We start from the raw sequence: 114,552 nt of genomic DNA, 5'->3' as shown, positions 1-114,552 counted from the left end.
TCGCCGTCACCGCCGGTTCGGGCGGGCTCGAAGGCTGGGACCAGACCTGGAATGGCCGGACCCGAGTGAAAAGCGCTTGCCGGGGCGATCGTCCGGTCCTACACTCGCCGGATGGCAGACACCCCCTTCCTGTGGCTCATCGGCACGGCCGGCTCGGGGAAGACCACGACCGCATGGGCGCTCTACTCACAGCTCGCCGATGAAGGCGTCAAGGTCGCGTTCGTCGACGGCGACCAGCTGGGGATGGCGTATCCCGCCCGACCCGGGGACCCGGACAACGACCAGGTCACGGCGCGGGGGCTCGGCGCGGTATGGCCGGGATTCCGTGCAGCCGGGGCGCAGTGCCTCATCGTGTCCGGCTTGGTGGATCGGGCGGCGACGGTCGCGGACTTCGCCACCCAGGTTCCCGACACGGCGATGACCTTGGTCGAGCTCAGGGTCGGGACCGAGGAGCTGCGGGACCGCCTGATCGGGCGCGGCTCGGAGAACCTGATCGAACCGGCCATCGCGCTTGCCGCCGCGCTTGAACGCGAACCGCTCACCGAGCACCGCGTCGACACCGGCGGCAGGAGCGTCGAAGAGGTGGTGAAGCTGCTCCGCGGACGCATCGGCGACTGGCCCGGTGCCACCGCGAGCAGTGTGCGGGCGTTCGACGCTCCGGCTCCGGTCGAGAGCGACCGGTTGCCGATGGCGTGGATCTGCGGCGCCACCGGCGTGGGGAAGTCCACGGTGGCCTTCGGGGTCTTCATGCGGCTCTTGAGCTCCGGCGTGAAGGCGTCGTACGTCGACCTCGCACAGATCGGCTGGTTCCGGCCGACCGCCGAGGACGACCCGGGCGGCCACCGCCTCAAGGCCCGCAACCTCGCGGCGCTGTGGCGGACCCACCGCGCGGCCGGTTCGGAGTATCTGGTGGTGTCCGGTACCGGCGGAGGTGCGGCGACGGCGCGGCACTACCTGGACGCGGTACCCGACTGTGAGCCCGCGGTCGTACGCCTCGACGCCCGGCCCGAGATCCTCGCCGACAGGATCCGCTTGCGGGGCAAGGGCATCGGAGTCGAGCTCCCAGGCGATGACCTGCGGGGTCTCCCCGAGGCCGACCTCGAACGCCGCATCGAGGCGGCGAAGGAGGAAGCGGCCCAGCTCGAAAGGGACTACATCGGCGAATTCCGATTGGACACGAGCGACCGAACCCCGGACGAGCTCGCCGACGCCATCATGGACCTGATCGGACGTTGCGGCAGCCGGCCGTGACATCGGTTTTGAGACCTGGACGGGTCCCGTCGTTACCGCTGCACTGCGGCGGCGCGGAAACCCTCGTTCTCCCGGGCTATGAAGCGGCGCAGGGTGGCACCGAACAGCAGCGTGAACGGTCCGGCGGCGCGCCCGGTGGCCTCGACGCTCAGCGTATTGCGGCAGGTGTCGCCGTCGACGTCCTCCACGAGGTGCGCGCCCGCCAGCGTCAGGCCCCGATGCCTTGTCTCCCAGACGAGCCGGGAGCCGGGCTCGAATTCGGTGACGGTCCAGATCGCCTTCGGCTGCATCGGCTGCTTGATCCGGGCCCGGCCGCCCACGCCGAGCGGGGCCGGGTCGAGCAGTTCTATGTGCTGCATCGTGGGGGTGAAGTCGGGCCAGCGCTCGATGTCGACGGTCAAGTCCCAGACCACCGATGCCGGAGCGCTGATGAGGAGTGAGTGCTCGTATCGCATGCTTCGCATTCTGGTGGATTCCCGGCTCGGTGGCCAGTAGCGGACGGGGCCGAAGACCGCTGCGAAGAAAATCCCAAGAAAATATTGGAATGATGTAGAAAACGAGGGGGAGGCTCCGTCGTCTCACTTGAGCGTCCGGAAGAGCCGGGCGGATGATGGAGACCCGGAGGTCACCATGAAGTACGTCATCCTGATCCACTCGAACCCGCAGCCCTGGGGACACCCGACCGGGGACTTCATTCCCGAGCAGCAGGCCCTGCCGGCCGAGCAGCGCCGGCGGATGAATTCGGAGTTCGAGGCGCTGCTGACGGAGATCCATGAGAGCGGCGAACTGGTCAGCGCGGAGGCCCTCGCCGATCCGACCACCTCGACTATCTACCGCTGGGAGGACGGCAAGCCGCTGTCCACCGACGGCCCGTACTCCGAATTCAAGGAGCACCTGGCCGGGTTCTTCCTGGTCGACGTCGCCAGTTTCGAACGCGCCCAAGAGATCGCGAAGGTCTTCTCTGGCCCGGGCGAGACGATCGAACTGCGACCGGCGATGTGGCCGGGCGGCGAGGAGCAGTGAGTCCATGGCATTGACATCGGACGGCGACCTTGAGGACGTGTGGCGGCGCGAGTCGGCCCACGTCCTCGGGGCGCTGGTCCGCCGCTACGGCAACTTCGACCACTGCGAGGACGCCGTCCAGGAGGCCCTGATCGCGGCGGCCCTGCACTGGCCGCGCGAGGGCTTGCCGACGAACCCCCGCGCCTGGCTGATCCGGGCCGCCTCCCGCCGCCTGATCGACGCGCAGCGAAGCGATTTGGCGAGGACCACCCGGGAAACCACCGAGGTGGAGCGCGATCCCGGACCGGTCCGCAACCTCCCGCTTCAGGACGACTCCCTGCACGTACTGCTGCTGTGCTGCCACCAGTCGCTTTCCCGCGCTTCGCAAGTGGCGCTGACGCTGCGGGCGGTGGGAGGTCTGACGACGGAGCAGATCGCAGCGGCCTTCCTGGTCCCGGTGGCGACCATGGCACAGCGGATCACCCGGGCCAAGACCACCCTCGCCGAAGCGGAGGCCCGCCTGGGAGAGGTGAGAGCGGGAGACCTCCCGGCCCGGGTCCAGTCGGTGAGGCAGGTGCTCTACCTGATCTTCAATGAGGGCTACACCCGAAGCGGCGGAACCGAACTGGTCGACGTCTCCCTCACCCGGGAGGCGATCCGCCTCACCAGGGAACTCCACCAGCGACTCCCGAGCGACACCGAGACCGCGGGTCTCCTGGCGTTGATGCTGCTCACCGAGGCCAGAGCGTCGGCCCGGGTGGACGCCGACGGCGAACTGATCCCACTGGCGGACCAGGACAGATCCCAATGGAACCCCGAAATGATCGCAGAGGGAGTATCCCTAGTGGAGAAAGCCCTCCCGGTGGGTCCGGTGGGCCCGTTTCAACTGCAAGCGGCCATTGCCGCCGTCCATGATGAGGCAGCGGACTATTCCGCGACCGACTGGCCGCAAATCGCCGAGCTCTACCGAATGCTCGACGCGCTGGCGCCCAGCCCGATCGTGACGATGAACCGGGCCGTGGCAGTGGCGATGGCCGAAGACCCGACCGCAGGACTGGCGCACCTCGATCCCCTGCTGCGAGATCGAAAGCTGGCGAAGAACCATCGCCTGCATGCGGTCCGGGCTCATCTGTTGGAGCAGGCCGGTTGCAAGGCCGAAGCCGGAGCGGCGTACCGAGAAGCAGCCCGGCTCACCACCAGCGTCCCCGAACAGCGGTACCTCTTGCGCAAGGCCGCCACTCTCGCCTGAAACATGACGCGAAGTCCAGCGGCAGTTGACGAACCGCCTGCCGCCGGACCTGTGTAGGGCCGGGGAGCAGCGGCTTCCAATTGGTTCGGTCTGGGCATAATGAGCCGCATGTCCTCGACCGAACCCCTCGAAGTCAGGCCCGCCCATGAACCCTGGTGAGCTGCTCGGCAACCGGTACCTGCTGCGCGAGCGCATCGGCTCGGGCGGCATGGGCGAAGTGTGGTCCGCCGACGACCAGGCGTTGCGACGCACGGTCGCGCTCAAAGTGATGCATTCCGCGCTCGCCGAGGACCCCTCGTTCCGGCAGCGGTTCCAGCAGGAGGCCCGCACCGTCGCCGCGCTAGCCGTCCCCGGCGTGGTGAACATCTACGACATCTGCGAGGATCCCGCGCCCGGCGGCGGCGTGACGGCGTACCTGGTCATGGAGTTCGTGACCGGCCAGACCCTGGCCAACCTCCTCGATCTGCGCGCGCCGATCCCGGCGCACCGGGCGGTGCCGCTACTGACGCGGGTGGCCGAAGCGCTGGACGCCGCACATCGCGCGGGGATCTTGCACCGCGACATCAAGCCCGGCAACATCCTCGTCAACAGCCGCGATAAACCAACCATTGTGGACTTCGGAATCGCGTATCGGCCTGAGCAGACAGCGCTGACCGCCACCGGGACCGTCCTGGGCACGGTCGGCTACGCCTCACCCGAACAGTTGGAAGGCCAACCGCTCACCAGCGCCTCCGACCTCTACTCGCTCGCCGTGGTCGCCTACGAGTGCCTCAGCGGCGCCACCCCGTTCCGGCGTCCGTCGGCGGCCGCGGTCATCAGCGCGCACCTGCGCGACGAGCCGCCGCCGCTCCCCGCGTCCGTACCCGCCCCGGTCGCCGCGGTAGTCATGCGGGCCTTGGCAAAGCAGCCCTCGCACCGACCGCCCACGGCCGACGCGTTCGCGAAGGACCTGGAGGCGGCGCTCTCCGCGGAACCAGAGCGAGACACGCTTCCCTTGGGTTCGGGATCGACTCCGCGAGTGACGACGCCGATGTCGGCCGCAATCTCGCCGCCGACCGAGCCGATGACCGTGATCGCCACGACCGCCCAACCCGAGAAGTCCCCGAAGCGCGGGCGCGGCTTGGCATGGGCCCTGGTCGCGGTCGTCGCGGCGGTCGGGGTCACGATCGGGGCCATGCGCTTCTGGGACCGGCACGACTCGCCGGAGGACCCGCAGAGCAGTCCTGTTGCTTCCGACAGCGAAAGCTCGGAGACCTCACCGGAGGCCGTCGAAAGCACGGATACCGAGACTCCGGCGGCCGAAGAGCCCGACCCGGAGCTGCCGGCGGGGAATTCGGTCCTGGTGAACGCCGAGTCCGGTCTGTGCCTGCTCGGCGCACCTTCGATGCAGAGCGCGGAAATGGGCCTGTGCGAGGAGAGTGAAATCAACACCTGGAACTTCAACCCGACGGAAGAAGGCTCGGTCGAGATCTACTTCGACCACCTGCCCGGTGAAGGAGAGAACAACAACAGCGGATGTATCGAGTGGCGGGACCGGGAGGACTGGATCGAGTTCACGGACGGCTGCATCTCGGAGAACGACTGGGAGTTCACCTACCTGAGGACGGATGAAGCCGAGGACGCCGACTTCTGGCTGATCACCACTGTGGGGGGCGACTACTGCCTCCACGCCGACGAGTACCTGCCGTACCTCAGGCGCTGCATCGAGGACGAGCCGTCCCAGCAGTGGCGGACCGTCGCCGCCTAAGCGATGCCCCGTGGTGAGGTCGCCGAGGGTCGGTTCTCCGGCCCATTCGTATTCGAGCTGAAGCGATCCGCTCGGGAAGATCCGCGACTTGGTCAGCCGCAAGGCCGAAGGCATTGCGCCGCCTTCGAACACGCGCTTCCCGCGGCCGAGCACCACCGGGTGGATCCACACGTTCATCCGGTCCACCAGCCCTTGCGCGAGCAGCGACTGCACCAGGTTGAGACTGCCGATCACGTGGATCTGGCGGTAGCGCCCCTTGAGCCCGGCCACGCCCTCGGCGAGGTCGCCTGCGAGGACGCTGGCGCCTTCCCAGGCCAGCGGCTCCTTGAGCGTCCGGCTGGCGACGTACTTCGGGACGCGATTGAGCAGGGGCTTGAAGTCGATCTCGTCGGGAGCGGTGGGCCAGTATCCCGCGAAGAGGTCGTACGTGCGCCGGCCCAGCAGCAGTGCGTCCATACTCTTGGCCTGGCCGAACATGACGTCCTCGGCTTCGGGGTCGACCAGCGGCACCTGCCACCCGCCGTACTCGAATCCGTCGGAGGGGTCCTCCTCGGGCGCGCTGATCGCCTGCGCGACGCCGTCGAGGGTCATGTACTCGGTGACGATGAGTTCTCCCATGGCGCGGTCCTCTCTAAAAGGGAATCCTTGCCAATTGAGACTACGCAGCGCTCCTGAAATCATCGGGCTGATCGAGGTTCGCGGAACGACTGAGATACGCCTGGAGTGCTTCGTGCCGGAATTCATAGGTTGCGCCTACCTGGCGGAAGATGCCCTCCCGGTGGGTCTCCTCAAGAAAGCTCATGAGCCGAAACGGCAAAGGGCGTCTTCCGGAAAGCCAGAGATACAAGTGTGTGAACCGGTAGAGCAGCCAGAATCCCTCTTTGGCGGTCGACATAACCCCGAACGCCAATCCTGTCGTCAGCCCCAGCTCTGGTCCAACTGCGATCGATGCTCCCAACCCGACCCCCAGCCCGCCCACCAGCCCAGAAGCGGCGGCTACGTTGCGAGCGTCGGTGAGAATCGCTCTGGGCCCGCGAAGTTTCAGCCGAGTGGGAGTCTGCGGCGAGGACAGGTCGACCATCAGCCCGGCTCCCAGCCCGGCCGCCAGCATGAAGCCCAGCCCCGTCGTAATCCCGAACGTCAGCCCTGATGCCAGCCCGACCACCAGCCCTGATGGCAGCCCGACCACCAACCCGGCTCCCAGCCCGGCCCCCAGCGACTTGATGAGCCGTCGACCGTCAGTTTTGAGTCGTTGCGGTGAATCAGACTTGCGGACGCGCCTCTGCTGCGCACTGATCTCCAGCCAGGTTCCCAGTCCGAAGATCAGACCGCTCGCAAGCCCTCCCATCAGCGATACGGAGATCCCGACCCACAACCCTCCCACCAGGGTTACTCCGAGCCCGGCAGCGAGTGGGAACATCAGCTTGACAGTGATGGGCCTGAGCGATCGGTGAAGGTCCCACCATGCGAATGTCGCAGTGCCGAGGTCGTCCATGTGTTCGGCGATGAAGCGCAGGTAGCGGAGGCGTTGGGCAGCAGCGTGTTCGGGTTCGCCGGGTATCGCCTGGTCGGAGTAGAGGGTGGGGAGATACCGGGCGATGAGGTGCTGCTCGACAGCGTTCTTGTCCTCAAAGGCGCTGAGCGTCTCGCGATCGGGTTTGTCCTCTTTGCTCTTGTAGGCCTCGCGGCAGAGGAACACCATGAGCGGTGTATCCAGGGCTTGAGCGAAGTGGCTGCCATTGCCGAGTTGCTCGAACACTGCCTTCCAGTGCTCGGCGCCTTGGCCGCCTTTCTCAAGGAAGGCCCTCGCCTTCTCGGGCCGGATCGGCTGCAGCTTGACCACTGACATCTCCTGGAACGGCCTGCCGTCGATGTCCAGCGCCGTGTTGAACTCTTCAATGCGCGAGGTCAGCACGATCGGGCTGCGGGCCGCGTCCAGCGCCTCGCGAAGGCGTTCGATCGCTCTCGCGTGCAACGGTTCTGGAATCTCATCGAACCCGTCGAGGACCGCCACCAGTCGACCGCGTTGGAACAGTTGTGATGCGGTCTCAGTCTGTCGACTCCGTGTGCCAGACGGCAGTTGGTACACGTCGGTCAGCTGCCCGGCGAGCCATTCGGTCAGACTGGTGTCCGGGTTCCAGTCCCTGACGCCCAGCAGGACCGGGACCGGCCCTTCAGGGTCGTCTTCGGGCCGCTGCGCGAGAAGTTGGTGGGCCAGGAGCATCGCGGTGGCCGACTTCCCCGCTCCCTTGTCGCCGAGAACCACGGTCAGTGGTGAGTGCTCGCGGCGCCAGTCCTCACCGAGGGTCGAGACGTCCCGAGTACGCGGTCTCCTCACCTTGACGTGCGGACTGGTGATGACGTCCTCGGAGAGGGACCATTCGACCTGGATGAAGCTCGAACCGGACAGCTTGAGCGATGCGATCTCCCCGGCCACCGACTTCCTGACATTGTCGGCGAGCCGTTCGAGGTACTCCGCACGGTATTCGTCGGACGAAGTGACGTCGGACCGATCGTTGGACATGGCCCGCAACCCGATCGCGGCGACAACGAGCGCGAGGACGGGCACGAGCAGCATGACCGCGTCGTACTGGGCGCGGAGTTCAGGGGTGGCGGCCAGCAACCAGCACACGTACGCCGCCACGATGGCGATGGCGGCCAACAGGAGCGGATTGCGGAACCAGGGGCGAGGAGCGGGCTCTGACACTCCTTCGATGTTATGGGACAACAGGGTCGAGCGGCGGTCCGGACGGTCATCAGCCCGGCCCCACCGCTGCTCGCGGCACCGCGGTCGCTAACGCCAGTCGTCGGGCTTCGGCTCCTGTTCCCGGTCCTCGTCCAGGGCCTCATCGTCATCCGGATCGGGCGGCGGACCCTGCTCCCCGGATTCGCGGATGACCTCGGCCCGCTCCCGGTCGTCCACGGTCACGTGGATCTCCTCCTGGGCGGCCGCGGCCGGGGACTCCTCGGCCCACACGTCTTCCTGGTCGTGCAGCTCGCCCGCCTGCGGGTCGGGACCCTCGCCCCAGCTATCGGTGACCGCCTCCCCGAGCTCGTCCGGCTCCTCGTCCTCCAGGGCCTCATCGAGCGACACGCCCAGCTGCTCTTCGGCGGGCGTGGTGCCGTGGCGGTCCGCGCCCTTGTAGCCCTCGGCCTCCAGGATCTCCTGTTCCAGGGACTCCTCGTTATCCCGTTCGTCATCGACGTGCCCGAACGTCTCTTCCTCGGCGGCCGAATACGGCCTGCGATCGGTGGACATGGCTCCTCCCTCCGCCACAGAGGGGCTACCCGTCAGCACCGCCCGGTAATCAGCCCGGCTTCACTGCGGGACAAGACCTGATCGGAAATTCGGATGCGGCAACGACAGGCCCTGAGCAGACTGGGCGGATGAGTACCGCACTTGCGCCGCTGTACGCCGTATCCGGCGCCCCCGGCTCCGGAAAGTCCACCATCCTTCCGGAGCTGCTCAAGATCGCCGCGGGGATCGTGGTGATGGACATCGATGAGCTGCTCGAAGATGGCCGGCTGCTGGGCTTGCCCATCGCCGTTCCCGAAGCGGAGCCGATCTGGCCGGCCTACCGGCGCATGTGGCAGCGGATCATCGACATGCCCCGTCGGGCCGGACATCCGGCGCTGCTCCTGAGCCCGAACACACCCGACGAGATCGCAGGAGCCACCGCCTGCCTGCTGCTGGACTGCGCCGACGGCATCCGAGCCGAACGCCTACGAGCACGCCGTGACAGCGACCGACAGATCGAGGCGGCCTTGGAAGACGCGCGATATTACCGGGGCATCTTCGATACGACCCTCGTCACCGATGGACTCGAACCACCGATCATCGCGGAACAGGTCCTTGCGTGGGCTCGCTCAACGCCGACCAACAGCCCAGGACACCAATAGATGGCCCCGATGATCGAAGAACTGAGCAACCAGATCACCGCAAGGTCACCCAAGAACGGCCAGTTCCTGATGGTGGCCATCGACGGACGCGGGGGCTCGGGCAAGTCGACCTTGACCGACAAGCTCGCGCCCCGCCTTCCGGGCTTCACGGTCATTCACGGCGACGACTACTGGGAGCCGAGCCAGGACAGTGAATTCGGCTGGTTCAACGAGGACCGCTTTCACCATGACGTCGTTGAACCGCTGGGCAAAGGCCGGCGCCACCTGACGTATCGCCCCTACGACTGGGAAGCCGAGCCGCACGGGCGGTCCCAGGAGCTGGTCGTGGGTGCCGGGATCGTCATCGAGCGCTGCTATTCGATGGGCCTGCGGCTCGATTGGGACTACACCGTCTGGGTCGACGCCACTCCCGAGCTAGCACTCGAGCGCGGTATCGGACGGGAACCGCACCAGGCAGAGGTCTGGGCGAACCTCTGGCTCCCCCGAGAAGACGCCTACATCGAGCGCGAACAACCGAAGGCCCGCGCCGACACCGTCATCGACGCCGCCGAGCACTTCGCGTAATCCTCCGGCGTCCCAGGAAACGGCGATAGCCGGGGGTGACGCGAGTCGCATTGGGGGATAAGGCCAGCGAGGCGCCGTAAGAGGTCTGCCCGAACTAGACACTTTTGTTGCAGAGGCGTGTCGCAGGTTGATCACGCGATTTTGATGTGTAAAGGTTTCAGCACGCGTGTATCACGCGTCCTTCAAATCCAACTGAATAGTAATCGCGGGCCGCCGTCCCGATCTTGGCAGAAAGTTCGGCGGCCCGCCCCTAGAAACCAGAGAGGAATACTCCCGTGGTCTCGTTCAGCGTACGCCATGACCCGGTTCCCGCCTCGGTCAAAATCGACCTCGAACTCCACAAGCCCTACCGCACCTGGTTCGGCCTCGGCCGCCTGCGCTGCGAGTGGTGCAACCACAAGTGGGGCGCCCACGGCTGCCCGCGCCGCCGCAGCGCCGTCAAACTCCTGGCCTCCCGGATCGGCTCCGACTCGCTTCGCGACGTCCTGTCGACGCTCATCGGATTCTCCTGGGGCGGTGCCGCATGAACCCCGAACGCATCGTCCTGGGCCGCTTCACCCTCGAACACCGCCGCATCGAGGTCTACCAACTCGCCGGCGGCTCCACCACCTCGGTCCGCCTGCGCCGCATCGCACCCGAACCGGCCGTCGACCTCGGCTACATCAACCGGATCGGCTCCCCCTTCGCCCGCCTCCACCTCTACCGCGCCGAATGGCCCGCCGCACTCCGCCGCACCGCCAAGGAGCACGCCGCCCAAATCTGCTTCCATGCGGCCCAGCAAGAAGCGGAGGTCGACGGATGAGCCTCCGCTTCATCGACAAGTACCCGCTCATCGGCACCACCGAAGTCGACGACTTCGAGCTCTGCTTCGCCTGGGTCTGGCACCAGCCCTGCCTCCGGGTCACCTTCGCCGAGACCGAGAACCCGCTCCTCGGGCGGGTGACCCACCTCGACGGCCTACCTCGCCTGGTAGCCGCCCCAACGGGTCTCGCCTGGCTGAACCAGGACGACCCGGCCCGCACCGGCGCAGTCCTCAACCACGCCATTGACCTCTGGAGAAGAAAGGAACAGATGTTCCGAGACTGCAACGGCTGAATCGACCTTGAGTCGGCGGAGTCCGCACCGCTATTCCGGTGGGTTCGAAACAGCGCTTCGTCTCGGTGTCGCCGTGCGGTGGACGCTGCGGATGGCGGACACGTCCGGTGCCGGCTCCGGACGATCCGGCAGGTCGGCGCTCAAGGCGTTGAGTCGCTTGCGGATCGAGGTCGCGATGCCCTTGCCGAGCAGGTAGCGGGTCGGGACCGCGGCCCGTTCAGCGTGGTCGAGGAGGCGGTGTGCGGCGCGGCTGTCCAGGCCCGTGTCGGAGAGGACGAGGTGCGTCAATCGGTGCGGTCCGCTCGCGAGGGCCGCGCCGACGCGATCGGCGGCGGCTGCGTCGAGTCGGTTGTCCGCCGCGCCCAGAACCCCGGCGGCCTTGACGCGCCCGAAGTCGAGCACTTCCACCCCGGCCGCCGCTGCGGCCGCCGTGACCCGGGCGATGGCTTCGGGTCCGATGCCGTTGCTCGCCACCGAGAGTCGTTTGAGTCGACCGTGTGGTGCGCCTTCGAGCGCTGTGGCGATGGCGTGGGCACCGCTGTCGCCGAACTGCGCCGCCGAGACGTATAGCTCGCCGACCGCACCGGACCCGACGATGAGCGCGATCGCGTCGGCGCCGGTCGGGCCGAGGGGGTTGCCGCCCAGGTAGAGACGTTCGAGTCCGCGACCGTGGCGCGCGGCGGTGATGACGGCGGCGGCGAGCGGCGCGGCCGCATCGGTTTCGATGCCGGTCTGCGTGAGGTCGAGGGTGCGTAGGGTCGGCGACTGCGCCGCGCATTCGGCGGCGGCGATGGCACCGGCATTGCCGAGCGGGTTGCGTTTGAGCCACAGCCCGGCGAGGATCTGCGGCGAGGCTCGCAGGTTGTCGGCGATGCCGCAGGCGCCCGCGGCCGTGATCCCATTGCAGCCCAGATAGAGCGTTTCGACCCGGGATTCGGAGGCGCCGGCCGCGACGGCGACGGCCCCCGCGTCGCCGAGGCCGTCGGTGCCGAGGAGGAGGTGCGGGGTCGTTCCCGGGTGGAGGGCGGCGGTTACCTCGGCGGCTCCGCGGGGGCCGAGCGCCTGCTTGCACAGGTCCAGGCGCCCGTCGGGCATGGCGGTCCCGGCGGTGAAGTCGAGCCGCCGATCGGCGCGTTCCCCAGTCGACAGCCAGCGGATGAGGTCGGCGAGGTCGGCCGCCGGTCGGGGCGAGAGCGGGTCGATTCCCGCGAATCCGTTCACCATTCGGCCTCCCGGTAGTCCTTGAGGAATACTCCGGCGACGGGATCTCCGGCTTCTCCGCGCACGATCGGGTCGTAGACGCGGGCCGCGCCGTCGACCACGTCGAGCGGGGTCCTGAAACCTCGTTCGGCGGAACGGGCCTTGACCGGGGCGGGGTTCTCGTCGGTGATCCAGCCGGTGTCCACGGCGCACATGTAGACGCCGCGTTCGGCCAGCGCGGGCCCGCTGGTGCGGGTGAGCATGTTCAGCGCGGCCTTGGCCATATTGGTGTGCGGGTGCCGGGAGGTCTTGTGGCGCACCGCGAAGCGGCCTTCGACGGCCGAGACGTTCACGATGTACCGGCGCGGGTGCGGCGAGGCGAGCAGCAGCGGCAGGAGCCGGTCGCACAGCAGGGTCGGCGCGAAGGCGTTCACGAGGTAGGCCTCCAGAGTCTCGGCGGCGTCGAGGCCGCCGAGGACGGCCGACCAGGAGTTCTCGGCCGAGAGATCCGGCAGCAGCCCTGAAGCGTCAACGGCGGGGACGATGGTGTCGAGCGCGATCGCGGGCAGTGCCTCGCCAACCTGGTATCCGGGCGCGAGCCATGGCCCGGCAGGGGTTCGCGGGCCGTCCAATGCCGACCGTTCCGCGGCTGCGAGGGCGGCGTAGGCGTGGGGCGGTCTGCGCAAGGTCTGGGCGGCATTGTTGACGAGGGCGTCGAGCGGGCGGCCCTCATCGAGGAGTCGACCGGCGAGGCCGATCACCTGCCTCGGGTCGCGCAGGTCGATGCCGACGACGTGGAGGCGGTGCGCCCATTCGTCGTGGCCGGGGGCGGCTGCGAAGCGCCGCAGGGCATCGGCGGGGAAGCGGGTCGTGACGGTGAGGTCGGCGCCGTCGCGGAGGAGCATGAGCGCGAGTTCGTACCCGATCTTGACGCGCCCGCCGGTGAGCAGGACGCGGCGGCCGCCGAGGTCGGTGCCGGCGGTGCGGCGGGCGGCGTTGTCGGCGGCGCACCCGGGGCAGAGCAGATGGTAGAAGGCGTCGGTCTGCCGGTACGACGTCTTGCAGACGTAGCAGCGGCGGGGTCGGGAGTAGACGCCTGGGGTGCCGTCGGCCGTCAGGGCGGTGTCCGGTTCACGCGCGGTGGCCCCGGTGGCGGTGTGGGAGATGAGATCCGAGTCATCGGCGGCACGGGCCCGGTCTCGAGCTTTGCGGCGGCTTCGTTGCCCGTCGCGGGCGAAGGACGCGGCGACGTGTTCGGCGCGGACCCGGACCGGGTGGTCGGACGGGAGTGCCTTGAGTCTGCCGACGGTGGCGTGAAAGGCCGCAAGTTCGGATTCGGTCGGTTCGTCCATCGCCTCCGCCTCGGGTAGTGGTGGTCCCGGCCGGAATCGAACCGGCGTCCTCCGACTCTGCAGGTCGGCGCGTCTGCCTCTGCGCTACAGGACCTGGAGCCTGCCCGGGTGGCCGGAATCGAACCGGCGTCCTCTCCTCATGCAATAAGGGCGCGACTGCCACTGCGCTACACCCGGGCATTGCTCGGCATCGTATTCGATGCCCGCCATGGGAATAGGTGCGGCCCGGGTAGTTGACCTCTATCCCGGGCCGCCATGTGCCACATGTTCGCCGCTGCGGACCTTCCGGTAGGCCCTTGAAGCTACTAACAGCATCGCGCTCTACCATTGGAGCTACCGCCCCTTGTGGTGGGGCGGGAGGGATTCGAACCCCCAACTTCGATGTCCAATTAGGCGCTACTCGCGGTCTCGCGCGACGTGGCGAATGCTGAATCTAGAGCGAGAGTCTCAGATTATGCGGCTTGCCTCTACCATTTGGGCCACCGCCCCGAAGGTGGGGCGGGAGGGACTCGAACCCCCATCTCTACCGCGAGGTTTAAGACTGAATCTCAGTTTCAGCTTTGCGCTTTCGCGCACCCCTGCCGCTCAAAGCAGGAGGTTTCCAAACTCTAGTCGCCCAGCAGGTAGTCGAAGACCTTCGCTCCGACCTGCTGGTCCACCACCTCGGCGCCATTGGCCTCCTCGCGGGCGAACTTGACCGCGTGCTGGAGCTTCTCCAGCCGGGCGGTCAGGGTCGCCACTCGCTTGGCGGGCGCCGAACCCGAGAACTTGATCGTGGTCCAGTAACCCACGGGGATGTCCTCGTAGTAGACCTCGACCTGCGCCGGGTGCTCCTCGGTAGCCTCGGCCTTGACGTGGTTGCGCGGAACCTTCTTGGTGCGCACCGTCTTCACCGGCTCGGTTGCGAAGCAGTTGGCGGACTCGTTGAAGAACCACGACTCGCCCTCGTCCAGCACCGGGAGGCCCTTGACGAAGGTCTGGAGCTCCGCCAGCTGCTTCTCCAGGAAGAGCAGGTACGTGACGGGCACGTCCTCGAGTAGCACCTCGCCGTCGACGGTGACATCGGCGGTCGCCAGGGCGTTCGAGCGGTCCTTGGTCGCGACGACGTCGAACAGGCGGGTCATCGAGTCGGCGACCTCGCTGAGCTGATCCTCGACGCGGCGCTTCACCTTGGTGGACTCGGGCGGCAGCTGCTCGCCCTCCTCGTCCTTGGGCTGGTAGTTGCGCGAGATCCCCGAGAGCAGCGGCGCCTTGTTCAGCTCGCGCCCGGCATCGCCGAGCGACTTGGCGGCCTTGTTCTTGACGCTCTTCTCGATCGCGATGATCTGGTTCAGCTTCGTCACGGGGTCTCCTTCGTATCCGCGGTGAGCTTACAACCGAACCGCAACCGCGCCAAAGGGAATATGCGGAGGCTCAGCTCTCCGCCCGGTCGGCGTGCATGGCCCGAAGGAGTGCCGGGAGGCCCGCGGCCAGGCCCTCGCGCTCCTTCGGCGACATTGCCGAGGCCCAGCGTTCGTAGCGTCCATGGAGCACGTCGGCGGCGCTGCGGTGGATTTCCCTACCCGCCTCGGTGATCTCCAGGCGGTAGAGGCGCCGGTTGTCAGGGTCGCGTTCGCGGGTCAGGAGGCCGTCCGATTCCAGGTCGGCGACGAGGCGGCTGACGCTGCTCTTCTCCAGGCCGAGGTTCTCGGCCAGCTCGCGCTGCGAGAGCCCCGACTGGTGGTCCAGCTCGTGGAGCGCGAACAGCTGCGACATGGAGAGGGACCGACCGGGGAAGAGCTGATCCATCAGCGCGAACTCGGCGGTGCGGCCGAGGTCCATGAGCAGATGGTGCAGGTGCTCGGCGTCGTGCTTCATCGCGGCGTACGCTCCCAAGGGCGCCAAGGTGCTCCCGGCGTCAAGCGGGCGCGGTTTCGGACCGGCTGGGGCCTGATCATGAAGAGCACCCGCTTCGAGGCAACCGCATAACGCAACTTGGCGGTAACATAACCCTCCCGCCCTGCGGCACGGTCGCCATCACGGAGGCCATTGCCCGGCTGGAGGGACTGGTCGCACCGCCCCCGGACTGCACCGGTCTCTCGATCTTCGACCGACACAATGAGGTGACCGGAATGCAAGACCGCTCTAGGACGATGGCCGTCGCAGCCCTGGTGACCACCGCGGCACTCGGGCTGACGGCCTGTACCGCCGGCGAGCCGGAACCCACCCCCGGAGTCACGGACGGGACGGTGACCATCGGCACCCATCAGCCGCTCACCGGCCCGGCCGCAGCCGGATACTCCTCGATCTCCGCCGCCACCACGGCCTACTTCGAGTACGTGAACGCCAACGGCGGCATCCACGACCGCACCATTGAGTACCTGGTCGAAGACGACGAGTACGACCCCGTCAAGACCCAGCAGGTGGTGGAGGACCTCGTCGCCGACGACGAGGTGTTCGCCATCGTCAACGGGCTGGGGACGCCCACCCACTCCGCGGTGCTCGACTACCTGGACGAGGAGGGCGTGCCGGACCTGTTCGTGTCCTCCGGCTCCCGCACCTGGAACCAGCCGGAGGTCTACCCGAACACCTTCGGCTTCAACGCCGAGTACGTGACCGAAGGCGCCGCGCTGGCCCAGTACGCGGTCGAGCAGCAGCCCGACGCGGCGGTCTGCGTGCTCGCGCAGAACGACGACTATGGTGAGGGCCTGCTGGAGGGCGTCGAGACCGTCATCGGCGGCAACGAGATCGTCGAAATCCAGTACTACACCACCGGTGACGAGGACATCAGCGGGCAGCTCGGCCTCATGCAGGCCGCCGACTGCGAGGTCAATATCCTCGCCACCATCAACGGCTTCACCGCGCTCGCGCTCGGCACGGCCGCGCAGCTCGAATGGTTCCCGCAGTGGTACGTCTCCTCTTCCGGCGGCGACTATCCGACGCTGCGGGAGTACCTGGGCGAGGAGAACGCGCCGCTCCTGGAGGGCCTGGTCACCGTGAACTACCTGCCGTTCAGCCCCGACAGCGAGTGGGTCGAGCTGTTCGGGCAGATCAATGACGAGTACAACGACGGCGCGCCGTTCACCGCCAATACGGTCTTCGGCATGAGCGTGGGCTACATGTTCGCGGAGGCCCTCGCCGCCGCGGGCGAGGAGCCGACCCGGGCGTCGCTCATCGAAGCGCTGGAATCGGGGCAACTGGTCGGCAATGGCATTGTGCCGCTTTCATTCCGCGAAGACGACCACGCCGCCTACCACAGCGTCGGCATCGCCGTCGTGAACGACGGAGTGCAGGACTATGTGGACACTACGTACAACGTCACCGCCGGCCAGGTGACCCCGGTCGATGCCAACCCGGTCCCGCTCGAAAACGAAGGCATCCCGGACAACTGAGTTGAGAACAATGGGGTCCCCGACCCACCGGGCCGGGGACCGACTCGCCAAGCTTAAAACAAATCCACATAGGTCAAAGCAAAGCCCGCACAAGGCACCAGGTAAGCGCAGGCCACCACCGTGATGGCGGTGAACGAAGGTCGGTCCCTCAACAGCACTCGGTACAGCACCAGCAACACCGGGGTTGCAACAGCCTGCACCGGCAACAGCGACGAGTCGAGGATGAAGTCATTCAGCGCCAAGAAGAAAGCCAGAACCGCGCTGGCCGTCCACAGTGTGAATCCGAGTTCGAATGTGATGCGGGGGCCGAGGCGCACCGCGATGGTGTCGATGCCCGCGCGCCGGTCCGCGTCGCTGTCGGAGGCGGTGGTCGGCAGGTAGAGCGCGGCCGCGGCCAGGACGCCGATGACCGCGATCGGCCACGGGAACCCTGCCGCCCCATCGGTGAAGGCGACCCATCCGCCCAGCGGCCCGAGGACGCCGACCACGGCATTGGCCAGCAGGTCGGCTCCCGGCCTGGCCTTCAACCGGATCGGCGGGACGCTGTAAGCCCAGCCCAGCAGCACCACCAGCGCGGTGCCGACGGTGAACAGCGGACCGAGCGGCAAAGCGGCCAATACCGTAGCAACGGCCGCCGCCAAGGCGATCCGGCCCGCGCCGCGGGTGGAGATGCGTCCCGCAACCAACGGCGAGTCGGCCTTACGTGAATTCAACTGGTCGCCGGCGAGGTCATGCGCATCATTGACCGCGAGCACCGCGAGCCACAGCAGCGGGCCGGTGACCAGGAAGAGGTGGGCCATCGTCACCAGCTCGTCGCCGCGCGGCAGGATCCGATGCGTCGCGAGCACGAACCCGATCTCCGCCATCACGAGCGAGGCCGTCCAGAAGCGGGGCCGGGAGATCGCCAGCACGTCCCGCACCAGGCGGTGCCGAGCCGGATTGGTCGCGATCGCCGGTGGCCCTTGAAGAAGCGAGGTCCTCATGAATCCAGTCTGGAATCGGCGGGCCCCGTGCACCTCCCTCCGCAGCGGGGAACGGGTCCCCCACGCGGGGGAGTGCGAAAGGGCCCCAGCCCAAAGCACAAACCCGTCGTTGCAGGTGGAGAGCTTGGATGGCTGTCTTGTGCGTCTTCCTGACACAGGCTCGGCACCAGATCTCCTGGAGGGCGGCCTTAGGTCGGCTTGATCTACAAGATGTTTGTCAGTGTTCGTTCAGATCCGTCTGCGCGGCGTTATAACGGAGGTCCTGCAACAGTTGGTTGAGAAGACTTTCCTCCATCACCGCCCGCCCTGAGGCGTCCATGAGTTCTTCCAACCTCTGATCCCAAGGCGTCTCGATGCGTTTGCCGCGCAAGTTGATGCCCTTGGCTCCTGATTGGTAGTCAGCGGCCGACATGCGCCAGGGTTCGGCGTTCGAGAACCGGTCGAGCCCGCGTTTGACGATGCGAATGCCCGCCCAGTCGAAGTCGGCCCTCCACAGGATCCGGGCTTCGCCTGCGGACGCCAGCAGCCGGTACAGCGCTGCCGACGGGACCCCCTCGGTGCATACCAGCGGAGGGCAATCCGAGCCCAGCGCATCAGCGGCGGCTCGAATGATCGACGGATTCTCGACCACTCTGACCGTGGAAGCGGTGATACTGAACGGTTCGCGTCGCAGTTGCTGGAGCGTGAGCCGGAATGGGATCCCGCGCGCCGAGCTCATCCATTCCCCCACGGTGCCGCCGGCGATCGGAACGTTGAGCACCAAGACCTGGCTGGCGATGTCGTCCGAGACGATCCCCGCCCACTCCAATAGTTCCCGTTCCGACTCGTTGTCCTCGGGGTATTCGATACCGCGCCAGACCGCCAGCGCCCGCAGCAACATCCCGCGCGACCGTCCGGAGGCGAGGGCCTTCGTGTCGCCCAGCATCCGCTCGGCGAGCACCGGCATCGGTTCGTCATCGACGGGCAGGGACTCCAAGAGCCGGATGATCGGTCCCAGGCTCGCGCCGTCGCGCGCCAACTCTGCGAGCGTGCCGTTGGCCCGCAGCGAGTCGAGCCACGAGCCGAACCATTCGAGCTTCGACAGGGAGGAGGCGTCCGTGTCGGCGAGGAGCAGCCTGACGCTTGCGTCCCGTTCGAGTCGCCTCTGTCGTGCGGCCCCGACCTCGACGTCGAACTCGGAGAGGATCAGCGCCTTCAGGTCGACGCTGAACTCCGCTGCGACATACGCTTCCAACTCCGCCACGGTCAGCCGTAGCGTCCTCTGCGCGGCACGCCGGTGCCTGCCGGTGATGCCGATGATCAGGTGCCGTTCCGCCGTGTCGGCATCGCTGATGGAGAAGCTGCCGGCCTCGCGCTCCATCGCCGCGGCGGCAGCCTTCAGGAGCCGACGCCATTCGGGGCCGAGCTCAGTTCTCAACCGGCACCATCCGTGTCCCCGACGACCCGAGCGCCTCCGCCAGCGAACCGTCGTAATCATGGGATTCGGTGTTCTCGGAGCCGTTCCACACCATCAGCATCGCCGAGACGGTTGCGGTCGCATCGTCATGGCTCAGCGAATAGTGCGCCGCCCCGTTCACTTCCGGGAACGTCGCCCAAAGGTCGAAGCCGGTCATGACCATCTGGAGGTCGAATTCGGCGGCGAGGCTCATCAGCTCCCCACGTCCTTTCTCGTCGACCCCGGCGAACGCCTCGTCGAGTCCGACCATCCGCGGCGCGTGCGCGGTCGCCGAACCGAACACGGCGTTCGCCGCCGCGAACAGCGGCAAGTGCAGCGCCACCGACTGTTCACCGCCCGAAAGCTGCGAATGTACTCGTTTGGTGAGCCGCTGCTTCTGCCCGTCCGGCCGCAGGAGCGTGAACTCGAACTTGCGCCACCGGCGGTAGTCGAGGATCTCGGCCAGCAGGTCCCGGTACGTCGTCTCCGACTTGCGGCGGGCGCGTTCCTGCTTGATCCGGTCGGAGAAGTACTTGCGGATCTGCGGCATCATCGTCGACAGCTTCGCCGGGGCGGCGTTGAATAGGGAGAAGAGCTCCCGTTCGGCCGGGTCGAAGTCCTTGAGCAGCCAGGAGACCCCGAGCCGCAGTCCTGAGGAGGTCTGGCGCTCGCGCATGGCGAGGTCCATCTGCTCGACCAGGTCCCGGGATTCGAGGACGCGCTGGTGGATCTGACCGCTGAGCGAGGTCAGCAAGGCGTCCTCCAGCACGTGCTGCTCCTTCTCGGTGAGCAGCTCCTCCTGCTCCTCCCGCTGCTCGTGGAGCCACTGGCCGTAGTGGCCGATCGCCTGCCGCCCTTCGTCGGTGTCCACCTCGACGGTGATGATGCCGCTGGAATTGTCCCAGTGGAGGTGGTGGTCCAGTCCGGTCGCCGGAAGCTGCGCCATGATCTCCTGCAGCCGGGTGGTGACGATCGTGGTGGCGGCCTTGGCGCTGTTCTCGGTGGCCTGCACTTCGGACGTCGCGGAGCGGAGGTCGCCGAGCAGTGCGGCGACGGCAGCCGGGAGCACCGACCTCCCCAGGTCTACATCGGTCCCGGGCCAGCGATGGCCGCTCGGGCAGCCGAGGATGCCGAGCAGGTCGTCATCGCAGAACGGCCGCAACGCGAAGCTCGCCACGCGGGCCTCGCCGATGGCGTCCACGGTCCGCCCGGCGGCGGCCTCGGCTTCGGCGCCGGCGCGGCCCTCGGCGCGCACGGCCTTTTCACGCAACTGGTCGGCCTCCTTGACGGCCTGCCCTGCCTGCTTTATCTCGGCTCCGACAGCTGCGATCTGCTCGAAGATCGTGGCCGCGTCCGCACCGAGGTTCCGCGTGATCGCCTCCAGCCGCGACTGCAGCTTTCGATGCTCCTCCTCCGCGTCCCTGGCCTTGGCCTGGATGGATCGGACACTCGGGCCGAGTCGGCTCACCCGCGTCTGCTGCCGCTGGAGTCTTCCTTGGAGGTCCGATTGTGAATGCATCGCGAACAGCAGGTCGCGAACCGATCCGTCGAAGTCCGCCACGGCCCGCCCCACGGATTCGAGGTCGCCGCGCAGAAGCTCATGGCGTCGCTCGGCCTCCTGGAGTCGCTGTGCCGCCCCGCGTTGCCGCCCAACGGCTTCCTCCAGAGCCGTTCGGGCATCCTCGAGATCGCCCTCGCGCTCCGAGCAGACCAGTTCCCGGGCGGTGACGTTGTTCAGGCTCTGCACCAAGCCGGTCGTGCGGGGTATGTCGCGCAGTGCCTCGTCCAGTGCCCGGAGTTCCGAACCGCACCCGTTGACGGCGTCCCGGAGTTCACGGACCTTGCCCCGCAGCCCGTCGATCTCGGTTTCGAGCTCCTGCATACGACGCTCGCGTCGGCGCTGGCGGGCCGTGGCGCCGATGAATTCCGGGGTCGTTTTGCCCGCCCGTCCGGCGACCGCACCGTGCGCGAACCGCCCTGCGGGGTCGACGATCGAATACGGCGCATGGTCGCCGTCTGCCGGTTCGCGAACTGCGATCGAAGCGAGGATCGGCTCGACGGCGGCGGCATCGGCGGTGTCCTCGCGCTCTAGGAAGTCGGCGAGGGTCGACCCGGTCGGCCGCGAGCTGATCGGCAGCGCCCGGAGGCCTTGGTCGGAAGCCGCTCCGATGTCGCCGAGCCAGGCGTCGAGAATCCCGGCTGCTTCGAGCGCGGCTTCTAGGGCCGCAGCGTCACCGTCTGGGACGGAGTCCTTGAACCGGACCCGCTTCCAGAACGGCGCTCCGGGACGCCCGTCGCGGCCCTCGTCGCGCCAGTGCGGAGCGTCGGGCGCTTCATCGTGTTCGTCCCTGATCCGCTCCCACTCAGTCTGCTTCGCTTCGATGGCGTCTTCGACACCGCCGAGGCGCGCTTTGAGGCCGTGCATGCGCTGCTCGATCTCCCCGCGCGTGGCGTGAGTGCGCTCGGTCGCTCTCTCGCGCAGGTGCGGCGCGGTCTCGACGTCGGCCTCAGCGGCCCAAGAGACCACTTCCTCCCGCAGGTCGATCCTGAGCGCATTGCGGTGGTCCCACGCCCAATCCTCCAGGTTCCGCTCGAGCGAATCGCGTTCGGCGATGACCGCTTCATGTGCGTGAACCAATGCTTCAGCGGCCGCATCGAGGTTCGACTCGGCGGCCGCGGCCTTCTCCTCGGCCGTCTCGCGCTGCGAGATCGCCGTATCAAGGGCCTTTCCGGCCTCGCCCACCCGCCGTATGTCGCTCCTGCGTTCCTCGGCAGCCGCAGCGGCACCGCGGCGCAGCCGTTCGGCGTCATCGGTGAATCCCCATTCGATGCCGCTCCGTTCGGCGAAACCCGCGGTCTCGCCGGATCGCAGTTCCACAGTCGCCTCGGCCGTACCGGTCTTCTCGGCGAGCTCTTCGGACTCCGACTCGGCCTCTTCCAACTCCTCGGCGCGCGTCCGGGACTCCTCGGCGAGGACGCTCGCCTGCTGCTCGGCCGAACCGACGGAGCCGCGCAGATCTTCCAGCTCGAGACGGGACCGGTACGCATCGGAGTCCTTGAGCCCCTGAAGCGAACCCTCCAGCTCGCCGACGTGCTCGGTGGCCGTCTCGGCCGCCGCGGTCAGCCGCAGCAGCTCCGCTCCGGCTCTCTTCGCGAGCCGCCCGGCTTCGGTCTCGGCTTCGAGCATGGTCTCGACCGCCGCGAGGCGGCCGTCGACCTTCTCGACGGCCAGTTTCGCCTGCGCTCTGACGTAGGTCCCGTACCGCGTCAGGAAATCGCTCACCTGCTCGTCGGCCGAACGCAGGCTCCCGAGCGTCTTGGCGACCGCCTCCATGTCCTCGAACGACTTGGCGGCGTCGACGAGGAGCTTCTCGTCGATCGGGCGCAGCCCTTCGGCCAGGGTGTCCGAGAGCGAGTCGGGATCGAGTTCCTTCGCGAGCTGCGGTCTGCGCAGCGTCAAGATCAACTCGAGCATCTGTTCGTACCGTTCGGCCTCCAGGCCGAAGAGCGCCGTGTTGACCCGATCGCGGTACTCACGAGGCGTGTCGACCACTGTGCCTTCGGGGAATTGGGCGATCATCTCCTTGCGGTTGCAGACCCGGTCGTCGGGGGCGATGAACCCGAAGTCGACGCCGACGCGCCCTTCGACGACGAAGTGCCAGCGCTTGACCGCGTCCTGGTGCTTGTTGGCGCGCAGCCCGATCCCGATCGTGAGGTGCCGCTGCCCGTCGGAGAACTCCATCCACACGTAGCCCATGCCGTTCTCCTTGCCGCCGAACAGCAGGTTGGACTTCATGGTGCGGTCCTGCGAGGCGAACGGGTTCAGCCGCCGCGGGGAGATGTTGCCGTCCAGGAGGAACGGGAACAGCATCTCCAGGGCCTTGGTCTTGCCGGAGCCGTTGGGGCCGCGCAATACCAGCCAGCCGTCGGCGAACACGAACTCCTCGTCCGCGTAGTCCCACAGGCCGATGATCCCGGCCCGGGTCGGGGCGTAGCGTGGCGATCTCATGTGCGTTGGTGCCCCTCGCGGAAGACGGTGTTCCTGTAACGGCCTGCCAGCGGCTCCAGCGCGATCCCGCCTTCGACGCGGCGGACCAGCCGGTATCGCTCGAGCAGGTCGACGGCGTCGCGCAATAGCCGCATCGGGGCCTCGCGCTGGTCGCGCCCGAAGTTCTTCGCGTACCGGTTCAAGACGTCGCCGAACAGGTCGTGGACGGTCTTGTCCGGCAGGAACGGACGAGTGGCGGTCTCGGCAGCCGGCATAGTGCGGAGGGCGGCCTCGGTGTCGGTCTCGAAGCCGGTGCCGGCTGGAATCGCCTCGTCGATGTCGCGGCGCAACCGCTCCCCGAGTGCGGTCGGGACTTCCAGTTCGGCCGTCGCGACGTCCGGGTCGACATGGAGGTCGCAGCAGACGACGAGCAGCAGCAGGGCGGCGTTGGCCACGGCTCCTTCTCTCGGGAACGCCTCCACGCTGATCCTGGCCGTGTCCACCAGCAACACGCCTTCGCGGCGGCGCTCGAAGACCAGGCCGGTCAGTCGCTGCAGGTCCTCGACGATCGCACTGCCGCGCAGATGGTTGACCACCGCTTCCGGGTGTTCGGCGTAGTAGGCGACCGGCGGTTCGACGACCGCCCGGCGGGCGGCCTGCCCGGCCCGGTCCTTGAGCACCGAGTCGGAGTCCGTGGCGACCCGCTCGCCGAGCAGTTCATCCACACTCGACACCGACTGGAGCATGACGCGGGAGCGCCACAGCGCGAACAGGGCGTCGCGGTCAACGTCGAAGAGCGCATCCTGCCCTTCGGGATCGGAAGCCCAGGCGTCGGACGAGCCGTCGGCGGCGTGGAGCACTGAGCGCTCTTCGAGCCACCCTGCGACGTCCACGAACGCTCGACGATGCTGGTAGTCGATTTCGTCGAAGCCCAACGCGGGGATGCGGTTCGCGTCGGCCTTGAGCAGCGCGGCCAGTTCGCTCACGGTGGTCTGGGCGCCGCAACGTGCCAGTAGCGCGGTGATCAGCGACAGGTAGGCGTAGCGGCGGCGGTCGAACTCGCGCCCGGTCCGGGTCTGAGCGGGCTGGCCGGCATCGAGGCGGTCCTTGATACGCAGGAGCCGCGCCGTGTCGCCCCGCAGCACCAGCTGATAGCCGAACGCTTCGCGCAGGTCGAGCGCGAGCGTCTCCGAGAACTGCCGTATGCGCCCGATGGTCTTGCGGTCGGGGAACGACGCGGTGACGAACGGCGTCTTCAGCAGCGCCCGTACGGCCTGCTGGTAGTCCGACAACTGGTAGTCGGAGACGTCCTGCGCGTACCGGCTCATCGTGTCTTCACCCGCTCGACGGCGAGCGAGAGGCCCGCGAGGCGCATCGTGCCGCTCTTGGCGGACACCACCGTGTCGCCGTCGGCTGGGGTGAGCGACAGCCGGATCCCATGGGAGGCGGCCGATACCGTGTGGCGCAATGGACCGTGACGTTCCGCCACGGCCTTGTCGATCAGGCGTAGCAGCAGACCCAGTTGCCGGTCGTCCAGCACGGTGCCCGCGAACCCGTCCCGCGCCTGGTCGGTCATCGCCAGCGCCGACTCGCGGTCCTTGCGCACCAGCTCCATTTGATGTTCTTGGAGCTGTCGTCGCGTCGCCTCGTCACGCCTGACCTTCGCACCGCGCGTGTCGCGGTTGCCGGTGCTGCGGCCCTTCTCGAGCAGGGTCTTCGACAGCTCGACCGCCTCGGTGTCCCACCATGACGCCGAGGTGGGATGGATCTCCGGTTCCTCATGAGGTCGGTTCACGTGCAGCGGCCCGCTCAGGTCGAACACCACGTCATAGAGCGCGTGTGCCGCCGCCATCGTGGGCGCGTTGACGAACCACGCCGCCAGGTGCCGCAGCTGCGACTCGCGGCTGACGCCCCCGCGCCGAGCGTCGGCCAGTTGCCGGACCATCCCGGTGATGTCGGAGATGGCATTGAACGTCGCGTGCGAGAGACGGTCCACTTCGGACCCGAGCTCGACCGAGGGCGGGGCGAGCCAGGCTTTGACGCCCTCCCAACGCCGCCGCCAGTCCGCCAGGCGGTCCGCAAAGGTCCCGAATGGCCGGTCGTCCTGCTCGGCTGCGGTGCCCACCAACCGGTCGATCCCGGTCTCCTCGACCGCCGTCGCCGCTTCGTACAGCAGCGGGGAGTATCGCTGAAGCTCGTTGTGAAAGTCCCGCAGGTGGCTGATGAGCGCGTCCTTGTGGGTCTGGAAGATCGCTGCGTTGACCTCGGTGGTGCGGGTCAGGTCACCGAGCATGGCGTAGAACCGGGCGGCCTGCTCGGCTACCTCGTTCAGCGAGGAGTCGATGCGTTTGAACCGCCGCAGGACCGTGTCGCCGTCGCCGCCGCGGTTGGCCGCGGCCAACTGTTCGAGGTCCTCCAGGAGGTCTGCGAACACCGTGCGTGACAGCGAGGTCTCCTCCATCTTCGCCCCGAGCACCGACTCCACGGCGGTGAAGGCCCGATGTCCGGCCTCGGTGAACTGGTAGACCGAATGGCGGCGCCGATACTCGGCGAGCGTGGCGGCCCTGGCCGCGTCCTGGGTCCGGTCGAGCACGCCCCAGTCGTCGAGGGCGTCGAGACGCGCGGCCAGCTCCACTTCATCGCCGCGTGGGCAGTCGCCGCCGCGTTCGGCGAGCGCATCGAGCGCCTGCGCGACCGCTTCAGTGGACAGCACGACTTGATAGTTGGCGCGCGCGTGGTCGATGGCGCGTAGGACCCACAGGTAGTCGTGCCGTTCAGGGGAGGTGATGAAGCTGAACAGCCGCATGCGGTCGTCGAGTCCGAGCGCGTCCAGTCCGAAGGCGTAACTCTGGGAGTCGGTCACTGCTGCATCGAGGTCTTCCGGTCACGGATTGAAAGCGAACCTCGACAACGGTAGCAGCGGCGGCCCTCACACCGCTGATCCGGACTCCGGTTCACTGGCGGAGGCGTCCCGCGACCAGGTCCTCGAGGCGGTTCTTGAGCTGATTGACCGGCCGGCGCAGCCGGTTCTCGCGCTGGAGGGCCCGGTGGGACTTGCGCGCCCCGCGGGGCCTGTCGGGCCGGTAGCGCCACCGCGCCCAGGGCGATTGCGGACGCGCCAGCCGGATCGCGCCGAGCAGCAGCGGCAGCAGCATGAACACACCGAACACCGCGGTCCAGATCTTGCCCTTGAGCACGGTGACCACTGCCAGGCCGAGCCCGATCAACAGGGGCCAGGCCTGCCAGATGCCCGAGGCCTCCTCGTCGGGTTCGAACCCGAAGAACGGATGCAGGCCCAGCAGCAGCAACGCGGTGACCGCGATGATCCCGAACACGGCGTCCACCGAGATCCGGCCCTGCTCGGACCAGTAGACGTCGTCGAGATGGAGGATCAGAGCGAGTTCGTCGATCACGAGCGCGGTGCCGATGCCGAAGAGTGCGGCCGCGGCCGCCGTCCAGCCCTCGAAATCGTCCGGAACCGCCAGCCCGGCCACACCGCCGACGACCATGAATCCGAGACCGAACACCATGTGGTGGACGTGCGTGCCTCCGGGTGTGACATTGCCGGGCCACCAGCTCACATTGGCCCTGATCATTCGCACCGACAGGCGGATGAACAGGAACCCGACCATCATGCCGGCGAAGAAGCAGAACAGCGGCAGCCGACCTGCGTCGATGATCCGGTCGTCGAACCAGTCCGCCATGGCCGTCAGCCGATCAACCGCATGAGGCGAGCCGACACAGCGGCCCGAATGCGACGCGGCGAGTTCACGACCGGGTGACAGACACCCGCGACGGTGATGCCGAGTCCCGCTGCCTGCCTGTTCACCTGGCCATGGTCACACACGTCTCCCCTGGTCCGTGCCACTTCCAGCTTGGCCGGTGGGTGCGGCGGCGATCTCGAGAACCGCGGCCTCGCCGGCGCCCACGTCGATGAGCGCGTTGGCGCCACGCATTCACTCGCGGAGGACGCCGTTCCCGCCGGGCCCGCGAGCATCGGCATCGAATGCGGCGCCAGGGCCGCGAGCAGCTCAGCGGCTGAATATCCTTGTAGAAGTGCCTTCCTCGGGCGCGTCGGCCTCCGACGCACCGGTCGAATGCACGCGGATCGGACTCGATTGGGAGGAACGGGATGAGCATTCAGCTGAACCACACGATCGTCCACTCCGAGGACAAGCGGGCCTCGGCCGAGTTCCTGGCCGACCTGCTCGAACTCGGCACCACGACGTTCGGACCATTCGTCCAGGTCACCACCGCCAACGGAGTCGGTCTCGACTTCGCTACCGCGCCGAAGGGCCACATAACCCCGCAGCACTACGCCTTCCTGGTCTCCGACGAGGAGTTCGACGCCGCCTTCACCAAGATCCGGGCGCGGGGCCTGACCTACTGGGCCGATCCGCAGCACCGGCGCAAAGGCGAGATCAACCGCAACGACGGCGGACGCGGGGTGTACTTCCTCGATCCCAGCGGCCACAATCTCGAGCTGATCACCGTCCCCTACGGAGGTTGGCCGACCCGGTAAGAGGTTCGGGGCAGCACCGGCGCGTCGCCTCAGGGAACCCCCCGACATGTGAGCCGGCCCCGGTCACCAGAGCGGTGCCCCTGGTCGTTGGCTTGGGCGTACTGGGCGAGAGCCCTACTCGTTCGCGGCAGGGATGTCGCGCTCGTCGAGACGACGCTGGAAAGCGGGCCTGCGGGCGTACCGGGAACGCAGCTCGACCAAGCGACCACGAACGGCGTCCTGGTGACCATCGCGCATGGCGAGTGTCCACAGGTCCTCGACGATGTGCGCGGCCTCGTCGTACTCACCCGACCGTCCGACCTCAACGAGCTGACCGACCCGTTCCCATGCCGTCTCGGGATCGCGCGCGACCTCACGAAGCCTGCGATCACGCTCCGTCCGCTCCCGCTTCGCCTCCGCGGCGGCGCGAGCGTCGGCTGCGGCTGCGGCGGCGAGGCGTTCGCGCTGCAAACGCTGTTCACGGTGCTCGGCGGCGGCATCGAGCAGTTCCCCGACGGTGCGGCGCTTCTCCGGATCGTCGACTGCGTTCGAACGGTCGCCCGCAGCGAGGCGGGCCAGCTCCAGACGGACGGCCGCGCCCTCCCCGGCGGCCACCCTGGAAAGCAATCCATCTTTGTCGCTTTCGGACAGACGCCGGATCGCCTCGTCCACCCCCGGCCAGGCGGCGTCGGCGAGTGCCGTACTGGTCCGCGCGGCGACGGCCAGGAGGTCGCGATCGATCCGCAGGAAGTCCACCAGCGCCCGCTGTGGAAAGGTCAGGCGGCCGAGCCCGGCCGGGACGGGCGGTTCGAGCCGGTCCTCGTCATCGGGTGGGAACGCCTCCTCGGCGATCTCCCAACGGCCGTATGCTGCAAGCCAAGCCAGGTAGAGACCGCGCAGATCGCCGACGGCGATCTCACTCCGCACCCCGGCGATGGACGCCAGCGAGACCCCGAGATCGCCTTCATCCCAGACATCCTCCCACTCGCCATCATCCTCGAAGTCCGGGGAGAAGTCGAAGACGACCGTGCCCTTACCTCGGCTGATCGTGCAGCCGGGGTTGGCCCAGTACTGTTCGCACCGCTGCAAGTCGACCAGCCGCGTGGGCAGCTTCAACATCACCTGCCGTGAACCCCACTCGGCGAAGTACAGGTGCGCGTCGTAGTAGCGCGAGAGGATCCGCCGGGTATCGCCGGAGTAGTCCCCGTAGTGGTATTCGTTGACGAAGCTCGTCGCGTTGATCCTCGCCCGAGTCGAGGTCTCCCGGACCTCCGCCTGCTCCGCTTCGGTCAGCGGCCGGTCGATCGCCAGGAACTCGTAGTACTGGTAGGCGCTCATCCGCGCCCGCTCCACAATCGATAGGCCGCGACCCATTCCGCGCCGGCCGGAGGAGGATCGGGCAGCGGCAGGTCGGTCAGGGCGATGCGTTGGCGATGCCCCGCAGCGACACAGACGGCGCGGACGCCGCCGTGCTCGGGAAAGTCGAGTTTGGTCACGGTCACCTCCTGGCCCAGAACCGTCGTGGTGAACGGGACTTCCAATGCATCCTCAAGGACTGCCGACCAAGCGGTCAACTCCTCGTCGGGGCCGTAGGCGTCGACGAGCGCCTCGGAGATGAGCGCTTCGAGTTCGGATCGATCCACGCCCAGAGTTTAAAGGGCCGAACGAATCTCGACGCACCGGCGGGATCGAAATGCGGGCAGTGAGTGGATAACATGCCGGTGTGACCGATGTACTGATCACCGGAGCGAGCCGCGGTATCGGATATGCGCTCACCCGCGAGTATCTGAAGCGGGGCGCTCGGGTATTCGCCGGCGTCCGTGACCCTGACCGCGCGTCGGCCTTGCGCGCCCTGGCTACAGACGACCTCGTGATCGTGCCGCTCGACGTCAGATCACAGCGCGACATCGAGAACGCCGCGGATCTCGTCGCGTCCCACGGCGGATTGGATCGCCTCGTCAACAATGCAGGCGTCCTTGAGCCGAGCGCCGGGCTCGCCGAGGTCGACGGGCCGCGGATGCTCGAGGTGTTGCGCGTCAACACTGTCGGCCCGGTGCAGATGGCCCAGCGGTTCCTCAACCTGCTGCGGCCGGACGCTCGTCTGGTGAACCTCACGATGCCGACCAGACCGATCGGCGGTCTCACCCGCACCGAGAACCACGCGTTCGTCGCCAGCCGGTACGCGCTCAACGCGCTGACGAAGATGATCGCCGTCGAAGTCGCCGACACCGGACCGATCGTGGCGGCCCTGTGGCCGGGATACCTGCAGACCGACATGACCGGCCACGCCGAGGCGGCCACCCCGCTCGAAGAGGCGATCCCCGGAGTGGTCGACCTCATTGAGCGACTCAGCCCCGCCGATCACGGGTCATGTCTGCTGCCCGACGGCTCACACGCCCCCTGGTGACCGCGTGACGCGGCGCTGAGTGATGGTTCCGCGCGATCCGGGGGCCACGGGTTTGACCGGCGAGTACTGTCACCGCCGCACCAGTCCTCGCCGAATCTGAGTCCACCGACCGGTTGTCACAGCTCGACCGCTCCGGTACCACCCGAGTTCAGGCCGATGTCGCTGTTGAGCCGCTCTTCCAGGAAAGTGGTGTACAACTGCGCCGCGAGAAGCGCCGGATGCTGAGGCGGCCAGATCTGGCGGCGGTAGCTGCACCGTCGTCCCCGGTAGTTCACCACGGCGGTGGCGTGGACGATGTCTCCACCGTCCACGCCGAACGACTCGAATTGGTACGCATGGGATGGAGTGAACATCGTGTTGACCCCACCCCAGACTGCGGGCAGGAACTCTGCGATGTAACGGATCCGCCCTTCGGGGTCGTGCTGCTGCTCCCAGGCCTGCCGGTCCATAAGTGTCGATGTTAGCGGGCGCAGTGGTGTACCCAAGAAGGATCTCGGTACCACTACCCGGAATAGTCAGGCGCACACCGTGACCGTGATCCCGTCGCCCTCCCGCGCCTGCCCGTTGACGGTCAAACGCGCCGCCGGCGAAGTCGATGACGGTATTGGGCGCCTCCGGTACCGGCGTGACGACACCGCCGCCACCATGGCCGACCACCTCGGCCCTGTACCCTGCTTCACCGGAGTCCGGCCGTTGCCGATCGCGGCCACAGCCGTTAGGCCAAGTAGGGCGAGCCTGGAGGTGCGAGATGGGACGGGACAATCAGAAGCGACGCAAGGCCAAGTCGCGGGAGAAGCTCAAGCGCCGCGTGAGGGACCGAAGTTCGGATCGAAGTACTTTCACCTGGGAAGAGCTGGTGGTCCAGGCCCGCTACGTGCTCGTCCAGATCATGACCGACGCATGTCCTTGTGGCGAGTGCAACGCCCCCACCTGGGAGGAGTCCGCGCGGCTGCTGTCCGGCGCGATGGCGCACGCCCGCTGGCCCGAAGCGGTGGGCACCGCGATCGACACGATGGCCGAGGACGCGGTCGGGCAGGCATGGGATGGCGGCTGGATGCCCAAGGACGTGCTCAGCCTGATGGCCAAGGACTTCACCAGCGCCACCGTGAAGGCCTCGGCAACGCTCATGCGCTCCGAACTGCGGCGCTATTCGGAGGCGCAGTTGAGCGATCAGTGGAGTGCGCAACGAGAGGCGCTGGCCGAACGCTCAGGTTCGGAGTCCGCCAAGGAGGCGCTCGCCGATCTCGAAGGCCCTGCTTGGATCGCAGTCGCGGCGGCGCTCTTGGAGGCGCTTTACACCCTCGCCGACCTCGAACCGATTCCCCTCGTGCAGCCGCGTCCCGGCAGCCATTCGGGCACGGTCCGCGGCAGCGGCGCAGAGTCGTCCAAGGTGTACGAGAAAATCCGGGCATTGCTGGCCAAGGCCGAATCGACGGACTCCGACGCCGAGGCCGAGGCGTTCACCGCGAAGGCCCAGCAGCTCATCGCCAGGCACTCGATCAACGAAGCGCTGTTGGCGGAGACCCCGGACGCGGCTCTGGAGGCCGCCGCGTTGCGCGTCTACATCGAAAAGCCTTACGAGAAACCGAAATCCGAGCTGCTGCACGTCGTGGCCGACGCCAACGGATGTTGAGCGGTGTACTCCCTGGCTGCCGGGTTCTCCACCGTGATCGGCGGGCGCACGAACCTCCGTTCGGTGGAGCTGCTGTACAACTCGCTGATGGTGCAGGCGACGTCCGCGATGACTCGGGCAGGGGCGAAGCAGGACAGTGCAGGCCGGTCGCGGACGCGTTCGTTCCGGCAGTCGTTCCTCGCCGCGTTCGCGGTACGGATCGGTGAACGGCTGACGGAGTCCGCCGAGGAGACCGTCCGCGAGGTGGCCGACGAGACCGGGACCGATCTGGTCCCGGTGATGCAGTTGCGGCGCGAAGCCGTGGACGCCAAGACCGAGGAGCTGTTCCCGAACCTGACGTTCCAGGCCGCCACGCGGATCAGCAACTACGAGGGCCACATCGCCGGCCGGGCCGCGGCCGACCGCGCCAGACTGCAAGGGGCCGAGGAACTCCGGGCCCGCTGACGGCGCCGGTCAGTGGCGCTTGAGGTCCGCGATCAGGGAGGCGTACGACGACGGTGTCCCGACATCCTTACCGGGCGACCCACGGTGAGAAGGCGAACTCGGTGGGAACGTCGTGCTTGAACCGCCGCAGGCCGAGGACGGGTAGTCATCCATGGAAACCGATGGGGGCCGGGACATCGGGGGAGAGCGCGGTCAGCCCGCGAAATTGATGGTCGTGGCAAGGCGCATTTGCGGCGTTTTCAGATTTGCCCACGCGCCGCGGGTCATCGCCCGCATGCCGGACTGGGGCTGATGCTCGAAGGTCGCTGTCCCATGAACTTGCTCAGCGCGGGTTGCGCACGTCAAATGTTCCGCGGGCGTTGACTTTATATTTATGATTGTCTATACTTACTTTTTGAAAGCGCTCCCAATGGTTGCATGTTCACGATGCTAGGGACGTGAACACGATCGCGCGGCACGCGACCTGTGGGTGCTGGGCCGATGACTCGATTTCTCGGAATCGAGCGGAGTCGTCTGTCCAGAAGAAACGGTGAGGCGATCCCGATCTCCTTGCCGCAGGCAATCTTCAGAGTCAGATCACCATCGGGTCGAGACCCGATAATCACCAGCGAAACCGGCGGTAGACCCATGCCTGATTTCGATTACCCAACGCACCGACTCGGTCACAAGAACGGCCGTGGAGCAGTTAGAACACGACTCATCGACAGACCCGGGCCGCAATCCCGTCACTCGAGTCCGTGGTCCTCATTGGATGAACGGGAGGTGGAGCGGTTCCGCCGGTTCGGCTGGGGCCCCGCTCGCGCGGTCCCTCGATTGTCGATCCATGAGGTGATCGAAGGGCATGCCATCACGACGCCCTCGGCGATCGCCGCCCGGCATGCCGGAGACCAGATCACCTACGGCGAGTTGGAAAAGCACGCCAACCGGCTGGCCGTCCGCCTCGTTCGGCACGGCGTCCGCCCCGGCGACCACGTCGCTTTGGTCGTTCGCCGCGGCATCCCAATGGTCGTGGGCATCCTCGCGATCCTGAAGACCGGCGCGGCGTACCTGCCGCAGGACGCCAAGATCGTGCGGACCCCGGCACTCCGGCACATCCTGCGCACCGCGCGTGCCAAGGTAGTGCTCACGCAATCCGATGCGCCCGTGGACATTCCACTCGGACACGTCGGCATCCATATCGACGCGGTCATGGCCGAGCGCCACGACATTCCGGGCCCGCGCGTCGACTTCGAACCCGGGCGGGCCTGCTACGTCCTGTTCACCTCGGGCACTTCGGGCGCCCCCAACGGGGTCGAGGTCACCCACGCCAATGTGGCGAACCTGCTGCTGACCGAGCCCGGCGACCTCGGCATCCGGCCGGGCACCACCGTCGGGCAGATCCTCAATATCGCCTTCGACATGGCCGCGTGGGAGATTCTCGGCTGCCTCACCCACGGGGGCACGCTGCTCATCCGCGGCGACGACATCGGCGAGATCGCCCGCCAGGCGAACGTCCTGATCGCGACGCCGACGATCCTGTCCCGGATCGACCCCGCCGCATGCGAACGGATCGCCACGGTCGCCGTCGCCGGCGAACCCTGCCCCCGCACGCTGGCCGAACGGTGGGGCGGGCGGAGCACCTTCTACAACGGCTGCGGCCCGACCGAGACCACCATCGTGAACACGATGCAGCGGTACCGCCCCGGCACCGGGCGCCTCACGATCGGCAGACCCACACCCAACAACACCGTCTACATCCTCGACGAGCAACGCAATCCCCTTCCGATCGGCGAGATCGGCGAGATGTGGGCGGGCGGGAACTGCGTCTCCGCCGGCTATCTGGCCAACCCCGAGCTCAACGCCGAGCGCTACGCGCCCGACCAGTTCCTCGGCGGCGGCCGGAAGATGTTCCGCACCCGCGACCTGGGCCGCTGGACCGACGACGGCGAACTGGAGCACTTCGGGCGCACCGACGACCAGGTGAAGATCCGCGGATTCCGCGTCGAGCTCGACTCGGTGTCCGCCGTCCTGGAGAGCGTGCCCGGCTGCGTCAGGGCGGTCACCGTCAAACTGGACGACCGCTCGCTGGTCTCATTCGTCCAACCCGCCACCGTCGATGCGGACCTCGCCCGCAAGACAGTCGCGGAAGCCCTGCCGTACTACTGCGTGCCGGACACCGTCCACAACATCGACGCGCTCCCCTTGACCAGCCGCGGCAAGATCGACAAGGCACTTCTCCTGCGTCGCGCCCTCGCCGAGGGAGGTGCGTCGACATGAGCCTCCTCAAGGAGAACATGACCGGCGACATCGCCCTTCCGCCGCTCCTCCCGAGGGCGCGACGTCTCTTCAAGCACCCCGCGCTGATGCACTACAACCGGCTGGCCGCATCCGTGATCGCGGTGAACCTGGTGGCGCTGGGCCTCGCACTGCCCGACGGCATCACCGCCGAGTTCGCCTCTCGCGCAGCGCTGATCAACTTCGCCCTGGCGATTTTGATCCGCCGTCAGCGCCTGATCAACCTGCTGTTCCGGCTGGCCACGGCCGCACCGGTCACGTGGCCGCTGCGGGTGCGGTGGACGCTGGCGAAGGTGTACCACTTCGGCGGCCTGCACGTCGGAGGTGCGCTCTCGGGGACCCTGTGGTTCGGCGCGTTCGTCGCGCTGGCCACCGCCGAAGGCGCGCCCGCCGACGTGCTGGTGCTCGCGTACGCGCTGGTGGCACTGTTCTGCGGCATCGTGGTCATGACGACCCCGAGGCTGCGGGCCAAGTACCACAACGGCTTCGAGGTGGTCCACCGCTTCGGCGGCTGGCTGTCGCTGGTGCTCCTGTGGACCCTCACAATCGTCCAGGTAGAACACAGCAGTATCTCCCTATGGGCGGCACCGGAGTTCTGGGTGCTGTGCGTGGTCACCGTGGCGATCGCCGCCCCCTGGACCCGGCTGCGCCGGGTTCCGGTGGACATCACCCGGCCGTCGTCGCACGTGGCCATCGCCCGGTTCACCCACGGCCGCAAGCCCTTCGCCGGGTCCTCGACCGCGATCAGCCGATCCCCGCTGCGGGAGTGGCACTCGTTCGCGAACATCCCCTCGCCCAGCGAGCACGGTTTCCGGCTGACGATCTCGCGCTCGGGCGACTGGACCGGCCGGTTCATCGACGACATGCCGAAGCACGTGTGGGTCAAGGGCATCACGGTGGCCGGCGTCGCCAATATCGAAGTCCTGTTCCGCAAGGTCGTCTACGTGGCCACCGGCAGCGGCATCGGCCCCTGCCTGCCCCACCTGCTGGCCCAAGAGGTCCCGGCCCTCCTGGTCTGGTCGACTCGCACACCGCGGAAGACGTTCGGCGACGGACTGGTCGACGAGATCCTCGCCGTGCAGCCCGAAGCCCGGATCTGGGACACCGCCGAGCACGGCAAGCCCGACATGATCCAGCTGGCCTGCGCCGCATACCGCGATTTCGGCGCCGAGGCGGTCATCTGCATCTCCAACAAGAAACTCACCTGGCAGGTGGTCCATGGCCTCGAACGCAGGGGCATCCCCGCGTACGGCGCCATCTGGGACTCCTGAGAAAGGCAGACATCATGCGACTGAAGATCGAACACGTAGGCCGGGTCGTGCGGGTGCGCCTGCACCGGCCCGAAGTCCTCAACGCCCTCGACACCGAGCTCATGACCGAATTGGTCGACGCCCTGACCCCGCTCGACCGCGACCGGGACGTCGGCTGCTTCGTGATCACCGGCTCCGAGCGCGCCTTCGCGGCCGGCGCGGACATCACCGAGATGTCCGAGAAGTCCGCCGCGGACATGATGACCGAAGACTTCTTCGCCGGCTGGGAGGACTTCGCGGCCCTGCGCACCCCGAAGATCGCCGCGGTCGCCGGCTACGCGCTCGGCGGCGGGTGTGAACTGGCGATGATGTGCGACCTGATCATCGCGGCCGACAATTCCAAGTTCGGCCAGCCCGAGATCACACTCGGCGTCATTCCCGGGATCGGCGGTACCCAGCGGCTCACCAGACTGGTGGGCCGGGCCAAGGCGATGGACATGATCCTCACCGGCAGGCTGATCGACGCCGCAGAGGCGGACCGCATCGGCCTGATCTCCCGGGTCGTCCCCGCCGATCGTCTGCTCGCCGAGGCCACCGAAATCGCCGAGCAGATTGCCGGTTACGGCAAGCTCGCCGTGATGGCCGCCCGCGACTGCGTCGACCGGGCCCTGGAGACGGGCCTCGGCGACGGCATCCGTTACGAGCGAAGGGCCTTCCACGCGCTCTTCGCGACCGACGATCAGAAGGAGGGGATGCGGGCATTTCTGGAGAAGCGCCCGCCGACGTTCACCGGCGAATGAACAGACGCTGACCGGCGGACTTCAACCGCATCCGTCGATCATCGACCACCTAGACGGCTTCGGGTTCGCGGCGCAGGAGCGGGTCCGGTTCAGACTGTGCGAGTTTCACCATGGCACGCGGGCCGCTCTCCACCGGAACCCATCCGGGCTGGAGGCACCGCATTTGCCCGTGTTCGGCTGAGCGAGAGCTGAGTAGGCTTCGTGAATGGATAACATCGACGCGGTCCTGGAAACGCTAGCGCAGTCGAATCGCGGAGTGCTGCAGCGCAAGTCTGAGAGGGCCGAACTGGCCCGCAAGGCGATCTGGGAGCAGTTCCCGCGCTCGGATTGGCCTTCGATGTCGCTCGATCGGTACGCCCAGGGAAATGCGCTCACTTCCGGGACGACGTTCTGCACCTTGATGGAGTTCCATACCGACGCCCTCGGCAGTATCAAGGGCGGCAGCGCCGCTAAGCACATGATCTACCGGCATCACACCGGAGAGTGGCGGTTGGCCGCGTCTCTGCAGGGACTCGACGTCGAACTTGCTTGGCAGTGGCTGAGGAACGACTTCGTTACGGCGTTCGAGCGCATTGAATCGGGGGACTTCGACTCCCTTGACGGTCTGAAATACTTGCAAGCGGGCCAGTCGCTGTCGACCAAGACCTTCGCTGCGTACTTCCCGGAGCACTTCGCGCACGTCTACGGCAAGGACCACCTCCACCACTTCATCAGGCTTCTAGGCTCCGAACCGATACGCGGAGCCGCATCCTGGAGCCTGAACCGCCAGCTTAAGTCGCTCATTGACGAATCACTGGTTCCCAGGCTCGATGTCTCGCGCTTCGAAGCCGTCGAGGCGCTTTACGCACATTTTGCACCACCGCGGGACCCGCACGTTCTCAAGATTGCACCTGGAAAGGGCGCCGAATGGTGGGAATTCTGCCTCGAGGGATCGGTCATCGGCGTGGGCTGGAATCAAGTCGGTGACCTCACCCAATACGCCAGCGCCGACGAACTGCGCACGGCGTTGGACACCGAAGTCGAGCCCAAGCGGTCCAACGTGTCACTCGCCAAGAAGCTGCTCCAGTTCCGTGACCTCCAGCCGGGGGATCTGATCGTCGCCAACCGCGGCACCCACGAAGTTCTCGGGCTGGGCACAGTCACAGGAGGCTATCGGTTCGATCAGGTAGATCCCGAACTCCCATGGAACCTGGTGGAGGTCGAATGGGACATCAATTGCAAACGCCGGCTCGACCAGCCCTTGCACGGATGGCAGCAGACATTCGGCAAAGTCTCACCTGACCTGCTGCACCAGCTGCGACCCGTGAAATCAGCTGAAACCGGAGCCATCCCGGTGGCTGAGGCCGAATTGCCGGTCGAAGTGCAGCGTCTGAAGCAAGTGGTCGACCTCAAAGGCCAGCTCATCCTGCACGGGCCGCCCGGTACCGGCAAGACTCGGCTCGCCTTGCGGGCGGCACTCGCACTCGCGGGCCGCTACCCCGACTCCGAAGCCGAGGTGCCCACGGCGATTCAGAATCTGCTCGACGACGGCACTCGCGCAATGCTCACGACCTTCCACCCCTCCTACGGCTACGAGGACTTCATCGAAGGGTTCAAGCCCGTCCCCTCCGACGAAGGCGGTCTCAAGCTCGAACTGCGGCGCGGGCTGTTCCTGGACGCCTGTGACGCTGCCCGAGCTGTCCACCCTGACCCGTACACGCTGGTCATCGACGAGGTCAACCGCGGCGATCTTCCGCGCGTCTTCGGTGAGCTGATCACCATGTTGGAGAAGGACAAGCGCCCGTTGTCGATGCGTCTGCCCGTCAGCGGCCAGACCTTCAACATCCCGGACAACCTGCGCATCATCGCCACGCTCAACAGTGCCGACCACTCCATCACCAGTCTCGACAACGCGATCCGCCGCAGGTTCTCCTTCGTGCGGCTCGATCCCGACCCGGAGGTCCTCACCGGAAGCGTCGACGGCCTCGACCTGGCGGTCCTGCTCCGCGAACTGAATGCGAGGATCCGCGCCCACCTCGGTGCCGACCTGGAGATCGGGCACGCCTACCTGCTTCGCGACGATAGGCCGATCGACACGGCCGCCCACCTGGCCCTCGCCTTCTTCAACGAGCTGGTGCCCCTGCTGGAGGACTACACCTTCGACCGACCCGAGATCCTCGAGCGCCTCCTCGGTTCGATGCTCGATCCCCAGATCGGGAGCGTGAAGACGTTCGAGCCGAGCGACCTCGTCGGCGCCTTGGCAAGCGAGTTCGCCCGGGACGGCGATGAATAGCGGTTCCACCGCGATCCGCACGATTCGAACCGGGGAGTACCGGCGGATCGATCTCGACGCCGCGCTCGTCGGCCCCGCCGACCGCCTCCGGCTCGAAAGCCTTGCAGGGCGCGGCCTGCTCGGGCTCGAGGACGCGGGCGCGAAGCTTCGGCTCACCTTCAAAGCCGCGGTCGGCGTGATCGTGCTGGGCGCTTACCGGATCGTCGTGGAGCCGAAGTTCGCCTTCGACGGCACCCGTCTGATCGAGTGGATGTGCTACGCGCTCAAGGTGGATCCGCCGCTCGATGACCTTCGGCGCCGCTGGATGTCCGCGGACACGGGCTTCTTCGATCTGATCGCCTTCGCACTCGTCGCCGAATGCCGGCAGCTGGCACGTGCCGGCCTGCGCCGCGACTACCGACGTCGGGAATCGGTCGAGTCGGTGCTTCGCGGCAGTCTGGACTTCGGACGGCAAGTCTCCCGCCGATTCGGCCAGGTCGACCGGCTTCACGTGCGCCACTTCGATCGTGACGACGCCATTTGGGAGAACCAGGCGTGTCATACCGCGCTGTGCAAAGCCGCCCGGCTCGCAAACCATCCCGACCTCGCGCTCGAAGCCGCCGCACTCGCCAAGGCGTTCCCACGAACCGACAATCTCCGCAGCAGCGCTGCCGCCCTCCGGCGGGCCCGCTACACCCGGGCGAACCGGCGATACCGTCCGGCGCACGCTTGGGCGCGGATGCTCCTGAACGACGAGAGCATAGGCGACCTGCTGGTCGACAGCGGCGCCACCGCCGACGCGTTCATTCTGGACATGAACAAGCTGTGGGAAGCGGTCGTCAAACGCATGGTCGCGGACGCGGTCGCGCCGATGAACGGCTCACTCATCCCGGCCGCAGGTCCTGACCGGGTACGCGTGCAAGGAGACGTCGGCAATGCCAGTTCGTTCCTGCCCGACGCGTTGGTCGGCTTCGCCGGCGTACCAGATCGCATCCCGGTGGACGCGAAGTACAAGCGCTATGCCAAGCAGGGAACCAGCGCGAGCGACGTCCATCAGCTCACCACCTACGCCCAGGCGTATGCGACCGAGGGGGAACCGTGCGCGTTGATCATTTATCCGGAACCCGGCCGTGCGGCCAGTCGTGAGTTGACGGTCTCAGGACCGGCCGGAGTCCTGGCGCGAATCACGCTGTGCGGCATAGACACCGAACTTGCTTCCGCCCAAGCCGCCACGATTCTTGACGCTTGGCTGAAGCGCCACACAGGCAATCACGTTCAAGACCCCGATGCCAACACCACCGCCGGAATCTGCCGAGCGCCCGTGCCTCGACAGCCGGGGCCTTCGACGTTGGCCCACTTAGGACTCAAGGTATGGTGACGTTCCGATCACCCCTCGCGTTACTGCGGCTGCACCGTATTGGGGCCCGTTCCGCGCCCCCAGGACGACAGGCACGACGCGACAGCGATGGAACATATCGTCACACCTTCTCCTACGGCGGAGGCGGATCGACCATCCGAACGGATCTGATCGACCTCATCGAAGGCGCCGAAAGCAAGATCTTCATCGCCGCCTGGCTCATCGGGGACGAAGGCCTCCTGGACGCTCTCAGCGGAGAGCCTGTCCTGACCGCCGTCAACGATATCGCCGCGCCCGACCCGAACGCCAACGGGCTGATCTGGACCGGGAACAAAGAGCAGTACATACTGCAGGCGATCCGCAGCATCATCGACTCGGCCCAGTCCGAGCTGCTGCTCGCCACCTGGTGCCTCAACGGCATGACCACGCAGCCGGATCTACTGCTCGATCACCTTCGCGCCGCAATCGACCGGGGCGTCGAGGTGCGAATGCTGCTCAGGAACCGTCACCACTCGAACCACCTCGCCGACACTCGAACACTCCGCGAAATGGGCGTGCTGCTCTACCCCTGTTCGCTCAACCATGCGAAGGGGGCCATCGCCGACCTCGAGCGAGGAGCGCTGTTCTCGGCCAATTTCGACGCCGACTACGGCCTGGTCACCGACGTCGAAGTCGGCGTACGCCTCGACCACACGCCGGCGCTGGAGGAAGCCTTCAAGTTCTTCGAACACGCCATCGCCGAGCACGACTTCGACCTGTCGCCATCCCTGTGAGGGAAACGCGGACGCTGGAGTAATACGGGTTCTGTTGAACCCGGGTAGGGCGATACACACTTTCCCGAACGATGCCGTCCTGCACACCGGCCAGGAAACGATGTCGTTCGGCCCCAAGACGCGGGTGATGCCGATCGCCGCGATCTGGGAGACCCCTGCGGCGGCGACCCGATATGCGCTCGCCGCAGTCCCGACCGCCGCTTCACCGGGTTCGCCAGGCCCGCCCCCTCGACGACGATTCGATCCCTGCGGAGCAGCGCATCATTGTCGCCGAGCGCATCCGGCTCGGGCTTGACTGACCGACGCGTCTCGGTCTCTCGAACGACCCTGAGCGGGTGGGAACGCTCCTGCGGGGTCATGGGGTGAGCCGCCCGGAACGCCGCTCGACACCACGCAAAGTGGTAGCGCTCACATTGTCTTTCGGGCGAATTCGGACCTGTCCGAAAGAATGAGGTGGAGGTCATGCTTTGTGTGGATCACTTTGGTCTTGTGTGGCATTGAGTTGCGTCGAGCGGGGCGAATTGACGCTATAGCGTCGGTACCGGTCAATGAGGCCAGGTACGCCGACCTGGATATGAAGCGTTCCAGTGGTGCAACATACTTGTCGGTAACAAACTCTGCCCTGCGCGTATGCGCCCGTACGGTCGTCGAGTGCAGATTCGCGAGAACGTCGTGAGTGGGAGCGAGACCGTTGGGAGCGCTCGCCGTGTCACGGGTAACCACGTCAAGCCCGTCGCCGCGCGCCGGATCGGGCGCTTCGGCATGCACGGTGTCATCGTCGTCGGCTCGAACTCTGGCGCCGCCGGGGGTGTCGCGAACGGTGACGGCTCGCCGGAGGCCGCGAGTGCCGACGGCCGCGCCACCGGGTTTCCCGCGGACCTTCTCGATGTGATCGTCGGCGAGCGCCTCAGCCATGGTCGAGGGATCCGAGCCCGTGATTCGCACCTGAGTGCGGAGATGCTCGGGGACGAGGACTGCCGTCAGGAATTTCCGGACATGCGCCCGGGGCGCGTGATCCTGTGGGCATAGCCCAATGTGAACAATGACCCAGCCGACGAAGGGCGATCTCTCTTTCCGTTGTGGCAGAACCGAATTCGGGGACGAAGGCCAGTGGGGACACAGCAACGGTAAGGCTGGATCTAAATAGTACAAAACAGGGTACGAAATGATTCCATTGCACGGCAAGGGAATCGGAGAGTACGCAATCACGGATGATACAGCCGTGTCCTTAAGGCAAAGCCACCGGCAGACAGGGTGGCGGTAGTGTGGCAGGTTCGCACAGGCGGGTTCGACTCCCGCCCACACCACTGCGCGGCCGCCCAGCAGAACCTGGCGAGCGACCGGAGTATCGAGGCGATCAGGTTCTCGGGGACGCGGAGGCCGAACGCCTGGCGTCGCAGCCGACGCCCGGTCTCGCCCTATTCGGAGCCGCAGCGGCAGTGCACTCCATGCCCACTGAGCTGCGTCCGGCTGCACACTTGCCGCGGGACGTCCGCTATCGGCCGCGCCCGGCGTGGTGGCGGAAGCGGTCGGCCACCGGGGTTTCGACCCGGGCGAGGTCGCCGCCGTTCTCCTGGAGTTCCCACAGCCCCATGGTCAGTCGGTGCGCCTCGCGCGGCAGCTGCGAATGGCGGTAGGTCCACTCGTACATGTCGAACAGGGGCCACCAGGTGTAGCCGACGACGTCGGTGCCGGAGTTGCGAAGGTCGTGCAGGGCAGCCACCGAATTGTCGAGCCAGTCGATGCGCTCCTTGACCGAACCGGTCACGCAGGTTTCGGTCAGCATAACCGGCACCCGGTACCGGCCCGCCGCCTCCCGCATCAACTCGGTGAGCCCGGCGATGCCGTCGTCCCGGCTCGGACGCGGGTCCCGAAACCCGCCCGAGTGGAAGACCCCGGCCTCGAACACCTCGGTCGAGTGGAGCGGGTAGTAGTTCACGCCCATCACGTCCGGAAGTACGGGAGCCTGGGTGAACCACGCGAAGTCGTCGTCGCCCCAGCCGTGCGCGCCCAGGAACGGCCGCAGCGGATGGGACTCGCCGACCCGGCCGGTCACCAGGTCCTCCACCAGGAAGACCTGCTCCTTCAGCCGTGCCGCATGCTCCCGGTGCTCCGGTGCGTCGACGTCACCGACGTAGCGCATCCCGGCGTCGACGTGGACGAACACCGCCCGATCGCCGAGCACGTCCGCCATGGCGTGCTGCGCCAGCACGAAGCCGCGCGCCAGCTGCCGCACGATCTCGCTGAAGCCCTCGGGGCCCGACAGGTACGGCGGCCAGTAGGCGTACTCCCCGGAGAACAGGGCGTGGATCATCGGCTCGTTCACCGGCGTGTAGTCGCCGAACCCCAAGTGCGCGTATCGCTCTGCGACGCGCGCCGAATACTCGGCGACCCGCTTCGGGTACTCGGGGTTCGCGAACTGACGATCCATCCACAGTGGCGTCCCGTAGTGCATGAGGTCGACGATCGGGCGCAGACCGAGCTCCGCGAAGCGGTCCATTACGCGGTCTATCCAGGTCCAATCCCATTGGCCCGCTTCGGGTTGGATCCGGTACCACGGCACCCCCCAGCGCACCAGCTCCGCGCCCGCCCCGCTCGCCAGGGCGAGGTCGGAGTGCCACTTCGCGTAGTGCTGGGTGAGTTCGTACTCGTCGATCGGCCGCTCGCCGGGCTCGCTCTGTGGCACGAAGGTGTCCTCGACGCCCACCGCGAAGTGCAGGGCGCCGTCGCGATGCCAATGGGAGGAGGTCATTTGAGTCCTGTCGTTGCGATGTTCTCGATGAAGCGGCGCTGGATGAAGAGGAACGCGATGACGAGCGGCAGGATCGCGATGAGCGAACCGGCCATCATCACGCCGTGGGGCACGATGCCGCTGGGCCCGGTCAGCAGCGTCAGACCGGAGGTGATGGTGCCCATCTCGGCGTCGGTGGTGAACACCAGCGGCCACAGCAGGTCGTTCCAGTTGTTCACGAAGGTGAACAGCCCCAACGTGAGCAGGGCGGGCACGGCGTTCGGCAGCACGATCGACCGGAAGATCCGGAACTCGCCCGCGCCGTCGATCCGCGCGGCCGCGTCGATGTCGCGGGGGAGCGCGAGGAAGAACTGGCGCAGGAAGAAGATCCCGAACGCGTCCGCCGCGCGCGGCGCGATCAGCCCGGTGTACGTGTTCACCCAGCCCAGGTCGGCCACCAGCTGGTAGAGCGGGATCAGCGTGGCCTGGAACGGGATCATCAGCGTCGCGATGATCGCGATGAGCAGGACCTTGCGGCCCTTGAAGTCCATGCGGGCCAGGGCGTACGCCGCGAGCGAGTCGAATACCAGCGCGAACGCGGTGACGCCGCCCGCGAACACGAAGCTGTTGCCGACGAGCCTGAGGAACGGCAGCTCGGAGGTCACCGTCTTCAGGTTGTCGAGCGTCCAGGCGTCCGGGAGCAGGCTCGGCGGGTAGGCGTTGACCTCGGCGACCGGCTTGAACGCGGTGAGCACGATGATCACGATGGGCAGCAGCACGATGGCGCTGACAATGATGAGGGCGACCGTGGCGAGGACGGTGCTCGGCCGGAGCTCGCGCAGCTTTTGAAGGCGCTGCCGGTTGCGCTTGACGGCGGCGGTGCTCATGCCATGTCCTTTTCTCTGCGGCCGAAGAACGCGAACTGCACCAGGCTCAGCATCAACGTGGCGATGAGCAGCACGTACGAGAGCGCGGAGGCGAAGCCGATTTCGAGCTTGCGGAAACCGGACTCGTAGATCTCCATGACCAGGGTCTGGGTGCTGCCGTAGGGGCCGCCGCCGGTCATGACGTAGATCTGGTCGAAGGCCTGGAGCGCGGCGATCATCGCGAAGATGAGGACGAACGCCATCGTGTTCGACAGCAGCGGCAGTGTCACGTGCCGCAGCCGCGACCACGGGCCGGCTCCGTCCATGCGGGCGGCCTCGTAGAGCGAGGACGGGATGTCCTGGAGCCCGGCCAGGAAGATCACGAAGTAGAAGCCGAAGAGCTTCCACACCGCGACGAACGCGACCATCGGCATTGCCCACGTCGGATCCTGGAGCACATTGCCCATCTGGATCCCCATGCCGCGCAGCCAGTAGTTGAGCAGGCCCACCTGCGGGTCGATGAGATAGCTCCACGCGAAGGCCGCCACCGCGAACGAGACCACGAAGGGCACGAAGAGCGCGGTGCGGAAGAACGAGCGGAACGGCAGATGCGGGCTGTTGAGCAGCAGCGCCAGGCCGAGGGCGGCGAGGACCGCCGTGGGGGTGAACAGCACGGTGTAGAGCACCGTGTTGGTGACCGCCTTGAGCAGGTCGGGGTCGGAGAAGACGTCCACATAGTTCTGGAGGCCGACCCATTCGGGGTCGCCGAAACCGCTCGCGTCGGTGAAGGACAGGCGCAGCGCCGAGAGCATCGGCCAGATCGTGAACAGGCCGATGATGATCAACGCCGGCGCGAGGAACCCGGCGGCCATCGCGTTGCGACGCCAGGGGCTGTCGAGTCGGCGGGGCCGTCCTCCCAGCGGTGCGGGCGGGCGGTACCGGCGGGCCGGTGACTGCGGTGCACTCATGGTCTCCTCGTTTCCTCCGTTCTCGAAATACGGCGGGGACGCCCTCGCCGGGCGTCCCCGCCGGTCGCGACTAGTCCTCGAGGGCGGTCTGGATCTCGGCCTCGGCCTCGGCGAGCAGTGCGTCGATGTCCTCACCGGCGACGGCCCGCTGGGTGAGCTCGTCGATGGCCGCGAGGACGTCGACGCTGTTCACGACGCCCGGCAGTAGCGGGCGGCCCGTGGACGCGATCTCGCTGAGCGAGACGACGACCGGGTTGGAGGCGACGGCCTCGGCCGGGACGTCGGTGCGCAGCGGCGGCCATCCGGAACCGAGCGACCAGGCGGCGGCGTTCTCGTCGTTGAGGAAGAACGAGAAGAACTCCTCGGCGGCGGCCTGCTCGTCGTCGTCCGTGTCGGCGGTGACCGACATGGACACGCCGATCGCGGAGGCGGCCTGCTCGGCGGGACCGGCCGGGATCGGCGCGATCTCGTAGGCGATGCCGTTCTCGTCGGCGATCGAGGCCATCCAGGGGCCGCCGACGGTCATCGCGGCCTTGCCGGCGCTGAACAGCTCGTCGGCGCCGATGCCGTCCACTCCGGTGGGCGAGATCTGCTCGTCGACGATCGCGTCGCGCCAGAACTCGAGGGTCTCGGCGTTCTCGGGCGAGTCGATGACGGCCTGGCCGTCCTCGACGATGTTCCCGCCGTTGCCGTAGAACAGGGACGGCCACAGGCCGTTGGCGACCGTGGCGTGGTCGGGCAGGACCGCGCCGTACTGCTCGGGTGTGCCGTCGCCGTTCTCGTCCACGGTGAGCTGCTGGGAGGTGGCGACCCACTCGTCCCAGTTCCCGGGGAACTCGGTGACGCCGGCGGTCTCGAAGAGCGCGGTGTTGTAGTAGACCGCGAGCGGCACGAAGCCGGTGGGCACGCCGTACTTGGCTCCATCGACCTCGACCATGGACACGGCGCCCTCGACGAGGTTCGCGGTGTTGCTCTCCTCGCTCGCGTAGAAGTCGTCGAGCTCCTGGAAGGCGCCCTTGTCGGCGTAGACCGGGAGGCGTTCGGCGGGCATGGCCACGATGTCGGGGCCTTCGCCCGCGGACAGCGCGGTCAGCAGCGAGTCGTCAATGCTCGCCCAGGTCTTCACCTCGGTGCTGATGGCGATGTCTTCCTGAGACGCGTTGAAGTCGTCGACGATGCCCTCGAGCACGTCGCCGTCGGCCTCGGTGTAGCCGTGCCAGAACGTGAGCTCGACCGGGCCGCCGGCGTCGTCGCTTCCGGAGCAGCCGGTCGCGATGAGCGCGAGTGCGGCGACCCCTGAACCGAGCAGGATTCGTGTGCGTGTCATTTCCGTGTTCCCTCCCAACGCGAGACTGCGCTGTCTTTGATTGGTGCAACGCCGATTCGGGGACACGCCTGGGCGACCGGGCACGTCTTCTACAACGTTGTAATTGCGTGAATCCTAAGGACCCGTCACGGCGGCTGTCAATGCCGTGCGCGCTTCGTTTCCACTTCTTCTCCATTCCGTGACCGGGGACTTGACCGCTCAAGTGCACTCGATCCAGGAGGTGCCTTACCTAACATACAACGTTGTAAAAATTGGGAACGCTCATGTCACTTGTCCAAACGCGCAACCTGCGGCGGTTCAGTCCCGCGGGGCGGACTCGCGCTCGATGATCCTGAAATCCGCGAGCTTGGTGCGCGGCGGCAGCTCGGCGCCTCCACGCCCGATGCGTTCGAACAGCGTGTCGACCGCGGTGCGAGCCAACCACTCCCGGCCCGGGTCCACCGTGGTCAGCGACGGGATCGAGTAGGCGGCCTCGTCCAGGTCGTCGAAGCCCAGGACGGCCACGTCCTCGGGCACGCGCAGCCCCGCCTCCTGGAGTACGCGCATCGCGCCGAGCGCCAGCGTGTCGTTGAAGCCGAAGACCGCGTCGAACTCGACGCCGCGCTCCAGCAGCTCGCGCATCGCCCGCGCGCCGTCCGCCCGGTGCCACAGCGTGGCCCGCACGACCAGCCGCTCGTCGTACTCGATTCCCTGCGTCGCAAGCGCTTCGCGGTAGCCGCGGAGCCGCAGCCGGGCCGAGCCCATGATCTCGGCCTCGTTCTCGCCGATGACGGCGATCCGGCGTCGCCCCGAACTGATGAGGTACTCGGTCGCGGCGCGCGCGGCGTCCTCATTGCGCATGGTGACGTGGTCGCACGGCCAGTCGAAGGTCCGCTCGCCCAGCAGCACCAGCGGGAACGGGACGTCGAGCGCCTCGGTGTCCTGTTGCCCCATGCCCAACGGGCTGATGATGAGGCCGTCGGTCATGCTCAGGCGCGGGCTGTGCAGCAGCGCCAGCTCCCGCTCTCGGTCCCCGCCGGTCTGCTCGACCAGCGTGACCAGGCCCTTCTCCTCGGCGGCCGCGATGATGAGGCCGGCGAGCTCGGCGAAGTAGCTCAGGTTCAGCTCGGGGACGGCAAGGGCGATCGTGTCGGTGCGACCCGACCGCAGGCTGCGCGCGCTCATGTTCGGCTTGTAGCCGAGCTCGGCGATCGCGCGCTCGACCTTCTCCCGGGTCGCTGGGCGGACGTGCGGATAGTCGTTGATGACGTTCGAGACCGTCTTGAACGAAACGCCAGCCAGCTTCGCGACATCGCGCAGGGTCGCGGCCATCGCACCTCCTCAGTCCGGGTCATCCTACAACGATGCAAACCACTGGACCGCCCCGAACGGCCTGGTCCTGAACCCGCCGTCAGGCGAGTAACCCACGCGCCAAAAGGAGGCCCACAACCGGGCCTCCCCGCTGCTTCCGGCCGCATCGGTTCGGGAGTGTGAGGCGGTCGTCGGTCCCGTGGTTCGGCCCATTGCCTTCGGCTGCGTAACCTCGTTAGGCGTGGTGACGTCCGATCTGCTCCAGCGAGGTGCCGCCGTGACCATCGAAGCCTCCCCATCCGACTGTGAAGTCGTCTTCCGCCCGAGCGATCCGCCGCGCGGCGGGCTCGTTGCCTTCTACCGGCCCGATGGGGGTCCGCTCCCGGACGGAACGGGCGATCGGGGCGAGATCGATGTCGTGGCGGACGCCGCCGGGACGGTCCGGACGTTCCCGGCGATGCTGCTGCGGCCCGAACGCGCCGCCGAATCCCTCGTCCGCCTCGCGGGCGGCACCGACTCGGCCCGCGCCTGGGGCCTGGCCTCCCGCAAAGCACTCGAATGCGTGGCCGCGGGTCGGCTGCTGCCGGGCCTCGACGCCGCAGGCGGCGACGCCTGGCGGATCGGCCCGCTCGACGGACGAGACGCCGACTACCTGCGCGACCTGGCCGCCGCCATGCCGCCGAGCGCCTACGCCATTCCGGTCGAAAGCGGGACGGGCATCCGGATGCCAGATCCGTACCGGCTGCTGCGGGCGTTCCTCGACGCGGTCGCCGATGCCTGGCCCCGCTCGGCGGCCGCGAGACCCACCACCGGTCACGACGCCTTCGCGGTCAATGAACCGACGAAACTGCCCGCCTTCGCCCGCACCGCGGCCGAGCTCGCGCGCGGGCGCGACGAGGGCTGGGGCCCGGCGCTGGCGGTGTCGCTGGAGCCGGACGGCCGGGCGACCGGCCTGGCGCGGCTGTTCGACCGAGCCGACCCCTCTCGGCTGGTCGAGCCCGCCGAAGCCGGCATCGGCGATGCGGAACTGCGGCAGGCGTTCCAGGGTGTCGCCCGGCGGATCAACTGGGGTCCGATCCGGACATTGGGCCGCTCACTGGGACTCAGCGTCCCGCTGGAGGCGCACGACCTGGGCGTCCTGCTCGACGGAGTCGAGGACGATCTGCGCGACCTCGGGGTGGAGGTTCGCTGGTCGACGCGGGTGGACCGGAGCTTGGTGGCGTCGCTGCGGATCGAATCGGCCGCATCCGGCGAGCAGGGCCCTGCACTGTTCTCACTGGACGGGCTGCTGGACTTCAAATGGCAGGCGGCGTGCGCGGACCGGGACCTCACCGAAGCCGAGCTGGACCGGATTGCCGACGCGGCCGGTCCGGCCGTCCGCCTGGACGACCGGTGGGTGCTCGTCGACGAGGCCCTGCGCGAGCGGCTGCGTCGCCGCTTGGCCCGTCCGGCCCCGCTCGAAGGGCTCCGCGCCGCCCTGACCGGGTCGACGACCGTGGGCGACGCCGCCGTCCCGGTGAGCGTCACGGGATCTCTGGCCGACCTGCGCGACCGGCTCACCGACCCCGAGCACCCCGGCAACTGGCCCGTGCCGCAACCGGCCGCGCTGCGCGGGGTCCTGCGCGACTACCAGCTGCGGGGCCTGAACTGGCTGCGCACACTCGCGTCGATGGGACTCGGCTCGTGCCTGGCCGACGATATGGGCCTGGGCAAGACCATCACCCTCATCGCGCTCCACCTGCACCGCCAGTGCGACGGGGCCACCAGCGGCCCGACCCTGGTGGTGTGCCCGGCCTCGCTCCTGGCGAACTGGGCCGCCGAGATCGCCAGGTTCTCGCCCGATTCGGCCGTGCGCCGCTTCCACGGGCCCGGCCGCGACCTCGACAACGTCGGCAAGGACGAGTTCGTACTGACCACCTACGCCACCATGCGTCGCGACGCCGAGGCCCTGGCCGGCATCGAGTGGTCGCTGGTGTGCGCCGACGAGGCCCAGCACGCCAAGAACCCCGCCGCCGAAACCGCGAAAGCCCTGCGCGCCATCCGCTCCGGGGCTCGGGTGGCACTCACCGGCACTCCGGTCGAGAACAACCTCACCGACCTGTGGGCGATCCTCGACTGGACCACCCCGGGGCTGCTGGGGAACCTGAGCGCCTTCCGTGACACGTACGGGCGATCGGTCGAGCGCGGCGACCCCGAGGCCGCCGCCCGCCTGGCCGCCATCCTGCGCCCGTTCATGCTGCGGCGCTTGAAGACCGACCCCGGTATCGCCCCCGAACTGCCCGCCAAGACCATCACCGACCACCCCGTGTCGCTCACCAGGGAGCAGACCGCCCTGTACCGGCGCGTCGTCAAAGACACCATGACGGCCATTCGGGAGGCCGCCGGGATCGAGCGGCGCGGCCTGGTGCTCAAGCTGCTCACCGAACTCAAGCAGATCTGCAACCACCCGGCTCAGTACAGGAAGGAGACCGACCCGGGCAAGGGCAAATCCGCCAAGTTCGAACTGCTCGACGAACTCCTCGACATCACCGCGGCCGAAGGCGCGGCCACGCTCGTGTTCACCCAGTATGCCCAAATGGGGCACCTCCTCTCGACACACTTGAGCCGCAGGGGCATCGAAGCGGAGTTCCTGTACGGCGGCACGCCCGTGGGGCGCCGGGAGGCGATGGTCGAGCGGTTCCAGGCGGGTGAGATGCCGGTGATGCTCTTGTCGCTCAAGGCCGCCGGGGTGGGGCTGAACCTCACCCGCGCCTCCCATGTCGTCCACTTCGACCGGTGGTGGAACCCCGCCGCCGAGGACCAGGCCACCGACCGGGCCTACCGGATCGGCCAGACCCAGGCGGTCCAGGTCCACCGCCTCGTCTGCGAAGGCACCCTCGAAGAGCGCGTCGCGGCCCTCTTGGGGTCCAAACGCGCCCTTGCCGAAACGGTGGTCGGTTCGGGCGAGTCCGCGCTGACCGAGCTGAGCGACGCCCAGCTCCACGAACTCGTCCGACTGGAGGAGACCCGATGAGCTTCGGCCGCAACGTGACCACCCCATGGGGCCAGAACTGGCTCAATATCGCCGAACCTGTACTGCGGAAGGCGGACTCGGGCAGGCTCGAACGCGGGCTGGCCTATGCGACCCCCGGCCGCGTTCCCGAGCCCGAGTTCGAGCCCGGCCGCGCCCTGGCGACCGTGGACGGCAGCGGCACCAGCCGCTACCGCGTCGAGATCATCTTGCCGGGACCCGACCGGATCGAAGCCGGCTGTGACTGTCCGGACCCGGTCCGGCCGTGCAAGCACGTGGTGGCGGTGGTCTTCCGCATCGGCCGGATCATCGATGAGGACCCGTCGGTGCTGCGCACCCTCCGCGCCGCAGGCGGCAACAGCGTGCCGCTCCCCGCCGAACCACTCGCGTCACCAGAGGACCGAACGGCCGGGCGGAGCCGGTGGGGAACCGAACTCGCGACCGACGCGATCGACCCGGCCGACGCGTTCGCCCGCCCCCTCCAGACGTTGCCCGATGCGGTCAGCGCCCCCGACGCAGTCGGCGAGCCCTGCTACTGCCCGCCCAGGCCCGGCACCGGTGTCGACCTCGAAGCCCTCGAATCCATCGCCGCAGTGGCGGCGGGGACGGCCATGACGGCCCTGGTCGAAGCAGACCTCCCCGACGGCGTCGGGGCTACATGAGGGATCCGCCTCGGGAGCCACCTCCGCTCAGAGCTGGGTCGTGCGCGCGAGCTGCCGTTCCCGCAGCGCCGTGAACATCGGCTTTCGAGACGGGGACTCCGCCAAGCCGCCATGGAGCGCCGCGGTGACCGCGGCCGACGCCCTGGAATCGTCGACCGCGGAGATGCAGGCAACAATGATGTCGAGGACCTCGTCGGCCGCCGCGGCCACGAGTTCGGGTTCGGCGGTCTTGGCGCCGTTGGAGAACCCGCGCGCGAGGTCGCTGTCGTTGATGACGCGGCGGCCCGTGCAAGTGTGCATTCGACGCCCGTATCTGGAGCCGTCGATCCAGGAATCGACCATGCACACGAGTTGGTGCGCCGATTGGTCCCACAGCAGGTCGCCGTCGAGTAGTGCCGACAATGCCGGGAGTCGCTGCGCGTGCGCCAGCGTGGACCGGAGGGCGGCCGTAGCGTCGTCCTGGGAAAAATAGCTGTAGGCCATACATGAACCGTATCCGGCCGACGGCCTGAATCCGCGGCTGTCGGAGCTGGAAATCGAGAGATCTCGATGTAATTGCGTCCCCGTCGTGGGCCGCTCCGCATCGATCGCAGGTCCGTTCGATGCGGACTGTTTCAGGATCGATGCCGGTGAGCGCCGATACCGCCAGCCTCGTCACTTCGACGCCGATGGGGAATCGGTCGCGGTCCTCCGCGTGGCGGTAGGAGTGGAGGCACCCGCGCTCGAGTGGCGAGCACCAGGTGAGAAACCGGGGATCGACCCGGTTGGTGCCGGCGATCCAGACCAGGCATTCTCCCGAAGCCTCAATTCGACTGCCTGCCACGGTTCCACGCCTCCCACAGTCCTGCGTACACGCCGCCTCGGTGGACGAGCCCGGTGTGCGTCCCTGTTTCGACCACCCGGCCGTTGTCCACGACCGCGATGCGGTCGGCGCCGCGTGCGACCTGCAGCTGGTGGGCGATCGTGATGACTGTCCGACCGCTCAATGCCGCTGACAGGGCCGCCTCGGTCTCGCCGACTGCGTCGGCGTCGAGCCCGGCGGTCGCCTCGTCAAGGATCACGATCTCGGGATCGGCCAGCACCACTCGAGCCAGCGCAAGCTGCTGTGCCTGTGCGGGGGTGAGCCGGTGGGCGTCGCCGCCGACGACGGTGTCAAGGCCGTCCGGCAGATCGGTTGCCCATGCCGCTCCGACTCGGTGCAACGCTTCGCGTAGCGCATCGTCGTCGCGGTCAGCTGCGAGAGCGAGGTTGTCGCGCAGGCTCGCGTGGAAGACGTGGTGCTCCTGTGTCACCAGGATGACGTTGCGGCGTAGCGATTCCAACTCGATGGTGGCACTGCCGACCCCGCCGATCGTCGCGGTCCCGGATCGCGGTGGTTCGATTCCGGCGATCAGGCGGGCCACGGTCGACTTGCCCGCCCCCGACGGTCCGACGACGGCGAGGTGCTCCCCGACCCTCGGGCGCAGACTCAGAGCGTGGAGCACATCGTGGTGGTCGTCGTATCCGAAACGGACGTCGGCGAGTTCGATCGCGGTGCCGATCGGGCGGCCGGGCCGATCTTCCAAGGGCACCTTGCCGATGCCCTCGACGCGGGCGAGGGCCGCTCCGGCGGACTGGAACTCCGTCAGCGAGTACATGATCCGGTCCAATGGCCCGGCCAGGCGGTAGGCCAGCATAGTGGAGGCGACGACCGCGCCGACCTTGACGCCGCCCGACAGTGCCCATAGCCCGCCGCCGATGAGCACCGCGAAGACCGGCAGCAGGTAGGCGAGGTCGAGCGAGGGCAGGAACCGGCTCTGGAGGCTGATGATCCGCCGCAGCGTCCGGTAGTGCGCCCGCGCCAGCCGGTGTCCCAGCTCCCCGCGTTCGGCCTGGAGGTGGTGCGCCGCAACCGTGCGCGCACCGCTGGACGACGCGGTCAGGGCGTCCGCCAGTTCGCTCATGGCCGCTCGTTCGGCCAGGAACGTCTGACGTGCGGCCCGCAGGTACCAGCGGGATACCAGTGCGAGCGGCGGCAATACGGCGGCCAGCCCCAACGCCAGGAGTGGGTCGATCACGAAGGCCGCGACGATGAGGACGATCAGCTCGATGATTGCGGCCACGACCTCAGGGCCGGTGTATCGGAGCAGTCCCGCCACCGCGGCGACGTCCCCTGTGGTGCGGGTGGTCAGGTCGCCGGTGCCGGCGCGTTCGATCGTGCCGAGCGGCAGGCGGAGCGCCCGCCCCAGTGCCCGTTCTCGGACGCGGGCGGCCGATCGGTCGCCGAAGCGGTGCGAGACTCGCCGGCCGACGCGTACGAGGATCATCTGGGCGCCGATGCAGCCGAAGAGCACCGCGCACACCAGGTCGATCCGGCCCGCGGACCATCCGTCGCCGATGCCGTCAATGACACGGCCCAGCATCACCGGCAGCGCCGCCCCGGCTCCGGCCGCGGCCAGGTAGAGCAGGCACGCGAGCGCGACCGTGCCTTTTTCGTGTCCGAACAGTTCGATGGCCGCTCGGCGCACCTCGCGGGGTTCACTGGTCGGCAACCGGTGGGATTCGCTCCTGCTCACGACGACTCGGTTCTCGCGGCGACCGGGGATCCGGCCGGTTCGTCGGTCAGGTTGATGACCCGGTCGGCCTGAGCGATCCACAGCGGTGAATTGGTGACCACTGCGGTGGTGCGTCCGCGCCTGGCCGACGCGACCAGTTCTGCGATCCGTGCCTCGGTGGCGGCGTCGACCGCTCCGGTCGGGTCCACCGCCAAGAGCACCGACGGTTCGGCCGCAATGGCCCTGGCCAACACCAGGCGCTGCCGTTGGCCTCCCGAAAGGTTCATGCCCCGGTCCGCGACGAGGCGGTCAGCATCACCGATGTCGGTCGCGCAGGCCGTCCGCAGTGCGAGTCGGACCCGGTCCGCGTCTGTGTGAACCACCCCGCCGACGGTGCCGGGGAATAGGTAGTCGTCGTGGTCGAGCAGCAGGATCTCCTCACGTACGGTCGCGAGGTCGTACTCGTTGAGCGGGACGCCGTCCCAGGTCGCCTCCGAGTCGTCGTACCGGGCCAGTCGCCGCATCAGTGCCCCCGCGATGGCGCTGCGCGCGGTGGTGACGACGGTCAGAGCCCCTTCGGGAATGGTGAATCCGGTGAGCGGATCGTGCAGTGGCCCGGTGGCCGCGGCCCGTGAGCCGACAGGCTCGAACTGGCGGGAGTCATCGCCCAGCATCGTCGAGATGCGACCGGCGGCGACACGCGTGCCGACCATGGCATGGGCGTTGCCGAGGAGCGAATTGGAGTACATGACCAGGCCGGTGGCGTAGCCGAACGCCGCGCCCAACTCGCCTACGCTGATCGCCCCGGACAGGGCGAGTCGGGCGCCGATCCAGGTCACCGCACTGATGTAGGCCAAGGGGACGGCCTGCTGCAGGGCCTGCACCCACGAGCTGTGGTCGGTGACGCGGTAGGCCGAATCTCGCAGAGCCGCCGATCGGGTTCGGTAGCGCTCAAAGAACCGCGGCTCCCCGCCGATGCCACGCAGTACGCGCAGACCGGCGACCATGTCTGCCGCCTGTCCGGTCAGATCGGCCAGCGATTCCCGGTAGTCGTTCCAGCGCTGCTGGAGTCGGCCCAACAGCGGGCCGGCGATCAAGACGGTTGCCACCACCCCCACGCCGATCACGACACCCAGCCACGGATTGATCCGCCACACCAACACCGTCCCGAGCACGAACGCGACGAGGTTCATCAGCCCGTGTCCGACAGTGGAATGTATGGAGGCCGCGCCTTCGCTGTCGCCGGTCACCAGGTTCACGATCTCACCGGAAGCGGCGCCGCCGCCCTCGCCGTTCAGGCGGTCCGTGAGGTGCACCGCGGTGCTGCGGCGGGCGGCGGCTTCGGCCAGCGACATCTGCCGGTAGCCGATCACATAGGCGATCGGATTGATCAAGGCGATGGCGAGCATGGCGAAGGCCCACGTCAGCAGCGCCCCGCGGTCCTCTGCGATGATGCCGTCGTCGACCACGCGGGCGAGGAACCACGGCACCGTCATGTGGACTGCGGCGGCCACGGCGAGCGCGATCACGGCGACAGCCAATCTGCCGACGTTCGGTCGGAGAAGCCAGAAGATGAACTTCCACGGGTCGTTCGGGGTTGAGTCCGCAGACGCGGTGAACGCGATGCCGTGGTCGTCGAATCGCACCTGGCCGTCCTCTCATCTGACGGGCTCGGACTGGGGTCTGCCCGGTGATTCCGGCGAGCCTGAATCACCGGATAGTCCCAAGAGCGTTGCATTGGCGCAGTAGGACATTGGTCCTAGGACGGTCCTAGTACTCCATCCGTGAAAGTTGATTGCCGCGGATGGTGAGGGTCTGGTGTCGTTGCAGCGCTTAGGTATGGTCGCTGCGGTCCGTGGCAGTGGTTGGGTCGCGAGGGGCTCGACTCGCACGGGCCGTGACGGAGGTTGTTCGAGTGGAGATCGCCACGGCTTTCAACGACTCATGGCGCCGACCGGACCCTGGGTACTGGCCCGGGGATCGTCGGCCATCGAGCCATCAGTGGATGCTTGTCTCGGCCTTGTGGTTGCTCGCCTCATGGGCACCGCAATCGACACCCGGGTGGACGTCAAGACTCGTGCCCGATACGATCGGCGATCGCCGCGACGAGCCATGGCCGACTTCCCCCGAGGAGCTTGCCACGATCGCGAACCTGCCGGAGGTCTCGGGCGCCGTCCCATACGCCCGCGGGTTGCCCAACGGCGGCCATTCCACGGCGCTCGAGGAATTGGTCTCGCTCATCGCCAGGGCGATCCATGTCGAGGACGCGCGCCGGATGTCGTTGGCCCGGTATCTGGCGAAGGAGATGCTGGACGGCGCGTATGGCGGTCTGCTCCGTCTCACCACAACCAGCGACGATCCGGACCTGCATCTGTTGAGCCGCGACTACTTCGGAACGGCGCGGATCACCCTCGCGTCGGCGCCGACGGTGCAGCCGCCGCCGGTCGTCGCGGACGACGGTGCCGACGGCGCCTTCCGCACCCGGATCTCCTGTCTCGCCACGCTCATGAGCGGGCACCTCATGGTGAACAACAACAACCCCGTCGACTTCAGGTTCCGCATCGGCGCGCTTCCCGAGCGCGGCGCCGAGGACAAGGACCTCCTCGCCGTTGCCACGCGATGGTGGTCGGCCACCCGCGAGGACGCAGAAGACCATGCCGATGAAGCCCCGACGTTTCGCCCGATCACATTCACCGAATTGCGGGCCGCGCTTCACAACATCGCCCGGCTCTCTCTTGTCGAAATGTGGGACGGCTCGTGGGACGGCATCGACGAGATGCCCGAGATTCCGGCCGGCCATGTCGTCACCCATCTCGTCGACGACCTGGTCGATGTCATCGAGGACCGACTGGGCGACGCGCTCGTCGCGGTGAAGGGGTATTTGCCCACCAGGTGGCCGCCGACGGAACCGGTCGATGACTACGGCGACGACGAGTACGTGTACGTGCTGTTCGTGCGCGGCAGCGAAGTGGGCGTGCTCGATATTGATGGGTCCGGCTGACGTTTCTCGGCCTCCCGGCCGAGCATGCCGATCTCCACGGATAGTGGCGGATCGCTCGCTGTCGAGAAACTCAGCGACGAGGGCGCCGATGCGGACCCGCAGCTCCCGCTCCTCCCAACACGCGCGTTCGAGCAGGTAGTGCAGCCGGTCCGGGCTGGAATGCCCGGCCCATTCGGCGATCGTGACGCAGTTCTTCCGTTCCAGGCTCGCCAGCAGGCCCTTCGTGTAGTCGCGGGCGCTCATCCGGCACGGCCGCGAGGGAAACAGGTCGGCCATCGCATCGAACACCGCCTGCCCGGCGGCATCGAACACTTCCTCAAGTATCTTGGCCTCAGCCGCCGCGCTCGTCTCTTCTTGTCTCACGACATGAAGCGTGCGAGAGCGGCTGTTCCTTCCTGCGCCCCAATCCCATCCGTTTCAAGACCTGTCACGAATCACGGATGGAGTATTAGAGGCGAAAGCGAGCATGAGAATCCCTGGGAGGAATCATGAAGCGCGCACAATATACGGCACGTGCCGCCGGGGTAGCGATAGGTCTAGCGACTGTTGTCGCCTATGGCAGCGAAGAAACTAGAACCTGTCAAGAATGGCTTACTCCCGAGCAAGCAAGCTCTGAGTGGAACGTCTGCAACGTCGACACCGATACGCTTGACCCGCTCACTACCGAGCAGCTGACACGCGAGGAATTCGCGCAACGCGAAGAAGATGTGGAACGTGCAGTGGAAGACGCCTTTTCAGATGGCTGGGACGAGAATGCGAGTGATCTCGAACCGGGTATGAAGTCCTGCGAGGATTGGGCTATCGAGTTCAACGACGAGCCGGACGACATCTGCTGGATGACGGATATCTGGCCGGATACTCCACTGTACGAGGATGAGTATTTGGTGTTTGCCGAATATTATGAGCACGAGAGGTACTGCTCAGAAGTCCTCAATCAAGATGGAACGTACGACACGCCCAAAGAGAAGGACTGTGAAGAGTTCTACTACAGTGAGGCTCCGACCCTAGAGGACATGCGGTGATGTTTTCGCCGGGTCTGGGCTAAAGGTTGTCCCGCAAATGGGCGTAGTGCTGGGTCAACGAGGTCCCTTGGCGGTGCCTGTCGTGTCCCGTGACTCATCCGGAGATAGGCTCGGCTTCATGGCTCCCGATACTCCCTCCGACGTTGTCCGCTATGTCTCCGAGGTCTCGTCGGTACTTGCCGATGCGTGTCCCGACCTGGTCGGCGTCTACGTGCATGGCTCTGCGGTGTTGGGAGGGTTCCGCGCCTCCCGCAGTGACGTGGACGTGCTGGCCGTCATCGCCGAGCCCGGCAGCAGGTCCGACCAGCAGGCCATGGGCGAGGCCGTGGCAGCGACCGCGGCGCGGTGCCCGGGCACGGGGCTGGAGATGAGCGTCATCACCGCAGCGACAGCGGCCAGTCTCGATTCCTGCCCCTTCGAGGTGCACATCCGGACCAACGCGACCGAGACTGTCGTTATCCCCGGGGCCGGCAACGGCGATGACACCGACCTGATCCTGCACTGCGCCGTGTGCCGCGAGCATGCCCTCGCCGTGCACGGTCCGCCGCCTGCCGAGGTGTTCGGCCCTGTGCCCGCCGACCGCGTCGGTGCTGCGATGCTCGGTGAACTGCGGTGGGGGCTGGACCAAGGGGAGGCGACCTATGCGGTCCTCAACGCCTGTCGGGCGCTGCGATTCGCCGATGACGGGCAACTGGTTTCGAAGGTCGACGGCGGCCGATGGTATCAGGCCCGGCACGGGAATGATGCGGTCGTCACCGCGGCCCTCGCCCACCAGAGTGAGGGGCGGACTGGACTGGCGGCGCCCGCCGCCGTCGCATTCGTGGCCGCAGCATATGGCCGCCTGAAGACTGTCCTGTTATTGGTTGTGGCCCAACGGTTTAGGATGTCCGGGTGGGTGTGGTGACCGCTGCCGAGGAGTGCTGGATCGAGCCGTTTTCGGGGTTGCGGCCCAGGGTGTTCGCCCGTCTGGCGCGCCAACTCGAACACGAAGGCACTGACGCTCCCCGTCGGTGCCGGCCCCAGGGCGTGATTGAAAACCGGTCTTGTCCGGTGATGTCGCGATTCCGATGACTGGCACTGGCCTGCAATGGTTTTGCTGGTTGTGTCGGATAGTGCGGGCGAGGTTGTCGACTCCAGCGAGCCGCCCGGTACCCGACCGAGAACACAGAACGTCTCCACCACCCCGGTGGGGACGTTCAACTTTGTTTTAGAACGGCTTCGCTTACGAGCTGCCACATTTCGTAGTTCCCGCATTCTGCCGTGATCGCGGCCGTCGACTCAGCTGCGGTGAAGAAGTCATCGACCACTTGCGACGTGCGCGATGCCGCCATCGCGAGGCACACCTGTTCAGGCGCCAGATCCGGGATGGGCACATAGACGATGTCCGGATGTGAGTAGAACACGGTCGCCGAACGAGCCAGATACGAGATGCCCCTGCCAGCCGCGACATGCTCGAGCGTCTCGTCCACCCCGCGCACCCGGTATCCGGCGTTGGGGTGCGGGCGCCTGGTGGGCTGCGTGCTCGGGACGCCATGCCAGACCAGCGGTTCGCCGACCAGGTCGGCCTCGGTGACCTCCTCCTTGCCTGCCAACCGGTGTCCGGTGGGCAGCACCGCCACTCGCGGTTCAGTGTACAGCGAGGTGACGCGCAGTCCGGTCTCGTCGATGGGCAGCCGCACGTAGGCGACGTCGATGCGACCGTCGAGCAACATCGCGGCCTGGTCGTCCCGTTCGATCCGCTGCACGTCCACGACCACGTCCGGGTGCTGGGCCTCGAACGCCCGTGCCGCCGGGATGACCGGGATGCCTGCCCGGAAGCCGACCATCAGCCGCTCGCTGCCGCGGGCGGCCACGTTCACCCGGCGGCGGACCGCTTGCGCGGAGGCGAGCATCGGACCGGCGTCGGCCAGTAGTTGTCGGCCCGCGTCGGTCAGCGCCACACCATGACTGTCCCTAATAAACAACGGGGAGCCGAGATCCTTTTCCAGAGCGCGGATCTGCCGACTGAGCGCGGGCTGCGCGATGTGCAGCTCCTCGGCGGCGCGGCCGAAGTGCAGCCGGTCGGCGACGGCGACGAAGTAGCGCAGCTTGCGTAGGTCCAGATCCATGGAGCCTCCCGGTCCGGCAATGCCCCCAAGGTATCACCGCGGCTGAAACAGGTCTTGGACAAGCGCTCTGACCAGTGGCATCGTCGATGGGGACCGAGCCAATTCGGTGAATCGGGACATGCATCAACGCAAGGGAGTGGTCGTGGGAAAGCTCGATGGCAAGGTGGCGGTGATCACCGGTGGATCAACCGGCCTGGCGCTGGCCGGTGCCGAGTTGTTTGTTGACGAAGGAGCCCATGTCTTCATCATGGGCCGGCGGCAGGACGCGCTGGACGACGCCGTCAAGCGGATCGGCCGGAACGTGACCGCTGTGCAGGGCGATGCGTCCGACCTGGACGACCTTGACCACTTGTACGACACGGTCAAGCGGGAAAAGGGCTCGATCGACGTCCTGTGGGCGAGTGCCGGGATGGGCGAGCCGGGCAAGCTCGGCGAGATCACCGAAGAGCAGTTCCATGCCTCCTTCTGGCTGAACGCCCGCGGGACGCTGTTCACGGTGCAGAAGGCGCTGCCGCTGATCAACGACGAGGGCTCGATCTTCATGACAGGGTCGAACGCTTCGCTCGGGGCCTTCCCCGGCTGGAGTCTGTACGCGGGGAGCAAGGCTGTGCAGCAGGCCTGGGCCCGCGTGTGGCTCAACGAGTTGAAGGACAGGCGGATCCGGGTGAACGTACTGACCCCCGGCCAGGTCGCCACTGCGAAGCAGGAGGAACTGTTCGACGAGGAGGCGAAAGCGGCATTCGAGTCGCTGATCCCGCGGGGAACGATGGGCCGCCCTGAGGAGATTGCGGCGGTCGCGCTGTTCCTCGCCTCGGACGATTCGAGTTATGTGAACGGGCTGGAGCTGGTCGCCGACGGCGGCACCACGGCGATCTGACCGGGAGACACCTCAACAGGCCGACGCACTGGGCCTGACCCGGCGCGAACGAGATGAAGCGAAACCAGGAGGAGACGACACATCATGAGCAGCATCAGCATCAGCATCATCGGCTCGGGGAACATGGCCAGCGCCATCGGCACCCTGGCACTCAAGGGCGGCCACACCGTCGAGGTGATCGGCCGCGACGCGGCCAAGTCCGCGGCACTGGCCAAGACACTCGGTGGCGGCGCCACAGCCGGGACATTCGGTGCCGCCCCGGCAGGCGACATCGTCGTCCTCGCGGTGCTGGCCGACGGCGCCGTGCCAGCCGTCCGCGAGTTCGGGGACGCGCTGGCAGGCAAGATCATCGTCGACATCACCAACCCCTTCAACGCCACCGGCACCGGGCTGGCCGTCCCTCACGACACCTCCATCGCGCAGAGGGTGGCCGAGGCCGCGCCCGCGAGCGCCCATGTCGTGAAGGCGTTCAACACTCTTTTCCGCCATGTCCTGGCCCAAGGCGGCCCGGTGGACGTGTTCATGGCCGGCGACGACCCGCAGGCAAAGGCACGCGTGTCCGCGTTCATCGAAAGCCTCGGACAGCGCCCGCGGGACACTGGCGACCTGAGCATGGCCCACTGGGTTGAAGGAGCGGGCCTGTTGACGATGGGCTTGGCTCGCTACGGCGTGGGGAACTTCGACTTCTCCCTCGGCATCAACAACCTCGGGTGAGCGCCCCCGCGCCACCACTTCTCGCGCCACCTCACCTACAAGGAGCAGTAGCATGCACGTTTTCGTCACTGGCGGGACCGGCCATTCCGGCTCGTACATCATCCCCGAACTCATCGACGCCGGGCACGAGGTCACCGGCCTGGCCCGGTCGGATACCGCTGCGGCGGCGCTGTCCGCGCTCGGCGCGAAGGTACGCCGCGGCGACCTCCAGGACCTCGACGGGCTCAAGGAGGCGGCCGCAGATTCCGACGGCGTCATCCACGTCGCGCACAGGCGAGACCTGCTTCCCTCCGGCGGGATCGACGCCGTGGCCGCCGCGGAGCTCCCGATCATGCGCGCGTACGGCGAGGCATTGGCGGGAACCGGGAAACCGCTGGTCGCGGCGGGGAGCATCGGCTCGCCCGGGAACCTGGGCCGACCGGCCACCGAGGAGGACCCGGCCCTTCCTGTCGGGGATGAGCACAAGGGCACCCTGCGGGCTCGCAACGCCGTGGAGACCGCCGTGGTCGGTCTCGCTGAGCGGGGAGTGCGGTCCTCGGTCGTGCGGATCGCGAACATCGCGCACAGCACGACCGATCGTGCCGGCTTCCTTCCCATGCTGATCGCGCTCGCGAAGGAGAAGGGCTTCGCCGGCTATCCCGGATACGGCAAGAACGTGTGGAACGCCGTGCATATCCGCGATGCCGCCTCCTTGTTCCGTTTGGCGCTGGAGAAGGGCCCGGCCGGCAAATACTGGCACGCGGTCGGGGACGGGGCCATCCCGCTCCGCGAGATCGCCGAGGCCATTGGCAGCCGTCTGGGCCTACCCGCCGTGAGCATTCCCGCGGACGAACTGATGGTGCCGGGATACTTTGGCTTCCTTGCGAACATAGTCACGCAGAGCTTCCCAGTGTCCAATCTCGTCACCCGCCGGACTCTCGGCTGGGAGCCCGCGCAGCCCGGCCTGCTATTCGATTTGGACAACGATCAGTACTTCTCCGCAAGCTGACGCAGGTTGTTCGGCTTCGCGGGTTCGGGGCGGGTAGGCGCGTTCTGGGCCTGCCTCGGTGGGTTTGATTGGGGAGCAGACGAAGACGGGCGCCGAACAGTGGACCATTTGGGTATCGAATCCGTTGGTCCGCAAGGAGTTCCATGCCCGCTCCGGTATCTTCCTGTGTCCTCGAATCCTTGTCGGCGGTGGGGCCGCTCCAACTCGACGAGCTGCCCGACCTGCGGGAGTACCTGTCGTGGGTGCCCGACCCGCGTGGGCGGCAGGGCCGGTGGCACCCGATCGGGTCCGTGCTGGCCGTGTGCCGCGGCGGTGCTGGCGGGTCGGTCGAGCCCGGCCGAGATCGCCGAATGGGTCGCCGACGCCCCGGCCGAGGTTCTGGCCGCGCTGCGAGTGCGTCGCCATCCGCTCCGAACCCGTACCGCGCCCTCGCGCGGGTGCCTGACGGCGGTACTGCGCCGCATCGACACCGAAGCACTGGATCGGGCCGTATCCGCCTGGCTGGCCGCGCGCCACTCGCTCACCGAAGACAACCCCGAGACCGGCCACGGGCGCAGCGAGTCACGCCCGATCAAGACCTGCGGCATCGACCCCGCGCTCGGGCAGCTGCTGTTCCCCCGCGCCGTCACCAGCCTCGACGCCCACCAAGCCGACCCGGCCGATCTCGCCGTACTCATCCGGGGACATTGGACCATAGAGAACAGGTCCCACCTGGTCAGAGACATCGCCTTCCGTGAAGACGCGTGCCGGACCCGGACCGACTCCGCATCCCGTGCCCTGACCGCCTTCCGCAACCTCACCGACCGATCAGGCCTGCCGCTCTCGCTCGGCGTCTCAGCGGCTAACCTCCATGATTCGCAAGCCCTCGAACCGTTGGGGCAGGGGATCCCGAAGATCAAGTCGCGGCGCGGGCCCAGGCGCCGCAAGCCGGCGAAGCTGCACGCGGACAAGGCTTACGACATCCCCGACTGCCACCGGGCCCTGCGCGAACGCCGGATCGGCGACCGCATCGCCCGCCGCAGCATCGAGTCCTCCGCCCGGCTCAGCCGCCACCGCTGGGCCGTCGAACGCACCATCTCCTGGCTCGGCGGCTATCGTCGTCTCACCATCCGATACGAACGCCACGGCCGCCTCTTCGCCGCATTCCTCGCCCTCGCAGCAGCCCTCACCTGCTACAAGAAACTCGCCAACTGAGACACGCTCTTAATGAACCCGGCCTCTGTCAATTCACAGGGTAATGAAGAATTGCTAATTCGCCTTGGCTAACCCGTCCAACAACTCCCGGAGATCCTTCGGAGGCTGGTCCATTGAACTTTCTATCGTATCGAGAACTGGACTCTTGACCTCTCCCGCCATTAGTACTCCAGTTGTAGGTTCGGGTTTCAGGCGTTGAGCAGCTGAGAGGTGTAGCCGGTGAACAGGATCGAGTTCGTGGTCGAAGCTGCCGATGCTCCTGGTTCTGAGGCGCTTGGGGTGCCATGGTTGGCGATTTTGATCGATGGGGTGCGGCTGCAGGAGTTGGTGCGTCCGATCGAGCGGCCGTTGGCATTGGCGGAGGTCGACGGCGATGAGGATGAGGCGCCTTCCTCCGGGGGTTACGTCGGCCTGGGGTTGTCGGATGGGGTCTTCTGGCCGAGCCTGCACTTTCTCGGGGAGCCGGAGCTGTCTTACTGCAACGAGGGTGACACGGTGCTGCTCGGCTGCCCGTGCGGGCTGTGGGGCTGCTGGCCGCTTTCTGCGCGTGTCGACGTGACCAATACGAGCGTGACCTGGTCGGGGTTCTTCAACGGAATGCGGAAATCCTGGGATCTTGCTGGGTTGGGTCCGTTCGTTTTCGACCGGCGACAATATGAGGCGTCACTGCGAAGCACTGCGCCGCCTTCGGCAACGCCATTATCCAATCCGCGGAAACCGCCACCGGAGTATTTGCAGGTGTAGGTTCGGGTTTTCATGCGGCGAGGGTGTGTTGCCGCTGGTAATGCAGTCGTTTGGCGGTGGCCTGGTGGCGGCGTCGCCAGGTCGACCAGCGGAGGCGATGCTCCCAGCCGATCCGCGGCGCTGCTTCGCTGGCCAGGAGGTGGCGGATCTCGTTGCAGGTCAAGGCGATCATGTCCGGTTCGGTCTCGGTGTCCTCGGTGGTGCGGGTGATGGCGAGGAAGCCGTAGGCGAGCATGGCGAGGTGACCCACCGGTGCCAGGAGGTCCAGGTCCTCACCTGGTGCTCATCGAGCGCGGCGAGTTCCTTCGCGCCCTGGAACGATTCTTCGATCCTCCAGCGCATTCCGGCGACGGTGACCGGCGTCCACCGGAGTTGATGCCATAGGCCTCATCGCCGGTCGCGAAGTCCGCAGCGATGCCCGCGTCGAGCGCGGCCTCGATCATGTCGGCGGCCAACTCGGGCTTGGTCGCGAACACGACGTCCTCAGGTACTCCGGCTCTCTCACGCCGCTGAGCATCGTCAGCCCACACTTTCGGCAGATAGAGGCGCCCATCGACCGCCGCGTGCCCGGCCTGCGTGGCGAGGGCGAGGTAGACGGCCAGCTGGCAGTTCTCGATCCGGCCCGCGGTCCCCGAGCACTGCCGCTGCACCCCGACCGTCGATGCGCCTTTCTTGACATCGCCGGTCTCGTCGACGGCGAGGACCCGCAGGCCGCCGACTGTGTTCAAGTGCTCGGACACGTAGGCCCGGAACTCGCTGCGGACCTGGGCATCGTTCCACTTCGCGCGGGAGAGCAGGTGCTGGAACCGCCACGGTCCGGCCTCGCCGGCCTGCTCGGCAAGCGTCCAGCAGTTCCGCCGTTCCAGATGCGCCATCAACGCATTCACCAGGCGCTTCGCGTTCAGACGGGTTTCGATGCGGCGAAATGCCGGAGCAGTCCGGGCCAGCAGCGCGTCCAGGCCCTCCCGCCACCGTTCCACGGCTACACTCAATTCAACGGCCGTCGTGCTCTTCAGTTGCGTCACAACAACAATGATCACGACGGCCGTCCTCATGTCCAGCGTTGGCATCCCCGCAGCTCAAACCCCGAACTCTCACTGGAGTACTAAAACATGGTGTTGTCGTTGGCCGATTCCGCCGGGACCGGTTGGAGCGTGTCCCAGTGCTCGCGAATCTGTCCGTCCCGCACCAGGTACAAGTCGACGACCGCCATCCCAAGGTCGTCAGGGTTGTTCTTCAGGTGCGCGTGGACCGCCACGAACTCGCCGTCGGTGATGACTCGCTTGACGTCGTAGCTCGACTCCGGGTTCTGCTCGAAGAAGTCAGCCAGGCCGCTCTTCAACTCCTCGGCGCCGTTCGGGAAATTCGGGTTGTGCTGGACGTAGTCGTCGGCGACGAACTCGTCCACCACCGTCACGTCCTGTTCGGACAGACCTTCCACGTATGCGGTGACGACCTCCCGGCTGGACTCCTCAGCCTCGGGACTCGGCCACCACTTCACGGGAGTGACCTGCGAGAACATGTCGTTGCCGCTGACCGAGTCCTCTTCCGGGACGTTCTGACCGGAGTCCCAGTGCTCGCGGATCCTCTGGCCGTCGAAGCGGAAGATGTCGACCACGGCCATGCCGAGCGTGTCGGGGGTCATCTTGACGTTCGAGTGGACGACCACTAGATCGTCCTCGGACAGGACCCGCTGGACGTCGTACTCGGCGTCGGGAAACTGCTCGGCCAGTTCGACCCCGAGGTTCTTCAGCGTCTCCGCGCCGTCGGTGGCCACTGGGTTGTGCTGGATGTAGTCGTCCCATACGTAGCGGTCCACCACATCGGTGTCGCCCCGCTCGAACACGCCCTCGAGGACCTCTACCGCGACGTACTTCTGATACGCCTCCTGGTAGGCACCCCCGTGTTCGGCGGAGGCGGCGGTGGCACCCGCTGCATCGTCCGAGGCCGGGAAGGCGGATGCGGCGCTTATCGCGGCGAGCGAGGTAGCCGCCAGCGCGGTGGCCGCGGCAGTGGCCACGAGTAGCCGACGAGCGCGTTTCTTGAGTTTCACGGATGCTCCTATGCGTTCGGGCCGGGGGGCTCGCGCCCCCGGCGATTCGGTTAGAAGAAGGTGTGGGGGCGGGCCGTGTACGGTTCCTCGAGCGAGGCGATCTCCGCGTCGGTGAGTGCGATGTCCAGCGCGGCGACCGCATCGGTGAGGTGGTGCGCCTTGGTCGCGCCGATGATCGGCGCGTCGACGACCGGGTTCTTCAGGACCCAGGCCATCGCGATCGTCGCCATCGAGACCCCGCGGTCGGCCGCGATCTTGCCGACCGCGTCCACGATCGCCTTGTCGGTGTTGAAGACCGTCGGGCGCCCGTCGAAGTCGGTGTCGCCGGTGACATCCGAACGCGAAGTGCCCTTCGCTCCCCAGGGGCGTGCAACCCGGCCCGCGGCGAGCGGGCTCCACGGCATCGAGCCCACGCCCTCGTCCTCGAGGAGACCGAACATCTCGCGCTCGTCCTCGCGCTGGAGCAGACTGTACTGGTCCTGCATCGAGACGAACGGAGTCCAGCCGTTCGCCCGGGCGCTGTACTGCATCTTGGCGAACTGCCACGCCCACATCGACGAGGCGCCGACATAGAGGGCCTTGCCGGACTTCACCACGTCGTGCAGGGCCTCCATGGTCTCCTCGACCGAGGTCTCGGGGTCGAAGCGGTGGATCTGGAGCAGGTCGACATAATCGGTGCCGAGCCGCTCGAGTGAGGCGTCGACCTGCTCGAAGATCGCCTTCCGCGACAGGCCCGAGCCGCCCGCGCCCTCGTGCATGGGGAAGAAGACCTTGGTCGCGAGCACGATGTCCTCACGGCGCGAGAACTTCCGCATCGCCTGCCCGACCAGCTCCTCCGAGGAACCCGCCCCGTAGGCGTTGGCGGTGTCCCAGAACGTGATGCCCAGCTCCACGGCCTGCTTGAAGATCGCCTCGGCGTCCTCGCCCTGGAGGGTCCACGGCGACCACCCGCCGGGCACCCCGAAACTCATGCACCCGAGCGCCAGCCGACTGACCTTCAGACCCGATTCGCCCAGTCGCGTGTATTCCATGTTCGTCTCCTCATCGCGTAGCGGAAGCCGGCTACCGGCACCCGGAACGATCATCACCGCGACTTCGAGCCGTGCCAATGGTCGAATTCCCTCCTGGGACGGCTGCTGCCTAGGACAGATCTCTCCCTGTCTGAACGCCGCCTGACCTGTCACACTGGTCCGATGACCGGCAGCGACCCGCACCTCAACGAACTCGGCGAGTTCCTCAAGGCCCGCCGCGCCGAACTCACCCCTGAGACTGTCGGACTCCCTGGGACCGCCGCCGTGCGACGTGTCCCGGGCCTGCGCCGCGAGGAGGTCGCGCAGCTGGCCGCCATCAGCAACGACTACTACACGCGGCTCGAGCAGGGCCGCATCAACGCCTCCGCGCCCGTCCTGACGGCGCTCGCCCGCGTGCTGCGCCTCGATGAGGTCCAGCGTGCCTACCTGTTCAAACTCGCGGGAAAACAGACGGCCCGCCCCAGGCGCCGCACTGCCCAGAAGGTCCGGCCGCAGCTCCAGCGCCTCCTCGACCAGCTCACCGACGTCCCGGCCGTCATCTTCGGCCGACGCATGGACATCCTCGCCTGGAACGCCCTCGCCGCGGCCCTCATCGGCGACTTCGCGACGATGCCGCCCGAACGCCGCAACTACGTGCGGCTCCTGTTCAGCGAGCCCGGCTCCCGCGAGTTCTTCAAAGACTGGGAGCTCATCGCCCGCTACAGCGTCGCCCACCTGCGCCTGGAGGCCGCCGAACACCCCGACGACCCCGCGCTGGCCGCCCTCGTCGGCGAGCTTTCGGTGCAGGACAACGACTTCCGTCGCTGGTGGGCCGAGCACCAAGTCGCCACTAAGAGCATCTGTACCAAGGCAATCGACCACCCCGTGGTCGGCGAGATGACCCTCAACTGGGACATGTTCGCCCACACCGGCGATCCCGACCAGCAACTGGTCCTGTGGTCGGCCGAACCCGGCACCGCATCACACGAAGCGCTCCGCCTCCTCGGCTCCTGGTCGGCGCCCGAACACAGCTCGACGACCGCCTGACACCGCCAGCCGCTTCATTTTCGACCGCGTGCCCTTCGAGCGGTTCCAGCGGCGGGCTCCGGGCGACCGATAACGGCGCCGCGGCCGCTGGAGTCCCGAACCACGCGTCTGACGCTGCGGACGCTGATTTGGTCATGCCTTGGAGGGTGCGTCGTGCGACGTAGTCGCGGGTGTGCTGGTCGTATTTCATGCGGACCAGCACGATGGTGTGTAGGGCGTTGTTCGCAGCGCGGTCACCGCCGCGATTGAGCCGGTGCCGGTTGGTGCGTCCGGAGGAGGCCGGGACCGGTGCGGCTCCGCAGAGGTGGGCGAACGCGGCCTCGGAACGGAGCCGGTCGGGGTTGTCGCCGGCGCTGGTCAGCAGTTGTCCGGCGGTCTCGGGGCCGAGCCCGGGCAGCTCCAGAAGATCCGGAGCGGCCCCGGCGACCAGGGCCCGGATCTCGGTGTCGGCCTCCTTGATCTCGACGTCCAGGGCCTGATAGCGGCGAGCCAGGCGGCCCAGCGCGATGCGGTGCGCCGTTTGGGGATCGGCCGGATCGCCGGCGGGGCGGGTTCGGGCCAGGACGGCGACGAGCTCGCGGCCGGCCCGGCCGCGCAGTCGCTCGCGCAAGTCGGGAACGGGCTGGCAGAGGAGTCGGCGTCTGTCCACATAGACAGGCCGGATTGCCGAGCCGCGTACCAGCCGCGATATTTCGCCATCAGCCGCGTACGGCCGCATGTAATCGCTTACCTATGGATCAAAAGAAACGCCCCTGGTCTCGATCCTGTGATCGAAACCGGGGACGTTTTCCCTATTCAGAGACTTGCAGGCCTCATCGAGGCCTACGGGAACCTGTACCTGCAGGTGAGGGCCGTGCATGACCTCGTTGCGGTCTCTATCCCGGTCGAACCGGCCTCGTAGGTGACCAGGTCGATCAGGTCGAACAGTGCCGTGCTAGTGACGCAGTTAGCCCTCCAAGCCGCTGAACTCCCACTCGAAACCGACCACCGCGCGTTCCGCGGCGTGGAGGCGGTGGTAGACGGCGTGCTCCGCGTCCAGAGCGACCGGCTGTCGGCTGATCACCTCGTCGTTCGGGGGTCGGTAGTCCTTCCATTCGGCCCACCAGACCTTGGCGGGCAGACACTCGGGATGGAACTCGACGCGGATCGACAGGCCCTCGATCCTCCGGTGGGCCACGCGACGGAAGTTCGGGTCGAGTAGTTCGCGGTTCTTGAATCGGGTCACGAATTCAATCGAGTGATCATCGGCGATGCCGAGTGGCCGCGGCAGGGTTATGTCAACCGTGGAGAGTCCATTCGGCAGCAGGTAGGGATCACTGGGCGTGCCGCCGTTGATCTGTTTGACGTCGACCTGATCGGTATCGAATGTGTAACGAATGGATTCCAGGCGGTCGGCCGTCGAGCGGATATCGCGAATCGTTCGATGGATTGTCGGATTTCCGTCAGATCCGATGTAGTGGTATTCACGGAGCCCGATGATTTGATACGGCGGAGGCGGAGGCAGGCCGTTTTCCGGTTCGGGCAGATCGCGGACGGCCACGCGCTGGAGTCCCTCACCGCGCCGAAGCTTTCGCAGCGTCTCGGCGTCGATGTCGCTGATCTCGAACGCCTGTATGAACAGTTTGAGCGTGTCCTCGGGAATGATCGGTTCACGTGAGCTGAACGCGCGCGAGACCTTGTCGCGAATCCCCTTTTCGTTGAATGTCTCGCCCCTGCGCAGCAAGTATCCGGCTAGAACCCTGGCGACCGAGATGCGGGGCAGCTGACGCTGGCGTTCAGTCGGGTAGCGGCGCCAGTGAAAGGAGTACGACTCTGAGGCGAGGAGTTCCTGGAGGTAAAGACTGGTGTTCCGTTGGTGCTGCTTCGACGACGGTTCCGGCATCGGTGACTCCGGTGTTGAGCGATAAGCGCTCATTAAGGAATGTAGCGTCGGGCCAGATTTGCACGCGAGGTCATTGGAGTCAACCTCAACCTCAGGCCGAATCTCTATTCGGGAACTTTCCTTTCAAGGTTGCCTGACGGCGCCCTGGACCCCTCGCGTGCCGAGATGAAAGGAGTGCTGATGAGCGGAGTCTTCATCAGCTACCGGGCCGTGAACGACGGCTACGCCGCACCCTTGGTCCACAAGGGCCTGGTCCCCGTCTTCGGTGAGGATCGCGTGTTCTTCGACCCCGAAACGGTCAAGGCGGGCGACGACGTCCCCGAGCGGATCCGGCGGCGACTCAGAGCGAGCACGGTCCTGATCGTCGAGATCGGACCCAACTGGTTCGAAGTCAAGGACATCGACGGCAACCGGCGGCTCGACAACTGGAAGGACTTCGTCCGATGGGAGGTCCGCAAGGCGTTCAAGTGGAACCTGCACGTGGTGCCGGTCCTACTCGACGGCGCTGAATTCCCGGCCGATCCCCAATTGCCGAAGGACATCGCGGCGCTTGCAAGGAAGAAGCGGATGCGCCTGCGACGGGAGCACACCGAGGCCGACCTCGCGGCACTGGTGGTCGAGATGAAGCGGTTCGTGCCGACCCTGCCCCAGACCGATGGTTCGACGAACGGGGGATCGCCGTCCGCGACGACGGTCGTCGACCAGCGCCGGTCCATGCGCGTCAAGGGAGGGGTCAAAAACTCGATCCTCAGTCAAGGAGATGTCAATGTCCGACGATTCCGCTAAGCCGTTCGGCACCGACGAGGCGGCGGCGACCTCAGCGCCCCAAGGGGATCCGCTGGCCTCAGCCATCGACGATGACTTCGACCTGACCGAAGCCGACGACGACGATCGCGCTGCGAAGGTCGACGAGCTCGACTACGCACGCGCCGCGGCTCGGGGCAACTTCGACCCGTACCTGGCCTACCGCAAGGTCGGCACCGGAGGCGAAACGTCCCCGAGGAAGTACCGTTTCAACGCCCGGTCCATCAATGACTCCCTGGTCGCTCAAGGCGACATCAACATCAACAACTACGGCCGGGAGGAGCAGACTGCGGAACTGGCCCCGCCGATTCCGCAGTACGTCCTCGACGGGATCTCGCGGGTGTTCGTGCGCCCCAGCGGCTTCCCGGACCTCGATGCACGGCTGCGGGGCGGCGACCTGCTGGTCGCGCGCATCCACCCTCGCTGGGGCGCCACCACCACCGCCATCCGGCTGCTGGCGCAGTTCCGCTCGATCTACGAGGTCAAGCTCGAAGCCGAGCTGACGGCCCTGCCGATCGAGGAGCTCCCGGAGGGGGCCGGATTCATCGTCGACCCGCTCACCCCGGACCAGGTCGCCGGTCTCAGCTCACTCGACCTCAAGCGGATGGAGCAGCAACTCGCAGAACGCCATTCGAAGGCCGTGGTCATCATCGACGACTCCACCAGGCTGTTCGACCACGGCATCGAGCGCCTCGCGCTGCGCCTGGAATCCCCGCCGCCGGCCGACGAACTCGTCGAGAACCACCTCAACGAGCTCATCGAGGCCCCCGAGGAGACTCGTCGCCTGCTCGAAACCGAGGGTCTGGGGGAGTGGCTCCGAACCATGGAGTCCGACGGATTCGACGCGCATCTGCTCGTCGCTCTCGCCCACGATCTCGCCGACGTCGCAGCCGGGCGCGGCACGGTCAAGGACGCGCGGGCGAACTTCGAGGACCGCTCCACCCGGGACGTCGAGGCATGGATCGACGCCATCGCCGACGACTCGCAGACGATGACGACCGTCTGCGCGCTGTCGGTGTTCAACGGCGCTCCGTACGACACCATCAGGCGCGCGGCGACCAAGCTCCAGCGCGCCTGGAATGGGGAATACGGAGAGGAACCGCAGCCCGGACGAAAGCATCGCCCGGCCCGCCGCAGCGAACGGCTCGTGCAGGCGCGGGCTCACGTGTCGGTCCGCGAACCGCGTCAGCGCCGGGGGCGCTCGGCGATCCCCGTCGCCGAGTTCATCGACGCCGGATACCCGACCCGCGTGCTCGACTACGTGTGGCGCGAATACGACGACTACGCCGATCTCCTGCTGCCTTGGCTGGAGTCGATGACCGCCGGTTCCGGCATCGACGCCGGGGTTCGGGCGGCCGCGGCCATCGGCTACCTCGGCCAGTTCGACTTTCCCCGCGTCCGCCGCGAGGTGATCGCCCGCTGGGCCAGGAGCGGCCGCGGCGACCGGCGCGAACACGCGGTCGTGGCACTGTCGATGCTGGTCGGATCCGCTGCGAATTCCTCTCAAGTGATCGACCTGGTGAAGGACTGGTGCGGCAGCGATTCGCGACCACTGAGGATGGCCGCGACGAGGGCGCTGGGCTCGGCCGTCGGACCCGCGATGCCCGGCGGCCCCGACGAGCGGCTCGGGGGCCTGGCGAAGAAGGCCGATCGCGGGCTCGCCGTGGCGATCGGACTGAGCGTCCGGGAACTGATCGCCGAGGCGGGCCCAGAACGCCGAGCCGAGCTCGTCCGCCTCATCGACGAATGGGCCCAAGATCAATCCGCGGGCCGCCGTCGAGCCGGGGTGGCGAGCTTCCTCCAGTGCGCCAGGCTCCAGATCACCATTCAGGACGGGAGCGGCACGTCGCGTTGGCCGCTGCTGCTCTGGCTGGCGGACTCCGGAGACTCGCCCGCGCTGCGCGAGGGCATCGCGCGCCTGCTCGGAGCGGCTCTCCTCGCCCCCGGATTCGCCGGGGCCATCCGGGCGGTCCTGCGCAATTGGGCCTCGGCCGCCGAGCGTTCCGAGCCCCTGCGGAACGCCTTGGCACGACTGTGCCAGGACGCGGCGCCGAGTCCGATGGAGAGCGACGAACTGAGATTCCACGCCACGAATTGGCGGACCAACGATCACATCGCACCCGACTTCGCGGCCGTCCTGCTAGCGATCCTCGACCGGAAGGCATGAACCACATGAACCCCATCAAAGATCGGCAACCCATCTCCCGCTTCAGCTTCCGGGGCAGCCCGGCGCCAGCGCCCGGGACCGCCCTGGTCTACCGGCTGCAAAACGGGGGGCTGGTCCCTACGACCTCGCCGTTCACCTACGGCGAGCTGCTGTGGCGCAGGCCCGGCGAGTACTTCGTGGTCGACGTCTCGAAGCACACCGACTCGTTCACCGGCACGCTGCCGTCGTGCTCCTTGACGCTCGAATTCACCTTCACCGCGAGTTACGAGTGGCGGGTCAGCGATCCCGCGACGGTCGTCAGGGAAGCCGCCGATGACGCGCAGGCCCTTTGCCGCCAGCGGCTGCTGGACGAGCTGCCGACGATCACGCGCGGCTTCAAACCACTCGAGGTGATGGACGCCGAGAGCCGCCTCAACGACATGTTCCACGGCAAGGCGCTCGACCTCGAAGAGGGCATCAGGATGACCGTCTCGAGGATCGGGCTCAGGCTCCCTCGTGAACACCACGATGCGGCCACCACCCTCGACGTCAACCCGCTGAAGGCGCGCGTGGAGGAGGCCCTCCAGGAGAACCGGATCAAACTCCACAAGCGCAACGTGGAGGCGTACATGGAGGTCCTTGAGCAGGGCGACAACGGGACCATCGCCAATCTGCTCGCGAGCGATCCCGAGAGCGCCCGAGAGGTGGCGGCCATGACCATCGACAGGTCGAATACTCGCCGAGCCGCCGTCATCGAGTTGGCGAAAACCATGGCCGAGAAGGAGATGTTCCCTTCGGGCCAGGCCGCCAAGTTCGTCGACGCGACGACCAGGGCGCTGGTGGAGACCTTGGAGCCGCCCGGCCCGACGAAGGGTTCGATCGAGGCCGGTGAGCGGCGGGCGCTGGACGCCGAGGGCCCCAAAGGTGCCAAGACCGAAGAGGACGGGGACTAGCGGTGCAGATGCTGACGTCCTCGGTCGACCGGCTCGCCGCGTTGGTCGACGTTCCGGTCGGGATGCTCCCGCCCGAAGTCTCGGAGGTGGTGCGACTGCCGCTGTTCGCCGTTGCCCTGCTGCTCGTGATGGTGCTGTTGGTCCGCAAGGGCGTCATCTGGGCGAGCAAGCTTCTCGACCACGCGCTTCGGGGTGTCGCAACGGGGCTGGCGTGTGCCGCTCTGACGGTCCTGGTGGTGCCGACAGTGGCGTTTCGCGCCGCGGACAAGCCGGTGCCCACGTTGATCTGCAACGTCGACGATTCCATCGCGTCGGCGGCGGACTGGACGTTGAACAGTGTCCGGAGCCTCTCGGCCGGCTTCACGAAGTTGGCAAGGCTCCACATCGCCATCGTGCTCCTGTTGTCCGCGTTGATGTTCTACGCCTGGAACGAGGGCCAGTGCGGCACGGATTCGGAGTCGTGCACCAAACCGGTGCAGGAGTGGGCTGCGACGGTGAGTGAGTAAGGCTTCGTTCAACCGGGTATCACCGTCTCGGGGCGGCAGCGGTCCGCGAACCGGCCCGAGACGGTATATGCTGCCGAGGTTCGCCCGGACATCGGTCAGCTCCAGTTCCGGTGGGCTGGAAAGGCGGTGGCATCGTGGCAGACGGGACGCCCGTGCCGGTTCCCGATCTGAACCGTGAGCATGCGTCTGGGCAGGATGTGATCGCAGCGGACGACGACTGTGAATTCTGCCGCATTGCCTCCGGTGAGGCCGAAGCCCGCGAGGTGCTGCGGACTGACACGGTGGTCGGATTCTTCCCCCTGTCACCCGCCGCGATCGGACACACGCTGCTCATCCCTCGGGTGCATGTTCCCGAGATCTGGGCGCTGAATCTGGGATTGGCCGCGACGCTCGCTCACTGGACGGTGATCGTCGCGGACGCCCTCCGCGCCACACTGCATCCGCAGGGGCTCAACGTGGTGCAATCGAATGGCGCGGCGGCGTCGCAGACGGTCATGCACCTGCACATCCACCTGGTCCCCCGCTGGGAGGGCGACGCTCTACCGCGACTCTGGCCGACGGCACCTCCGGTGTTCGATGCGGACCTGGACGAGACGGCCGCGGAGATCCGCCGCCGATTGGGCCGCGGCTACACCGGTTGGACCAGTGACCACGTCAGTGAAGCGCCGCCGACCAGCGCTAAAGGGACATAGAAACTGGTGATGGACCAGGATCTGACGACGGCGGGCCAACGGCAGCGGCCCAGGTAGGCGCTGCGGTCCATCGAATACGTTTCCACCAGTCCCTGCCGCGCATCGTTGTAGAGCTCGCGGAAGAGGCGCTCCTCCCGCAGATACCGGCAGTCCAGGAAGCCGAAGAAGGCCATCGCCGTCAGCCCCAGCACCGAGACCAGCGGTATCGCCCCTGCCGCCGCCAGGCCGAATGCAGTCATCGAAACCGTTATGCCCCAGCCTTTCACGGTCGTCGACGAGCTCGACATCCGTGCGATCGAGGACTGGATGAAATCAAGATGCTTGCGTTGGTCGTCGGTGAGTTGGACGGGCGCACTCATCTATCGATGTTCGCACATGCAGACGGTCCGCGCATCCCTCAACTTGACGCGATCCGTGTGCCAAGAACGTAGGAAGTCGGACATAACGCCATTGACTCCAACAGGTAGAGCGAAGGGCCCCTCCGGTGTTCCGGAGAGACCCTTCGTCTTACGGCCTATCTGCAGGGGTGACAGGAATCGAACCTGCAACCTTCGGCTTTGGAGGCCGCTGCGCTGCCAATTGCGCCACACCCCTTTGCCAGGCCGTTCCCGGTCTGGCCGCAACTATCTTACGTGGTGCGGCCAGACCGGTGCAACCGGGTTCCTTGGCTGTTTTGCCTGGTTAGGAGGCCGGGACGACGGAACCGTCGGAGTAGGTGTCCTCGATGAACTGCCTCACCTCGTCGGACTGGAGGAGCTCGGCGAGCTTGGCGACGTCCTCGTTGTCGGCGTTGGCCTCGGTGGTGACGAGGTAGTTCGCGTACGGGTTGTCCTCGGGGGACTCGCTGAACAGGGCGTCCTCTGCCGGGCTGAGCTCGGCTTCGAGGGCGTAGTTGCCATTGATGACCGCCGCGTCGACGTCCTGCAGGGAGCGGGCCAGCTGGGCCGCTTCGAGCGGTTTGAACTCCAGGTTCTTCGGGTTGTCGGCGACGTCGTCCTCGGTGGCGAGGACGGGGTCCACGCCGTCGGCGAGGGTGATCAGGCCGGCGTCGGCGAGCAGGGCCAGGGCCCGGCCGCCGTTGGAGCCGTCGCCGGGGATGGCGACCAGGGCGCCGTCGGCGAGGTCGTCCAGGGAGGTCACCTTGTCGGAGTACAGACCCAGCGGCTCGATGTGGACCGGCGCGATCGTGGTCAGGTCCGTGCCGTTGGCCACGTTGTACTCCTCCAGGTAAGGCTCGGTCTGGAAGAAGTTGGCGTCGACCGAGCCGTCGGCGGTGGCGACGTTCGGCTGCACGTAGTCGGTGAACTCCTCGACCTCGATGGTGAGCCCGGCGTCCTCGGCCAGGTTCTCCGAGATGAAGTTCAGGATGTCCGCGTGCGGGACGGGCGTGGCGGCCACGGTCACGGTGCCGTTGGTCTCGGTTGCCTCCGAAGCGGAGTCGGTACCGCAGGCGGACAGGGCCAAAGCGCTGGCGGCGGCGACGGATGCGCCAATGAGGGCACGACGGTTGAACACAGTTCTCTCCTTGGAGATGTGGGGATCGGTGGTTTTTTCTTAGCGGCGGTCGAGGGTGCGGGCGCACCGGTCGCCGAGGATTTGGAACATCTGGACGAGTACGACCAGGATGATGAGCGGCCAGATCATGTACTCGGTCTGGAAGCGCTGGTAGCCGTAGCGGTAGGCGAGGTCGCCCAGTCCGCCGCCGCCGACGATGCCGGCCATCGCCGAATACGAGATGACGGCGACGAGCGTGACGGTGAAGCCGCGGATGAGACCGGGCGTGGACTCGGGCAGGACGACCCGCCACACCAGGGCCGGCACGGAGGCGCCCATGGAGCGGGCGGCCTCGATCAGGCCCGGCTGGACTTCCAGCAGGGCCGACTCGACCAGGCGGGCGAAGAACGGGATCGACGCCACCGCCAGCGGCACGATCGCCGCCGCGGTTCCGATCGTGGTGCCGGTAATGGCCCTGGTCAGCGGCACGATCGCGACCATGAGGATCACGAACGGGGCGCTGCGGCCGATATTGACGACCAGGCCCAGCGGCGCGTTGAGCACGGCCAGCGGGCGCGGCCCGGTCTTGGAGGTGACGTACAGGATCACGCCGAGGACGAGTCCGCCGACGAGCGTCCACAGCCCCGCCACCGCGACGATGTGGAGCGTCTCCAGCAGTGCCTCGTAAAGGCGTTCGGCCATCTGAGAATTCACTTGACGATCTCCTCTCCGACCAGGCGGGCCGCCAGGCGCCGCGCCTGCGAGCCGAGCCGCGAATCCGCGTCGGCCAGCAGCTCGGAGGTCCATCCCGTCTCCACGAACCGCCCGGCCTCCATGACCGCCGCGCGGTCGCAGATGCGGGTGATGACCTCGAGTTCGTGGGTGATGAGCAGGATCGTCAGCCCCAGCTCGCGGTTGAGCCGCGCGAGCAGGTCGAGGATCTCGTCGGTGGTCTCGGTGTCGAGCGCGCTCGTGGCCTCGTCCGAAAGCAGCACCTCGGGGTCGGCCGCGAGAGCGCGGGCGATCGCCAGGCGCTGGCGCTGCCCGCCCGAGAGCTGCCCCGGATAGACCTTCGCCTTGTCGGCGAGCCCGACCAGGTCGAGCAGTTCGAGCGCCCGCTCGCGGCGACGCGCCCGGGGCACCCCGGCGAATCGCAGCGGGAGCGCCACGTTCGACGTCGCATTGCGGTTCGACAGCAGGTTGAAGTGCTGGAAGATCATGGCGGTCTTCGCCCGAGCGGCCCGCAGCCGCCGCCCCGACAGGGCGGTCAGGTCGGAGCCGGCGACCTCGACGGTGCCCGTGTCGGGTCGGGTCAGGAGGTTGACGGTGCGCAGCAGGGTCGACTTGCCGGCGCCGGATCGGCCCAGGATTCCGAAGATCTCGCCGGGCGCGACCGCCAGGTCGACGCCGTCGAGCGCGATGACGTCGCCGTAACGCTTGGTGGCGCCGGACAATCGGATGCTGGGCGTGGCCGCAGAAGGAGGCATTGAAGAAGATCGCTTTCGCTGGGGGATTCGCCGCTTCGGGGCGCGGCGTTACGAGGGCCCTCAGCCAGCGCACATTCGGCAGCACTGAGCGGCGGCGCGGTCCGCGTCGCAGGCTCGTTCGAAGTGCTGTCCGTTCACAGTTGGCAAGTAAAGCGGGTGAACGTCCCGGCGCCAAGAGTCTGTGACGAACGCCGCGCGCTCTGCGAGGGCCCTCGCTGAGATAGGGTCACGCCATGACTGTTGCGACGATTCCCGCCCCGGCGTTCGCGATCGAGACGTACCGGCTCGACAACGGGTTGCGGGTGGTCCTGGCGCCCGATCCCGGTGCGCCGGTGGTCGGGGTGGCGGTGGTGTACGACGTGGGCATGCGGAGCGAGCCCGAGGGCCGCACCGGTTTCGCCCACCTGTTCGAGCACATGATGTTCCAGGGCTCGCACAATGTCGGCAAGGCCGAGCACATGCGGCACGTCCAGTCGGCGGGCGGGACCTTCAACGGCTCCACCCACATCGACTACACCGACTACTTCAACCTGCTGCCCTCCAACGGGCTCGAGCTGGCGCTGTTCCTGGAGTCGGACCGGATGCGGGGCCCGGCGATCACCGAGGAGAACCTCGAGAACCAGGTCTCGGTCGTCAAGGAGGAGATTCGGGTCAATGTCCTGAACCGCCCCTACGGCGGCTTCCCCTGGCTCAAGCTCCCGCCGGTCATGTTCGACACCTTCCCCAACGCGCACGACGGCTACGGCTCCTTCGGCGACCTCGAGGCGGCCACGGTCGCCGACGCGCAGGCATTCTTCGACGCCTTCTATCCGGCCTCGAACGCGGTGCTCTCGGTCGCCGGGGACTTCCAGCTCGACACCGCCCGCGAACTGGTCCAGCGCCACTTCGGTGACGTGGAGTCCCGGCCCGCGCCGGTGCTCCCGTCGTTCAACGAGCCGGACCTCGACGGCGAACGCCGCGAATCCTATGCGGATGAAAGGGCGACGCTCCCGGCCGTCGCGATGGCCTGGCGCACCCCCGACCCGGTCACCGAGATGGACGAGTTCCTGCCGTACGTCGTCCTCGGCGAGCTGCTCACCGACGGCGACGCCTCCCGGCTGGTCGAGCGCCTGGTCCACCAGGACCGCACCGCCACCGCCGTGGCCGCTCACGCCACCTTCATGGCCGAGCCCTTCGCGTCCCGCGGCCCGACCGCGCTGCTCATACAGGCGTTCCTGCCACCGGCCACCGACGTCGACGGCCTCCTGGCCACCGTGGACGCCGAGCTCGCCCGCGTGGCCGAAGGCGTCGACGAAGCCGAGCTCGACCGGGTCAAGGCCCGCGTCGCGGCCCAGCTCCTGCGCGGCGACGACTCCGTCATGGGACGCTCGCGCCGCCTCGCCACCGCCGAGATCTTCCACGGCGACGCCCGCGTCGCCACCCGCTTCGCGGCCCTGCTCGGCGAGGTCACCGCCGAATCCGTGGCCGGTGCGGCGGCGTCGATGACGCCGCAGCGCCGCGCCATCCTCGAAGTCGTCCCGGGAGGCGAACAATGAGCGACCCGATCACCAAGACCGTGCCCGGCCTCGCACCCGAGGTCCCGTTGAGCCTGCCGACGCCGATCCGGCAGTCGCTCCCCAACGGACTCCAGGTGAACCTGGTCCGCCGCCCCGGCGTCCCGCTCGCCGAGATCCGCCTGTCGATCCCGGCCGCCCACGCCGACCTCGCCGCCGCCGACCTGCTGGCCTCGGCCCTGTTCTCCGGCACCGAGAACGCCTCGATGACCGAGATCGCCCAGCGGCTCCAGACCGTCGGGGGCGCTCTCGGCGCCGGCTCCGACCCCGACCGGATCGCCGTGTCCGGCAACAGCCTCGCCACCGGACTGCCCGAACTCCTCGGCATCCTCGGCGAGCTGCTGACCGCCGCCGACTATCCCGACGGACCGCTCGAAGTCGAACGCTCCCGCATGATCGACAGCCTCTCCGTCGCCGAGCAGCAGCCCGACTTCCTCGTCTCGCGCGCCCTCGACGCCCGCCTGTGGGGCGACCACCCCTACGGCCACCAGCAGCCCGGCGCCGACGAGGTCGCCGCCGTCACCCGCCAGGCCGTGCAGGCACTGCACGCCTCCCGGATCCACCCCGCCGGCGCCCGCCTCGTCATCGTCGGCGACATCGACCCCGACGCCGCCTGGGCCGCCGTCGAGAAGTACCTCTCCGCCTGGAACGGTGCCGGAGAACCGCGCACCATGGAATCCCTGCCGGACCTGCGGCCCGGCCCGATCGTCCTGGTCGACCGGCCCGACTCGGTCCAGTCCGCCCTGCGCGTCGCCTACCCCGCCATCGACCGCAGCCACCCCGACAACGCCGCCCAACACCTGGCCAACCTCATCTACGGCGGCTACTTCACCTCCCGCCTGGTGATGAACCTGCGCGAGTCCAAGGGCTACGGCTACTCGCCGAGATCCCACGTGGACCACAACCCGGCTGGCTCCTTCCAGCTCACCGCCGTCGACGTCGCCACCGAGGTCACCGCCCCCGCCCTCGCAGAGCTGTACGCCGAACTGCGCGGCATGGCCGACAATCCGCCGAGCCAGGACGAGCTCGACCTCGCCCGCCGCTACGCGCTCGGGTCGATCAAGCTCGCCACCGCCACCCAGTCCGGCGTCGCCAACTACATCTCCGCGCTGGCCGCCGCCGGCCTGCCGCTGTCGTGGCTGGCCGAGCACTCCGAGCGGCTGCGTTCGGTCACACCCGAGGACATCAAGCGAGTCGCGGGCGAGCGGATGAGCCCCGAGAGGGCGGTCACCGTCATCCTCGGCGACGGCGCCGAGATCAGGGACTCGCTCGCCGAGGTCGGCGCCATCGAGGCGCGATGAACCACCCGCCGTTGGCGATCGACGTGCTCGATCGCTGCGCCGAGCACCGAAGCGACCCCGACTGGCTCGACGCGGCCTGGCCGCGCGCGCAGATCGTCGTCTGCGACCCCGATGCCGACCGCATCGACGCCGATTCCGCCGGACTCCACTACTGGGACGCCGAAACCGCTCCCGAGGGCGAGCGGATCTACCTCGGCGGCGAGGAACCGGCGGTGTTCGCCGTCATCGCTCCCGTCCCCGACGGCCTGCCGACCCGCTGGATCGGCGGCGCGTGGGACGAGCGGGACCTGGCGATCGCGGTCGAGGCCATCGGGGTCATGCACTGGCGCAACGCGTATCGGTTCCATCCGGCGACCGGTGAACCGCTGCGGGCCCGCGCGGCCGGGTGGGAACTGGCCGCCGACTCGGGCCGTCCCGTCTTCCCGCGCACCGACCCCGCCGTCATCGTCCTCATCGACGACGGCGCCGACAAGGCGCTGCTGGCCCAGCACCAGCGCTGGGCCGGCCCGAAGTCCTCGTCCCAGCCGGGCTCCACCCGGCGCGGCCGCTACGCCTGTATCGCCGGGTTCGTAGAGCCGGGCGAGTCGGCCGAGGCCGCGGTCCACCGCGAAGTCTCGGAGGAGATCGGGTTCAAGCTCGACCGGCTCGAATACGTCTCCAGCCAGCCCTGGCCCTACCCGCGTTCGCTCATGCTCGCCTACCGGGCCACCGCCGACCCGTCCCAGGAGCTGGTGCTCCAGGCCGACGAGATCGCCGACGCCCGCTGGTTCACCCGCGAAGAGGTCCGCGAGATGTGGGTCGACACCGAGGAAGAGATCCCCAGTGCCATCAAGATCTCGATCGCGCGCTTCCTGATCGGGACGTGGCTCGACGAGTCCTAGGGGTTCTCGAACACCCCTGGAACGCCGAGTCAGACCTTCGAGACGACCGGTTCGGCATTGTCCTCATCGATCTCGCGCTTGGACGCCACGGCCCGCTGCGCCGTGAACACCCCGGCGATGACGACGAGTCCGCCGATGATCTGCGGCACCGTCAGCGACTCGCCGAGCAGCGCCCACGCCGCCAGTGCGGCCACGACGACTTCGGAGTACCCGAGCGCCCCTGCGACCGGCGCCGACAGGAACCGCAGCCCGGTCAGCCCGGTCGCATAGGCGACGGCCGTGGACAACACGAGCAGGACCAGGCTCACCGCGGCGACGGTGTCGATGCCGCCGAGCTTGACCGGCTCGTTCAGGGCCGCGAAGTCCATCGCCCACGGGGCGGCCAAGGGCGCCAACGCGATCGCACCCGTGGTGAAGCCGATGGCGAGCAGGACGCGCACGTCGACCTTGGCGGTCAGCTTCTCGCCCGCGAGGAAGTAGGTGGCCTGGCAGGCCGCGGCGGCCGAGCCGGCCAGCAGCCCGATCGCGTCGAGGCGCAGGCCGGTCCAGACCTCCACCACGATGCACAGTCCGACGATCGACAGCAGCGTCCCGATGACGGCGGCTCGCGGCAGCGGATTGCGGCGCACGAAGCGGACCCAGGCGACGACCACGATGGGGCCCATGAACTCCAGGAGCAGGGCGATGCCGACGGGCAGGCGCTCGACGGCGATGAAGTAGAAGGCCTGGACGCCGGCGATCGCGGTGAGGCCGAACAGGGCGAGCGCCCCGAGCGGGAGCTTCAAGCCGTCCTTGCGGGCCCGGTAGAGCGGGAGAAACGCGGCCGCGACGGCGAAGAGGCCGACGCCGACGATGCGCAGCCACGTCACCTGGATGGGGGAGAGGCCCGCCTGGATGATCGTCTTGCCGAAAGGTCCGCAGACCCCGAAGAAGACCGACGCGAGCAGAATGAGCATGACGCCGAAGGCGGCGCGGGGCGAGGTCATATGGCCTCCAACAGGGTCCAGGCAGGTGGGCGGCTAGCGGCCGGCCGGGGATGAGCCCGCCGGGAGCCAGTCGATGCTGTTGTGGGGCGGAGACCTGCGCGCTTTGTGAAGGGTAGGAAAAAGGCCCGGGACGGATCCATCCCGGGCCTGAAATGCTTGGCTGCCACCCCTCGAAGCAGCCAAGCAAGCTTGATGACTCAACTATAGGACATCGTACCGGCTCTGTGTCCTAAACGTGACCATAGTCTCGGCATGTGGCACACGTCAAGCCGCGAGCTTGGCTTTTACTTGTCCCAGAGAGGGATTGGTCAGCGCCGAACCGTCACTGAATCGCAATGTCGGGACGGTCTGGTTCCCGCCGTTGACGCCCATGACCCACTCTGCGGCCGCCGGGTCCTGCTCGATATTGACCTCGCTGTACTCGATCCCATCGCGATCGAGCAGCGTCTTGAGCCGCTTGCAGTAGCCGCACCAGGTGGTGCTGTACATGGTGACCATGAAACCTCCTCCGTACATCGAGATTAACGCTCGCCTTGCCTCCGGCATTCCGCCCAGACCGCCGCCGCGGTGTATCCGCCATTACATTTTTCGAATGAGCATCAGCGATGCGCCGCAAGCGAGGTGCGTCACCCGCCCAGGCCCGGCGGCGCGGACGGCAGCAGAGCTGTCACAGCCTTCTGCCACACTGGCGGGGTGACTTCGCGCGACCGGGAACTCGACGAACTGCTTGCCGAACTCGACCCTGAGCAGCGCCAGGCGGTGACCGCCGACCCCGGACCGGTCTGCATCCTCGCCGGCGCCGGAACCGGCAAGACCCGAGCGGTCACCCACCGCATCGCCTGGCGCGTCAACCGCGGCGACATGCGCGGCCAGCACGTCACGGCCGTCACCTTCACCGCCCGCGCGGCGGGGGAGATGCGCGACCGCCTACGGGGACTCGGCGTCTCGGGCGTCAACGCCCGCACCTTTCACTCCGCCGCACTGCGCCAACTGCGCTACTTCGGGACGCGCCGCTTCGGCGGCCAACTGCCCGAACTGGCGGGCTCGACGCTCAAGTTCATCGGCATCGCCGCCGCCCGCGCCGGACTCCAGACCACCCGCAATAAGAACTTCGACCTCGCCACCGAGATCGAATGGGCCGCATCCTCACTCATCGGCCCCGACGACTACGTCGGCGCCATCGCCAAGATCGGCCGCGACGCCCCCGCCGCCCCCGAGGACGTCGCCAAGGTCTACGCCGCCTACGTCGAGTCCAAGCGCCGCGCCGGCGTCATGGACTTCGCCGACGTGCTCGCCCACACCGCCGACATGATCACCGAGGACGAGGCCACCGCCGACCGCATCCGCAGCCAGTACCGCTTCTTCGTCGTCGACGAGTACCAGGACGTCACCCCCCTCCAGCAGCGCCTGCTCGACGCCTGGATGGGCGACCGCAACGACATCACCGTCGTCGGCGACGCCAGCCAGACCATCTACTCCTTCACCGGCGCCACCTCGAAGTACCTGCTCGACTTCACCCGCCGCCACCGGGACGCCTCGCTCGTCCGGCTCGTCCGCGACTACCGCTCCACCCCGCAGGTCGTCGGCCTGGCCAACCAGATCATCGCCGAATCCAAGGGCCGCGAGGCCGCCATGCGGCTCGAACTCATCGGCCAGCGGCCCTCCGGCCCCGACGTCTTCGCCGAGACCTACGCCGACGAAGCCGAGGAGGCCGATATGGTCGCCCGGCGCTGCTCCCAACTCATCTCCTCCGGCCTCAGCGCCTCCGAGATCGCGGTCCTGTACCGCACCAACGCCCAGTCCCAGGCATATGAGGAGGCCCTTGCCAACTACGGCGTCCCGACCGTCGTCACCGGCGCCGCCCGCTTCTACGACCGCCCCGAGGTGCGCCAGGCGATCGTCGCCCTGCGCTCGGCCGTCAAGACCGACATCGGTGAGATGCCCCTGGCCGAGGCCGTCCCGGCCGCACTCGAAGCGGTCGGCTGGCGCCCGGACGCAGCGCCTTCCGGTGGGGCCCAACGCGAAGCGTACGAAGCCGTGACCGCGCTGGCGGGCCTCGCGGTGCAGTTCACCGAGCAGCGTGAAGCGAACAACGAGAACGACTCGGACCCGACGCTGGAGGAGTTCTGCGCCGAGCTGGGCCGCCGGGCCTCCGAGCAGCACGCGCCCGCCGTCGAGGGCGTGACCCTCGCCAGCCTGCACGCGGCCAAGGGCCTGGAGTGGGACGCGGTGTTCCTGGTCGGCCTGGCCGACGGCACGCTTCCGACCACGTTCGCCCGCACCGATGCCGCGCAGGAGGAAGAGCGCCGGCTCCTGTACGTCGGCATCACCCGCGCCCGCGAGCGACTTCAGCTGTCGTACGGCCTGGCGCGCAACCCCGGCGGGCGGGAGCGCAAACTCTGTCGCTTCCTCGCCCCGCTCGGTCTGGGCGGCTTCCCCCGCATGCCCGACCCGAAGACCCCGGCCGTGCGCCAGAAGTCCAAGAAGGCCGCGAAGGTTCTCGACTGCACCGGCTGCGGCAAGCCCCTGACCGACGCCCGCGACCGCAAGCTGGGTCATTGCTCCGATTGTCCAGCCACAATGGATGAAGAACTGTTCGAGCGCATGCGAGAGTGGAGAGTCCGTGTGGCCAAGGAGGACGGCAAGCCGGCCTTCACCGTCTTCACGGATGTGACCTTGATCGCCATCGCGGAGCAAAGTCCGACATCCGACACGCAATTGGCCGCGCTCCACGGCATCGGCAAGTCCAAGTTGGACAAGTACGGTCCGGCGGTGTTGTGCCTGGTCAAGGGCGGATCGGTCGAGGAGGCCGTCGCGATCTCTCAAGGAGTGGACTGATGGCCCCGGGCGGGGGCAAGAAATTTCTTTTACGAACCGCTATAAAAGGCGTTGCGTTCCCGGAGCCATCCGGCGTAGCGTTGCCGGTGCCGGATTGAGGTCTGTACCTCAAACACCGGCACGAGGAGATGCAAGTACCGAAATGGCGACCACTGATCTCGGAAGGAGGGACTGACGATGTTGCCGAACATTCTTAACGAAGACACCACGATTGACTCGAAGAGCATCGTGGCGTATCTGCAGCTAGCGCCCGTCCCCGCTTCGATCAGTGGCATCACTCTGCCCGCAACCGTCGAACCCACGGTCGCTGGCATGACGAATGTCAATAACACGGATATGGGCGCCGTCGCGCTCGTTGACCGTCGTTGGACCGGTGGCTCTACTGCCGGCCAGACCGGTTGGTTCCAGCCGGCAGTCAGCGCTAAGCGTCACGGAGTCACCCGCGGGAGACCGCCTCGAGAACCTCAAAAGGGCTTATAGAAGCCCGATTGTCTCTCTCGAGGCCGCGAATCCCGCATAGGGATCGCGGCCATTTTTTATGGCAAAAACCTGGTCGCGGCCCACCCACACAGCACACAGCACGAACACGAGACAGATTGCGAAGCAATTGAGTCCTCAGCAAACACGGATGCGACCAGCAACGATGCCGAACGAGATGAGAGAGGAGAGCGAGTTCATGACTGACACCCTCATCGGACCTGAGCTGCGCGAACAGGCCGCCGAGATTGGCGGCGACCTGGCTTGCCGCGAGTACGACGCGGACCTGTGGTTCTCGGAGTCCCCCACCGAGCTCGAATTCGCCAAGTCCCTGTGCACCGACTGCCCCGTGCGGGTGGCGTGCCTGGCCGGCGCCCTGGAGCGCCACGAGCCCTGGGGTGTCTGGGGCGGCGAGATCTTCGAGAAGGGCAATGTCGTTGCCCGCAAGCGGCCGCGTGGACGGCCCCGCAAGGACGCCGCGGTGATCGAGCAGGCCGCGCAGGCCGAGCTCGACGCGCGGACCAAGGAACTGGCGCTCGCGGGGGTGAAGGTGTCATGACGGTTGATTACCTGAGCCGCCACCTCAAGAGTGACGTCGGTGTCCAAGACCTCGAACTCCCGATCCGGGAGGTCGAGGTGAGCCGACCGGTGAGTTCGGCGAATCTGCTGTTCGGCCGCGTAGGACGAATCCGGATGCGCAGTCTCTGGAAGGAAGCGGGGCACTCGCGGCTTTGACGCCGTTGACCTCGCGTTGGCTGAAGGGGCTCATCCTGAAAGGGATGGGCCCCTTTCGTTTTGCCCGTCTCATTTAGTTTTGCAAGGAAGTGCGGGGGCTCACCCCGCGGTCGGGTGTGTCGCGCATGACGACCCCCCATTCTCAACGGTGCCTTGGAGGTACGACGATTGCGGTGCGGTGCGGTGCGGTGCGGTGCGGTGTCAGGCGGTGGGGTGGTCGCCTTCGATCGCTCCCGGGTCGGCGAAGCCGGGGAGCCATTCCTCCAGAATGTCCCTCCACCTTGCCTTCGCGCCGAGTTGACACAGGACTCCTATCGAGCCCATGGTCACCCGGTGAATGAGGAGGTACGACGGCGGGAAGCTCAGCTGCTTGCCGAACTTGTAGGCCTCGGACTTCTGATTCGTCAGCCGAGTGCTCTCCCCGCGCAGCCACTCGCGCGAGAACCGGAACTCCTCGCTCCCCAACGGCGCCAGCATGGGCCGCAGGAATTCGAGCATCGCCGGGGCGTCGACGATCAGGTCCTGCGGCACGAATCCCTCGCCGCGCAGACCCTCCACGACCTCCTCGGCCTTGCCCTCGAGAGTCAGCTTCGTCAAGCGCCCCACCTGGAACGGCATTCCACCCGGCATCCGCGCGGCCGCCCCGAAGTCGTACACGATGAGCCGGCCGTCGTCGGCGAGCGCGAAGTTCCCCGGGTGCGGGTCGGCGTGCAGCATCCCGGCCCGCTTCGGGGCCGAGAAGTGCAGCGTGGTGAGCAGCAGCCCGGCCCGATCGCGCTCTTCCTCACTGCCCTCGGAGATGACCGTCGCCAATGGAGTCCCGGTGACCCACTCTGTGATCAGGACCTCGGGGCTCGCGTGCACCACCTCGGGCACCCGGATCTGCTCGTCGCCCCGAAAGGCGTCGGCGAACTTGCGCTGGGCGTCGGCCTCCAGCTCGTAGTCGAGCTCTTCGAGCAGCCGCTCCCGCAGCTCCACGGTGATGCGCTTGACGTCGAAGTTCGGCTGCAACACCTTGAACATCGGGGCCATCCGCGACAGGTGTCGCAGGTCCGTGCGCAGGGCGTCGCCGGCCCCGGGGTACTGGATCTTGACGGCGACCTCGCGGCCGTCCTCCCAGATCGCACGGTGGACCTGACCGATGCTCGCCGCCGCGGCCGGGGTGTCGTCGAATTCGGAGAATCGATCGCGCCAGTCCGCGCCCATCTGGCGCTCGAGCACGCCGTGGACGCTGGCCGCCGGCAGGGGAGGGGCCGAGTTCTGGAGCTTGGTCAGCGCCTGCCGATAGGGAGCGGCCAGGTGCTCCGGCAGCGCGGCCTCGAAGATCGAGAGGGCCTGCCCCAGCTTCATCGCCCCGCCCTTGAGCTGGCCGAGGACGCTGAAGACGTGTTCCGCGGTGCGCCGCTGCGCCTGCTCGCCGAGGATCTCGTCGGCCAGCCCGGTGACGCGCTTGCCCAGGCCGACGGTCGCGCGCCCGGCCAGCCCCAAAGGGAGGGACGCGAGCTTCATGCCACGGCTGAAGGCGCGGCGAGGGAGGTCGTCGCCTGAATGGGAGGGTCCATGCCTGTCGCTCACGTTCCCAATGCTCTCACGCCGAACCCACCATCCGCCCGCCGAGAAGCCGACACGTCGTGCTTTCTGTACTCGCCGTACATGAAACCGGTCCCGTGTCTGTATCGAAGCGGGAGAAATCGGCCAGGCGTGGCGGCCCGGCAAACACACGCCTGGCGGAGCCGGGGGGCAGGTGGGCGGGGGTGCACGGCGACGTGCGGCGGTTTCACGCCTGGCCCCCGCGTGGGTGAAGCGGCGCGCCCTGGCTTACACGCGTGAAATTTGTGGCATTCTGAGGCCAGGCGGTCGCACAGAGTGATCGCGCTCAGCAAGGGGGAGATCCAGTGGCTCAAGCTACCGAGACCTACAACGGCTATTGCGTCAAGTGCCGCGAGAAGCGTGACTTCGAGGGCCACGTGGTCGTGTCCGATTCGGGCCGGCGGATGGCCAAGGGGACGTGCCCGGTCTGCGGCACCAAGATGAACCGGATCCTCGGCAAGGCTTCGTGATCGCGGGCGAATGGCCCGGCCCCCTCGTCTAGTCCCAGATGATGGGAATTGACGAGGGGATTTTCTTGCCATTTACACTTCTACCGACATAATCGCGACTTTCGTGTTATGCGAATGTCACCCCCACGGATTAATGTGCGTTCATGGCGCGCAAAGTCCATCCCCCCGTTGAAGTGCGGCGCTCAACAAAGCGTCGTGCCACCGTGGCGGCCTACGAAGAACGTGGCCGCGTGGTCGTGATGATTCCCGATGCCTTCTCCGAACGAGAAGAACGCGAGTGGATCGACCACATGCTGGAAAAGCTCCAGAAGAAAGAGGCCCGCAGCGTGCGTGCGAGCGACGCAGCGCTACGGACCAGGGCCGTCAGGCTCGCTCGGCGCTACTACCCCGAATACCCCAATTGCGCCGATCCCGTCAGTGTCAAGTGGGTCGAGAACCAGCATCGGCGCTGGGGTTCGTGCACTCCCGCCGACGGCACCATCCGGATCTCGCGGCGGCTCACCATGATGCCGTCCTGGGTGCTCGACTACGTCCTGCTCCACGAACTGGCCCACCTGGTCCACGCCGATCACTCCCGGCCGTTCTGGGACCTGGTCAGCCGCTACTCCAAGGCAGAGCGGGCCCGCGGCTACCTCGAAGGCATCGCGGACGTCGAGAACGAGGTCGTCTAGGGCCTACCTCGCACTTCGGGACACACGGCGAGCGACCGGCCCAAGGAGGTGCGTGAGAACCCCCAGCCCGGTCGCGATTGTCGTCGAGCCTGATTCGGGCTACGGCTTGTCCTTGTCGGCTTCGCCCTCGTCGCCTTCGTCGCCCTCGTCCTCTTCCGGAGGGCGCGGGTCGTTGACCGCGAGCTGGTCGAACATGGACATGTCCAAGTCGCCCATGGCCTCGGAAACCGTCACGAAGCCTTCAGGGTGCTCAAGATCGGACGCACCCGGCATCAGGTCCGGGTGGGCCCACACGCCCTCGCGTCCCTCGATGCCGCGGGCCTCGCCCAGCGACTTCCAGAGCCGCGTCGCCGCGCGGACCTTCGTCGGGTCCAGCTGGAGACCCACGAGCGCCTCGAACGTCTGCTCCGCCGGACCGCCGGACGCCCGGCGCCGGCGCGCCGATTCCAGCAGCCGGTCGATCGTCGGCAGCCGTCCGTCGGCCGCCTCGGCCACCACCACGTTGATCCAGCCGGTCACCAGAGCGAGGGTCGTCGCCAGCCGCGCCAGCGCCGCCTTCTGCTGCTCGGTGTCCTCGGGCTTGAAGACCTCGGAGAGGTCCATCGTGGCCGCGGCCTCGGGGTCGGTCGGGTCGATCTCCGACATGGCCTCTTCGATCGCAGACTCGTCGATGCGGATCTCGCGGGCATAGGCGTCGAGCGCTCCGAGCAGATGCGAACGCAGCCAAGGGGCGTGCGTGTACAGCTGGTGCGTGGCGGCCTCGCGCAGCGCCACGAACAACCGCACCTCTTCCACCGGGAGCTCCAGGCCCTCGGCGTAAGCGGCGACATTGTTCGGCAGCAGCGCGGCCACGCCCGTCTTGCCCAGCGGCAGACCGACATCCGTAGAAGAGAGGACCTCGCCGGCCAGCTTGGCCAGCGCCTGTCCCATCTGCGCGCCGAAGAGTGCCGAGCCGACGCCCTTCATGAGGTCGGCCATCGGGCCGAGCATCCCGGACATCTCCTCGGGGACCAGCGTCTGCATCGCCTCGCCCATTTGCCCGGCGAGCGGCTCCGCGAGCTGCTTCCAAGAGGCCTCGGTCTGGTCGATCCACTGCTTGCGGGTCCACGCGTCGGTGGCCGTGACTCCGCTCGGCCAGGCGGTCGCGGCGTCGAGCCACAGGTCGGCGAGGCGCACCGCTTCGGAGACCGCGGCCTGGTCGGCCGGGCCCACGGTGTTCTCGGAGGCCAACTCTGACTCGGCCAGTTGCTTGGCCAGCTGCCAGTTGACCGGACCGGACGACAGCGATTGCGCCATCATCTGTTGCAGCTGCTGCATCATCTGCTGCACCCGCGGATCGTTCGGGTCGGGCAGGTCGCCGCCCAGATTGCCGAAGCCGAATGGAATGTCGGAGCCCATGGGCCAACCGTACGTCAGACGGGGCCTGGAAAACCATGGCCTGGCGATCTGAACCGCCCGTTTACGCTCACGGCCGAACGTCCACATGGCCTGTGCCATGTAGGCTTCCGCCCATGCGAAGGCGTGGAATCACAGTCCTGCTCGGTGCGGCCCTGGTGGCACTCCTGACCTGGCAGGCGCTCGCCATGGACGTGGCCTACGTGGTGTTCGGTCCGGGCCCCACCGAGGACGTGCTCGGGCTCGAAGAGGTCGACGGCGAAGAGCGCGAGATCATCAGCGCCGATGTCGAATACCCCTCCGAGGGCGAGCTGCGATTGACGACGGTGCGGGTCACGCAGTCGGTCAGCTTGGCAAAGGCGCTGGGCTATTGGATGTCCAATGAGTACGCGATCATCCCCCGCGACCTGGTCTATCCCCCGGACCGGTCCCAGGAGGAGATCAATGAGGAGAACCAGGCGGACTGGGTCGAGTCGCAGTCGAACGCCGAGCAGGCCGCGCTGGGGTACCTCGGAGAGCCGGCGGTGCTCACGGTGGTGGCCGACTCGGGGAGTCTGCGCGCCGACGATGTCGTGACCGCGGTCGGCGGCGAGCCCGTCGAGTCCTTGGATGCCTTGGAGAATTTCGCCGACAGCGAAACTGACGTCACGGTTCAGCGTGACGGACAGAACGTTGACGTCCCCGATGTGGTCCTCGGCGACGTCGAATTGGAGTCGTCGTATGAGGACCCGTACGGCATTGAGATCGACACCGAGGCGCTCGACATCGGCGGGCCCTCGGCCGGTCTGATCTTCGCGCTCGGCATCGTCGACCGGGTAACGGAGGCCGATCTGACCGACGGAATGGTCGTCGCGGGCACCGGCGAGATCGATCCACAGGGGAACGTCGGGGCGATCGGCGGCGTCCAGCAGAAGATCACCGCCTCAGAGGAGGCGGGAGTCGATGTCTTCCTCTCGCCGGCAGCGGACTGTGAGGACGCCGCTTCGGCATTGGCCGGTGACATGACTATTGTCAGGGTGGAGACGCTCGCGGAAGCGGTCTCGGCGCTTGAGTCCATCGCGGCCGGCGAGGACGTCATGACCTGCTGAATCCGCGTCGGCTCCAATAGACACAAAGGAGTTGCTTAGAGTGGCGAACCGGACGCCCACACCCCCACGGATGAGCCGACGAGGACGGTACGTCCTGATCCTCCTCGTGGGCGCCATAGTCATGTTGTCGGTGCTCGGCTGGTTGGTCAGCCTGCGCACCAACTACCTGTGGTACGACTCGATCGACTACACCACGGTGTTCTCGACGATGATGTGGAACCGCATCGGCCTGTTCGGGGTGTTCACCCTCGCCATGGCCGCGTGGACCGCTGCGAACCTGTACATCGCCTATCGCTTCCGGCCGGACACCTGGCCGGCCACCTCCGAGCAGGAGGGCCTGGAGCGATACCGCGAACTCCTCTCGCCCAAGGCCGGCTGGTGGATCGCCGGGCTCGCCGTCGTCGTCGGCATCTTCGCCGGCATGTCGGCCCAGTCCCGCTGGGAGACCTGGCTGCTGTTCCGCGAGGGCGGATCGTTCGGCTGGGAGGACCCGGTCCTCCACATGGACGCCGGGTTCTACATCTTCCGGCTCCCGTTCTGGCAGTTCCTGATCGGCTTCGGCTTCGCGGCCGTCGTCGTCGGGCTCCTGGCCTCGCTGAGCGCCTATTACCTGTACGGCGCGCTGCGCTTCTCCGGCACCGGCGACCGCATGACGAACGCGGCCCGCATCCACCTGTCGGTCCTGGTGGCACTGTTCCTGGGGCTCAAGGCGGTCGCGTACTACTTCGACCGCTTCGACTTCGCGACGCAGTTGAACTCGGTCACCAATATCGTCGGTGGCGGCTACACCGAGATCAACGCCCTGATGAACGCGAAGAACGCGCTCATCTGGGTATCGGTCATCGCGGCCGTGGTCATCCTGATCTTCTCCTGGGGCTTCACAAGGAGCCTTGCTCTGCCGCTGACGGCGCTCGGCCTCGTCGTGGTCACCGCGATCGCGGCCGGCGGCATCTACCCGGCCGTGGTCCGCAACTTCCAGGTCGAGCCGAACGTGCCGCAGCGCGAAGGCGAGTACGTCCAGCACACCATCGAAGGCACGAGATACGCCTTCGACCTCCAAGAGGACGTCCTCAACGTGTCCACGTACGACGTCTCGTCGGCGCCGGACGCCGAGGTGTTGAACGACCCGGAGGCCGCCGACGCGGCCACCGTCGCGAACATGCGCCTGATCGACCCGTTCGTGGTCTCGGACGCGTTCACGCAGCGCCAGCAGCCGCGCAGCTTCTACGACTTCTCCGACAAGCTCGACGTCGACCGCTACACCTACACCAATGACGATGGCGAAGAGGTCACCGAGGACTTCGTGGTCGGCTTGCGGGAGCTCAACCCCGCCAACTACAACGAGAGCCAGCAGGACTGGACGGTCCGCCATACCGTGTACACCCACGGCTGGGGCTTCGTGTCCGCGCCGACCCGCGAGAACTGCGAGGGCTACCCGTTCTTCACCTCCGGGGTGATGCGCGAGGGCGAGTCCGATGCCGGCCGGTGCGAGGCCACCAACGACTACATCAAGGTCGACTACCCGCAGATCTACTTCGGGATGCTCAATGACGACTACGCGATCGTCGGTGTCCCCGAGGGCGAGACCCCGGTCGAGTTCGAACGCCCCGCCGACGTCTCCGTCTCCGAGGAGGCCGAGCAGGCCGAGGAGGAGGAAGACATCGAGGTGGTCGAGGAGGACGTGCGAACCACGTTCCAGGGCGACACCGGCGTCGATGTCGGCTCCTTCTGGAACCGGCTGCTGTACGCCTGGGAGCTCCAGGAACCGCGCTTCCTGCTCTCGGACCGCATCAACGACAACTCGCAGCTGCTGTACAACCGCAATGTCCGCGACCGGGTCCAGGCCGTCGCGCCGTTCCTGACCGTCGAGTCCGACCCGTACCCGGCCGTCGTCGACGGCGAGGTCGTGTGGATCGTCGACGGCTACACCACGGCGAACAACTTCCCGTACTCCGATCGGGTCGACCTCGCCGCGACGACGACCGACACCTACACCGGTCAGGGCGTCACGGCGCAGGACAGCCAGGACGTCAACTACATCCGCTCCTCGGTCAAGGCCGTGGTCAACGCCTACTCCGGCGAGGTCGAACTGTACGAGTTCGACGAGGAGGACCCGATCCTCAAGGCCTGGAACTCGATCTACGGCGGCGACCTGATCACGCCCAAGGAAGAGACGCCGGAGGAGCTTTCGGCTCACTTCCGCTACGCCCAGGACATGTTCAAGGTGCAGCGGTCCATCCTCGAGCGCTACCACGTCGACAACTCGGGCGAGTTCATCGAGAACTCCGAGGCCTGGCAGGTCCCGGACGACCCGTCGAGCCCCGCGGCCGTCTCGCAGCCGCCGTACTACGTGTACGCCAACTTCGGGCTCGAAGAGCCGGAGTTCCAGCTGACGGGGACTTTCACGCCGATCTCGCGTGACAACATCCTGGCCTCGATGATGGCCGGCTACTACAACGGTGAGGGCAACCCGGTCCTCAACGTCCAGCAGATATCCGGCGGCGACAACCAGTCCGTCAGACAGATGCACCAGATCATCACCTCGCAAGGGGACGTGGTCAACGACCTGCGCCAGTACCAGCAGTCGGACCTGCAAGTGGAGTGGGGCAACCTGCTGGCGCTGCCGGTCGGCGACGGCGTGCTGTACACCGAACCGCTCTATCTGCGCAGGCAGGTCGGCGGCGGTGACACGACACTGCCGGTGCTCGAGAAGGTCGCGATCTCCTACGGCGGCTACGTCGGGTACGAGGACACCCTCGACCAGGCGGTCGATTCGGTGGTCCAGCAGTTCATCGAGGGCGCCCCGCCGGCGACCGAGACCACTGAGGACGAGGACGCCACGGGCGAGGAACCAACGGAGGAGCCGACCACCGAGGCGCCCGTCGAGACGCCCACGTCCGACGGCACCGAGCCGCCGGAGGTCGAGCAGGCGATCAACGACGTCATCGCGGCGCAGGAGGCCTATGAGGAGGCCCGCACCTCGGGTACCGAGGCTGAGGCCGGGGCCGCACTGGACGAGTTGTTCGCGGCACTGGACCAGCTCAAGGAGGCCCGCGACGCGGCCGGTCAGTAACTGAAGAGAGCGAAGAACGAGGCGCCTGTCGGCTAGTGCGAACTAGCCGGCGGGCGCCTCGGTCGTTCCCTCCTCGGTCCGGCAGGAGGCGGCGTCGGCGGCGCGCTCGACGGTGATCTGCACTGTGGAGTCGGGCGCGACCTCGGTGCCGGCGCTCGGGTTCTGGCGGACGACGCCGCAACGGGCTTCGCCCTCGCCCTCGTAGACCACCGAGGTTGCCAGGTCGGACTCCTCGAGGTGCTGGCGCGCTTCGGATTCGGTCTGGCCGACCACGCCCGGGACGGTGGCCTTCGGGGCCGCGCTGGGGGAGGTGCTGGGGCTCGTGCTCGGCAGGGTCGACTCGGTCTGGCTGGGGCCGGTTCCGGCGCTGGGACTCTGGGTGCCCGAGGCATCGGTGTCGTCCTCGCCCGTCGCCGACGGGTCGTGGTCGGGTGCATCCGGATTGTCCGGCGCGTCTCCCTCGGAACCGTTGTCCGGATCGTCGGCGTCCTGGCCCTGCACGTCGGCTTCAGCGGGCGCGGTCTCCCCGGCGGGGACGGCCCCGTCGCCGAACAGCCGCTCCCACGGGCCGGCCGCGGCGACGGCGCTGACCGCCGCGATCGCGGCGAGCGTGCCCGCCAAGGTGATCCACAGCCGGCGCCGCTTCGGGCGCTCTTCGGCGCTCGCGACCTGGCCGGGAGTCGTTGGCGGTGCCGGTGGCGGGGAGACCGGATGCGATCCGGTGGTGCGGATGCCGCTCGGGGCCCGGTGGGCGCCGGTGTGCGAGGGAACCTGGTGCTGGCCCGTCTGCGGCGGCAATCGGTGCTGACCCGAGCTCGATGGGATCTGGTGCTGCCCGGTGCGGTAGCGGATCGGATGCTGGCCGGTGACCGGCGGCAGCGGGTACTGGCCCGAGAGTGAGGAGACCGGTGAAACGGGGGAGACCGGGACCGACCGGGCGCCGCCGGTCGGCGACATCGCCCCCATCGGCTCGGGGCGCGGGCGCGGCTGCTGGACCCGGGTCGGCGGGTTCGCGGCGCGCGGGGCGGGGCCGATCATCGCCGCCCGCGTCTCGCTGCAGGCCTGCGCGAACTCGGCAGCGTTCTCCCAGCGCGCCGACGGCTCCTTCTCCAGGGCGCGGCGCACGATCTGGGTCACCTCGACCGGTATGTCGACCGGTAGCGGCGGCGGCGGATTGCGCAGGTGGGCCGAGAGCACGCCCAGAGGCGTGTCGGCCTTGAACGGCGGCGAGCCGGCCAGACACTGGTGCGCGACGATACCGAGCGAGTACAGATCCGAAGCGGCCGTGAGGTTCTCACCGGCAGCCTGCTCGGGGGACATGTAGGTGACGGTGCCCAGCACGACACCGGTGGTGGTGAGGGTCAGGTTGTGGTTGACGCGGGCGATCCCGAAGTCCACCAACACGACCGAGCCGTCAGCGCGGACGAGGATATTGCCCGGCTTGATGTCCCGGTGGACGATCCCGGCGGCATGGGCGACCTGGAGGGCCTCGGCGACTCCGCCGATCACGCGCAGCGCGTCGGCGGAGCCGAGCTTCCCCCACAGTCCCAGCAGCCGCGAGAGCGGCTTGCCGTCCACGAATTCCATGATGAGGTACGCGATCTGGGCGTCCTCGTGCTCGATCTCGCCGTAGTCGTAGACCTCGACGACACCGGGGCCCTTCATCACGGCGATGGCCCTGGCCTCCCGGCGGAAGCGTTCGCGGAAACCGCGGTCGTCGACCAGGTCGGCCAACAGAATCTTAATGGCGACGGTCCGCCACAGGATCGTGTCGGTGCCTTCCCAGACGTCGCCCATGCCGCCGCCGCCGACGCGGCGTTCGAGCCGGTATCGCCCGTCCAGGACGTCGCCTGCCTTGAGGTTGCGCGTGCTCAGCATCCGGCGGCTTTCCCTTTGAGTCGGATTCTCTCTCAGGGTTTAACGACCGGAAGGCGTCGAAGCTACGCGCTAGGCGGCGCTTCTTTCGGCACGAGGGGTCATGGCCCGCTTCATCGCCCGGGCTCGCACCGGGATCGGCTCGACGGTTCGCGGTCCGACCTCGATCGGAGTCGTTTGCATTGCGTCTGAAAGGCTTCGGGCCGCCTGGCCGGGCCGGCTGACGGCCTCGCCGAGCTGGCCGTCCCAGCACGCCCACGAGTGGCACGGCCAGGACTGGTTGCAGTGTTCGCACACCGGGCGCTTGGCGCCTCGCTGTTCGAGTGCGGGCGTATGCCGCTTCCACCACCGGGACTGCACGCGCCACAGACTCGGCACGGGGACCCCACCAGGGGGTTCGTCCGGGGGAGGATTGTCAAGTGTGTACGGACTTCGCAACGCGGGCTGCCTTTCGAGCTGGTTTTCGAATCATTGAACCGCTTGCGGGCCAATGGAATCTGCTGCCTTCGAGCGGTATGGGCACCTGGTTCGCCGAGTCGCGGTGCCGAATCGGTACAGTCGGTGGAGGCGGGTAGCCCCTCCGTACAGTAGAATTGCACATGCAGATTTTGGATGCAAGAGGTATAACCGGATCGGGTGGCGAATAATTGTCCCCGCAGGTCCAAGCCGGTGAGCGGCCAGAAGTCCTCCTCCACCGGTGCGTCCTCACCGATTCCGGAGAGATCAGGGTGTCAAATGGGAACATCGAACGACGACGCTGACAACCCGAAGAAGCTGGGGGGCAAGGCAATGCCTTCAGGCGGTAGTCCCACGGTGCGCCGCAGGCGGGCCGGGAGGATCCTCCGCGAGCTGCGCGAGCGCTCAGGCGCCGAGGCGCAGGACGCGGCCGATGCGCTGGAGGTCACCACCTCCACCATCTACCGCATGGAACTCGGGCGGGTGGGCATCAAGCCCCGCGACGTCCAGGCCCTCACCGAGGTTTACGGCGTCTCCGACCCCGCGCAGATCGAGGAGCTGGTGCGCCTCGCCCGGGACGGCCGCAAGCGCGGCTGGTGGGCCAGGTACTCCGACACCATCTCCCCGCCGTACGCCACGTACATCGGCTTGGAGCAGGACGCCTCCAATCTGTACCTGTACGACGGGTTGATCATCAACGGGCTCTTGCAGACCCGTGAGTACGCCCAGGCCACGTTCGATTTCGTGCTGGAGCAGGGTCGGCGGTACATGGACGACCGCATCAGCCTGCGCATGGAGCGGCAGCAGCGCCTGCGGGACGACCTGAAGATCTGGAACATCATCGACGAGGCGGCCATCAGGCGCGTCCTCGGCGGTCCGAAGGTCATGATCGACCAGCTCCAGAATCTGCTCGAACTCGCCTCGCTGCCGAACGTCCACCTCCAGGTGCTGCCGTTCGAGGGCGGGGCCTACCCCGGGATGCTGTCCTCGTTCACGATCCTCGGCTTCGGTGAGGCGAACGGCGAGATCGACCCCGGCTACCGCCATCCCGACGTGGTCTACATCGAGGGCCACAATGGCGACGTCTACGAAGAGGGCGAGGACGTCCAGCCCTTCCACGAGATCTTCGGGAACCTGCGCTCGGCCGCCCTGAATCCCGGTCGCAGCCTGGAGTTCATCGAGGCCCAGGCCGAACGCCTCAAATCCCTGTAGCCCATGCGTAAAGGGGCGGCCGCGGCGAATGCCGCGGCCGCCCCTTTCTCAGGTCTTGCTACCGGCCTTCCTGCCGCAGCAGTGACTGCCAGTCGGCACGGCTGGCTCGCAGAATAGGACTGCGCGTCAGCTTGGTGTCCCTGATCTCCACGGCACCGTTCGCCAGCCTTACTTCAACGCAGGCGCCGTTCGGGCCGGACCTGCTGCTCTTCATCCATACATGGGTCAACATCGACCCCTCCTTCCAAGGAGCACTTCGAGTCCCCAGGACGGTGTCTACGATAGCCAGCCGCATATTGAGCGCGCGTCATATATCCGTCACTATCGGTTTCCAGACAGCGACCGGTCGGTGTTACCATCCCGGCGTCTCGCATTCCCGATTGGCGCTCCCGGGCTCGATCTGGACGGTCGCGTGCTCGATTCCGAAGCGTTTGGCCAGCGTTTGCTGTGCCTCGGCCAGGACCGCCGCCGGATCGGCCTCGGATTCGAGTCCCAGGTGGACGGTCGCCACGTCCATACCCGAGGTGAGGGTCCACAGGTGCAGATCGTGCACCTCATTCACTCCTTCGAGTGTTGCCAAGGCGGATTTGACCTCGTTTAGGTCCACGCCGGCCGGGGCGTGCTGGAGTAGGATGCGCAGCGCGTCCCGCCCCAGGCGTGCCGCGCGGGGCAGGATGAACAGGCCCACGGCCACGGCGATGAGGCTGTCGGCGTAGTACCAGTCGGTGAGGGCGATGACCACCGCGGCGATGATGACGCCCAGCGAGCTGAGCGCATCGCCCAGGACCTCGAAGTAGGCGCCTCGCACGTTGATCGACTCGGCCGCGCCCGACCGGAGCAGGAGCAGCGAGGTGACGTTGGCCGCCAGTGCCAGGCAGGCGACGGTGAGCATCGGCCCGGCCTGGACCTCGGGCGGGTCCCCCATGCGCCGGATCGCCTGCACCACCACGAAGGACGCGACGCCGAACAGCAGCAGCGTGTTCGCGAGGGCGGCAAGGACTTCGAGCCGGTAGAGGCCGAAGGTGCGCTTCGGCCCGGCGCCGGCCCTGCGGACGGCGATGATGGCGGACAGGGCCATCGCGATGCCGAGCGAGTCGCTGGCGACGTGGGCGGCGTCGGACAGCAGCGCCAGGGAGTGGGTGTACCAGGCCGCGACCCCTTCGGCGAACACCACCGTGACGGCCAGGGCCAGTGCCAGCCAGAGCCGTCCGCGGTGACGGGCGCCGAGGGAGACGGCGCCGTGCGAGTGGTCGTGGCCCATGCGGGTTCCTCCTCTGTCAGGGTGAGTGTGGCGGGTGGGGATGCCCGTCGAAATCGAATGCTAACATGCGCACTTTTGCATGTGAAGCCGTGTCCCATAGTTCCGGCTCGCACCGAAGGCCGGAAATACCGGAAAACGCCCGACTCGACGTGAACCAGGGGGAGTTTCATAAAAGTCGGCGGCCAATGGAATAATATTCAACAGAGACATATCAGCACTGGTCACGGGGGGTGACGATGGAAAGCGCCATTGAAGTGGCAATCGCCGCGTTCGGAGCAGTTCTCGCCCTTGTCCTCATCTTCGCGGCAGTCCTCGGGCTGCGATCCAGCATCGAGACCAGGCGCCGCCGAAAAGCCCGCGCCAAAGAAGAAGCCGAGGCCTGGACCAAACTCCTCACCTCGCAGATCGCCATTGCGCCCGTGCAGGTCGCCGACCCCGAGGCCGGCGCCGCGCTCGTGCGCGCCCGCAAGCTTCACCACAATGCCGGTGTAGCGCTCAAGACCGCCAAGAAGACCAAGCAGTTCGAGCGCATCCGAACCTATGCGCTCGCCGGGCTGCACAACCTCAATGTCATGCGCCGCAGGCTCGGCAAGGCTCCCGGACCCCAGGGGCCCATGCCGTTCAACTCGCCCGGCGCCGGAGCCCGGAACGGACGTGACGACAACATTCGCGACGTCCCCACCGGCCCGGCCACCGGTCTGCCGTTCTAACAGCAGCAACGACTAGGCCCCGTCGGGCGGCTCGGGAGCCGCCCGACGGGGCCTAGTCGTATCGCGCTCTTACGCTCCCGCGTCCTCCTTGCGAGGCGTCAGCAGATCCATCACCCACATCGCCAGCGACACGATGATCGCGCCCCAGAACGCCGGCCAGAACCCGTCCACATGGAACCCCAGTGACAACTGCTCGGAGATCCAGGCCGTCAGCCAGAACATCAGAGCGTTCACCACCAGGCCGAACAGGCCCAGCGTCAGCACGTACAGAGCGCAGCCGACCATCATCACGATCGGCTTGACGAGCGCATTCACCACCGTGAACACCAAGGCCACCAACACCAGCGAGAAGAACTTCGCCAGCGTCGAGTCGCCGAACAGGTAGATGCCCCCGACGATCACCGTGGCCAGCCACAGCGCGATCGCGGTCAGCACAAGCCGCACCAGAAAACTCATGTGGACAGTATTCCCGCGGCCGCGGGCGCCCTGCCCGGTTTCGGCCGAATCACCTCGTCCGGGGCGGTGCCGCCGAAACACCCCCGCGGCCCCGCGTTCACCTCGGGTTCACCGCCATTCGCCCCGTCCGCTACCCGCCGGTTTTAGCGTCGGAGACACCCCGAACGTTTGAAACTGCACCTCGCGGAGGAGAGACCCCATGAGCGACCCGACTCTGTCCGGTGCCGGCCCCGACGCGCGCTCCCGTCGTATCGACATGGCGCCGCAGCCCGCGCACGAGAGCCCCGGCACCGGCGGCCCGACCGTATTCGACATCAAGGACGTGGGCGTCTTCTACGGCGACTTCAAAGCCGTCAAGGACGTGAACTTCACCGTCGCCAAGAACGAGATCACCGCGCTCATCGGACCTTCCGGCTGCGGAAAGTCCACGCTGCTGCGCTCGCTCAACCGCATGAACGACCTCATCCCCGGCGCCCGCGTCGAAGGCACGGTCTCCTACCACGGCAAGGACATCTACGAGTCCGGCGTCGACCCGGTCGAGGTGCGCCGCCGCATCGGCATGGTCTTCCAGAAGGCCAACCCCTTCCCCAAGTCCATCTTTGACAATGTTTCCTACGGGCCCAAGATCCACGGCGTGCCCCGCGCTGAGCGCGACGACATCGTCGAGGACTCGCTCCGCAAGGCCGCGCTGTGGGACGAGGTCAAGGACGACCTCAAGAAGTCGGCGCTGGCGCTCTCGGGCGGGCAGCAGCAGCGGCTGTGCATCGCCCGCACGATTGCGCTCCAGCCCGAGGTGGTCCTCATGGACGAGCCCTGCTCGGCGCTCGACCCGATCGCCACGGCCCGCATCGAGGAGCTCATGGTCGACCTGGCCGAGCAGTTCACGATCGTCATCGTCACCCACAACATGCAGCAGGCCGCGCGGGTGTCCGACAAGACCGCATTCTTCTCCACTGAGGTCAACGAGGTCAGCGACACCCGCACCGGGGTCCTGGTCGAGTTCGACGACACCCAGCGGATCTTCACCACCCCGTCCGACGTGCGCACCGAGAACTACGTGACCGGCCGCTTCGGCTAGGGACACAAGCGGAAACACCGAGGGCCCCGACCAGATCTGGTCGGGGCCCTCGGTGTTATCGGAGGAGAACCGGCTGGCCGGGCCTCAGCGCTTGTCGATCGCGAAGCGCGAGGCGATGATGCGCGAGATGATCGTGAACAGGAAGACCAAACCCATCAGCGTCAGGGCCGCACCCCAGGCGCGTTCCTGCGAGGCCGCGAACGGCTGGCTGGCGTTGCGGAAGATCTGCGCCGCCAGGTTCGTGTTCTGGCCGTAGAACAGGTCGGGCTTGTAGATGTACGTCAGGCCGACCGTGACGATGATCGGCGCGGTCTCGCCGGCGGCGCGGGCGATCGCCAGCAGCGCACCGGAGGTGATGCCCGAGGAGGCCGACGGCAGCACCACGGTCATGATCGTGCGCCACTTGCGCGCGCCCAGACCGGCCGAGGCCTGCCGCAGCTCGTCGGGAACCAGCCGCAGCATCTCCTCGGTCGAGCGGATCACGATCGGCAGCATCAGGCACGCCAGCGCCAGGGAACCGGCGAAACCGATCTGCTCGCCGATGACGATCACGTAGGAGACGTAGATGAACAGGCCCATCATGATCGAGGGGACGCCGGTCATGACGTCGGCCATGGTGCGGATGAACCGCGCCAGCGGCTTGTTCTTGCCGTACTCGTTGAGGTAGACCGCGCCGAGCACGCCGATCGGGATGGCGATGAGTGCTGCCATGCCGGTGATGAACAGGGTGCCCACGATCGCCGGGCCCATGCCGGGGCCGGCGGTGCGGTAGTTGCGGGGGATCTCCTCGGTGAGGAAATCCAGGCTCATCGACGAGCCACCGCGGGAGATGACCTGCCACATGACCAGGAACAGCGGGAAGGCCGCGAGCACGACGCACAGTCCGATGAGGAGCGTGGAGGTCCGGTTGGCCAGCGACCGGCGCCACGACAGGTTGCGGCGCGTCAGGTCCGGCGGAGTGCTGGAGAGGCTCGTCATGAGTGGGCCCCCTTCATCTTGATCTCGGCGCGGCGCACCACGGCGCGGGCGAGGAAGTTGATGATGACGGTGATGGCGAACAGCTGGACGCCGATGCCGATGAGCGCGTCGGTGTGCAGGCCGCTCGATTCGCCCCACTGCTGCGCGATGACCGAGGCCATCGTGTTGCCGGGCGCGAACATGTTGGGGGTCATGCCGAGCGAGCCGCCGATGACCAGGGAGACCGCGATCGTCTCACCCATCGCCCGACCCAGGCCGAGCATCGAGGCGCCGACGAGTCCGCCGAAGGAGTGGGGGAGGATCGCGCCCTTGATCATTTCCCAGCGGGTCGCGCCCAAGGCGTAGGCGGCCTGCTTGTCCGTCTCGGGCACGGTCGAGAAGACCTCGCGCGAGATGGAGGTGATGATCGGGATGCACATGACCGCGAGGATCAGCCCGGCCGTGAAGTAGTTGCGGCCGGTGTTGGTCTCGCTGAAGACCGCGTTCAGGCCCGGAATCGGGGCGACCAGTCCGGCGAACCACTGGTAGGCCGGCGTGATGGCCGGAATCACCACGAGTCCGCCGACGAGGCCGAAGACCACCGAGGGCACGGTGGCGAGCAGGTCGATGACGGTGACGATGAACTTGCGGAACCGCCGGTGGGCGACCTCGGTGATGTACAGGGCGATGCCGATGGAGACCGGCACCGCGATGATCATGCCGATCAGCGAGGTCACGACGGTGCCGTACAGGAACGGGACCGTCCCGAACAGGTCCGCGTTCGGGTCCCAGGTGCGCCCGGTCAGGAAGTTGACCGGGTCCAGCGAGATGGCGGGCCAGGCGTTCAACGTGGTCGTGACCAGGATCAGGCCCAGCACGATGAGGACGGTGAGCCCGGCCGCGGTCACCAGGCCGGTGAAGCTCCGGTCGGCCCGGCGGGCGCGTGCCTCTCCTCCGAGGTCGACCTCGGAGGGGGCTTCGCGGGTTGCCGTTGGGGTCAAGGTTTTCACTCCGATTCGTGGTGCGGAACGGCCGAGGACCCCATCGGCGCCGGGGGCGTCGCTGGGGTCATCGGGGACGCGCTGCTAGTCGGCAATCGTCGCGTTCAGGGCGTCGAGGGCCTGGGTCTGGAGCTCCTCGGGCAGAGGGGCGAAGTTGGCGCCTTCGGCCAGTGCCTGGCCGTCGGTCAGCAGGTAGTTCACGAACTCCTTGACACCGGCGGCGACGTTCTCGTCCTCGTATTCGGTGCGGATGAGGATGTAGGTCGGCGCGGTGATCGGGTAGGCGTCGGCGCCCGTGGCGTTCAGCGGGTTGTAGGAGAGGTCCTCGGCGATTTCGGCGCCGGCCAGGGCGGCGGTGGCGCCTTCCAGGGTCGGGGCGACGAAGGCGCCGTCGGCGTTCTCGATGGACGCGGTGACGAGGCCGATCTCGGCGGCGTCGGCCAGGTCGATGTAGCCGATGGCGCCTTCGGTCTGCTGAAGGACCTGGGCCACACCGGTGTTCTTCTCGCCGCCGATGGAGCCTTCGGGCCAGCTGACTTCGTCGCCGGCGCCGAGCGTCCACGTGTCGGTGGCCTCGTCCAGGAAGGTGGTGAAGTTACTGGTAGTGCCCGAACCGTCGGAACGGCGCGCGATGGTGATCGGGGTCTCGGGCAGTTCGAGGCCCTCGTTCGTGGCGGCGATGGCGGGGTCGTTCCAGGCGGTGATGTCGCCCTGGAAGATGCCCGCGAGGGTCTCCTGGTCGATCTGGATGCCCTCGACGTTGGGGAGGTTGTACGCCACGGTGATCGGGGCGGCCACGGTCGGGAGGTACTGGAAGGAGCCGGCCTCGACCCCGTCGTCGTCGCCGACCAGAGAGTCGGAACCGGCGAAGTCGTTGAGGCCCTCGCCGAACTCGGACTTGCCGGTGCTCGAACCCGTGGCGTTGTAGGTGACGTTCAGCTCGGGGTTGACCTCGGCGAATCCTTCGATGGCCGCCGCGTAGTAGGCCTCGGGGAAGCTGGCGCCGGAGGCGTTGATCTCGCCGGACGCGCCGTCGCCGGATTCGTCGCCGCCTCCGCCACAAGCCGCAAGGCTGAGCGCGAGGGTGCTGGCGGTAAGGGTGCCGAAGATGGCTCTGCGGTTCAGTTTGATGTTCACAGCTGGTCTCTACTCCGTATCCCCGGGGATGCACCGGGTAATGCTTCACTGTTCTCAACCATCAAACCGAGAGCCGGTGTTCACCTGGCGACTTGGAGTTGAACTCAAGGTGAACGACTGAGCGCGATTCGCAACGATGAGAACACGGAGGTGACGACCACCCCTGTGAGCAGGGTATTCGACCGGAGCGGTACCTGGCTGTGATCTGAACGTTATGAACGGTCGAGGTGAACGTCGCCGGTCACGAGGTACACGACCTGATGCGAAATGCGCACCGCATGGTCACCGAAGCGCTCGAAGAACCGGGCCAGCAGCGCCGCGTCGACGGCGACCTGGGGGCCGTAGCCGAGGTCCGGGATCTGGTCGTGGACGCGCTGCTGGAGCGCGTCCAGCACGTCGTCGTCCAGGCCCAGCTGCGTGGCCTCCATCTGGTCGCGCTCGGCGAGGACGCGCACCAGCTTCTCCGAGATGCGCACCGCGGCCTGCCCCATGCCCGCGAAGTCCTCGCGCAGCGAATCGGGGATCGCCGGGGCCGGCGCCCGCAGCAGCACCGACTTCGCCACGTGCTTGGCCAGGTCGCCCATCCGCTCCAGATCGACCGAGATGCGCACCGCAGCGAGAATGAATCGCAGGTCGGTCGCGACCGGCTCGTAGCGGGTCATCAGCTCCACGATCCGGTCGTCCACCCGGAACTGGAGCGCGTTGAGGTCCTCGTCGGCGGCCACGATCGCCGCCGCGGCCTCGGTGTCGATCGCCAACAGCGCCGCGCTGGCGTGCTCGATGGCCTCGCCGACGCGGCGGGCCATGTCGACCAGGAGCTCGTCGAGCTCGTCGAGTCGCTGGTGGAAGACGTTCGCCATAGTGGACCAATCGCGGGGTCGGGAGCTGGGCGCGCACAGAGAAAGGCGCGTTCCCAGTTTAACCGTGAATCGTGTTCAGTTGGTCGACCGGACCAAGACACTCCGGTGAACTGCCTGGTGCAGGCCGTTGGACACGCGCGGTTAAAGTGAGACGGAAGCACGATGATCCCAGGAGCGAACCAATGTCTTACCCCCCGACGCAGCCGAGCTACCCGAACCCCTACGGGCAGCAGCAACCCCAGCCGCCGCAGCAGCAGGGCAACAACCTGTGGCTCATCGGCGTGACGGTGATCGTGGTCCTGGCGGTCATAATGGCAGTGGTCCTCTTGATCGTCCAGCGCAGCAACGACTCCAATCAGGGTGGCGGCGGGGATCCGACGACGGCGCCGGAATCGTCGGCCGAGGAGACCACCGAAGGCGGCGACGACCCCACTGACGGCGGCGACGAGCCCGTGACGGACGGCGAGGCCACGCTCGCCGAGTCGGACTGCGAGTTGTACGACACGTCGGGATTCGAAGAGCTCATCGGCGACGAGGTGGACCCAGACGAGTCCTCCACCTCCGCCTCGACCTCGGGCGACACGGCCAACATCTCCTGCAGCTTCTATACCAGCAACTACGACACGCTGCGCCTCTATGTCGACGTCACCGACGACTCCGATTTCAACATCGGCTGGGTGGAAGACATGCAGGATTCGTATGCCGAAGACGACACCTACACGGTCGAGGACTACACCACCTACGGCGACACGGGCTACACCCACGAGTCCACCAGTTACGACTACACCACGATCGGCATCAACCTGGCCATCTCGAACATCGAAGTCGAGGCGACCACCATGATGGAAGAGTCCGAATACGACAGGGACGCAGCAATCGCGGTGCTCGACGGCATGATCGCCCAGGTGGAAACGTACTACGCCGCGCACGTCCTCTAATCGGCTCCGGGACGCCATGCTGACGCCGGCCTCGGCCGCCACCCAGGCCGGCGGCTCCGTCCCGAACGAGGACTACTACCTCGTAGCCGAATCCTGGGCACTGGTCCTGGACGGCGTTACCCGCTACCCCGACGACGGGTGCGTTCACGACGTCCCCTGGTACGTGGCGGCGCTCGGCGCCGCCCTGGCCGGGCGCTTCACCACGGGGGACCAGGACCTCCGATCGGTGCTCGCCGAAGCTATCGCCGTCGTCGCCACGCTCCACGGCGACAGCTGCGACCTGTCGAACCCCGTCTCACCGGCCGCCACGGTCGCCATCGTGCGAGCCCGCGGCGGCCGTTTCCAATGGCTGGTGCTCGGGGACTGCGCCATCGCCTGGCGCGAACCGGGCAGCCCGCCGCAGGTCGAGTCCGATGACCGGCTCGCGCGACTGACCGACCCGCCCGCGGTCGTCGACGTCGGCGGCCTCCGCAGGTACTCCGTCGAGTACATCGACCGCGTGCGCAATCGCCCCAATGGATTCTGGGTCGCCTCCGCCGACCCCCACGCCGCCCGCGAAGCCAGGACCGGCGACGCACCCCTGGCCGATATCGACACCGCGTGCCTGTTCACGGACGGCCTCACCCGCCTGGCCGAACGCTACGGCCGCACCTGGGAACAGATCCTGGACCTGGCGGAGACCGAAGGAATCCCCGCGCTCATCGAGGCGGTGCGTCGCGAAGAACGCGACGACCCGCGGCTGCTCCGCAAGGCCAAACGGCACGACGACGCGACCGGAGTCCTCCTGCGACCAGGCGCCGTCACCGATCCCGCCTGAGGACAGGCGTCAGCGCGGTCAGGTGCGGGGCTGCCAGCGGAAGAGCACCGCGGCCAAGGCCACCGCCACAGCGGAGACGGCCAACGCGAGCAGGGCCGGGACGGCCGCCGCCGCCGCATAACCGCCGGCCGGTCCGTCCCAAGCGGCACGGACCAGTTCGATCACGGCACCACCGGGAACCGCCATCTGAAACCACTCGACCTCGCCGGTCGGCCGCACCAGAGCCCAGCCCATGCCGACCATCAGCAGCATCATCCCCGGCAGCACCGTGATCTGAGCGGCCTCGGGATTCTTGGTGAACGACGCCGTCAGGAAGCCGAGCGCGACCGCGGTCACCGCCCCGACGACGAAAGCCAGCACCAACAACTCCGGATGGGCCGGCGCCGAACTCCAGAACCAAGCGGTCACGACCGCCAGGAACGCGAACTGCGCCAACGCGATGAAGACCGGCGGCGCCGCCAGCCCCGTCACGATCGACGCGGTGGAGGCAGCGGACGTGCGCAGCCGCTTGAGGTAAAGCTGCTCCCGGCGGGCGGCGAGCGTCATGGTCGTCCCCATGAAAACGCCGAACATCAACAACAGCCCGAGCTGGGTGGCGGCCAGCGTCCCGGTCGACGATGCGAGGAAACCGCGCCCCGACTGCATCAACATGAGACCGAAAACCAGCGGCATGATCACGATGGTCGCCATGACCGTCCGATTGCGGCCGATCAGGCGGGACTCGGCCACCGCGAGCGTCCACCAGTGCGGACGGCGGCGGGCAGGGGCAACAGCATTGGTGCTCATCGGTTCTCCTGAACGTCTTCGAGTTCGGCGAAGATCTCGTCAAGGGTGGCGGGCGCGGCCTTGAGTCCGCGCAATTCGACCGCGAACCGCTCGGCCCAATCGAGGAGCCGGTACAAGTCCCCTTGCAGATCCGTGGTGCGCACCCGCAGCTCCCCGCCGTCGACGGCGAGCGTCCCGGCCATACCAGGAAGAGAGTCGAGGCCGAGTTCCGCAGGCAGACGCGCGGTAATGAGAGCGTCATGGGCGGCGACGATGTCGTCCACCGTGCCGGAGCGGACGATGCGGCCCCCGTGCATGATCGCGACCCGGTCGGCCAACTCGGCGGCCTCGTCCAAGTAGTGCGTGGTGAGCAGCACCGCCGTGCCCGACTCGGTGAGCTCCCGCAGCGTCGCCCAGGTACGGCGGCGAGACCTGGGATCGAGACCGGTGGTCGGCTCATCCGCGAACAGGACCTTGGGCACGGTGGAGATCGCCATCGCCAGATCGAGACGGCGCCGCTCACCACCCGACAGCGCACCCACCCGGACCGCTGCCCGGTGATCGAGCTCCACCTTCTCCAGCAGCGCACCGACCGCAGTGCGTCCCGCGTGCAGGTCGTTCCACAACTTGACCGTCTCCGCCGCGGTGAGATCGTCTGCGAAACCGGTCTTCTGACCGATCACCGCGACTTCCCCGGCGAGCGCCCGCCGATGCCGCCACGGATCCCGGCCGAGCACCGACACCCGGCCCGAAGCCGGGCGAAGCAGCCCCTGCAATGTCTCGATGGTCGTGGTCTTGCCGGCGCCATTGGTGCCCAGCAACGCGAACAACTCACCCGGCGCGACACCGAGCGAGACGCCGTCGACGGCGGTGAAATCCCCATAGCGGCAGGACAGTCCAGCGACATCCACGGCGCCGGCAGCGCCGATCGGGGAATCCGGCGGGGCCGCATGGGTGACGAGTGGGGTCGGGTTTCCGTTCATACCTTGACGATCCGCCGCGCGCCCAGCCTCCGGTAGTGCCTAAACCGCACCGATCGTCGTGCAAATGTGTGCCGCCCGGCTGACATTTGTCACTTTGGGAGTCGGGGTGTTTCAATCACCCCGTGAACGGCCACTCCGAACTGCCGGTGCGAGACCTGCGCCGCCTCTACCAGTACACCCTCTGGACGACCGTGTCCGGCGGCCCATTGACGCTGTTCATCGCCGGCGCGTATTTGGCCGGAGCGAGCGACTGGGGGCAGTGGATCGGCGTAACGGTCGCCGCAATGGTCATTGTGACGACGTTGGCGACCATCATGCTGGCCCGCTACGTCGCCGGAGAGACGAGACAACCGCAGCCCAGGCTGTTCTGGACCGGGACGGCGGTTCTGCTGTTCGGCCTCGCCTTCAGCGCCTGGGACTCGACGATCTTCGCGGCCTGGGCGGCCCCGGCCGGGCTCCTGGCGTCCTGCCCCGTCCTGTGGCGCCGACCCGGCACCCGCAACCGCTTCGCCACAGCCGTAACAGTGGCCGCGGCGCTCATCGCGGCAGTACTGGGAGGCATCGGCATGGCCGCGCCCATGCTGGTCTTTCTCACGCTGCTGATGTTCCCCTGCATCATCTTCGGCGTCGTCTTCCAGTGGTGGAACTACAACGTGGCACTCGAACTCGAACAGAGCCGCGGCCTCGCCGCCGAACTCGCGGTGGCCGAGGAACGCCTGCGCTTCGCCGCCGAACTGCACGACGTCCAAGGCGGCCACCTCCAGGTCATCGTGCTCAAGGCACAACTGGCGCGCCGCTTCATCAACGATCGGCCGGACGCCGCAGCCGCCGAACTCGAAGCGATGGAAGAACTCGGGCGCTCCGCCCTCAGAGACATGCGCGCCCTCGTCGGCGGCTACCGACGAGTCTCACTGGCCGACGAAGTCGACTCGGCCGCCAGAATCCTGCAATCGGCGGGCATCGAAGCCGAAGTGAACGCCGAGACACACGGGCTCGACCCCGAACGGGAACGGCTGCTCGGACTTCTGGTCCGGGAAGGAACGACGAACCTGCTGCGGCATTCCGCGGCATCCACGGCGAGCCTGCAGGTAGAAGCGGATGGGACGACGGCGACCGTCGAGATCACCAATGACGGTGCAAGCGAGGTCGGCGAGCTCGGCAACGGACTGGCGATGCTGGCCGAACGGTTCGCGGCCTTCGGCGGTACCGTCGCACACGGGCGCGAAGGCGACCGGTTCACCCTGACAGGCACACTCCCGGGGGTGCCGTCGCTCACGCGCGAAACCGCCGACGGCTTGAAAGGCACAGCGTGATCAGACTCCTCGTCGCCGACGACGAGACGCTCATCCGGGAAGCGCTGGCGGCACTGCTCGACCTGGAAGAGGACATGACGGTCGTAATCCAGGCCGACAACGGCGAAGACGCGGCAGCGCTCGCCGAGCTCCACACCCCCGACGTCGCGATCCTCGACCTCGAGATGCCGCCCCGCGACGGACTATGGGCCGCGGCCCGCATCCTCGGCGGCAACCCCGACGGACCGACGGCCACGCGAAACACCCACGGCCCCAAAGTGGTCCTGGTGACCCGGCACGCCCGGCCCGGCGTTCTCCGCCGCGCGCTGGCCGCCGGAGTCTCGGGGTTCGTCCCCAAGACCACGCCCGCGGATCAACTCGCCCGCATCATCCGCGACGTCAATGCCGGACGCCGCTACATCGACCCCGAGATCGCCGCCTCCGCCCTCACCGAGGACCGATCGCCGTTGACCGAGCGCGAACTCGAACTCCTCCGCGCGACCAGGGGCGGCGGCACGATCGACGAGATCGCCGCGGAACTCCACCTCGCATCGGGGACAGTCCGCAACTACCTCTCGACGGCGATGAAGAAGCTCGGCAAGCGCACCCGCCACGCGGCCGCGCAGCACGCCTGGGAGCAGGGCTGGATCTAGGTAGGTGGTCCGCCACACCGAGTGTCCGTGTCGACATCCAGTGAGTCCAGACACTGCCGGACGGGCAACCGTTTCGGCTGCTCCGGCCCGTCTTGAAGCAGATCCGGAGCGGCGCAAGGGCACCCAGAGGCCTGCCGAAGGCAATAAAAAAGGCCCAGTCACCTGGGCCTTTAGTGGTGCGGCGCCAGGGACTCGAACCCCGAACCCGCTGATTAAGAGTCAGCTGCTCTGCCAGTTGAGCTAGCGCCGCAAGATGATTGAGTGACTATCAGGCTTGTTGGCCTGTGTCCCTCGCACGAGGAGAAACTTTAGCACGTGCGGCAGCCTTCGTCTCTGGGGGTCCAGCGGTGGGTACGCTAGGTCGGTGACAAGTTTTGTAGACCGAGTAAAACTGCAGGTCCTTGCCGGTAAAGGTGGCAACGGCTGTGTGTCGGTCCACCGTGAGAAGTTCAAGCCGCTCGGCGGCCCCGATGGAGGCACCGGCGGCCACGGCGGTGATGTGGTCTTCGTCGTCGATCCCAATATCCACACGCTGCTGGACTTCCACTTCCAGAGCCGCCTGCAAGGTGGCAACGGCAAGCAGGGTTCAGGCTCCAACCGCGACGGCGCCGCGGGCGAAAGCATCCGCGTCTCCGTCCCCAACGGCACCGTCGTCTATTCGAACGGCGAGATGCTCGCCGACCTCACCGGCATCGGCACCGAGATGACGGTCGCCTCCGGCGGTCGTGGCGGTCGCGGCAACGCCAGGCTGGCGAACTCCGCACGCAAGGTCCCCGGCTTCGCCGAACTCGGCGAGCCCGGTGACGAGCTGGAGGTGACCCTCGAACTCAAGAGCGTCGCCGACGTCGGACTGGTCGGCTTCCCGTCTGCGGGCAAGTCCTCCCTCATCGCCGCGATGTCGGCGGCCCGTCCCAAGATCGCCGACTACCCGTTCACGACCTTGACGCCGAACCTCGGTGTCGTGTCGGCGGGAGAGACGACCTACACCATCGCCGACGTCCCGGGCCTCATCCCGGGAGCGGCGACCGGCAAGGGCCTGGGCCTCGAGTTCCTGCGGCACATCGAGCGCTGCGCCGTCTTGGCTCACGTGGTCGACTGCGCCAATCTCGAATCGGATCGCGACCCGGTCTCCGACATCGACGCGCTCGAACACGAGCTCGCCGAGTACGGCGGCCTCGCCGAGCGGCCCCGCATCATCGTGCTCAACAAGATCGACGTCACCGATGGGCGCGAGCTCGCCGAGTACGTGCAGCCCGACTTGGAGAAGTACGGCTGGCCCGTCTTCCAGGTGAGCGCGGTCAGCCGTGAGGGACTCCGAGAATTGAACTTCGCCTTCGCGAAGGCGGTAGAGGAGTACCGGGACGCGCAGCCGCCGATCGAGTCGACCCGCACGGTCATCCGACCCCACGCGGTTGACGACTCCGGCTTCGAGGTCCGCAGGCTGGTGCCGGCATATGAGGGGGATGTCGAATTCCTCGTCACCGGACACAAGCCCGAGCGCTGGGTGGGACAGACGGACTTCAAGAACGAAGAAGCCGTTGGCTACCTCTCGGACCGACTCGCGAATCTCGGCATTGAAGTCGAACTCGCGAAACAAGGCGCCATCGTCGGCTCGATCGTGAAGATCGGCGAAAGCGAGTTCGAGTGGGAACCGACCGACCCGAACGTCATTGCGACCGCCGGACCGCGCGGAACCGACATCAGGTTCGACCGCAATGAGCGCAAGGGCGCCGATGAGCGCCTGGCGGACCGCAAGGCCCGTCGCGCTCAACTGCTCGAAGAAGTCGAGAAAGAGAAGGAAGCGCGCGGCAAGAGCCGCCGCGGATAGCCCTGATTTCATGCTCTACCTGCGGAAACTCGGGGTTTGTGAGGATGTGTCGGCGACCACGTACCCCCCTTGCAAACCCCGGTTCACCGTCGCGTAAATTTGTCTTTGCCCGAGGGGGAAACGGACAGGAAAGCCGAAAGGCCCTGGCCCAGAACCAAAAAGGCAAATCTCCGAGCGAACGGATCGGGGGCCGAAAACGGCCCAAAAAATGATCTGGTAAGTTTCTGGAGTCGCTCCGGTCGGAGCTGAAACTTCTTAGAGGTTTGAGACTGACTAGT

At 67.4% G+C, this 114,552-nt stretch carries 99 protein-coding genes, 4 tRNA genes and 7 pseudogenes; 56 read left to right on the top strand and 54 right to left on the bottom strand.

The window, feature by feature from the left end:
* Positions 1-111: 111 nt before the first annotated feature.
* Positions 112-1,251: an adenylyl-sulfate kinase gene (locus FAB82_RS08055; protein WP_136534022.1), complete on the top strand. Its 1,140-nt coding sequence runs from the start codon at positions 112-114 to the stop codon at positions 1,249-1,251.
* A 32-nt stretch (positions 1,252-1,283) separates the two neighbouring features.
* Here the strand turns inward: FAB82_RS08055 and FAB82_RS08050 are convergent, their stop codons facing one another.
* On the bottom strand, positions 1,284-1,706 hold the full coding sequence (locus FAB82_RS08050; RefSeq protein ID WP_136534021.1) for an SRPBCC family protein: 423 nt from the start codon (positions 1,704-1,706) through the stop codon (positions 1,284-1,286).
* 175 nt (positions 1,707-1,881) lie between these two features.
* On the opposite strand from FAB82_RS08050, the gene FAB82_RS08045 reads away from it, so the two are divergent.
* From FAB82_RS08045 to FAB82_RS27460, 3 genes are all read left to right on the top strand, one after another.
* Complete coding sequence (locus FAB82_RS08045) at positions 1,882-2,274, top strand: YciI family protein (protein ID WP_136534020.1); 393 nt, start codon at positions 1,882-1,884, stop codon at positions 2,272-2,274.
* Between the two features lie 4 nt (positions 2,275-2,278).
* Positions 2,279-3,502 carry an RNA polymerase sigma factor gene (locus FAB82_RS08040; protein ID WP_136534019.1) on the top strand — a complete coding sequence of 408 codons (1,224 nt, stop codon included), beginning with the start codon at positions 2,279-2,281 and terminating at the stop codon, positions 3,500-3,502.
* A gap of 145 nt (positions 3,503-3,647) precedes the next feature.
* Positions 3,648-5,249 carry a serine/threonine-protein kinase gene (locus tag FAB82_RS27460; protein WP_136534018.1) on the top strand — a complete coding sequence of 534 codons (1,602 nt, stop codon included), beginning with the start codon at positions 3,648-3,650 and terminating at the stop codon, positions 5,247-5,249.
* 84 nt (positions 5,250-5,333) lie between these two features.
* On the opposite strand, the pseudogene FAB82_RS28560 reads toward FAB82_RS27460, so the two are convergent.
* The 3 genes and pseudogenes from FAB82_RS28560 to FAB82_RS26960 all read right to left on the bottom strand — a co-directional run.
* Positions 5,334-5,867 (bottom strand): annotated as a pseudogene (locus FAB82_RS28560) (dihydrofolate reductase family protein); the annotation flags it as partial.
* Between the two features lie 40 nt (positions 5,868-5,907).
* Positions 5,908-7,956 (bottom strand): NACHT domain-containing protein, encoded by a 2,049-nt coding sequence (locus tag FAB82_RS08025; protein WP_136534017.1) that lies wholly within the window; start codon positions 7,954-7,956, stop codon positions 5,908-5,910.
* Between the two features lie 87 nt (positions 7,957-8,043).
* A complete protein-coding gene (locus tag FAB82_RS26960; RefSeq protein ID WP_168801486.1) occupies positions 8,044-8,508 on the bottom strand; it encodes a hypothetical protein in 465 nt (154 codons plus the stop codon).
* Between the two features lie 128 nt (positions 8,509-8,636).
* Between FAB82_RS26960 and FAB82_RS08020 the strand changes: the two genes are divergently transcribed.
* From FAB82_RS08020 to FAB82_RS26955, 5 genes are all read left to right on the top strand, one after another.
* Complete coding sequence (locus FAB82_RS08020) at positions 8,637-9,149, top strand: P-loop nucleotide/nucleoside kinase family protein (RefSeq protein ID WP_136534016.1); 513 nt, start codon at positions 8,637-8,639, stop codon at positions 9,147-9,149.
* Between the two features lie 9 nt (positions 9,150-9,158).
* On the top strand, positions 9,159-9,713 hold the full coding sequence (locus tag FAB82_RS08015; protein ID WP_211116448.1) for a uridine kinase family protein: 555 nt from the start codon (positions 9,159-9,161) through the stop codon (positions 9,711-9,713).
* 275 nt (positions 9,714-9,988) lie between these two features.
* Positions 9,989-10,240, top strand: a complete 252-nt coding sequence (locus tag FAB82_RS08010; protein ID WP_136534014.1) for a hypothetical protein — start codon at positions 9,989-9,991, stop codon at positions 10,238-10,240.
* Positions 10,237-10,515, top strand: coding sequence for a hypothetical protein (locus tag FAB82_RS08005; RefSeq protein ID WP_136534013.1), 279 nt, complete (start codon positions 10,237-10,239; stop codon positions 10,513-10,515). Before FAB82_RS08010 ends, FAB82_RS08005 begins: the two co-directional genes overlap by 4 nt.
* On the top strand, positions 10,512-10,808 hold the full coding sequence (locus tag FAB82_RS26955; RefSeq protein WP_168801485.1) for a hypothetical protein: 297 nt from the start codon (positions 10,512-10,514) through the stop codon (positions 10,806-10,808). Before FAB82_RS08005 ends, FAB82_RS26955 begins: the two co-directional genes overlap by 4 nt.
* Positions 10,809-10,838: 30 nt before the next feature.
* Here the strand turns inward: FAB82_RS26955 and FAB82_RS07995 are convergent, their stop codons facing one another.
* The 7 genes and pseudogenes from FAB82_RS07995 to FAB82_RS07970 all read right to left on the bottom strand — a co-directional run bounded on the left by FAB82_RS07995 (position 10,839) and on the right by FAB82_RS07970 (position 15,217).
* A complete protein-coding gene (locus FAB82_RS07995; protein ID WP_136534012.1) occupies positions 10,839-12,032 on the bottom strand; it encodes a leucine-rich repeat domain-containing protein in 1,194 nt (397 codons plus the stop codon).
* Positions 12,026-13,360, bottom strand: coding sequence for an SDR family NAD(P)-dependent oxidoreductase (locus FAB82_RS07990; RefSeq protein ID WP_136534011.1), 1,335 nt, complete (start codon positions 13,358-13,360; stop codon positions 12,026-12,028). Before FAB82_RS07990 ends, FAB82_RS07995 begins: the two co-directional genes overlap by 7 nt.
* Positions 13,361-13,378: 18 nt before the next feature.
* A tRNA-Cys gene (locus FAB82_RS07985) sits at positions 13,379-13,454 on the bottom strand.
* A 9-nt stretch (positions 13,455-13,463) separates the two neighbouring features.
* Positions 13,464-13,537: transfer RNA gene (locus FAB82_RS07980), tRNA-Gln, on the bottom strand.
* Positions 13,538-13,706: 169 nt separating this feature from the next.
* Positions 13,707-13,849: pseudogene (locus FAB82_RS26950) on the bottom strand.
* Positions 13,850-13,968: 119 nt separating this feature from the next.
* Positions 13,969-14,703: a DUF7873 family protein gene (locus FAB82_RS07975; RefSeq protein ID WP_136534010.1), complete on the bottom strand. Its 735-nt coding sequence runs from the start codon at positions 14,701-14,703 to the stop codon at positions 13,969-13,971.
* 70 nt (positions 14,704-14,773) lie between these two features.
* Complete coding sequence (locus FAB82_RS07970) at positions 14,774-15,217, bottom strand: MarR family winged helix-turn-helix transcriptional regulator (protein ID WP_136534009.1); 444 nt, start codon at positions 15,215-15,217, stop codon at positions 14,774-14,776.
* 254 nt (positions 15,218-15,471) lie between these two features.
* Here FAB82_RS07970 and FAB82_RS07965 point away from each other — a divergent pair, with 254 nt between their 5' ends.
* Positions 15,472-16,731 (top strand): ABC transporter substrate-binding protein, encoded by a 1,260-nt coding sequence (locus FAB82_RS07965; protein ID WP_211116447.1) that lies wholly within the window; start codon positions 15,472-15,474, stop codon positions 16,729-16,731.
* A gap of 53 nt (positions 16,732-16,784) precedes the next feature.
* On the opposite strand, the gene FAB82_RS07960 is transcribed toward FAB82_RS07965, so the two are convergent.
* The 6 genes from FAB82_RS07960 to FAB82_RS07935 form a co-directional block, all read right to left on the bottom strand.
* Positions 16,785-17,642: a UbiA family prenyltransferase gene (locus tag FAB82_RS07960; RefSeq protein WP_168801484.1), complete on the bottom strand. Its 858-nt coding sequence runs from the start codon at positions 17,640-17,642 to the stop codon at positions 16,785-16,787.
* Positions 17,643-17,931: 289 nt separating this feature from the next.
* A complete protein-coding gene (locus FAB82_RS07955; protein ID WP_168801483.1) occupies positions 17,932-19,131 on the bottom strand; it encodes a DUF2399 domain-containing protein in 1,200 nt (399 codons plus the stop codon).
* On the bottom strand, positions 19,121-23,158 hold the full coding sequence (locus FAB82_RS07950; protein ID WP_136534006.1) for a TIGR02680 family protein: 4,038 nt from the start codon (positions 23,156-23,158) through the stop codon (positions 19,121-19,123). Before FAB82_RS07950 ends, FAB82_RS07955 begins: the two co-directional genes overlap by 11 nt.
* The gene (locus FAB82_RS07945) at positions 23,155-24,465 is read right to left on the bottom strand and encodes a DUF2398 family protein (RefSeq protein WP_136534005.1); all 1,311 of its coding nucleotides are present in this window, start codon (positions 24,463-24,465) and stop codon (positions 23,155-23,157) included. Before FAB82_RS07945 ends, FAB82_RS07950 begins: the two co-directional genes overlap by 4 nt.
* Entirely contained in the window at positions 24,462-26,000 is a 1,539-nt protein-coding gene (locus FAB82_RS07940) for a TIGR02677 family protein (RefSeq protein WP_211116446.1), read from the bottom strand. Before FAB82_RS07940 ends, FAB82_RS07945 begins: the two co-directional genes overlap by 4 nt.
* Positions 26,001-26,091: 91 nt before the next feature.
* Positions 26,092-26,841, bottom strand: coding sequence for a hypothetical protein (locus FAB82_RS07935; RefSeq protein WP_136534004.1), 750 nt, complete (start codon positions 26,839-26,841; stop codon positions 26,092-26,094).
* A gap of 428 nt (positions 26,842-27,269) precedes the next feature.
* On the opposite strand from FAB82_RS07935, the gene FAB82_RS07930 reads away from it, so the two are divergent.
* Positions 27,270-27,659 carry a VOC family protein gene (locus tag FAB82_RS07930; RefSeq protein ID WP_136534003.1) on the top strand — a complete coding sequence of 130 codons (390 nt, stop codon included), beginning with the start codon at positions 27,270-27,272 and terminating at the stop codon, positions 27,657-27,659.
* Positions 27,660-27,773: 114 nt separating this feature from the next.
* Here FAB82_RS07930 and FAB82_RS07925 read toward each other — a convergent pair whose 3' ends face one another.
* On the bottom strand, positions 27,774-28,976 hold the full coding sequence (locus tag FAB82_RS07925; protein ID WP_136534002.1) for a hypothetical protein: 1,203 nt from the start codon (positions 28,974-28,976) through the stop codon (positions 27,774-27,776).
* On the bottom strand, positions 28,973-29,281 hold the full coding sequence (locus FAB82_RS07920) for a calcium-binding protein (protein ID WP_211116445.1): 309 nt from the start codon (positions 29,279-29,281) through the stop codon (positions 28,973-28,975). Before FAB82_RS07920 ends, FAB82_RS07925 begins: the two co-directional genes overlap by 4 nt.
* Positions 29,282-29,361: 80 nt before the next feature.
* Here FAB82_RS07920 and FAB82_RS07915 point away from each other — a divergent pair, with 80 nt between their 5' ends.
* A complete protein-coding gene (locus FAB82_RS07915; protein WP_136534000.1) occupies positions 29,362-30,045 on the top strand; it encodes an SDR family NAD(P)-dependent oxidoreductase in 684 nt (227 codons plus the stop codon).
* 116 nt (positions 30,046-30,161) lie between these two features.
* Here FAB82_RS07915 and FAB82_RS07910 read toward each other — a convergent pair whose 3' ends face one another.
* Entirely contained in the window at positions 30,162-30,494 is a 333-nt protein-coding gene (locus tag FAB82_RS07910; protein WP_136533999.1) for a hypothetical protein, read from the bottom strand.
* 299 nt (positions 30,495-30,793) lie between these two features.
* On the opposite strand from FAB82_RS07910, the gene FAB82_RS07905 reads away from it, so the two are divergent.
* The 9 genes from FAB82_RS07905 (at position 30,794) to FAB82_RS07865 (ending at position 41,856) form a co-directional block, all read left to right on the top strand.
* Positions 30,794-31,678, top strand: a complete 885-nt coding sequence (locus FAB82_RS07905; protein WP_168801482.1) for a DUF2786 domain-containing protein — start codon at positions 30,794-30,796, stop codon at positions 31,676-31,678.
* A gap of 3 nt (positions 31,679-31,681) precedes the next feature.
* Positions 31,682-32,122, top strand: a complete 441-nt coding sequence (locus FAB82_RS07900; protein WP_136533997.1) for a hypothetical protein — start codon at positions 31,682-31,684, stop codon at positions 32,120-32,122.
* A gap of 627 nt (positions 32,123-32,749) precedes the next feature.
* Positions 32,750-34,378 carry an amino acid adenylation domain-containing protein gene (locus FAB82_RS07895; protein WP_136533996.1) on the top strand — a complete coding sequence of 543 codons (1,629 nt, stop codon included), beginning with the start codon at positions 32,750-32,752 and terminating at the stop codon, positions 34,376-34,378.
* Complete coding sequence (locus tag FAB82_RS07890; RefSeq protein ID WP_136533995.1) at positions 34,375-35,667, top strand: ferredoxin reductase domain-containing protein; 1,293 nt, start codon at positions 34,375-34,377, stop codon at positions 35,665-35,667. The genes FAB82_RS07895 and FAB82_RS07890 overlap by 4 nt, the downstream gene beginning before the upstream one ends.
* A gap of 14 nt (positions 35,668-35,681) precedes the next feature.
* Complete coding sequence (locus FAB82_RS07885; protein ID WP_136533994.1) at positions 35,682-36,446, top strand: enoyl-CoA hydratase-related protein; 765 nt, start codon at positions 35,682-35,684, stop codon at positions 36,444-36,446.
* A 205-nt stretch (positions 36,447-36,651) separates the two neighbouring features.
* Entirely contained in the window at positions 36,652-38,718 is a 2,067-nt protein-coding gene (locus tag FAB82_RS07880; RefSeq protein ID WP_136533993.1) for an AAA family ATPase, read from the top strand.
* Positions 38,711-40,075, top strand: a complete 1,365-nt coding sequence (locus FAB82_RS07875; protein WP_136533992.1) for an McrC family protein — start codon at positions 38,711-38,713, stop codon at positions 40,073-40,075. The genes FAB82_RS07880 and FAB82_RS07875 overlap by 8 nt, the downstream gene beginning before the upstream one ends.
* Positions 40,069-40,827 (top strand): phospholipase D-like domain-containing protein, encoded by a 759-nt coding sequence (locus tag FAB82_RS07870; protein WP_136533991.1) that lies wholly within the window; start codon positions 40,069-40,071, stop codon positions 40,825-40,827. Before FAB82_RS07875 ends, FAB82_RS07870 begins: the two co-directional genes overlap by 7 nt.
* Before the next feature lie 651 nt (positions 40,828-41,478).
* Positions 41,479-41,856 carry a hypothetical protein gene (locus FAB82_RS07865; protein ID WP_136533990.1) on the top strand — a complete coding sequence of 126 codons (378 nt, stop codon included), beginning with the start codon at positions 41,479-41,481 and terminating at the stop codon, positions 41,854-41,856.
* A gap of 466 nt (positions 41,857-42,322) precedes the next feature.
* Here FAB82_RS07865 and FAB82_RS07860 read toward each other — a convergent pair whose 3' ends face one another.
* The 5 genes from FAB82_RS07860 to FAB82_RS07840 form a co-directional block, all read right to left on the bottom strand.
* Positions 42,323-43,579, bottom strand: coding sequence for a family 1 glycosylhydrolase (locus FAB82_RS07860; protein WP_136533989.1), 1,257 nt, complete (start codon positions 43,577-43,579; stop codon positions 42,323-42,325).
* On the bottom strand, positions 43,576-44,445 hold the full coding sequence (locus FAB82_RS07855; protein WP_136533988.1) for a carbohydrate ABC transporter permease: 870 nt from the start codon (positions 44,443-44,445) through the stop codon (positions 43,576-43,578). The genes FAB82_RS07860 and FAB82_RS07855 overlap by 4 nt, the downstream gene beginning before the upstream one ends.
* Entirely contained in the window at positions 44,442-45,392 is a 951-nt protein-coding gene (locus FAB82_RS07850; RefSeq protein WP_211116443.1) for a carbohydrate ABC transporter permease, read from the bottom strand. The genes FAB82_RS07855 and FAB82_RS07850 overlap by 4 nt, the downstream gene beginning before the upstream one ends.
* A 70-nt stretch (positions 45,393-45,462) precedes the next feature.
* Positions 45,463-46,719, bottom strand: coding sequence for an ABC transporter substrate-binding protein (locus tag FAB82_RS07845; RefSeq protein WP_136533987.1), 1,257 nt, complete (start codon positions 46,717-46,719; stop codon positions 45,463-45,465).
* Between the two features lie 297 nt (positions 46,720-47,016).
* Positions 47,017-48,030, bottom strand: coding sequence for a LacI family DNA-binding transcriptional regulator (locus FAB82_RS07840; RefSeq protein WP_136533986.1), 1,014 nt, complete (start codon positions 48,028-48,030; stop codon positions 47,017-47,019).
* A 256-nt stretch (positions 48,031-48,286) separates the two neighbouring features.
* Here FAB82_RS07840 and FAB82_RS07835 point away from each other — a divergent pair, with 256 nt between their 5' ends.
* The gene (locus FAB82_RS07835) at positions 48,287-51,022 is read left to right on the top strand and encodes a DEAD/DEAH box helicase (RefSeq protein ID WP_211116442.1); all 2,736 of its coding nucleotides are present in this window, start codon (positions 48,287-48,289) and stop codon (positions 51,020-51,022) included.
* Positions 51,019-51,681, top strand: coding sequence for a hypothetical protein (locus FAB82_RS07830; protein ID WP_136533985.1), 663 nt, complete (start codon positions 51,019-51,021; stop codon positions 51,679-51,681). Before FAB82_RS07835 ends, FAB82_RS07830 begins: the two co-directional genes overlap by 4 nt.
* A gap of 27 nt (positions 51,682-51,708) precedes the next feature.
* On the opposite strand, the gene FAB82_RS07825 is transcribed toward FAB82_RS07830, so the two are convergent.
* The 3 genes from FAB82_RS07825 to FAB82_RS07815 form a co-directional block, all read right to left on the bottom strand.
* On the bottom strand, positions 51,709-52,164 hold the full coding sequence (locus FAB82_RS07825) for a hypothetical protein (protein ID WP_136533984.1): 456 nt from the start codon (positions 52,162-52,164) through the stop codon (positions 51,709-51,711).
* A gap of 320 nt (positions 52,165-52,484) precedes the next feature.
* Positions 52,485-54,236, bottom strand: a complete 1,752-nt coding sequence (locus FAB82_RS07820; protein ID WP_168801480.1) for an ABC transporter ATP-binding protein — start codon at positions 54,234-54,236, stop codon at positions 52,485-52,487.
* Entirely contained in the window at positions 54,233-55,861 is a 1,629-nt protein-coding gene (locus FAB82_RS07815) for an ABC transporter transmembrane domain-containing protein (RefSeq protein WP_136533982.1), read from the bottom strand. Before FAB82_RS07815 ends, FAB82_RS07820 begins: the two co-directional genes overlap by 4 nt.
* A gap of 431 nt (positions 55,862-56,292) precedes the next feature.
* On the opposite strand from FAB82_RS07815, the gene FAB82_RS27920 reads away from it, so the two are divergent.
* The 3 genes from FAB82_RS27920 (at position 56,293) to FAB82_RS07800 (ending at position 59,142) form a co-directional block, all read left to right on the top strand.
* Positions 56,293-57,216, top strand: a complete 924-nt coding sequence (locus tag FAB82_RS27920; protein ID WP_246039500.1) for a hypothetical protein — start codon at positions 56,293-56,295, stop codon at positions 57,214-57,216.
* A 488-nt stretch (positions 57,217-57,704) separates the two neighbouring features.
* Positions 57,705-58,238 (top strand): hypothetical protein, encoded by a 534-nt coding sequence (locus FAB82_RS07805; protein WP_136533980.1) that lies wholly within the window; start codon positions 57,705-57,707, stop codon positions 58,236-58,238.
* Positions 58,239-58,356: 118 nt separating this feature from the next.
* Positions 58,357-59,142, top strand: coding sequence for an aminoglycoside adenylyltransferase domain-containing protein (locus tag FAB82_RS07800; RefSeq protein ID WP_168801479.1), 786 nt, complete (start codon positions 58,357-58,359; stop codon positions 59,140-59,142).
* Positions 59,143-59,434: 292 nt separating this feature from the next.
* On the opposite strand, the gene FAB82_RS07795 is transcribed toward FAB82_RS07800, so the two are convergent.
* Complete coding sequence (locus tag FAB82_RS07795) at positions 59,435-60,346, bottom strand: LysR family transcriptional regulator (protein WP_136533978.1); 912 nt, start codon at positions 60,344-60,346, stop codon at positions 59,435-59,437.
* A 142-nt stretch (positions 60,347-60,488) separates the two neighbouring features.
* On the opposite strand from FAB82_RS07795, the gene FAB82_RS07790 reads away from it, so the two are divergent.
* The 6 genes and pseudogenes from FAB82_RS07790 (at position 60,489) to FAB82_RS07770 (ending at position 64,863) form a co-directional block, all read left to right on the top strand.
* Entirely contained in the window at positions 60,489-61,223 is a 735-nt protein-coding gene (locus FAB82_RS07790) for an SDR family NAD(P)-dependent oxidoreductase (protein WP_136533977.1), read from the top strand.
* Between the two features lie 84 nt (positions 61,224-61,307).
* Complete coding sequence (locus tag FAB82_RS07785) at positions 61,308-61,937, top strand: NADPH-dependent F420 reductase (RefSeq protein ID WP_136533976.1); 630 nt, start codon at positions 61,308-61,310, stop codon at positions 61,935-61,937.
* Positions 61,938-61,989: 52 nt separating this feature from the next.
* Entirely contained in the window at positions 61,990-62,925 is a 936-nt protein-coding gene (locus FAB82_RS07780; RefSeq protein WP_136533975.1) for an SDR family oxidoreductase, read from the top strand.
* A 99-nt stretch (positions 62,926-63,024) separates the two neighbouring features.
* A pseudogene (locus tag FAB82_RS28555) lies at positions 63,025-63,417 on the top strand (transposase family protein); the annotation flags it as partial.
* 303 nt (positions 63,418-63,720) lie between these two features.
* Positions 63,721-64,119 (top strand): annotated as a pseudogene (locus tag FAB82_RS27910) (transposase); the annotation flags it as partial.
* A 219-nt stretch (positions 64,120-64,338) separates the two neighbouring features.
* Complete coding sequence (locus tag FAB82_RS07770) at positions 64,339-64,863, top strand: hypothetical protein (RefSeq protein ID WP_211116441.1); 525 nt, start codon at positions 64,339-64,341, stop codon at positions 64,861-64,863.
* Positions 64,864-65,038: 175 nt separating this feature from the next.
* On the opposite strand, the pseudogene FAB82_RS07765 reads toward FAB82_RS07770, so the two are convergent.
* The 3 genes and pseudogenes from FAB82_RS07765 to FAB82_RS07755 all read right to left on the bottom strand — a co-directional run.
* Positions 65,039-65,843, bottom strand: a pseudogene (locus FAB82_RS07765) (IS701 family transposase); the annotation flags it as partial.
* A gap of 125 nt (positions 65,844-65,968) precedes the next feature.
* On the bottom strand, positions 65,969-66,916 hold the full coding sequence (locus FAB82_RS07760; protein ID WP_136533973.1) for a nuclear transport factor 2 family protein: 948 nt from the start codon (positions 66,914-66,916) through the stop codon (positions 65,969-65,971).
* Between the two features lie 50 nt (positions 66,917-66,966).
* Positions 66,967-67,947 (bottom strand): aldo/keto reductase, encoded by a 981-nt coding sequence (locus FAB82_RS07755; protein WP_136533972.1) that lies wholly within the window; start codon positions 67,945-67,947, stop codon positions 66,967-66,969.
* 162 nt (positions 67,948-68,109) lie between these two features.
* Between FAB82_RS07755 and FAB82_RS07750 the strand changes: the two genes are divergently transcribed.
* Positions 68,110-68,973 (top strand): helix-turn-helix domain-containing protein, encoded by an 864-nt coding sequence (locus FAB82_RS07750; protein ID WP_136533971.1) that lies wholly within the window; start codon positions 68,110-68,112, stop codon positions 68,971-68,973.
* Positions 68,974-69,190: 217 nt separating this feature from the next.
* On the opposite strand, the pseudogene FAB82_RS28550 reads toward FAB82_RS07750, so the two are convergent.
* A pseudogene (locus FAB82_RS28550) lies at positions 69,191-69,334 on the bottom strand (transposase); the annotation flags it as partial.
* Between FAB82_RS28550 and FAB82_RS27455 the strand changes: the two are divergent.
* Complete coding sequence (locus FAB82_RS27455; RefSeq protein WP_211116454.1) at positions 69,278-69,874, top strand: hypothetical protein; 597 nt, start codon at positions 69,278-69,280, stop codon at positions 69,872-69,874. The pseudogene FAB82_RS28550 and the gene FAB82_RS27455 sit on opposite strands and share 57 nt — an antisense overlap.
* 45 nt (positions 69,875-69,919) lie before the next feature.
* Here FAB82_RS27455 and FAB82_RS07740 read toward each other — a convergent pair whose 3' ends face one another.
* Entirely contained in the window at positions 69,920-70,855 is a 936-nt protein-coding gene (locus tag FAB82_RS07740; RefSeq protein WP_136533970.1) for a hypothetical protein, read from the bottom strand.
* A 180-nt stretch (positions 70,856-71,035) separates the two neighbouring features.
* Between FAB82_RS07740 and FAB82_RS07735 the strand changes: the two genes are divergently transcribed.
* The 5 genes from FAB82_RS07735 to FAB82_RS07715 all read left to right on the top strand — a co-directional run bounded on the left by FAB82_RS07735 (position 71,036) and on the right by FAB82_RS07715 (position 75,956).
* Positions 71,036-71,641, top strand: a complete 606-nt coding sequence (locus FAB82_RS07735) for a toll/interleukin-1 receptor domain-containing protein (RefSeq protein ID WP_168801477.1) — start codon at positions 71,036-71,038, stop codon at positions 71,639-71,641.
* Complete coding sequence (locus FAB82_RS07730) at positions 71,622-73,826, top strand: hypothetical protein (protein WP_136533968.1); 2,205 nt, start codon at positions 71,622-71,624, stop codon at positions 73,824-73,826. The genes FAB82_RS07735 and FAB82_RS07730 overlap by 20 nt, the downstream gene beginning before the upstream one ends.
* Before the next feature lie 5 nt (positions 73,827-73,831).
* The gene (locus tag FAB82_RS07725; RefSeq protein WP_136533967.1) at positions 73,832-74,758 is read left to right on the top strand and encodes a hypothetical protein; all 927 of its coding nucleotides are present in this window, start codon (positions 73,832-73,834) and stop codon (positions 74,756-74,758) included.
* A 2-nt stretch (positions 74,759-74,760) separates the two neighbouring features.
* Positions 74,761-75,264, top strand: a complete 504-nt coding sequence (locus FAB82_RS07720; RefSeq protein WP_136533966.1) for a hypothetical protein — start codon at positions 74,761-74,763, stop codon at positions 75,262-75,264.
* A 134-nt stretch (positions 75,265-75,398) separates the two neighbouring features.
* Positions 75,399-75,956 carry an HIT family protein gene (locus tag FAB82_RS07715; RefSeq protein WP_168801476.1) on the top strand — a complete coding sequence of 186 codons (558 nt, stop codon included), beginning with the start codon at positions 75,399-75,401 and terminating at the stop codon, positions 75,954-75,956.
* Here FAB82_RS07715 and FAB82_RS07710 read toward each other — a convergent pair.
* From FAB82_RS07710 to FAB82_RS07690, 5 genes and pseudogenes are all read right to left on the bottom strand, one after another.
* On the bottom strand, positions 75,893-76,315 hold the full coding sequence (locus FAB82_RS07710) for a hypothetical protein (protein WP_136533964.1): 423 nt from the start codon (positions 76,313-76,315) through the stop codon (positions 75,893-75,895). The two genes, FAB82_RS07715 and FAB82_RS07710, sit on opposite strands and share 64 nt — an antisense overlap.
* A 162-nt stretch (positions 76,316-76,477) precedes the next feature.
* Positions 76,478-76,550, bottom strand: a tRNA-Trp gene (locus tag FAB82_RS07705).
* An 87-nt stretch (positions 76,551-76,637) separates the two neighbouring features.
* A complete protein-coding gene (locus FAB82_RS07700; protein WP_136533963.1) occupies positions 76,638-77,471 on the bottom strand; it encodes a MetQ/NlpA family ABC transporter substrate-binding protein in 834 nt (277 codons plus the stop codon).
* A 39-nt stretch (positions 77,472-77,510) separates the two neighbouring features.
* Positions 77,511-78,152 (bottom strand): methionine ABC transporter permease, encoded by a 642-nt coding sequence (locus tag FAB82_RS07695; RefSeq protein ID WP_136534045.1) that lies wholly within the window; start codon positions 78,150-78,152, stop codon positions 77,511-77,513.
* A 56-nt stretch (positions 78,153-78,208) separates the two neighbouring features.
* Positions 78,209-78,937: pseudogene (locus tag FAB82_RS07690) on the bottom strand (methionine ABC transporter ATP-binding protein); the annotation flags it as partial.
* 233 nt (positions 78,938-79,170) lie between these two features.
* Between FAB82_RS07690 and FAB82_RS07685 the strand changes: the two are divergent.
* The 3 genes from FAB82_RS07685 to nudC are packed head-to-tail and all read left to right on the top strand — an operon-like array spanning position 79,171 to position 82,672.
* Positions 79,171-80,472: a M16 family metallopeptidase gene (locus tag FAB82_RS07685; protein ID WP_136533961.1), complete on the top strand. Its 1,302-nt coding sequence runs from the start codon at positions 79,171-79,173 to the stop codon at positions 80,470-80,472.
* The gene (locus tag FAB82_RS07680; protein WP_136533960.1) at positions 80,469-81,791 is read left to right on the top strand and encodes a M16 family metallopeptidase; all 1,323 of its coding nucleotides are present in this window, start codon (positions 80,469-80,471) and stop codon (positions 81,789-81,791) included. Before FAB82_RS07685 ends, FAB82_RS07680 begins: the two co-directional genes overlap by 4 nt.
* Entirely contained in the window at positions 81,788-82,672 is an 885-nt protein-coding gene (nudC, locus tag FAB82_RS07675) for an NAD(+) diphosphatase (protein WP_136533959.1), read from the top strand. Before FAB82_RS07680 ends, nudC begins: the two co-directional genes overlap by 4 nt.
* Positions 82,673-82,701: 29 nt before the next feature.
* On the opposite strand, the gene FAB82_RS07670 is transcribed toward nudC, so the two are convergent.
* Positions 82,702-83,658 (bottom strand): EamA family transporter, encoded by a 957-nt coding sequence (locus tag FAB82_RS07670; protein ID WP_136533958.1) that lies wholly within the window; start codon positions 83,656-83,658, stop codon positions 82,702-82,704.
* 264 nt (positions 83,659-83,922) lie between these two features.
* Positions 83,923-84,156, bottom strand: coding sequence for a mycoredoxin (locus FAB82_RS07665; RefSeq protein ID WP_136533957.1), 234 nt, complete (start codon positions 84,154-84,156; stop codon positions 83,923-83,925).
* Positions 84,157-84,351: 195 nt separating this feature from the next.
* Here FAB82_RS07665 and FAB82_RS07660 point away from each other — a divergent pair, with 195 nt between their 5' ends.
* Entirely contained in the window at positions 84,352-86,496 is a 2,145-nt protein-coding gene (locus tag FAB82_RS07660; RefSeq protein WP_211116440.1) for an ATP-dependent DNA helicase UvrD2, read from the top strand.
* A 676-nt stretch (positions 86,497-87,172) separates the two neighbouring features.
* Positions 87,173-87,532, top strand: coding sequence for a WhiB family transcriptional regulator (locus FAB82_RS28340; RefSeq protein WP_136533956.1), 360 nt, complete (start codon positions 87,173-87,175; stop codon positions 87,530-87,532).
* A 377-nt stretch (positions 87,533-87,909) separates the two neighbouring features.
* Here the strand turns inward: FAB82_RS28340 and FAB82_RS07650 are convergent, their stop codons facing one another.
* Positions 87,910-89,217, bottom strand: coding sequence for an ABC1 kinase family protein (locus FAB82_RS07650; protein WP_136534043.1), 1,308 nt, complete (start codon positions 89,215-89,217; stop codon positions 87,910-87,912).
* A 386-nt stretch (positions 89,218-89,603) separates the two neighbouring features.
* Between FAB82_RS07650 and FAB82_RS26945 the strand changes: the two genes are divergently transcribed.
* The gene (locus FAB82_RS26945) at positions 89,604-89,768 is read left to right on the top strand and encodes a DUF5679 domain-containing protein (RefSeq protein ID WP_168801475.1); all 165 of its coding nucleotides are present in this window, start codon (positions 89,604-89,606) and stop codon (positions 89,766-89,768) included.
* A gap of 143 nt (positions 89,769-89,911) precedes the next feature.
* A complete protein-coding gene (locus FAB82_RS07645; protein ID WP_136533955.1) occupies positions 89,912-90,439 on the top strand; it encodes a M48 metallopeptidase family protein in 528 nt (175 codons plus the stop codon).
* Positions 90,440-90,538: 99 nt separating this feature from the next.
* On the opposite strand, the gene FAB82_RS07640 is transcribed toward FAB82_RS07645, so the two are convergent.
* Positions 90,539-91,837, bottom strand: a complete 1,299-nt coding sequence (locus tag FAB82_RS07640) for a zinc-dependent metalloprotease (RefSeq protein WP_136533954.1) — start codon at positions 91,835-91,837, stop codon at positions 90,539-90,541.
* 113 nt (positions 91,838-91,950) lie between these two features.
* Here FAB82_RS07640 and FAB82_RS07635 point away from each other — a divergent pair, with 113 nt between their 5' ends.
* Together FAB82_RS07635 and FAB82_RS07630 are read left to right on the top strand one after the other, a co-directional pair.
* On the top strand, positions 91,951-92,922 hold the full coding sequence (locus FAB82_RS07635) for a YlbL family protein (RefSeq protein WP_168801474.1): 972 nt from the start codon (positions 91,951-91,953) through the stop codon (positions 92,920-92,922).
* Between the two features lie 70 nt (positions 92,923-92,992).
* Positions 92,993-95,995, top strand: a complete 3,003-nt coding sequence (locus FAB82_RS07630; RefSeq protein WP_136533952.1) for a UPF0182 family membrane protein — start codon at positions 92,993-92,995, stop codon at positions 95,993-95,995.
* Positions 95,996-96,037: 42 nt separating this feature from the next.
* Here FAB82_RS07630 and FAB82_RS07625 read toward each other — a convergent pair whose 3' ends face one another.
* Entirely contained in the window at positions 96,038-97,873 is a 1,836-nt protein-coding gene (locus tag FAB82_RS07625; protein ID WP_136533951.1) for a serine/threonine-protein kinase, read from the bottom strand.
* A gap of 732 nt (positions 97,874-98,605) precedes the next feature.
* On the opposite strand from FAB82_RS07625, the gene FAB82_RS07620 reads away from it, so the two are divergent.
* Positions 98,606-99,538, top strand: a complete 933-nt coding sequence (locus tag FAB82_RS07620; protein ID WP_136533950.1) for a helix-turn-helix domain-containing protein — start codon at positions 98,606-98,608, stop codon at positions 99,536-99,538.
* A gap of 58 nt (positions 99,539-99,596) precedes the next feature.
* On the opposite strand, the gene FAB82_RS07615 is transcribed toward FAB82_RS07620, so the two are convergent.
* Together FAB82_RS07615 and FAB82_RS07610 are read right to left on the bottom strand one after the other, a co-directional pair.
* Complete coding sequence (locus FAB82_RS07615) at positions 99,597-99,752, bottom strand: DUF397 domain-containing protein (protein ID WP_246039502.1); 156 nt, start codon at positions 99,750-99,752, stop codon at positions 99,597-99,599.
* A 138-nt stretch (positions 99,753-99,890) separates the two neighbouring features.
* Positions 99,891-100,799 carry a cation diffusion facilitator family transporter gene (locus tag FAB82_RS07610; protein WP_136533948.1) on the bottom strand — a complete coding sequence of 303 codons (909 nt, stop codon included), beginning with the start codon at positions 100,797-100,799 and terminating at the stop codon, positions 99,891-99,893.
* Between the two features lie 236 nt (positions 100,800-101,035).
* Between FAB82_RS07610 and FAB82_RS07605 the strand changes: the two genes are divergently transcribed.
* On the top strand, positions 101,036-101,509 hold the full coding sequence (locus FAB82_RS07605; protein WP_136533947.1) for a hypothetical protein: 474 nt from the start codon (positions 101,036-101,038) through the stop codon (positions 101,507-101,509).
* 69 nt (positions 101,510-101,578) lie between these two features.
* On the opposite strand, the gene FAB82_RS07600 is transcribed toward FAB82_RS07605, so the two are convergent.
* A complete protein-coding gene (locus tag FAB82_RS07600; protein ID WP_136533946.1) occupies positions 101,579-101,965 on the bottom strand; it encodes a phage holin family protein in 387 nt (128 codons plus the stop codon).
* 199 nt (positions 101,966-102,164) lie between these two features.
* On the opposite strand from FAB82_RS07600, the gene pstB reads away from it, so the two are divergent.
* On the top strand, positions 102,165-103,043 hold the full coding sequence (gene pstB, locus FAB82_RS07595) for a phosphate ABC transporter ATP-binding protein PstB (RefSeq protein WP_136533945.1): 879 nt from the start codon (positions 102,165-102,167) through the stop codon (positions 103,041-103,043).
* An 84-nt stretch (positions 103,044-103,127) separates the two neighbouring features.
* Here pstB and pstA read toward each other — a convergent pair whose 3' ends face one another.
* From pstA to phoU, 4 genes are all read right to left on the bottom strand, one after another.
* Positions 103,128-104,021 carry a phosphate ABC transporter permease PstA gene (pstA, locus tag FAB82_RS07590; protein WP_136533944.1) on the bottom strand — a complete coding sequence of 298 codons (894 nt, stop codon included), beginning with the start codon at positions 104,019-104,021 and terminating at the stop codon, positions 103,128-103,130.
* On the bottom strand, positions 104,018-105,001 hold the full coding sequence (gene pstC / locus FAB82_RS07585) for a phosphate ABC transporter permease subunit PstC (protein ID WP_136533943.1): 984 nt from the start codon (positions 104,999-105,001) through the stop codon (positions 104,018-104,020). The genes pstA and pstC overlap by 4 nt, the downstream gene beginning before the upstream one ends.
* An 84-nt stretch (positions 105,002-105,085) precedes the next feature.
* Positions 105,086-106,138, bottom strand: a complete 1,053-nt coding sequence (gene pstS / locus FAB82_RS07580; RefSeq protein ID WP_246039496.1) for a phosphate ABC transporter substrate-binding protein PstS — start codon at positions 106,136-106,138, stop codon at positions 105,086-105,088.
* A 212-nt stretch (positions 106,139-106,350) separates the two neighbouring features.
* Positions 106,351-106,998 carry a phosphate signaling complex protein PhoU gene (gene phoU, locus FAB82_RS07575; RefSeq protein WP_136533942.1) on the bottom strand — a complete coding sequence of 216 codons (648 nt, stop codon included), beginning with the start codon at positions 106,996-106,998 and terminating at the stop codon, positions 106,351-106,353.
* Positions 106,999-107,180: 182 nt separating this feature from the next.
* On the opposite strand from phoU, the gene FAB82_RS07570 reads away from it, so the two are divergent.
* Entirely contained in the window at positions 107,181-107,936 is a 756-nt protein-coding gene (locus FAB82_RS07570) for a hypothetical protein (protein WP_136533941.1), read from the top strand.
* A 16-nt stretch (positions 107,937-107,952) separates the two neighbouring features.
* Positions 107,953-108,753 (top strand): protein phosphatase 2C domain-containing protein, encoded by an 801-nt coding sequence (locus FAB82_RS07565; protein ID WP_136533940.1) that lies wholly within the window; start codon positions 107,953-107,955, stop codon positions 108,751-108,753.
* Between the two features lie 18 nt (positions 108,754-108,771).
* Here FAB82_RS07565 and FAB82_RS07560 read toward each other — a convergent pair whose 3' ends face one another.
* Positions 108,772-109,539: an ABC transporter permease gene (locus tag FAB82_RS07560; protein WP_136533939.1), complete on the bottom strand. Its 768-nt coding sequence runs from the start codon at positions 109,537-109,539 to the stop codon at positions 108,772-108,774.
* The gene (locus FAB82_RS07555) at positions 109,536-110,501 is read right to left on the bottom strand and encodes an ABC transporter ATP-binding protein (RefSeq protein WP_136533938.1); all 966 of its coding nucleotides are present in this window, start codon (positions 110,499-110,501) and stop codon (positions 109,536-109,538) included. Before FAB82_RS07555 ends, FAB82_RS07560 begins: the two co-directional genes overlap by 4 nt.
* A gap of 122 nt (positions 110,502-110,623) precedes the next feature.
* Here FAB82_RS07555 and FAB82_RS07550 point away from each other — a divergent pair, with 122 nt between their 5' ends.
* Positions 110,624-111,814 carry a sensor histidine kinase gene (locus FAB82_RS07550; RefSeq protein WP_136533937.1) on the top strand — a complete coding sequence of 397 codons (1,191 nt, stop codon included), beginning with the start codon at positions 110,624-110,626 and terminating at the stop codon, positions 111,812-111,814.
* Positions 111,811-112,446 (top strand): response regulator transcription factor, encoded by a 636-nt coding sequence (locus FAB82_RS07545; protein WP_136533936.1) that lies wholly within the window; start codon positions 111,811-111,813, stop codon positions 112,444-112,446. Before FAB82_RS07550 ends, FAB82_RS07545 begins: the two co-directional genes overlap by 4 nt.
* Before the next feature lie 174 nt (positions 112,447-112,620).
* Here the strand turns inward: FAB82_RS07545 and FAB82_RS07540 are convergent.
* Positions 112,621-112,696 (bottom strand) — tRNA-Lys (locus tag FAB82_RS07540).
* A gap of 114 nt (positions 112,697-112,810) precedes the next feature.
* On the opposite strand from FAB82_RS07540, the gene obgE reads away from it, so the two are divergent.
* Positions 112,811-114,274: a GTPase ObgE gene (obgE, locus tag FAB82_RS07535; RefSeq protein ID WP_136533935.1), complete on the top strand. Its 1,464-nt coding sequence runs from the start codon at positions 112,811-112,813 to the stop codon at positions 114,272-114,274.
* Positions 114,275-114,552: the final 278 nt, after the last annotated feature.

The sequence above is a fragment of the Glycomyces buryatensis genome, assembly GCF_004912275.1.
Classification (GTDB): Bacteria; Actinomycetota; Actinomycetes; order Mycobacteriales; family Micromonosporaceae; genus Glycomyces; species Glycomyces buryatensis.
This window is presented reverse-complemented; position numbering and strand designations above follow the sequence as displayed.

Coding starts and splice junctions, on each gene's coding strand:
- FAB82_RS07910 (WP_136533999.1), bottom strand. CDS start 30,494: ATGGACCGGCAGGCCTGGGAGCAGCAGCACGACCCCGAAGGGCGGATC.
- FAB82_RS07880 (WP_136533993.1), top strand. CDS start 36,652: ATGGATAACATCGACGCGGTCCTGGAAACGCTAGCGCAGTCGAATCGC.
- FAB82_RS07695 (WP_136534045.1), bottom strand. CDS start 78,152: ATGGCCGAACGCCTTTACGAGGCACTGCTGGAGACGCTCCACATCGTC.
- FAB82_RS07670 (WP_136533958.1), bottom strand. CDS start 83,658: ATGACCTCGCCCCGCGCCGCCTTCGGCGTCATGCTCATTCTGCTCGCG.
- FAB82_RS07600 (WP_136533946.1), bottom strand. CDS start 101,965: ATGAGTTTTCTGGTGCGGCTTGTGCTGACCGCGATCGCGCTGTGGCTG.
- FAB82_RS08040 (WP_136534019.1), top strand. CDS start 2,279: ATGGCATTGACATCGGACGGCGACCTTGAGGACGTGTGGCGGCGCGAG.
- FAB82_RS07895 (WP_136533996.1), top strand. CDS start 32,750: ATGCCTGATTTCGATTACCCAACGCACCGACTCGGTCACAAGAACGGC.
- FAB82_RS07970 (WP_136534009.1), bottom strand. CDS start 15,217: ATGAAGCACGACGCCGAGCACCTGCACCATCTGCTCATGGACCTCGGC.
- FAB82_RS07860 (WP_136533989.1), bottom strand. CDS start 43,579: ATGACCTCCTCCCATTGGCATCGCGACGGCGCCCTGCACTTCGCGGTG.
- FAB82_RS07995 (WP_136534012.1), bottom strand. CDS start 12,032: ATGGTGAACGGATTCGCGGGAATCGACCCGCTCTCGCCCCGACCGGCG.
- FAB82_RS07830 (WP_136533985.1), top strand. CDS start 51,019: ATGAGCTTCGGCCGCAACGTGACCACCCCATGGGGCCAGAACTGGCTC.
- pstB (WP_136533945.1), top strand. CDS start 102,165: ATGAGCGACCCGACTCTGTCCGGTGCCGGCCCCGACGCGCGCTCCCGT.
- FAB82_RS07750 (WP_136533971.1), top strand. CDS start 68,110: ATGACCGGCAGCGACCCGCACCTCAACGAACTCGGCGAGTTCCTCAAG.
- FAB82_RS27460 (WP_136534018.1), top strand. CDS start 3,648: ATGAACCCTGGTGAGCTGCTCGGCAACCGGTACCTGCTGCGCGAGCGC.
- FAB82_RS07825 (WP_136533984.1), bottom strand. CDS start 52,164: ATGGCCTACAGCTATTTTTCCCAGGACGACGCTACGGCCGCCCTCCGG.
- FAB82_RS28340 (WP_136533956.1), top strand. CDS start 87,173: ATGACTGACACCCTCATCGGACCTGAGCTGCGCGAACAGGCCGCCGAG.
- FAB82_RS07610 (WP_136533948.1), bottom strand. CDS start 100,799: ATGGGCCACGACCACTCGCACGGCGCCGTCTCCCTCGGCGCCCGTCAC.
- FAB82_RS07800 (WP_168801479.1), top strand. CDS start 58,357: ATGGCTCCCGATACTCCCTCCGACGTTGTCCGCTATGTCTCCGAGGTC.
- FAB82_RS07640 (WP_136533954.1), bottom strand. CDS start 91,837: ATGGGCTCCGACATTCCATTCGGCTTCGGCAATCTGGGCGGCGACCTG.
- FAB82_RS07905 (WP_168801482.1), top strand. CDS start 30,794: ATGGGACGGGACAATCAGAAGCGACGCAAGGCCAAGTCGCGGGAGAAG.
- FAB82_RS07680 (WP_136533960.1), top strand. CDS start 80,469: ATGAGCGACCCGATCACCAAGACCGTGCCCGGCCTCGCACCCGAGGTC.
- FAB82_RS08045 (WP_136534020.1), top strand. CDS start 1,882: ATGAAGTACGTCATCCTGATCCACTCGAACCCGCAGCCCTGGGGACAC.
- FAB82_RS07605 (WP_136533947.1), top strand. CDS start 101,036: ATGGAAAGCGCCATTGAAGTGGCAATCGCCGCGTTCGGAGCAGTTCTC.
- pstA (WP_136533944.1), bottom strand. CDS start 104,021: ATGACGAGCCTCTCCAGCACTCCGCCGGACCTGACGCGCCGCAACCTG.
- FAB82_RS07885 (WP_136533994.1), top strand. CDS start 35,682: ATGCGACTGAAGATCGAACACGTAGGCCGGGTCGTGCGGGTGCGCCTG.
- nudC (WP_136533959.1), top strand. CDS start 81,788: ATGAACCACCCGCCGTTGGCGATCGACGTGCTCGATCGCTGCGCCGAG.
- FAB82_RS07710 (WP_136533964.1), bottom strand. CDS start 76,315: ATGAGTGCGCCCGTCCAACTCACCGACGACCAACGCAAGCATCTTGAT.
- FAB82_RS07925 (WP_136534002.1), bottom strand. CDS start 28,976: ATGAGCGCCTACCAGTACTACGAGTTCCTGGCGATCGACCGGCCGCTG.
- FAB82_RS08020 (WP_136534016.1), top strand. CDS start 8,637: ATGAGTACCGCACTTGCGCCGCTGTACGCCGTATCCGGCGCCCCCGGC.
- FAB82_RS07990 (WP_136534011.1), bottom strand. CDS start 13,360: ATGGACGAACCGACCGAATCCGAACTTGCGGCCTTTCACGCCACCGTC.
- FAB82_RS07620 (WP_136533950.1), top strand. CDS start 98,606: ATGGGAACATCGAACGACGACGCTGACAACCCGAAGAAGCTGGGGGGC.
- FAB82_RS07890 (WP_136533995.1), top strand. CDS start 34,375: ATGAGCCTCCTCAAGGAGAACATGACCGGCGACATCGCCCTTCCGCCG.
- FAB82_RS07650 (WP_136534043.1), bottom strand. CDS start 89,217: ATGAAGCTCGCGTCCCTCCCTTTGGGGCTGGCCGGGCGCGCGACCGTC.
- FAB82_RS07665 (WP_136533957.1), bottom strand. CDS start 84,156: ATGGTCACCATGTACAGCACCACCTGGTGCGGCTACTGCAAGCGGCTC.
- FAB82_RS07785 (WP_136533976.1), top strand. CDS start 61,308: ATGAGCAGCATCAGCATCAGCATCATCGGCTCGGGGAACATGGCCAGC.
- FAB82_RS07635 (WP_168801474.1), top strand. CDS start 91,951: ATGCGAAGGCGTGGAATCACAGTCCTGCTCGGTGCGGCCCTGGTGGCA.
- FAB82_RS07840 (WP_136533986.1), bottom strand. CDS start 48,030: ATGGCCGCGACCCTGCGCGATGTCGCGAAGCTGGCTGGCGTTTCGTTC.
- FAB82_RS08055 (WP_136534022.1), top strand. CDS start 112: ATGGCAGACACCCCCTTCCTGTGGCTCATCGGCACGGCCGGCTCGGGG.
- FAB82_RS07855 (WP_136533988.1), bottom strand. CDS start 44,445: ATGAGCACCGCCGCCGTCAAGCGCAACCGGCAGCGCCTTCAAAAGCTG.
- FAB82_RS08005 (WP_136534013.1), top strand. CDS start 10,237: ATGAACCCCGAACGCATCGTCCTGGGCCGCTTCACCCTCGAACACCGC.
- FAB82_RS07845 (WP_136533987.1), bottom strand. CDS start 46,719: ATGACACGCACACGAATCCTGCTCGGTTCAGGGGTCGCCGCACTCGCG.
- FAB82_RS07570 (WP_136533941.1), top strand. CDS start 107,181: ATGTCTTACCCCCCGACGCAGCCGAGCTACCCGAACCCCTACGGGCAG.
- FAB82_RS07625 (WP_136533951.1), bottom strand. CDS start 97,873: ATGCTGAGCACGCGCAACCTCAAGGCAGGCGACGTCCTGGACGGGCGA.
- FAB82_RS07850 (WP_211116443.1), bottom strand. CDS start 45,392: ATGAGTGCACCGCAGTCACCGGCCCGCCGGTACCGCCCGCCCGCACCG.
- FAB82_RS07630 (WP_136533952.1), top strand. CDS start 92,993: ATGAGCCGACGAGGACGGTACGTCCTGATCCTCCTCGTGGGCGCCATA.
- FAB82_RS07730 (WP_136533968.1), top strand. CDS start 71,622: ATGTCCGACGATTCCGCTAAGCCGTTCGGCACCGACGAGGCGGCGGCG.
- FAB82_RS07615 (WP_246039502.1), bottom strand. CDS start 99,752: ATGAAGAGCAGCAGGTCCGGCCCGAACGGCGCCTGCGTTGAAGTAAGG.
- FAB82_RS26960 (WP_168801486.1), bottom strand. CDS start 8,508: ATGTCCACCGATCGCAGGCCGTATTCGGCCGCCGAGGAAGAGACGTTC.
- phoU (WP_136533942.1), bottom strand. CDS start 106,998: ATGGCGAACGTCTTCCACCAGCGACTCGACGAGCTCGACGAGCTCCTG.
- FAB82_RS07555 (WP_136533938.1), bottom strand. CDS start 110,501: ATGAACGGAAACCCGACCCCACTCGTCACCCATGCGGCCCCGCCGGAT.
- FAB82_RS07725 (WP_136533967.1), top strand. CDS start 73,832: ATGAACCCCATCAAAGATCGGCAACCCATCTCCCGCTTCAGCTTCCGG.
- FAB82_RS07780 (WP_136533975.1), top strand. CDS start 61,990: ATGCACGTTTTCGTCACTGGCGGGACCGGCCATTCCGGCTCGTACATC.
- FAB82_RS07560 (WP_136533939.1), bottom strand. CDS start 109,539: ATGAGCACCAATGCTGTTGCCCCTGCCCGCCGCCGTCCGCACTGGTGG.
- FAB82_RS07875 (WP_136533992.1), top strand. CDS start 38,711: ATGAATAGCGGTTCCACCGCGATCCGCACGATTCGAACCGGGGAGTAC.
- FAB82_RS26955 (WP_168801485.1), top strand. CDS start 10,512: ATGAGCCTCCGCTTCATCGACAAGTACCCGCTCATCGGCACCACCGAA.
- FAB82_RS07565 (WP_136533940.1), top strand. CDS start 107,953: ATGCTGACGCCGGCCTCGGCCGCCACCCAGGCCGGCGGCTCCGTCCCG.
- FAB82_RS07870 (WP_136533991.1), top strand. CDS start 40,069: ATGGTGACGTTCCGATCACCCCTCGCGTTACTGCGGCTGCACCGTATT.
- FAB82_RS08050 (WP_136534021.1), bottom strand. CDS start 1,706: ATGCGATACGAGCACTCACTCCTCATCAGCGCTCCGGCATCGGTGGTC.
- FAB82_RS07735 (WP_168801477.1), top strand. CDS start 71,036: ATGAGCGGAGTCTTCATCAGCTACCGGGCCGTGAACGACGGCTACGCC.
- FAB82_RS07795 (WP_136533978.1), bottom strand. CDS start 60,346: ATGGATCTGGACCTACGCAAGCTGCGCTACTTCGTCGCCGTCGCCGAC.
- FAB82_RS07645 (WP_136533955.1), top strand. CDS start 89,912: ATGGCGCGCAAAGTCCATCCCCCCGTTGAAGTGCGGCGCTCAACAAAG.
- FAB82_RS07685 (WP_136533961.1), top strand. CDS start 79,171: ATGACTGTTGCGACGATTCCCGCCCCGGCGTTCGCGATCGAGACGTAC.
- FAB82_RS07935 (WP_136534004.1), bottom strand. CDS start 26,841: ATGGCGGACTGGTTCGACGACCGGATCATCGACGCAGGTCGGCTGCCG.
- FAB82_RS07965 (WP_211116447.1), top strand. CDS start 15,472: ATGCAAGACCGCTCTAGGACGATGGCCGTCGCAGCCCTGGTGACCACC.
- FAB82_RS07950 (WP_136534006.1), bottom strand. CDS start 23,158: ATGAGATCGCCACGCTACGCCCCGACCCGGGCCGGGATCATCGGCCTG.
- FAB82_RS07740 (WP_136533970.1), bottom strand. CDS start 70,855: ATGCCGGAACCGTCGTCGAAGCAGCACCAACGGAACACCAGTCTTTAC.
- FAB82_RS08015 (WP_211116448.1), top strand. CDS start 9,159: ATGATCGAAGAACTGAGCAACCAGATCACCGCAAGGTCACCCAAGAAC.
- FAB82_RS07805 (WP_136533980.1), top strand. CDS start 57,705: ATGAAGCGCGCACAATATACGGCACGTGCCGCCGGGGTAGCGATAGGT.
- FAB82_RS07930 (WP_136534003.1), top strand. CDS start 27,270: ATGAGCATTCAGCTGAACCACACGATCGTCCACTCCGAGGACAAGCGG.
- FAB82_RS07945 (WP_136534005.1), bottom strand. CDS start 24,465: ATGAGCCGGTACGCGCAGGACGTCTCCGACTACCAGTTGTCGGACTAC.
- FAB82_RS07755 (WP_136533972.1), bottom strand. CDS start 67,947: ATGGAATACACGCGACTGGGCGAATCGGGTCTGAAGGTCAGTCGGCTG.